The sequence below is a fragment of the Calothrix sp. FACHB-168 genome (genome assembly GCF_963889195.1).
Classification (GTDB): domain Bacteria; phylum Cyanobacteriota; class Cyanobacteriia; order Cyanobacteriales; family Nostocaceae; genus Aulosira; species Aulosira anomala_A.
Window position 1 is genome coordinate 1 of record NZ_CAWPNJ010000031.1, and the last position, 109,090, is coordinate 109,090.

General features: G+C 40.9%; 59 protein-coding genes and 2 CRISPR repeat arrays. Of the genes, 39 read left to right on the forward strand and 20 right to left on the reverse strand.

Annotated elements, in window-relative coordinates; genetic code table 11:
• The first annotated feature begins 561 nt into the window (after nt 1-561).
• Complete coding sequence (locus AACW45_RS19630) at nt 562-1,074, forward strand: transposase (protein ID WP_190634035.1); 513 nt, start codon at nt 562-564, stop codon at nt 1,072-1,074.
• Between the two features lie 229 nt (nt 1,075-1,303).
• On the opposite strand, the gene kdpC is transcribed toward AACW45_RS19630, so the two are convergent.
• The 6 genes from kdpC to priA form a co-directional block, all read right to left on the reverse strand.
• Nucleotides 1,304-1,906: a K(+)-transporting ATPase subunit C gene (gene kdpC, locus AACW45_RS19635; protein ID WP_190634037.1), complete on the reverse strand. Its 603-nt coding sequence runs from the start codon at nt 1,904-1,906 to the stop codon at nt 1,304-1,306.
• Nucleotides 1,907-1,958: 52 nt separating this feature from the next.
• The gene (locus AACW45_RS19640; protein ID WP_190634039.1) at nt 1,959-2,213 is read right to left on the reverse strand and encodes a potassium-transporting ATPase subunit F; all 255 of its coding nucleotides are present in this window, start codon (nt 2,211-2,213) and stop codon (nt 1,959-1,961) included.
• Nucleotides 2,214-2,250: 37 nt separating this feature from the next.
• On the reverse strand, nt 2,251-4,356 hold the full coding sequence (kdpB, locus tag AACW45_RS19645) for a potassium-transporting ATPase subunit KdpB (protein WP_190634041.1): 2,106 nt from the start codon (nt 4,354-4,356) through the stop codon (nt 2,251-2,253).
• A 155-nt stretch (nt 4,357-4,511) separates the two neighbouring features.
• Nucleotides 4,512-6,212 (reverse strand): potassium-transporting ATPase subunit KdpA, encoded by a 1,701-nt coding sequence (kdpA, locus tag AACW45_RS19650; protein WP_190634043.1) that lies wholly within the window; start codon nt 6,210-6,212, stop codon nt 4,512-4,514.
• Between the two features lie 208 nt (nt 6,213-6,420).
• Nucleotides 6,421-6,552: a hypothetical protein gene (locus AACW45_RS19655; RefSeq protein ID WP_277880414.1), complete on the reverse strand. Its 132-nt coding sequence runs from the start codon at nt 6,550-6,552 to the stop codon at nt 6,421-6,423.
• 604 nt (nt 6,553-7,156) lie between these two features.
• A complete protein-coding gene (gene priA / locus AACW45_RS19660; protein ID WP_190634044.1) occupies nt 7,157-9,706 on the reverse strand; it encodes a primosomal protein N' in 2,550 nt (849 codons plus the stop codon).
• Nucleotides 9,707-10,537: 831 nt separating this feature from the next.
• Here priA and AACW45_RS19665 point away from each other — a divergent pair.
• The 7 genes from AACW45_RS19665 (at nt 10,538) to AACW45_RS19695 (ending at nt 21,358) form a co-directional block, all read left to right on the forward strand.
• On the forward strand, nt 10,538-11,674 hold the full coding sequence (locus tag AACW45_RS19665; RefSeq protein ID WP_190547545.1) for an RpoD/SigA family RNA polymerase sigma factor: 1,137 nt from the start codon (nt 10,538-10,540) through the stop codon (nt 11,672-11,674).
• A gap of 257 nt (nt 11,675-11,931) precedes the next feature.
• Complete coding sequence (locus AACW45_RS19670; RefSeq protein ID WP_190634046.1) at nt 11,932-12,423, forward strand: GNAT family N-acetyltransferase; 492 nt, start codon at nt 11,932-11,934, stop codon at nt 12,421-12,423.
• 331 nt (nt 12,424-12,754) lie between these two features.
• Nucleotides 12,755-13,090 (forward strand): cytochrome c6 PetJ, encoded by a 336-nt coding sequence (petJ, locus tag AACW45_RS19675; protein ID WP_190634048.1) that lies wholly within the window; start codon nt 12,755-12,757, stop codon nt 13,088-13,090.
• Nucleotides 13,091-13,493: 403 nt separating this feature from the next.
• The gene (locus tag AACW45_RS19680; protein WP_190634051.1) at nt 13,494-14,411 is read left to right on the forward strand and encodes a tetratricopeptide repeat protein; all 918 of its coding nucleotides are present in this window, start codon (nt 13,494-13,496) and stop codon (nt 14,409-14,411) included.
• A gap of 101 nt (nt 14,412-14,512) precedes the next feature.
• Nucleotides 14,513-15,700: an anhydro-N-acetylmuramic acid kinase gene (locus AACW45_RS19685; protein WP_190634054.1), complete on the forward strand. Its 1,188-nt coding sequence runs from the start codon at nt 14,513-14,515 to the stop codon at nt 15,698-15,700.
• Nucleotides 15,701-15,869: 169 nt separating this feature from the next.
• Nucleotides 15,870-16,319 carry a hypothetical protein gene (locus AACW45_RS19690; RefSeq protein ID WP_190634056.1) on the forward strand — a complete coding sequence of 150 codons (450 nt, stop codon included), beginning with the start codon at nt 15,870-15,872 and terminating at the stop codon, nt 16,317-16,319.
• 575 nt (nt 16,320-16,894) lie between these two features.
• Nucleotides 16,895-21,358 carry a condensation domain-containing protein gene (locus AACW45_RS19695; protein ID WP_190634059.1) on the forward strand — a complete coding sequence of 1,488 codons (4,464 nt, stop codon included), beginning with the start codon at nt 16,895-16,897 and terminating at the stop codon, nt 21,356-21,358.
• A gap of 147 nt (nt 21,359-21,505) precedes the next feature.
• On the opposite strand, the gene AACW45_RS19700 is transcribed toward AACW45_RS19695, so the two are convergent.
• Together AACW45_RS19700 and AACW45_RS19705 are read right to left on the reverse strand one after the other, a co-directional pair.
• Nucleotides 21,506-22,819, reverse strand: coding sequence for a TldD/PmbA family protein (locus AACW45_RS19700; protein ID WP_190634061.1), 1,314 nt, complete (start codon nt 22,817-22,819; stop codon nt 21,506-21,508).
• Nucleotides 22,820-23,094: 275 nt separating this feature from the next.
• Nucleotides 23,095-23,958 carry a Tab2/Atab2 family RNA-binding protein gene (locus AACW45_RS19705; protein ID WP_190634064.1) on the reverse strand — a complete coding sequence of 288 codons (864 nt, stop codon included), beginning with the start codon at nt 23,956-23,958 and terminating at the stop codon, nt 23,095-23,097.
• 267 nt (nt 23,959-24,225) lie between these two features.
• Between AACW45_RS19705 and AACW45_RS19710 the strand changes: the two genes are divergently transcribed.
• The 8 genes from AACW45_RS19710 to AACW45_RS19745 all read left to right on the forward strand — a co-directional run bounded on the left by AACW45_RS19710 (nt 24,226) and on the right by AACW45_RS19745 (nt 43,337).
• A complete protein-coding gene (locus AACW45_RS19710) occupies nt 24,226-24,750 on the forward strand; it encodes an adenylate kinase (RefSeq protein ID WP_190634066.1) in 525 nt (174 codons plus the stop codon).
• A 262-nt stretch (nt 24,751-25,012) separates the two neighbouring features.
• A complete protein-coding gene (locus AACW45_RS19715) occupies nt 25,013-26,248 on the forward strand; it encodes an LL-diaminopimelate aminotransferase (RefSeq protein WP_190548945.1) in 1,236 nt (411 codons plus the stop codon).
• A 749-nt stretch (nt 26,249-26,997) separates the two neighbouring features.
• Nucleotides 26,998-27,198, forward strand: coding sequence for a hypothetical protein (locus AACW45_RS19720; RefSeq protein WP_190634068.1), 201 nt, complete (start codon nt 26,998-27,000; stop codon nt 27,196-27,198).
• A gap of 113 nt (nt 27,199-27,311) precedes the next feature.
• Nucleotides 27,312-30,374, forward strand: coding sequence for a calcium-binding protein (locus AACW45_RS19725; protein WP_190634070.1), 3,063 nt, complete (start codon nt 27,312-27,314; stop codon nt 30,372-30,374).
• Between the two features lie 112 nt (nt 30,375-30,486).
• Complete coding sequence (locus AACW45_RS19730; protein WP_190634072.1) at nt 30,487-32,667, forward strand: beta strand repeat-containing protein; 2,181 nt, start codon at nt 30,487-30,489, stop codon at nt 32,665-32,667.
• Nucleotides 32,668-33,658: 991 nt separating this feature from the next.
• Nucleotides 33,659-36,553 (forward strand): beta strand repeat-containing protein, encoded by a 2,895-nt coding sequence (locus tag AACW45_RS19735; protein WP_190634074.1) that lies wholly within the window; start codon nt 33,659-33,661, stop codon nt 36,551-36,553.
• Between the two features lie 980 nt (nt 36,554-37,533).
• A complete protein-coding gene (locus AACW45_RS19740; protein ID WP_190634077.1) occupies nt 37,534-40,029 on the forward strand; it encodes a beta strand repeat-containing protein in 2,496 nt (831 codons plus the stop codon).
• A gap of 656 nt (nt 40,030-40,685) precedes the next feature.
• Entirely contained in the window at nt 40,686-43,337 is a 2,652-nt protein-coding gene (locus AACW45_RS19745) for a beta strand repeat-containing protein (RefSeq protein ID WP_190634079.1), read from the forward strand.
• A gap of 105 nt (nt 43,338-43,442) precedes the next feature.
• Here AACW45_RS19745 and AACW45_RS19750 read toward each other — a convergent pair whose 3' ends face one another.
• Nucleotides 43,443-44,651, reverse strand: a complete 1,209-nt coding sequence (locus tag AACW45_RS19750) for a 4-hydroxy-3-methylbut-2-enyl diphosphate reductase (protein WP_190634081.1) — start codon at nt 44,649-44,651, stop codon at nt 43,443-43,445.
• A 293-nt stretch (nt 44,652-44,944) separates the two neighbouring features.
• Nucleotides 44,945-45,802, reverse strand: a complete 858-nt coding sequence (locus tag AACW45_RS19755) for an SGNH/GDSL hydrolase family protein (protein WP_313933788.1) — start codon at nt 45,800-45,802, stop codon at nt 44,945-44,947.
• Between the two features lie 378 nt (nt 45,803-46,180).
• Between AACW45_RS19755 and AACW45_RS19760 the strand changes: the two genes are divergently transcribed.
• The 3 genes from AACW45_RS19760 to AACW45_RS19770 all read left to right on the forward strand — a co-directional run bounded on the left by AACW45_RS19760 (nt 46,181) and on the right by AACW45_RS19770 (nt 59,142).
• Complete coding sequence (locus tag AACW45_RS19760; protein ID WP_190634083.1) at nt 46,181-48,388, forward strand: CHASE2 domain-containing protein; 2,208 nt, start codon at nt 46,181-46,183, stop codon at nt 48,386-48,388.
• A 70-nt stretch (nt 48,389-48,458) separates the two neighbouring features.
• On the forward strand, nt 48,459-51,884 hold the full coding sequence (locus tag AACW45_RS19765) for a WD40 repeat domain-containing protein (RefSeq protein WP_242045546.1): 3,426 nt from the start codon (nt 48,459-48,461) through the stop codon (nt 51,882-51,884).
• 1,016 nt (nt 51,885-52,900) lie between these two features.
• A CRISPR array of direct repeats spans nt 52,901-53,793; the repeat unit is 36 nt; unit sequence CTTTACACTTACCTCGCCCCGCAAGGGGATGGAAAC.
• A gap of 456 nt (nt 53,794-54,249) precedes the next feature.
• A complete protein-coding gene (locus tag AACW45_RS19770; protein ID WP_190634085.1) occupies nt 54,250-59,142 on the forward strand; it encodes a PAS domain S-box protein in 4,893 nt (1,630 codons plus the stop codon).
• Between the two features lie 557 nt (nt 59,143-59,699).
• Here the strand turns inward: AACW45_RS19770 and AACW45_RS19775 are convergent.
• Complete coding sequence (locus AACW45_RS19775) at nt 59,700-59,945, reverse strand: hypothetical protein (protein WP_190634087.1); 246 nt, start codon at nt 59,943-59,945, stop codon at nt 59,700-59,702.
• Nucleotides 59,946-60,797: 852 nt separating this feature from the next.
• Here AACW45_RS19775 and AACW45_RS19780 point away from each other — a divergent pair.
• The 6 genes from AACW45_RS19780 (at nt 60,798) to AACW45_RS19805 (ending at nt 72,131) form a co-directional block, all read left to right on the forward strand.
• Complete coding sequence (locus tag AACW45_RS19780; protein ID WP_190634090.1) at nt 60,798-61,922, forward strand: phosphotransferase enzyme family protein; 1,125 nt, start codon at nt 60,798-60,800, stop codon at nt 61,920-61,922.
• Entirely contained in the window at nt 61,919-62,458 is a 540-nt protein-coding gene (locus AACW45_RS19785) for a DOMON-like domain-containing protein (RefSeq protein ID WP_190634092.1), read from the forward strand. The genes AACW45_RS19780 and AACW45_RS19785 overlap by 4 nt, the downstream gene beginning before the upstream one ends.
• A gap of 586 nt (nt 62,459-63,044) precedes the next feature.
• Nucleotides 63,045-66,164 carry a plasmid replication protein, CyRepA1 family gene (locus AACW45_RS19790; RefSeq protein ID WP_190634095.1) on the forward strand — a complete coding sequence of 1,040 codons (3,120 nt, stop codon included), beginning with the start codon at nt 63,045-63,047 and terminating at the stop codon, nt 66,162-66,164.
• 706 nt (nt 66,165-66,870) lie between these two features.
• The gene (locus AACW45_RS19795; RefSeq protein ID WP_190634097.1) at nt 66,871-67,353 is read left to right on the forward strand and encodes a hypothetical protein; all 483 of its coding nucleotides are present in this window, start codon (nt 66,871-66,873) and stop codon (nt 67,351-67,353) included.
• 494 nt (nt 67,354-67,847) lie between these two features.
• A complete protein-coding gene (locus AACW45_RS19800; protein ID WP_339381989.1) occupies nt 67,848-68,666 on the forward strand; it encodes a P pilus assembly protein, chaperone PapD in 819 nt (272 codons plus the stop codon).
• A 510-nt stretch (nt 68,667-69,176) separates the two neighbouring features.
• Nucleotides 69,177-72,131, forward strand: a complete 2,955-nt coding sequence (locus tag AACW45_RS19805) for a carboxypeptidase-like regulatory domain-containing protein (RefSeq protein WP_313933789.1) — start codon at nt 69,177-69,179, stop codon at nt 72,129-72,131.
• Nucleotides 72,132-72,213: 82 nt separating this feature from the next.
• Here AACW45_RS19805 and AACW45_RS19810 read toward each other — a convergent pair whose 3' ends face one another.
• Nucleotides 72,214-76,512, reverse strand: coding sequence for a hybrid sensor histidine kinase/response regulator (locus AACW45_RS19810; protein ID WP_199331179.1), 4,299 nt, complete (start codon nt 76,510-76,512; stop codon nt 72,214-72,216).
• An 864-nt stretch (nt 76,513-77,376) separates the two neighbouring features.
• Between AACW45_RS19810 and AACW45_RS19815 the strand changes: the two genes are divergently transcribed.
• The 5 genes from AACW45_RS19815 (at nt 77,377) to AACW45_RS19835 (ending at nt 84,492) form a co-directional block, all read left to right on the forward strand.
• A complete protein-coding gene (locus AACW45_RS19815) occupies nt 77,377-79,404 on the forward strand; it encodes a calcium-binding protein (RefSeq protein WP_190634102.1) in 2,028 nt (675 codons plus the stop codon).
• A 761-nt stretch (nt 79,405-80,165) separates the two neighbouring features.
• Nucleotides 80,166-80,963 carry an ergothioneine biosynthesis protein EgtC gene (gene egtC / locus AACW45_RS19820; protein ID WP_190634104.1) on the forward strand — a complete coding sequence of 266 codons (798 nt, stop codon included), beginning with the start codon at nt 80,166-80,168 and terminating at the stop codon, nt 80,961-80,963.
• Nucleotides 80,964-81,313: 350 nt separating this feature from the next.
• Nucleotides 81,314-81,778: a hypothetical protein gene (locus AACW45_RS19825; protein ID WP_190634107.1), complete on the forward strand. Its 465-nt coding sequence runs from the start codon at nt 81,314-81,316 to the stop codon at nt 81,776-81,778.
• On the forward strand, nt 81,750-82,430 hold the full coding sequence (locus tag AACW45_RS19830) for a PAS domain-containing protein (RefSeq protein WP_190634110.1): 681 nt from the start codon (nt 81,750-81,752) through the stop codon (nt 82,428-82,430). Before AACW45_RS19825 ends, AACW45_RS19830 begins: the two co-directional genes overlap by 29 nt.
• A gap of 159 nt (nt 82,431-82,589) precedes the next feature.
• Nucleotides 82,590-83,506: a CRISPR direct-repeat array (repeat unit 37 nt; unit sequence GTTTCAATCCCCTTGCGGGGTAATAGATATTTGAAAC).
• A 626-nt stretch (nt 83,507-84,132) separates the two neighbouring features.
• The gene (locus tag AACW45_RS19835; RefSeq protein ID WP_190634112.1) at nt 84,133-84,492 is read left to right on the forward strand and encodes a hypothetical protein; all 360 of its coding nucleotides are present in this window, start codon (nt 84,133-84,135) and stop codon (nt 84,490-84,492) included.
• A gap of 287 nt (nt 84,493-84,779) precedes the next feature.
• On the opposite strand, the gene AACW45_RS19840 is transcribed toward AACW45_RS19835, so the two are convergent.
• On the reverse strand, nt 84,780-85,745 hold the full coding sequence (locus tag AACW45_RS19840; RefSeq protein WP_190634114.1) for a hypothetical protein: 966 nt from the start codon (nt 85,743-85,745) through the stop codon (nt 84,780-84,782).
• A 2-nt stretch (nt 85,746-85,747) separates the two neighbouring features.
• A complete protein-coding gene (locus AACW45_RS19845) occupies nt 85,748-86,425 on the reverse strand; it encodes a hypothetical protein (protein WP_190634117.1) in 678 nt (225 codons plus the stop codon).
• A 544-nt stretch (nt 86,426-86,969) separates the two neighbouring features.
• Here AACW45_RS19845 and AACW45_RS19850 point away from each other — a divergent pair.
• Entirely contained in the window at nt 86,970-87,434 is a 465-nt protein-coding gene (locus tag AACW45_RS19850) for a hypothetical protein (RefSeq protein WP_190634118.1), read from the forward strand.
• A 247-nt stretch (nt 87,435-87,681) separates the two neighbouring features.
• On the opposite strand, the gene AACW45_RS19855 is transcribed toward AACW45_RS19850, so the two are convergent.
• Both AACW45_RS19855 and AACW45_RS19860 read right to left on the reverse strand, forming a co-directional pair.
• Nucleotides 87,682-89,316, reverse strand: a complete 1,635-nt coding sequence (locus AACW45_RS19855; protein ID WP_190634120.1) for a serine/threonine protein kinase — start codon at nt 89,314-89,316, stop codon at nt 87,682-87,684.
• 330 nt (nt 89,317-89,646) lie between these two features.
• Nucleotides 89,647-91,815 carry a BamA/OMP85 family outer membrane protein gene (locus AACW45_RS19860; protein WP_190634122.1) on the reverse strand — a complete coding sequence of 723 codons (2,169 nt, stop codon included), beginning with the start codon at nt 91,813-91,815 and terminating at the stop codon, nt 89,647-89,649.
• A 152-nt stretch (nt 91,816-91,967) separates the two neighbouring features.
• Between AACW45_RS19860 and AACW45_RS19865 the strand changes: the two genes are divergently transcribed.
• The gene (locus tag AACW45_RS19865) at nt 91,968-93,329 is read left to right on the forward strand and encodes a lipid-A-disaccharide synthase-related protein (RefSeq protein ID WP_190634123.1); all 1,362 of its coding nucleotides are present in this window, start codon (nt 91,968-91,970) and stop codon (nt 93,327-93,329) included.
• A gap of 139 nt (nt 93,330-93,468) precedes the next feature.
• On the opposite strand, the gene AACW45_RS19870 is transcribed toward AACW45_RS19865, so the two are convergent.
• Nucleotides 93,469-94,188 (reverse strand): response regulator transcription factor, encoded by a 720-nt coding sequence (locus AACW45_RS19870; RefSeq protein ID WP_096645749.1) that lies wholly within the window; start codon nt 94,186-94,188, stop codon nt 93,469-93,471.
• Nucleotides 94,189-95,830: 1,642 nt separating this feature from the next.
• On the opposite strand from AACW45_RS19870, the gene AACW45_RS19875 reads away from it, so the two are divergent.
• Nucleotides 95,831-97,231, forward strand: coding sequence for an ATP-binding response regulator (locus tag AACW45_RS19875; protein ID WP_190634125.1), 1,401 nt, complete (start codon nt 95,831-95,833; stop codon nt 97,229-97,231).
• A 42-nt stretch (nt 97,232-97,273) separates the two neighbouring features.
• On the forward strand, nt 97,274-98,404 hold the full coding sequence (locus AACW45_RS19880; RefSeq protein ID WP_190634127.1) for an ATP-binding response regulator: 1,131 nt from the start codon (nt 97,274-97,276) through the stop codon (nt 98,402-98,404).
• Between the two features lie 201 nt (nt 98,405-98,605).
• Here the strand turns inward: AACW45_RS19880 and AACW45_RS19885 are convergent, their stop codons facing one another.
• Nucleotides 98,606-99,031: a response regulator gene (locus AACW45_RS19885; protein WP_190634129.1), complete on the reverse strand. Its 426-nt coding sequence runs from the start codon at nt 99,029-99,031 to the stop codon at nt 98,606-98,608.
• Between the two features lie 693 nt (nt 99,032-99,724).
• Between AACW45_RS19885 and AACW45_RS19890 the strand changes: the two genes are divergently transcribed.
• Complete coding sequence (locus AACW45_RS19890; protein WP_096645745.1) at nt 99,725-100,927, forward strand: AAA family ATPase; 1,203 nt, start codon at nt 99,725-99,727, stop codon at nt 100,925-100,927.
• Nucleotides 100,928-101,108: 181 nt separating this feature from the next.
• Nucleotides 101,109-102,371, forward strand: a complete 1,263-nt coding sequence (locus AACW45_RS19895; protein WP_190634131.1) for an AAA family ATPase — start codon at nt 101,109-101,111, stop codon at nt 102,369-102,371.
• Between the two features lie 229 nt (nt 102,372-102,600).
• Here the strand turns inward: AACW45_RS19895 and AACW45_RS19900 are convergent, their stop codons facing one another.
• Together AACW45_RS19900 and AACW45_RS19905 are read right to left on the reverse strand one after the other, a co-directional pair.
• Nucleotides 102,601-103,101: a DUF1648 domain-containing protein gene (locus AACW45_RS19900; RefSeq protein ID WP_190634133.1), complete on the reverse strand. Its 501-nt coding sequence runs from the start codon at nt 103,099-103,101 to the stop codon at nt 102,601-102,603.
• A 267-nt stretch (nt 103,102-103,368) separates the two neighbouring features.
• On the reverse strand, nt 103,369-103,500 hold the full coding sequence (locus tag AACW45_RS19905; RefSeq protein ID WP_277880415.1) for a hypothetical protein: 132 nt from the start codon (nt 103,498-103,500) through the stop codon (nt 103,369-103,371).
• Between the two features lie 216 nt (nt 103,501-103,716).
• Between AACW45_RS19905 and AACW45_RS19910 the strand changes: the two genes are divergently transcribed.
• The 3 genes from AACW45_RS19910 to AACW45_RS19920 all read left to right on the forward strand — a co-directional run.
• Complete coding sequence (locus AACW45_RS19910; RefSeq protein WP_190634134.1) at nt 103,717-105,912, forward strand: tetratricopeptide repeat protein; 2,196 nt, start codon at nt 103,717-103,719, stop codon at nt 105,910-105,912.
• A 543-nt stretch (nt 105,913-106,455) separates the two neighbouring features.
• Nucleotides 106,456-107,049 carry a CHAT domain-containing protein gene (locus AACW45_RS19915; RefSeq protein WP_190634138.1) on the forward strand — a complete coding sequence of 198 codons (594 nt, stop codon included), beginning with the start codon at nt 106,456-106,458 and terminating at the stop codon, nt 107,047-107,049.
• 122 nt (nt 107,050-107,171) lie between these two features.
• The coding region (locus AACW45_RS19920) for an NB-ARC domain-containing protein (protein ID WP_313933790.1) at nt 107,172-109,090 on the forward strand (1,919 nt) is incomplete at its 3' end.

A 109,090-nucleotide genomic window follows, 5' to 3' on the forward strand; every position in this document is an offset into this window, starting at 1 on the left:
GGAGGGCATCTCGCTACTGCTTCTGGACAACGTGTAAGACCGTCTAAGGGCACTGCCTTTAGAGGCGACGTTGGTTGAAAGAAGAATCTCCGCCGTTTTACGGCGGGGAGTTGTCAACTAGCTTAAAAATAGCGTTGACGGTTGATGGTTGACAGTTGACAGAGAAGAAAGAGAGATTATCATATTTCGCTGTGAGATTTTCTCGTGATGAGTTAGCTTGAAATTTGGGACTAGGGAAAAAGATTCTCTCAATCATCAAAATCTCTTATATTCTCTGCGCCTCTGCGTCCTCTGCGGTGCAAAAATAATTTATACCCATGAAAGCGAATGTAGGGGCATGGCACTGCCATGACCTCTACAATGTATTAATCTGTCGCCAATACTATTTGAATTGGTATTATTTAACCACAGAGAACACAGAGAACACAGAGATTGTACTACCCAAAACCTTATATGCTAAGTAATACTAAGGGACTTCCAAATAAAAAAATATACAACTATTGATTGTGGGGTGGGCGTCTCGCCATTGGTGTCAAGTTAAGAAAAATAGAGTCTTGTCAAGTGGGTAAAACTCAATTACCAGCTCAGTTGTTTATCAAGCTGTTTGAACAAGTAATAGAGCGTCTGGCAGCCAAGAATAAGCAGATGGAAGTGCCACCAATGTGGACATCAGTAGCATCATCGTTCGCTGCTGTATGGATTGCGGATGCATCAACCCTAGAAGCAGTCAAAAAACATTTGGGACAACTGCAACAAAAAACAGGCTCAGTCTTGGGGGGGAAGATGCTAATGGTAGTTGAAGCATTTACTCATCGCCCAGTGGCAGCATTTTTTGATGCCGATGCCAAACGTAATGAAACAAAGTGGTGGTCAGAAATAACAGCGCGTTTACCCATCGGGGGAATACTGATCACAGATATGGGCTTCTATGGATTTGAGTGGTTTGATACCCTGACCGAGCAAGGAAAATATGTTTTAACTTGCCTTAACTTGACACCAATGGCGAGACGCCCATCCCACAAGAGTTTTGATAATGCACTATTTTTGAATTGTCAATCCACTACATATACTTAGATTTTTTCAGAAATCAAATCGGATTCCTATAGAATATATTGATAAATCGCAGTCCAAAATAATGGACTGACACAGCTAAAATGTTGCAATATAATTTTCTTGTGGGGTGGACATCTTGTCCGCCCAGAACGGGCGAGACGCCCATTCCACAAGAGTTTTGATAATGCACTATTTTAGAATTGTCAATCCACTACATATACTTGAATTTTGAATTTTGAATTTTGAATTGTTATTGATTTGGCTGACGATTAATTTCTTGCAAATCCAGCGCATAATTTAAGCGCAAAATATTGACCCCTGGCTCGCCAAAAACCCATAAAAATCTGCCATCGGTATATTTATTAATTAAGGGTAATATTTCATCTTCTTGAATATTTCGGGCACGGGCTACCCTTTCTACCTGTTCCCTAGCTGTTTTCAAAGAAATATGTGGATCTAAACCAGAAGCAGATGTGTAAATTAAATCTGCTGTTGGTTGAATACTTTCTTCTTGAAATTGATTAGCTTGTTCTACTATTCGCTCAAGTAGTAGTGGATTAGTGGGAGCTAAATTACTCGCTCCAGATATGCCATTTGGTCTGGCTCTTTTACCTTGGCTATATCTTACTGTACTGGGGCGACCGTGAAAATATTTCTCGGATGTAAATACTTGACCAATTAAAGCTGAACCAATAGGGTTATTATCTATATTCACCATGATGCTACCGTTAGCTTGTGATGGGAATAAGCCTTGACCAACTACTAAAATTAGTAAGGGATATATAATTGCTGTGAGTAACCACAATACCAGAGTTACCCGAATAGCCCTGATGATTTCGCGAATAATAGACATATAATTTAGGCGTTCGTTGTGAGAATTGAATTTTGAATAAAATTAAGAATTTTTAGAAGCGTTCTGGCTGAAAAATGACGACAAATAGGTAAATAACAATGGCAATTGTGATGAAACTTAAAATACCAATTGCCCAAGCCGAACGTCGTTCTAATTCACCATCAGCAGCAGCATAAACTACGGGTGCAATTGCCAAGTTTAAGCACAACACAATAAAAATTGCTAGTGGTAACTTTTGTTTACGGCTGTGCGATCGCAGAAATGATAATAGCTGTAATAGCTCCTGATTTTCAATTGGATTTTTCATTTTCGGTTATATTTTGCGCATCCCTGGAGTAGTTTGTTTAGAATAATCCTGTAGCAGTAATCAGCAAATCTATCAATTTAATCGCAATAAAGGGTAAAATTAATCCGCCTAAACCATAAATTAATATATGACGTTGCAAAAGTTTATTAGCTGTGACTGGTTTAAATTGAACTCCCTTTAAAGCTAAGGGAATTAAGGCAGGAATCGCCAAAGCATTGTAAATCAAGACAGCAAGTATGGCTGTATTTGTATTAGTCAATTGCATAATATTGAGACTTTGCAAGTTAGCAGCAGCAAAAATGACGGGAATCAGTGCAAAGTACTTGGCAATATCATTAGCTAAGGAAAATGTAGTTAAAGCTCCTCGCGTCATTAACAATTGTTTACCAATACTGACAATATCAATGAGTTTGGTGGGATCGGAGTCTAAATCGACCATGTTAGCAGCTTCTTTGGCAGCTTGAGTACCTGTGTTCATCGCTAAACCAATATTTGCTTGGGCTAAGGCTGGTGCATCATTATTTCCGTCTCCTGTCATGGCTACTAATCTGCCTTCTTGTTGTTCTTGTTGAATGACAAGAATTTTATCTTCTGGGGTAGCTTCGGCAATAAAGTCATCTACTCCGGCTTCTTTGGCAATTACAGCAGCAGTAATCTGATTATCTCCAGTTAGCATGATGATACGTACTCCCATGCGGCGTAACTGGTCAAATCGTTCCCGAATTCCTGGTTTAACTATATCTTTAAGATGAATGACACCATAAATTTCCCTATCTAAGCAAACGGCTAGGGGTGTACCTCCTTGTTGGGAAACTCGCTCATAAGCAATATCTAATTCTGGGGTTTCTCGCCCGTGACGCGATCGCACAAAGCCTTTAATTGCTAAAACTGCACCTTTACGTACCTCTCTCCCACCAGGTAGGTTAGTACCACTCATGCGGGTAGTAGCAGAAAAATCTACTGGTTCGGCGTGGTTGGGATCGAAGTCTACTCTAGCCCCAAATCTTTCTGCTAGGCGGAGAATCGATTTACCTTCTGGTGTATTATCAAATACACTTGCAATCCAAGCGACATTGGCAATTTCTTCCATTGAATGTCCGTTGATGGGGATGAAATCTTCTGCCAAGCGGTTACCTAAGGTAATTGTTCCTGTCTTGTCTAAAAGTAGAGTATTAACATCTCCACTCGCTTCAACTGCTCGTCCGGAAGTAGCAATAACGTTAAATTGGGCAATGCGATCCATCCCCGCAATGCTAATGGTGCTGAGTAAACCGCCGATGGTGGTGGGGATCAGTGCGACTAAGAGGGCAATTAAAATGGGGACGTTGATGGGAGTTTTAACGGTGTAAGCAAATGCAGGTAGAGTGGCGACGACAAATAAACAGATTAAGCACAGAACTGCTAATAAAACTGTTAAGGCAATTTCGTTGGGGGTTTTGTGGCGTTCTCTACCTTCTACTAAAGCAATCATGCGATCGACAAAGCCTTTACCGGCGTCAGCTGTGATGCGGATAATCAATTCATCGGAGATGATTCTGGTACCGCCAGTTACAGAACTGGCAACATCTGAGCCTGATTCTTTCAGTACGGGTGCAGATTCTCCAGTAATTGCCGATTCATCAACAGAGGCGACACCCATGACTACTTCCCCATCGGCGGGGATAAAATCGCCGGCGACGACGTAAACTGTATCACCTTGTTTGAGGCTGGTAGATGATACTTCAGTAATTGCGCCATCAGCAGAGAGTTTTTTAGCGGTTATCTCGGATTTGCTAGAGCGTAAAGTATCAGCTTGGGCTTTACCACGCCCTTCGGCTAAAGCTTCCGCAAAGTTGGCAAACCAAACGGTTAAAAACAAAATTCCGGCTAATATGCCGTTGAACAGTTGGGGATTATTTTGTTCAACTGCGCCAAATAAGGCGGGATCGATGGTGACTGCTATGGCGATTAATGTAGCAATCCAGACTAAAAACATTACCGGATTTTTAATTGCTTTAGCTGGACTGAGCTTAATAAAGGCATCGCCAATAGCTCGTAAGTATATGCCCGTAGCACCTATTCTCTTTTTTTTACTGACTTGACGGCGATCGCGTTGGCGAGAACGTGGGGGTTTGGTTTTGGAGGTAGTTGCAACTGAATTCATAATATTTGGTGAGTGAGGATGGAGCGGCTAGGGGCTAGGGGCAGGGGGCAGGGGGCAGGGGGCAGGGGGCAGGATTTATATTTTCATCCTTGGTTGTGCTAAAACCTTGTCCCCCTTCCCTTGTCCCCCTGTGACCGGATATTTCCGTAGTTTTACTAATTGCCAGAGGCTAGTTTAAAACCTTCGGCTATGGGGCCTAAGGCTAAAACGGGGAAGAAGGTGAGGACGGCTAAAACTAGAGTGATGCCAGCTGTGACGCTGGTAAATAGCAGAGAATCGGTTTTTAATGTTCCTGGGGTGGCGGGGATTGTTTGTTTACGAGACATATTATCAGCTAGTAGCAAAATGGCAATAATGGGAATGTAGCGTCCGGCTAATAGGGGAAATAAACAACTCAGGTTCCACCATAGTGCTGTGGGTGCTGGCTGAGAGTTAGCTAAACCCGCCAAACTAGAACCGTTGTTAGCTGCGGCGGAAGCATATTCGTAAACTACTTGGGAAATGCCGTGAAACCCAGGATTAGTGATCCCCGATAGCGAAAAGGGATAAGCTAGAGCGATCGCGCTGGGAATTAATACCGCAATTGGATGTATGAGTAATACTATACTGGCGAGAACAATTTCCCGTTTTTCAATTTTGCGTCCTAAAAATTCTGGGCTACGTCCTACCATTAATCCAGTCAGAAAAACGGTAATAATTACATAAATTAATAGATAAGCTATTCCCGTGCCCTGTCCTCCCCAGATAATCTGGAGAAATAAGTTAAATAAAGTGGAAAATAATCCTTGGGGCATTAAGGAATCATGCATTCCATTGACAGCGCCATTCATGGTAGCGGTAGTCATTACCGCCCACATTGCGGTTTGCGCCCAGCCGAAGCGCAGTTCTTTACCTTCTAAATTGGGATATTCTGCTCCCAAGGTGGCATTGACTAGGGGATTACCTTGTAATTCAGCAGTGGCTGTTATTCCCACTAAAACAACAAAAATCCCCAATACCATCCAGAATAATAGCCAAGCTTGTTTGGTATTATTGGCAAACAAGCCGTAGACGTAAATCATGGCGGCGGGAATGGAAATCATGGCGATCGCTTCGATTAAATTAGTAGCGCCATTGGGATTTTCAAAGGGATGGGCGGAGTTAACGCCAAAAAAGCCGCCGCCGTTATCGCCTAGCATTTTAATCATCTCAAAGGATGCTACCGGGCCTCTAGCTAGATATTGCGTGCTACCTTCTAAGGTTCTCACGCTGAGAGTTCCGGCTAGGGTTTGGGGTACACCTAATATTAGTAAGGCGATCGCGCCAATGACTGATATAGGTAATAATATGCGTGTAATAGCGCGGATCAGATCGACATAAAAGTTGCCCAGCTTTCTCCCAGTCAATCCCCGAATAAACGCAATTCCTACCGCTAAACCCGTCGCAGCTGAGGTAAACATCACAAAACCTAAAGCCGCTACTTGGCTAAAATAGCTTAATGTATTTTCGCCTGCGTAGTGCTGTTGGTCAGTGTTAGTAATAAAAGAAACCGTGGTGTGCAATACTGTATCCCAGGTTGGTGTACCTAAACCGTTGGGATTCCAAGGTAAAAATTTCTGAAAATATATCAGCGAATATACTACAATGCCCATGAACAGGTTGCTGCATAGTACCGCTCTGATATACTGCCAACCAGTCATATTTTCTTTTCTTCTCACACCCACGAGAACGTAAATGCTCCGTTCTAGTGGATTCATCAAAGAATCAAGCACTGTTCTTTCTTCTTGAAAGACATTGGCTATGTATCTGCCGAATATAGGCGTAATTAGTATAACTATACACAGCGTTAACCCAATTTGGAGTAAACCTTGTCCCATTTATTTCGCACTCAATTAAAGTTAAGTTTTAGACAGATAACTATGACAACTGAAACATTTACCAATCAGCTATGTTTTAGATCGGGTAAATCCAAAAAGTAAATTATTCCCGTTTAAGTCGTTGACGGTTGACAGTAAACAAGAACAAGGGAATGGTTTTTTACTTGGAAGTTCCTAAAGCCTATTCATAAAGTTAGATTTACAGATTTTATTTCTGACTATTTGCACAATCACGACTGATGCGTTGAGCAATAGCGTTTAAATTTTCCTGTTGAGCGTTAATTGTTATCCTATCTATTGTTTGTTTATACAATACATTTTCTGTTGCTGCTACTTTCATATCTTTATATATAAGGTAGGTGATGCTATTTTTATTACACTATCTTCTTGTTGTAAAGTATCACTGGACACAGTTTCTCCTGGCTAGCTGCGACAAAAACAGAAGTTAGCAAAAAATTATATGGCATATTTAAATTTTTGGCGAAAAATTTTTATTTGTGATTTCTCTTTTATCCTGCTGACAAAGCGATCGGGGGAGAAAACCAGCCTTTAGGTTTTGGGCTTTGTCATGGGGAAGAGTTTACAATATATTTACATTTAAACCACATCTACTTTGAGAACCATAGTTTTAAAAGTAGTGGGAGCATCTTGCTCCCTGGACTTCTTAGCGGGCAAGATGCCCGCACTACTCCTGGTTTCAAAATGGACGAGGTTTAGTAATCTAGTTTGGTAGTTTTCGCCTACTTAGTTATAGAGACAAGGGAGACAAGGGAGACAAGGAAGATATGCGTTTGTGAATCATTTAGTATTGCTATCATACTGATATTTGATTTCTCCAAATATATCGATGAAAGCTACTAGGATAAAAAAGAATAGGACAGATGGTAGGGGCATGGCAGTGCCATGCCCTCTAGAATATTATTGATGTGCCGTAAAAACTGATTTCACATAATATTTAATGGATCGACATCGATTGTCAAGCTCACAGATGGGGGACAGAGCGATCGCACTTCTTCCCAGTCTGGTAAATTCGGTAAATCATCAGCAGCAAATTTAATTAATATCTGCCAGCGATAACGATTTGCTACACGTAAAATACTAGCTGGTGCTGGCCCTAAAATTTCCCATCCTGTGCCTGTATTTAATTTTGTGGTGATGATTTGCGCTGTATTTTGCACTTGAATCGGATCTAAACTGCTTAATCGTAATAAAATTAACCTACCGTAAGGCGGATAATCAAGGGCTTGTCTTTGTTCTAATTCAGCAGTAGAAAAAGATTGATAATCGTGATTTGTGACTGATTCAATTACCTGATGTTCTGTGTTGTAAGTTTGGATAATGACTCTACCGGGATCTTCGCCTCTACCAGCACGCCCGGCGACTTGGGTTAAAGTTTGAAATGCTCGCTCGCTGGCGCGATAATCAGAAAGATGCAACAAACCATCAGCCGCAACTACCCCGACTAATGTCACCTGGGGTAAGTCTAAACCTTTGGTGAGCATTTGCGTACCCACTAATAGATGCGCTTCTCCGTTAGCAAACCGAGTGAGAAGGGTACGATGTGCGCCTTTGTTGCGGGTGGTGTCGCTATCAAAACGAATGTATTTGAGTTCGGGAAACTGACGGGATAATTCTTGGGCGACGCGCTGTGTACCGCTACCGAAGAATTTCAGGTAAGGGGAAGCGCAATCGGGACAAAATTTGGGATGCGATCGCGCATAATTACAGTAATGGCAACGCAAAAGTTGCGGCGCACCGTCTTCGGTGTGGTGGTAAGCTAAAGATACGTCACAATGCGGACATTCCAATACATACCCGCAACTGCGACAAGACACAAAAGTACTGTGTCCCCGACGATGGATAAATAATATCCCCTGTTGTTGTCTTTCTTGCAGCTGGTGTAAAGCTTCTTGTAGAGATCTGCTAAATATCGAACGATTTCCTTCCTGTAATTCTCGCCGCATATCTACTATCTCTACTGGTGGTAAAGGGCGCGAGTTGATGCGTTGCGGTAGGGAGAGGTAGAGAGAGGAACCGGAAGAATTTTCTTCTCCTAGATTTCCCAAACTCACCAAAGTTTCTAAGGAAGGTGTGGCTGAACCTAAAATTAAGGGACAATTTTCGATTTCAGCGCGCCATTGGGCTACGGTACGCGCATGATAGGTGGGGATGGGGGAATCTTGCTTAAAACTGCTGTCGTGTTCTTCGTCTAAGATAATTAAACCCAAGTTAGGTAAGGGCGCAAAAATGGCGCTGCGCGTACCAATGACTACTTGCGGTTCCCCTGTAAGCATTTGTCGCCAAGTGTCGTAACGTTCGCCATCGGAGAGAGCGCTATGATAGACGCTAACTTTACTACCAAAACGGGCGCGAAAGCGATCGGTGAGTTGGGGTGTGAGTCCGATTTCAGGGACTAAAACTAAAGCGGATTTACCTTGAGTTAATAAAGGTGCGATCGCTTGTAAGTAAACTTCGGTTTTTCCCGAACCTGTAACGCCATGTAACAACACTTGAGTATAGCCATTAAGCGCTTGTATCTTGGCTAAAGCGTTAGATTGATCGGGAGTTAATGATTTAGGGCGATCGCTACTAACTACAGGCCCCTGTTCTGCTCGTAATACTTCCCTTTCTTCAATTACAATACAGCCTTTATTTGCCAACGTCTTCAAGACAGAGGCGCTAGTATGACAAATCTGCAATAATTCACTGTGCCATAATTCACCCCCACGCCTGCGCAAGACTTCAATAATTTCTCGTTGGCGAGGAGTTAAATCAGCGTCAATTGTGTCTATGAGCGTAACTGCTTTCTGTAATTTGGGGCGAGTTAATTTTGGCGGTTCTAAGTAACTTTCTACTAAACCAAATCGCTTTAACTCTCGCACTCCCCGATGAGCCGATTTGATTTTTTGTTGTAGGTAGATAAAACTGTAATCGCCTAATGGATGAGCGTGCAAAAGTTGGAGAATTTGCTGGGCTGTAGAACTAATAAATGTAGCCGCAGGAGATAGGGACTGAGTTAGTACATTATTACTTTCACTATCGTTTTTGGTAATTTGCTTTCCCAGAGTAGTTAACCGAATCCGGCGCTGCGATCGCCCTAATAATCCTGGTGGTAAAGCTACCCTAATCGCCTGCATCAACGGAGTGTAATAATATGTCGCTACTTTATTCAACAATTCCCAATATCCAACAGGAAAAAATCCTACACTAACCACATCTTCTACATCTCGGATTTTTTCTAGCGGAATATCACTATTAGGCTGTGTCAATAAGCGAATGGCAATCCCGCCAATTTGTTGCGTACCAAAAGGTACAGTTAAAATATCACCTGGTTTTATTTCTAACTGGGGTGGTAATCGATAGGTAAATAACCCCAAATTTCCCGGACAATCTACCAACACTTCAACCCACCGATTGATATTTGCTTGTGATTGATAAGACTCCCCAGGTTCATGCACTACCAAACGGGATAAATTTACGCCATCAATATACATAAGTTCTAATTTAATAAATAAATTTTTCTTTGGCTATTCTCAGGTTCGTCAACCAGCAAATTTTGCCTAATAATTTAACTTTTTGCGCCCCATGACATAAACTGTAATTCGCAATACTTTTATCCCTTATAATACTTGATAAGTTTCCTCTTATATCTTCTACATCACCAAATTGCACTCAACTATACATGCAGTAAGTAATTAATAACCCCGATACACAGCAAAAGCATTTTCTCTACTATCCTCAAAACAATTGGTATATCTACTAGGTAGGGTATCAGATTTTCACCCTATCGATAGATATTCAATAGTTTATGTATATGAGATGCTTTTATACAAATAAACAATTTATTCCCATTTTTAAATTGCTAATTTTGTGTCTGTCATCAAACTTAATCAACCCCAATCAACTCAGCAGTAAGCTATGATTTTTAACATCACTGCCCACCAAAACAGTCTAAAAAAGTTTGAAAAATTAAATAAAAATTTAATCTTTTCGGCAGTTTAGCTGAAACTTTTATCTGAGTTAAGGTTGAGAAAGTTTGAGGAAATTTGACATATTTAGCAATCGAGAAAAGAATGAGGAATATATATAGGGGAGCTGAGGAGATATTTGGTGGGTGCATAGGCCAGTATTGTTATGAGTTGATCTAGCAAGAACCAAGCATTGACAGCTAGACATTGATTTTAACTTCTAATGAGAAATTAGCATAAACTTTTGTTTTGCTACCGGACACGTGCATTTCTCCCTTAGGGAAACTACCAAGCCTCAAGCAAGCAGCTGTCACTGAATTATGTACCAAACAAAGCAACAATCCCTAAAGGAACGTTATGAATATTGCTGAATTGGGAACACTGGAAATATTAGTAGAAAGTGCTGCTGAAATTGAAGAACAATCATTTGAGAGTTTAGAAGCAGTGGCCGATGACGATTCTGCGATTCCCGAAACTGTGGAATCAGAAGAACGTGATGGTGATGAAATGGCAGCCGCTCGTCCATCGGGATACAATAAAACCGAGCATGACGATGCTGTAGGCGCGTTTTTTAAAGAAATGGCGCGTTATCCCTTGCTAAAACCCGACGAAGAAGTGGAATTAGCAAGGCGAGTCAGATTTTTAGAAGAATTCAGAAATATCCAAGAATCTTTACAATCTAGCTTAGAGCAGCAACCGACCAAAGCACAAATCGCTGCTGAGTTAGATATGACTGAAAAGCAGCTAGAAAGCCGATTGTATCAAGGTCGAGTGGCGAAACGGAAAATGATTCGCTCTAACCTGCGCTTAGTTGTCTCCATTGCCAAAAGATATCTTAATCGCGGAGTACCTTTTCTAGATTTAATTCAAGAAGGCGCAATGGGTTTAAATCGCGCTACAGAAAAATTCGATCCAGATAAAGGATATAAATTTTCGACATACGCTTATTGGTGGATTAGACAAGCGATTACTAGAGCGATCGCTAATGATGCGCGAACCATCCGCCTACCGATTCATATTGTTGAAAAACTTAACAAACTTAAAAAAGCGCAACGGGAACTCAAACAAAAATTTTCTCGCAATCCTTCCGAAGCCGAAATGGCAGAAGCTTTGGAAATGAATGTACAGCAATTACGCCAATTACAACAACTCAGGCGTCAAGCACTATCCTTAAATCACCGTGTGGGGAAAGAAGAAGACACGGAATTAATGGATTTATTAGAGGATGAAGATAACCAATCTCCTGAAGCAAAAATGAACGAACACATGATGCGTCAGGAGATTTGGGAAGTGTTGGGAGATGTGTTAACCCCAAGAGAAAAAGATGTCATTTCTTTACGTTATGGGTTAACCACCAGCGAACCCTGCACTTTAGAAGAAGTTGGCAATATGTTCAATCTCTCTCGCGAACGAGTGCGCCAAATTCAAAGTAAAGCCATGCGCAAATTACGTCGTCCCCATATTGCCAAACGCTTAAAAGGGTGGTTAATTTAAGTAGTCAATGGTCAATGGTCAATGGTCAATGGTCAATGGTCAATGGTCAATAGTCAACAGTCAATGATTAATCGTGATTGCTCAAAGGTTAATCATTAATGTTCAGTGGTTAATCGTTTATGTTCAACGATTAATCGTTAATGTTCAAAGGTTATTTATTAGTCCTTTGACTATTGACTTTTGACTGTTGACTCTGGACTATTGACTTTGGACTGTTGACTGTTGACTATTGACTATGGACTGTTGACTATAACCTCATGACTGCGCGTAGCGATTTGACTTTGCGTTTTGCTGAACCGGAAGATTCCAGTGTTTTATTTGACCTAATTCAGCAATTAGCCGATTATGAGAAATTATCTCATGCGGTAACTGGCGATGCTATGGCTCTCAAAGAGCATCTATTTGGTTCGCCTAGATATATTGAGGCAATCTTAGCCGAGTATGCAGGGCAAGCTGTAGGCTTTGCGCTGTTTTTTCATAATTATTCTACTTTTTTGACCAAGCCAGGGATTTATCTGGAAGATTTGTTCGTTGTGCCTGAATATCGCCGTCAAGGTATTGGTAAGGCACTTTTAACCAAATTAGCCCAAATCGCTGTTGAGCGTAATTGCGGGCGCTTAGAGTGGAGCGTTTTAGATTGGAATGAGCCTGCGCAAAATTTCTACCGCAGCATGGGCGCATCTATTTTAGATGATTGGCGAATTTGCCGCGTTACAGAAGAGGCGCTGACGCAATTGGCAAAGAAATAGGGCATGGGGCATTGGGCATGGGGCATTGGGCATGGGGCATTTATTTAAAGACGCGATGAATCGCGTCTCTACAATTATCCTCCTTGTCCCTCTGCCTCTTTTTCTTCAGGTTTTTTTAATTATTGAGTGTTAACTTTTACAAAAGTTAATATTTTAAAAACAGATACAAATTATGATATGAAGTGGCTGAGAAGCAAAAACCCGAAAACCTAGTTCAGGTAAGGATTTGCACGAAGTACGACAGCCTGTCTTTTGACGAAGGTGAACGCCTCAACTGACAATTATGAAGGATAGATCACCGATCATGCTTTTGTTTCATAGAGAACACGAAATGAAGAAAATTATTTCCGTATTACTGTTGGGCATTACCATCTTCACCTTTGCCTTCAGTAGTCCCGCTTTAGCTGGAGATGCTGCTAGTGGCGCTAAGATATTTGCAGCTAATTGTGCTTCTTGTCATGCAGGTGGCAAGAATTTAGTTCAAGCCAACAAGAATCTGAAAAAGGATGCTTTGGAAAAGTATGGCATGTACTCAGCAGAAGCAATTATTGCTCAAGTAACAAATGGTAAAAATGCTATGCCTGCTTTTAAGGGTAGATTAAAGGCCGATCAAATTGAAAATGTAGCCGCTTATGTTCTTCAACAAGCGGATAAAGACTGGAAATAAAACCAGGTAATTCACTCACTGTTTGCTGCACAAATTATGGTTAGCGGGGCTGATTGTCCCGCTAATTGTATTAGTGTAAATAGGGTGTGTAATTAAAGATGGCTAGTTGTTATTTGTCAGAGACGCGATGAATCGGAGACGCGATGAATCGCGTCTGTACAATTTACATTGGTAAGGGTTTCAAGTCGGTTTAAGTTTCGTAAAATAGTTGTGGTGATTTTTGCCTACTTACTGAGTAGGAAATTCATAGTTAAAATCTGTGCTGGCTCCGAAACCTCTGTTTTAAAGTCTGGTTGAAAGTTTGGAAATTTAATTGAGGTTTGTACCGATTTAATTACGAATTACGTAGGCGTTAGCCTTCCCGTAGGGTATTACGAATGACGAATTAGTAAACATATTGCTTATGACTGATTTTTGGCGATTATTTCTCAGTGCGATCGCAATTTTGACCTTCACTTTTTGCACGCACGCTGCCAATGCTGCACCATTATCTCACACCCAAACTACAGCCAGGGAATTTTTTGAGTTAGGGGTAAATGAGATTCAGCACGGCGATTATCAACAAGCGATCGCGAATTTAACCCAAGCAATTAAACTGCAAGGTGATTTTCATCAAGCTTATAGCGATCGCTGTTTGGCATATCTCCACTTACAACAATACCATCAAGCGATCGCAGATTGTACGGTAGCTATAAATTTATCACCGACAAACGCCCAAGCTTATCTCAATCGGGGATTAGCAAACTACAGACAACAAGATTATCCCTCAGCCATAGCCGATTACGAGCAAGCGATCGCACTTCAGCCTCATGAATTTCGTGCGTACTATAATCTAGCTTTAGCTTATGCAGCTACAGGTAATTATTCCCAGGCCATAGCCGATTATAATTTAGCCCTGAGTCAAATTCCTACTTCAACCCCTGTAGTACTTGCAGATATCTATAATGACAGAGGTTTAGCGCAGTTAGAGTTGCAAGATATTGAAGGAGCGATGGCTGATTTTACTATGGCAATTAAGCTTGATGCTCAAGATGACAGAGCTTACTTTAACCGAGGTTGCGCTTGCGGGAGAAAAGGAGATAACTTTGGTGCGTTGCGGGATTTTTCCCACGTTATTCGCCTCAATCCCAACAATGGTATGGCTTATGTAAATCGCGGTGTAGCTCGCTATCAACTAGGGTATTATCAAGGAGCGATCGCGGATTTACAAACAGCATCAGATTTCTTTGATAATCGGGGAGAGAAGCAAGCTTATGAAAAAGCCTTAACTCTACTCAAAACCATGCAAAAACAAATGCCATCAGTCACAGAAGTTGCTTAAGGGAACTCGAAAAAATTTTATTTGGTTGACGGTTGACGGTTGACGGTTGACTGTGAACTGTGGACGGTGAACAATAGCAAATTGTGTAAGTCCTAATATTTATGACTAAAGTTATCGGTTTAATTAGCGGCACATCTGTTGATGGTATAGATGCTGCTTTAGTAGAAATTACTGGACGAGAGTTAGATTTAAAAGTTGAGTTACTTGCTGGTGCAACATATCCCTATCCGGCAGAACTGCGGGAGAAAATTTTGGCATTGTGTGCCGGAGAAGCCATTTCAATGGCAGAATTAGCAGAAATCGATGATGCGATCGCTTTTGCTTTTGCACAAGCTGCCGAAAATATTCAAATTGGTCATCAACCAGCTAGTTTAATTGGTTCTCACGGTCAAACAGTTTACCACCGACCACCCCAAGGATCTAGAGAAAAAGGGAAAAATTCTGCTTTAGGTTACACTTTGCAACTCGGACGCGGTGCATTAATTGCCCATGTAACCGGAATCACAACGGTAAGTAACTTTCGCGTTGCGGATATTGCCATTGGTGGACATGGTGCGCCTTTGGTTCCGCGAGTTGATGCTTATTTGCTCAGTCATCCCCAAGAAGCGCGTTGTATCCAAAATATCGGTGGGATTGGTAATGTTGCTTATATACCACCGCGCCGCGATAATTGGCTAGAAAAAATGCGCGGCTGGGATACAGGCCCGGGAAATAGCCTATTAGATTTAGCTGTAGAGCATTTAACTAACGGTGCTAAAACTTACGATGAAAATGGGCAGTTAGCAGCAATTGGCACACCTTGTCAGCCTTTAGTAGAACAATGGCTAGCCCAAGATTACTTTCAATTACCACCGCCGAAATCAACTGGTAGAGAATTATTTGGTGTTGCTTATTTGCAGCAGTGTTTACAAGATGCTGAAGCCTACCAACTTAGTGCAGCCGATATTATGGCAACCCTAACAGAACTCACAGCCGCTTCAATAGTTCATAGTTATCGTACCTTTTTACCCCAACTACCCGATCGCGTTTTGTTATGTGGTGGTGGTAGCCGCAACCTTTATTTAAAACAGCGATTGCAGTTTTTATTACCATCTATACCCGTAGAAACCACAGATAAAGCTGGTGTGAGTGCAGATTTTAAAGAAGCGATCGCCTTTGCAGTGTTAGCTTATTGGCGACAATTAGACATTCCCGGAAACCTCCCCAGCGCTACAGGCGCACCCAAAGAAGTACTTTTAGGAGAAATTAATATTGGGCATGGGGCATTGGGCATGGGGCATTGGGCATAATGTAGGGTTTCCCCGCCCATTGCTAGGCATTGCCTAAATGCTGAGTTAAGATTAGCACTGCAAATTGCTGAAGGCTATACTTGGATTTATTGACCGCCTGACATTTGCGCCTGTCACATATATATTTAGTGTCTTGGCGGTATTCGAGCGAGACAAGGAACATAACAAGGTGGCTCATACTTTTTTAATACAACCCGGACGTTGGACATTACAAGGAAGTTGGCTAGAACGCAATAGTATGCCGATTAATGTCAAAGGTATGATTTTGGTGGCTTGGAATCGGGATAATTGGTTTACGATGGCGACAAAGCTAATATTTCCAAATAGCGATCGCTCAGACATTTCTTTGCAGTATAAAGGACGCTTAGACAATGGAGAGCGCCAGTATACTTTTTTACTGCAACATAATATGTTAGGACAAGTAGAAGGCGAAGGTTTGATTGGAGTATCAACCATTGTGCAGCGTTATTGGGCACTAAACGATCGCCAACGTCGTAGCGGATTTGAAACCCTGCATCAATTATCAGATGATTCCTACTATTTAAGTAGCGCTATTCTCGCCGGTCATTTTCTCAACAGTACAATCGAAGCCAGTCTAGAACGACAGGCGGCAAAATGATATTACATCATATTGTAGAGACGCGATTCATCGCGTCTGTTGAGTGCCAGATTCATCGCGTCTGTTGAGTGCCAGATTCATCGCGTCTGTTGAGTGCCAAATTCATCGCGTCTGTTGAGTGCCAAATTCATCGCGTCTGTTGAGTGCCAGATTCATCGCGTCTGTTGAGTGCCAGATTCATCGCGTCTGTTGAGTGCCAGATTCATCGCGTCTGTTGAGTGCCAGATTCATCGCGTCTATTAACTGCCAAATACCAAATATTTGACAATTCCCCTAGTTTTCCGTAAATAGACTGAGTAAAAACACACATACAATAAAAAACTGGTACTTATACTGACGATTTTCTCCCAATAGGTTTTTATATTGTGGCAACAGCCATTTTTTGGCTAATTTTCAATTGTTACTCTGCCCTGTACTATACGTAAAAATACAAATAGTACAAGGAAATTTTGGTGCGTTAGGCTACGCCATAACAAGCCATAACCATACTGCAGATACTAATACACATACTAATTTCATAACTTAAATAGGATTACTAGATCTGTGGGTTCCGTAAAGGAAGGAAAATCGTATTCATGAAAACAGTTGATGAGTTGTTGTTAGAGCTACGGTATCTTAACGTAAAGCTCTGGACGGAGGGCAACAGCCTACGCTATGAAGCCGTTAGAGAGAATCTCTCTCCTAAGCTGTTAGCTCAACTGCGAGAGCAAGAAGCAGAAATAGTCACAATCCTGCAGCAGTCTGAGAGTGATTCGCAAAATTTATTAGCAGCAACCACCTGTTTTTATGGACTATCTCACGGACAGTTAGCTCTATGGTTTATCTACCAAATAGCACCAGAGAGTGTTGCTAACAATATTTATCTTGTAGCACGAATTAACTCAGATATAGATTTAGCAGCTTGGAGAAAAGTATGGCAAAAAATTATCAATCGCCATACAATTCTGCGGACTACTTATACAATTCGTAATGGTCAACCAGTACAACAAATTAACTCTCATCAAGAAGTTAATGTAGAGGTAATAAATGCTTCTACTTGGTGTGAAGCAGATTTAAAAGCACAAATTAATTTAGCCACAAATGTTATTTTTGACCTGGAATCTGGGCCAGTATTAAAGGTCAAGTTATTTAATAATAATTCCCAAGGAAATATTCAATTAATTATCATGCACCACATAGCCGGGGATATGTGGTCTTTAGATTTGCTACTCGAAGAATTTGAGATTTTATACTCTGCTGAAACTAATCCCGAATCATTAGATTCTGTAAGTCTACCTTTTCCCAAATATCAATATACAGATTACGTGCGCTGGCAAAATGATATGCTAGCAAATAATCAAGATAAACTTTGGGCATATTGGCAAGAACAGCTAGCAGGTGAATTACCGAATTTAAATTGGCCTGGTATTCATTCTCATCCCCGCAAACAAACTTATAGGGGAGATAGCATCATCTTTAAATTAGATGCAGAATTAATTAACCAAATCAAACAGCTAGCAAAAACTCAAAGAGCCTCCCTTTATACCATTACACTGGCAGCATTTGTTGCTTTACTTTACCGCTATACAGGTGAAGAAGAAATTCTGTTAGGAGCGCCAATGGTAGGTAGGACTGTCAGGAAAGATTTTCAGAAAGTTGTAGGGCACTTTACTAACATCTCTGTCTTACGCTGTTATTTACCTGATAACCCGACTTTTAAAGAATTACTTAATCAAGTACGTAGTCTAGTAATTGGTGCAATTAAGCATCAAGAAGCGCCTTTTTCGTTGTTGGTAGACAAAATAAATAATAAGCGCGATCGCACTTCCTTGCCTCTCATATCTACCTGCTTTACTTGGCATAAACATTGTCGCTTTTATGATGCCAAATATCCCAGAAATTTAGACCTAAATATAGAAGTATTATCCGAGTTAGGAGTGCAAAGAGGCGGAATATTTGACATTAATTTGAAAATTATTGAATCAGGTAGTGATTTTTATTTGTCTTGGGAATATAGCACGGATTTGTTTGACTCAGAGATGATGAGTAACATGCACAGTCATTATCAAAATTTATTAGGAGAAATTTTTACCAATCCAGAGCAAAAACTGCGAGATTTACCTTTATTAACAGCCAGAGAAAGACATAAATTATTAGCAGAATGTACTCCTCACTCTACAGAATATCCTCAAGATAAGTGCATTCATGAACTATTTACCCAGCAGGTAGAACTGACACCCGATGCTGTGGCTATAGTTTTTGCAGAACAACAACTCACATATCAACAATTAAATCAACTAGCCAATCAACTAGCCCATTACTTAAAATCTCTGGGTGTACAGTCAGGAACACTAGTAGGTATTTGTGTAGAATCTTCTCTGTGGAAAGTTATCGGACTTTTGGGAATTCTCAAAGCTGGGGGTGCTTATGTACCTCTAGATCCCACCGCTCCTCAAGAAAATTTAAGATTAATTTTAGAAGCAACTCAAATATCAGTTCTTCTAACACAAACACATTTACTAGCAAATATACCCCCGCAGCTAGCAGATTTAATTTGCTTAGTCACAGAAACAGATATTATTGACCAATCGCCCCAGGAAAATCCTACAGTATCAGTAACATCAGCAAATCTGGCTTATGTCATCTATCAAACTGGTGCTAACAGTCAGCTAAAAGGTGTGAGCATTACTCATCGTAGTGTAGTCAATTTAGTTATGGGGAATAACTACGCTAACTTCAGTAACGCAGAAGTTATTCTCCAATTAGCTCCCATAACTGCTGATGAAGCAACTGTAGAAATTTGGGGTAGCTTACTTAATGGTGGGCGTTTAATTATCCTCCCTAATCATAAACCTAGTTTGCTAGAGTTAGCCCAAACTATCAGCCAAAATCAGGTAACAACTATATGGCTGAGAGGCGAATTATTTCAGTTAATGGTAGATAAAAAACTAGCAGAATTAACTCAGTTAAAGCAACTTTTAATCACAGATGTCATATCTGTTGCTCATGTTAAAAAACTGCTGCAAACTGCACCAAAATTAAAGCTAATTAATGTTTATTCGGTCAGTGAAAATACATCTGTAACTTGTTATTATCCAATCACAAAGGCATCTGATATTGATACGAATATTCCCATTGGTCGTCCTATTGATAATACACAAATCTATTTGCTTGATGCTCAATTACAACCAGTACCAATGGGTATCCCAGGGGAACTATACATTGGTGGCGATGGGCTAGCAATGGGTTACTACCAAAACCCAGAGTTAACAGCAACAGTTTTTATTCCCCATCCATTTAACTCTCAAGCTGGTGCAACTTTATATAAAACTGGTGAATTCGCCCGTTATTTAGCTAATGGCAATATTGAGTTATTACCGCCAATTCATCAGCAAGGGAAAATTCGCAGTTATCAGAGTCAAAATAAAAAAGCAAATCATAATTTAGAGCCGGAACATCAAGAGCATAAATTTATTCCCCCAAGAACGCCAACTGAAGCCGTAATTGCTGATATTATTGCCAGCATTTTAGGTAAAGACGAGATTGGCGTTCACGACAACTTTTTTGTTATGGGTGGTAATTCTCTGTTGGCGATGCAAGTTATTTTCCGATTGCGCCAAGCTTATCAGGTGACACTTCCTTGGCGATGTATGTTTGAAGCGCCTACAGTAGCTGAACTAGAAAAGTTAATTACCAGTTATCGCCAAACTGATTTAGGACAAACAGTACCGACAATTACTCCCGTTTCACCCGGACAAACAGAGTTTCCTTTATCTTTTGCCCAATCTAGACTGTGGCTGTTCGACCAATTGCTAGGCAAAAATGCTATTTACAATATGCCTTTGGCAATGCGCATTGCTGGTAATTTAAATATTCCGGCTCTAGAGTCCAGTATTCGCGAAATCGTCCAACGTCACGCCAGCTTGCGGACTAACTTTCAGGTAGTTAAGGGTTTAACAGTACAGGTAATTAATCTTACTCCCACTGTCAACCTGCATATTATCAATTTACAGAATTCTCCAGACCCAGAAAACACAGCACACCAACTCGCGAAAATCGAAGCCCATATACCTTTTGACTTAGCTGGCGATGCATTGATTCGCGCTAAGTTGTTACAATTACCGCAACAAGAATATGTACTATTACTGACTTTACATCATATTGTTTGCGATCGCTGGTCGCTAGCAATTCTCTGCCAAGAATTGTCTAGTTTGTATGCAGCTTACTGTGCAGGTGATGCATCACCATTACCAGCTTTGCCAATTCAGTATGTAGACTATACCTTATGGCAGTGGGAGTTATTGACTACACCAGTATTACAACGACAAATTAAGTACTGGAATCGACAATTAGCCAGCGTGCGCAAGTTACAAGAAATACCTACAGACAAACCCCGAAAATTACCGCCAAAATTCAAGGGTAGTAGTTTGCATTGTGATATTGATGTCGAGTTGTGGGAAAAATTAAAAACCCTAAGTCAGACAGCAGATGTGACAATGTTTATGACATTGCTGACAGCATTTGTGACTTTACTATATCGCTACAGCGATCGCGAAGATATTCTCATTGGTTCTACCATTCCTAACCGTCAGCAAAATACGCAAAACCTGATTGGCTTATTCGCTAATATTTTGGTATTGCGGATTCACATTCAAGAACATCTCAGTTTTAGCGAACTACTCAAGCAAGTCAAGCAAGTCGTGACTGGTGCTGATGCCAATCAAGAGGTTCCCTTTGAGCAACTATTAAATAATGTATTGCCCGAAAATCCTCTGAGTCAGAACCCCTTGCAAGTCATGTTTAATTTAGAAACTGCGCCGCAAATTTGGCAACTACCGGGACTAAATGTCACCCCCATAATTACAGAGTCAACAACAGCCAAGTACGATTTAACTTTATCCATCGCAGAAACTGCAACCGAACTCAAAACTACTTGGGAATACAACAGCGATTTATTTGAGCGTCAGACGATTGTAGCGATGATGGACAACTTTCAAAGTATTGTAGCGAATATGGCGATCGCACCACAGCAGACAGTCGGAGAAATTCCCAGGATTTAGCGCAGAGGAGGGGGACAAGGAATTTTAGATTTTAGATTTTAGATTTTAGATTTTAGATTTAAACCCAATCCAAAAGACGCTCGCGGACTCGCTAACGCTGCGCTATCGCAAATCCAAAATCCAAAATTGAATTGCCCCATGCCCAATTTATTTATTTCTACTCGTAATTGACAGCCCTTCTACTATGAGGGAGGGAGTATAACAAGAGCCATTCCAATCAGCATCACTACCTAGAGAGACTAATTGTTTTAGGGCTGAGTAGATATTGCCGGCAACCATTGTATCTTTAATGCGACCAATTACTTGACCATTTTGGACTCGGTAACCTAAGTCAATATTGATAGAAAAGTCGCCAGAAATGCCACTACCACCACCCAGCATTTGATCGACAATTAAGCCATCATCCATTTGCTGAATCAAATTTGGTAGTGATGCAGAACCAGGCTGAATAAGGAAATTAAATAACCCAGGAGAGGGATAACTACCCAAGCTGGCGCGAAAACCGTTACCTGTGCTACCAGTACCTAGTTGACGCCCAGTAGTGCGATCGCTATAAAAATTCTGCAATACTCCATCTTGAATAAATACTAAAGAATTAGTCGGGCAACCTTCATCATCAAAAGGACAACTGTAAGGCCCGGCTTGCGGATCTTGGTAGAGTGTCAAGTTAGGTGCAACGACAAGTTGCCCTAAGCGATCAGCCCAAGGGGAAGCTTTATCGAGAATGCGTTTGCCATTGAGAGCTGCTTGGACTGTACCCCAAAGCATATCAGCAGCTTTTGAGGTAAACAACACGGGTACTCGACCGCTAGGGGCTGGGACGTTGTTTCTCGCCCAAATTAACCTTTGTAAAATTTGATAGGCTAATTTCTCCGGGTCTAATTCGTCCCGTTGAGTTTGACCGTCAGAAACGCTGAGAAAATCGTCACCGCGTACCCATTCTGCGGACATGTAACAGCTAAGAGTAGTATCTGTGTAGTAACAATCTAGACCTGCTGTATTGACAAGTCTAGTATTTTCCACATCACATTCCCAATCGCTATTGCAAAGTACGTCTGGATATGCATCTCGCACTAAAGCGATCGCTTGTTTACCCCAGTTAACCAAAACCTCAATGGGTACGGTGTGACCTAAATCTGGGTAGGATACCCCAGAGTTAGCAACCAGTTCCACGGGTTCTGGCTGGTTTAATTGACTCAAGGCCAGAGAGCGTTCTACCATCGCTTGTGGTTCTATATTCCCATAAGCGACAGTTAGGCCGGGGCGACCATTGCGCCACAACCGCAGTGCTGTACCTTCAGATTGGCTCGTTTCTAGCTGTTTGAGACGATTGGCCTCAAAAAATATGGGACGAGAAAGCGATCGCGATTGATAAACTTCCGCAGCTTCTGCTCCCGACTTGATAGCTAGTTCTAGCAGATGTTCCGCTAGATTATCTCGTAAGAAATTCTCAGAACCCATGACCCTTGGTAAATTGTGGATTGTGGATTTTGAATCGCAGATGAACGCAGATCATTATCCCAAATCATCGACATATATCAGTTCTTATTCTTTGGATGATTAAGTGAGTAATTTAGTCAAGACCATCATTACTCTGAATGTTGTTCTTCATGCCAATTCCCCCCATAATCTGCCACTAATTTACAGCGCTTTGGGTGTCAGTTGTCAGTTATTTGTTATCTTCTGGCTGACTACTGACTGCTGAATTCATCCCTAATCCTTGTAGGTAGGGATTTTTAAGGCAAATTCACCTCCTGTAACAGCCAAAAGCCGGCAAAAGATTCTGCTTGCGGATTTGATTGTACGCCAATAAAATGCACGCCATTAGCTTCTTTTTTGGCAGTTTCAAAACCTTTGGCTTCTACTAAAGTTTGGGGATTTTTGATATTTGCCAAAATCCAGCTTTCTGTGACTCCAGTTTCTAAGACTAATCTTGAGCCGACACTCGTGTCAAATCTTAAGTAAGCTAAATCCAAACCAGACATCCAGCCTGCGATGGGTAAGGCTCTAGGTGAAAAAATCAAGACACCGGGAATCCTGGTTTCTGGAGATACCTTCGCCAATTCTAAGGGAAAAGCTTCGCCAAAACCAATTTCCCAGTCTGGCATCTCCATTAAATCCCCAGCTTGTAAGGAAACAAATACCCATTTATTACCTTCTAAAGCATCTGGTAAGCGCTGTGGTAAAGGACTTTCTAAGCGCACTGAAGGATTAGTTCCTGGTTGATATCCTGGTTCATTGGGATATACCTCCTCCATTCTTTGTTGTAGCCATTGATTCAGTAGTAAAGTGTGCCGGCTAGCTTGAGCCGGAATTCCCACATCTTGACAAGCTTTTGTAATCATATTGTTCATTTGGCGACGGAAGAAGCGAATTTTAATTGGCGCTTCTTGTGCTTGGTCAATAGCCTCCTGCAATGCAGTCCGCAACCAAACTGAATTTACCTGAGTACTGGGGCAATATTTAGCATACCGAAACATTGCATCTGTTTTGGCGCGGACATCCAAGGGACTTTCGCAAACTAAGACTTCCCAAACTTTTTTTTGATTTTCGTCCAAAATCGGACGGGAGTAAAAATCGAGTTCCCAAATACTGCCCATGTTTTACAGTAAAGATCTGGCTGTTATGACGTTTCTGATATTCTGATCATACGAGTCTTGGGGCAGCAAAGAGCATTAATCCCCAAACAGGACTAAAACAAGGGAACCAATAACAGAAAACAAAGAACAAAGCAACCCCTGGAAACTCACAATTCTGACATTACCCTGACGGCAATAAAATTTTGATATTTTTTTTTATTTCAGAAAATATTAGCGCTTGACTTGAATCTAGTCTAAGAGACTACTCAATCGCAAAGAAGAGTACTAATGAAAAAAGTAGCAGTGTTTGGTAATACGGGAGGCGGTAAATCAACTCTCAGCCGGAGATTATCACAAATTACTGGTTTACCACTATACATTTTAGATAAAATTCAATATCAACCAGGGGGCGCTAAAATTTCAGATGAAGAGTATCAGCGCATTCATGGGGAAATTTTAGCTAATAACCAATGGATTATTGATGGTTTTGGTTCAATGGAAACTCTTTGGCCTAGACTCAACGAAGCGGATAGTTTGGTATTTATCGATTTACCCCTATATGTGCATTTTTGGTGGGTAACTAAACGGTTAATTACAGGTTACTTTCAACCCCCAGCCGGCTGGCCGGAAAATAGTTCTATCTTCAGTAGTTCGCTAAATAGCTACCGCGTGCTGTGGTTATGCGACAAATATTTGACGCCAAAATATCGTGAGTATATTGCACAGGCTCAAAGTAGCAAAAACATTTATCACATTCGTTCAGTGCAAGAGATTACGCAGTTTTTTAAATCAATTGAAAGTCAGAATAAATAATAGTTTGAGGTTGTGCGATCGCTATATTAGTTAAATGTTATATTTACTACTATATAAAAATCCGTCTTTCATTCCATCCCTTCTAGGAATGGAATGAAAGACAACCCAACACCGTCAACCGTCAACCGTCAACGTGAAATACCCCGACATTACCCTTGTAGTAAAGTCATTAGCTGTCTGCGATTCGAGAATTACGGCAAAACTTTATAATTTGTAATCTGTTCGCAGTAAGCTTGTTTGATGGTATTTCTCTCAATCTACTATGGCAACGATTAACGACAACTACCTGAAGCTGAAAGCAGGTTACCTATTTCCCGAAATTGCACGGCGGGTAAATGCTTTTGCCCAAGCCAATCCGGATGCGAAAATTATTCGGTTGGGAATTGGCGATGTTACAGAACCTCTACCTGAAGCTTGTCGCACAGCAATGATTAAGGCTGTAGAGGAAATGGGCGATCGCGCAACTTTTAAAGGCTACGGCCCCGAACAAGGTTATGCTTGGTTAAGGGAAAAGATTGCAGCGCAAGATTTCCAAGCTAGGGGTGCGGATATCGATGCATCGGAAATTTTTATTTCTGATGGTTCTAAATGCGATACGGGGAATATTTTAGAAATTTTTGGTCATGATAATGCGATCGCGGTTACCGATCCGGTTTATCCTGTCTATGTAGATACTAATGTCATGGCAGGTAATACAGGTGTCGCTAACGACAAAGGCGAGTTTGCTGGCTTAGTCTATCTCCCCATTACCGCCGAGAATAACTTCACCGCAGAGATACCAAACCAGAAAGTCGATTTAATTTATCTTTGCTTTCCCAATAACCCCACCGGTGCAACTGCTAGTAAGGAACACCTGAAAGCTTGGGTAGACTATGCAAAGGCGAATAACTCGATTATTTTCTTTGATGCTGCTTACGAAGCTTACATCACTGATCCGGCAATTCCCCATTCGATTTATGAAATTGAAGGTGCTAGGGATGTCGCCATTGAGTTTCGTTCTTTCTCCAAAAATGCAGGTTTCACCGGCACTCGTTGTGCTTTAACGGTCGTTCCCAAAACTTTGACAGCCAAAGCGGCTGATGGTTCTGATGTTGAACTGTGGAAACTGTGGAATCGTCGCCAGTCTACCAAGTTTAACGGCGTATCTTACATTGTACAGCGCGGTGCGGAAGCTGTTTATTCCCCAGAAGGACAGGCGCAAATCCAAGGATTAGTCAGCTTTTATTTGGAAAACGCTAAAATTATTCGCGAAAAGCTAACAGCCGCCGGATTATCAGTATATGGTGGTGTCAATGCCCCTTATGTTTGGGTGAAAACTCCCAATGGTTTATCAAGTTGGGAATTTTTTGATAAATTACTGCAAAACGTTAACGTTGTTGGCACTCCTGGTTCTGGCTTTGGTGCTGCTGGCGAAGGTTACTTCCGCATCTCTGCATTTAATAGCCGAGAAAATGTAGAAGAAGCTATGCAACGAATTACCACTGGCTTATCTTTGTAAATCTGTTTTGACTATAGTGCGATCGCATATTCAACGCTAATGGCTCAGATATGCGATCGCATTATATTATCATTGGTCATTGGTATACCCTTGAGAATACAGCGAATTCCAACTTTGTCAGATACAGATAATCTTTGATGGTAGGGGCATTGGCACTGCCATGCCCCGAAGCGCGTACCTCATTTACCTGAAATATGTTTTATATTGATTAGCTGCCAATATTATTTAAATTATTATTATATTTTTTCTATACCTGCTTACCTACTTATGGTTAATTAAAAACCTATATATTATCAGTGTTTTGCAGGTGATATCGATAAAATATGACTAAGAAATATCAAATTTTATTGAGACTTTATTTTTGATGTCTTGTAATACTAAATTGGCCTCAGTGAAATTTTTAAAGATTAGATAAAGTTAGGCATTCTTCCGAGAATTTATGGTAAGTAAATACTCAGGTTAACTCTGAGTTAAGAAAGTAAAAACAAGTAAAACATATTCATTATTGATGCTTGTATAGTTCTGACAGCAGTAACCATCCTTGATTAAAAGTGCGATCGCGCCATCAATCCCAAATTAAAGTATGGATAATTTTCTGAAGCATTACTAGTAAATTGCAGTATCCCTCGCTAGGAGAGCAACATTAACAAAAAGTGGCTCGCTGAAAATTGTCCTGCTTTGTGAGATAGGAATTGTACATTTAGCGCCAAGTTAGTAACAAGATAAATTATTTACAAAAAAATAAAACAATGGCAATAATTTACGGAACTACATTAGACGACATCCTGAATGCAACTGTTAGTGCTGACAGCATTTACGGTTATGAAGGTAACAATGTCCTCAATGGCGGTAGTGGAACTGGATTTGCTCAGGTACAATTTGCCCAATTAGTGAATCCATATTTTGGCGATCGCACAATTAGCGCTGCGAATTTTCTAGTCGTTGCTTAACAGCGCGCAATTATCACCAGGGGTTGAGCAAATACTTAAATCCCTAATCATCTCTGTATGGCTGGCGTTAACCACCATACTTATATGTTCACAAATTTTTGAGGAAGAAAATCATGGCAACAATTAAAGGTACTGCTGCGAACGATATTCTTAATGGAACTACTAGTGCTGACATCATTTACGGTTATGCAGGTAATGATGTCCTCAATGGTGGTAGCGGTAACGATACTCTTGATGGTGGTAGTGGTAACGATACACTTTCTGGGGGAGGGGGTAACGATACATACATTGTTGATAGCCTTGCTGATGTTGTCAGTGAAGACAATGGTGCAGGCGGCGATCCTGGTGGTAGCAGAGATACAGTCATTTCTTCAATTGACTGGACATTAGGCAATTATATTGAAAGACTTACCCTCACAGGCGCAGCTATTTCTGGCACGGGAAACAATCTCAATAACAGAATTACGGGTAATGCACTTAACAATATCCTCAATGGTGGAGAAGGCAACGATACTCTAGAAGGGCTGGCAGGAAGTGATTCACTGTATGGTGGGCTAGGTAATGACACTATATACGGTGGTGATGGTAATGACTATCTTTACGACTTTCAAGGTAAGAACAGGCTGTATGGTGAATTGGGCAATGATACCCTAGATGTTTCCTATTCATCTACAAGTAATACTTTAGACGGTGGGTCAGGAAATGACTACTTATATGCCCAGTATTCCAGCAGCAACAATACCCTCAAGGGCGGATCTGGAGATGATTTCTTATCTGTATTTCAGGCTTCAGGTAATAACAATCTCCGAGGCGATGCAGGAAATGATTCATTTAATATTAACGGCTCTAGCGGCAACAATACCCTTTATGGTGGTACAGGGAACGATAACTTTTTCGTGCAACAATTCACAGGTGCTAATAAGTTTTACGGAGAGGATGGTAATGATGAATTTTATATATCTGCAACTAATACAGCTTTCTTAATTACCCAGACAGTAGACGGGGGTAATTTAAGCGATGTGTTGACAGTCAATTACTCAAATGCTAACGGTGGTATGATCATGTCTTTGGATACAACCACTAATAAAGGCATCATTACGGCTGGTACCAATAAAATTAGCTTTCAAAATATCGAACGTCTATCCATAATTGGTACCACCTACGATGACGATATTCAAGCAGGTAATGGCAATGATTCTCTCTTGGGTCAAAATGGTAATGATACCCTCAAAGGACTGTTAGCATCAGATACATTACAAGGAGGGCTAGGTAATGACCAACTCTATGGTGGTGACGGTAATGACTACCTTGACGACAATCAAGGTGATAACAGTCTATATGGAGAAGACGGTAATGATTTCCTAACTGCTTTTGCTTCGTCTAACAGTAACCTTTTAGATGGGGGAACGGGAAATGACGAATTAATTGCTTCTGGGGGAACGGGAAATAATACCCTTCAAGGGGGATCTGGAGACGATCGCTTGTCTGCAAACAATTCTTCAGGAAATAACACCCTCAATGGTGATACCGGAAATGACTACTTATATGTTTTTGGCTCTAGCGGCAAAAATACTCTTTCTGGAGGAGCTGGAAACGATAGTTTTTACCATATCAATGAATACTTTTTCAATACACCTGCCAGTATAGCTACTGGAGCTAATAGTTTTTCTGGGGGGGATGGTGATGACTCTTTCTTTTTCGGCGCAGCTAATACAGCATCTTTAGTCACTCAAACCGTAGATGGTGGTAATGGTAACGATTACTTGGATATTGATTACCGTAACGCCAATGGTAGCATCACCATGACTTTGAGTTCCAGCACGACTAATGGCACAATTACTGCCGGTACTAATAGGATTAGTTTTCAAAATATCGAAAAATTTCATATTCGGGGTACATCCTTTAATGACTCAATTCAAGGCGGTAATGGCGACGATACTTTTTCGCAAATCATAGGCAATGATACGATTAAGGGCGGCGCAGGTAGCGATTTATTGTTGTTTAACAATGCTCCTGGTGCAATTGTCATGACTTTGGATGCCAACCCCGGTAATGGCACAATTACTGCGGGTACTAACACAATTAGTTTTGAAAGTATCGAAAAATTTAATATTCAGGGTACGCGCTCAGATGACTTGCTTCAAGGAGGTAATGGCGACGACACCCTAAGTGCGGGTGAAAATGATGGTGGCAATGATACGATTAACGGCGGTGCAGGTAATGATTTATTGTCTGTAGTTTACAATGATTATAAGGGTGCCATAAGTTTAACTTTGGATGCAAATACCACTGATGGCACTCTGACTAGCGGTACTGACAGCATTAGTTTCTCAAGTATCGAAAGATTTCTCATCTCTGGTTCACGTTTCAGTGATTATCTTCAAGGCGGTAATGGTGATGACACCTTGGGTGCTGGCTATGGTGGCAATGATACGATTAACGGCGGTGCAGGTAACGATGTGTTGTCTGTCTTTTACGATGAAAATGGTGGTTCATCAAACCGCAAGCCAATCGTCATGAGCTTCTCGGATGAAACCAAGACTAATGGCTTAATTATTGGTACTAGCACGATTAGCTTCTCCAATATTGAAAGATTTATCATCAGTGGTTCAGCCTACAGCGATTATCTTCAAGGAGGCGATGGCAACGACATCCTATATTCCGGCGAAGAAGGGCTAGATACCTTGAATGGTGGTGGTGGTAATGACTTTTTGGAGGATTTTGTTAATGATGGAGGTACCACAATTCTCAATGGTGGTGATGGAGATGACACCCTGCTTGGGAATTATGGAGATGATATCCTCACTGGTGGCAATGGCAATGATTCTCTCTATGGCGGTCTACATAATGATACTTTTGTTTTCAATAATTACAATGAAGGCATTGATACCATTGCTAATTTTGAAACAATAGAATATTTTGATTTAATTCAAGTATCTGCGGCTGGTTTTGGTGGTGGGTTATCAGCCGGCGAACTCTCATCAAGTCGATTTACCATTGGTGCGGCGGCTACAAATAGCAATCAGCGATTTATCTACAACGATATTACAGGTGCTTTGTACTTTGACTCTGATGGTAGTGGAACTGGATTTGCGCAGGTACAATTTGCCCAATTAGTGAATCCATTGTTTGGCGATCGCACAATCAGCGCTGCGAATTTTAGAGTTGTTGCTTAATAGCGCGCAATTATCACCAGGGGTTGAGCAATGCTTAAACCCCTAATAGTTTTTGTATGGCTGGCTTTAACCACCATACTTATATGTTCACAAATTTTTGAGGAAGAAAATTATGGCAACAATTAAAGGTACTGCAGCTGACGATATCCTTAATGGAACTAATAGCAACGACAGCATTTACGGTTATCAAGGTAATGACATTCTCAATGGTAGTAGTGGCAACGATCTGCTTAATGGTGGAACAGGGAACGATCGCTTATATGCTAGCTATACCAGCGGCAATAATACCCTAGAGGGGGGATCTGGGAATGATGACTTGTTTATCGGTAATTCATCAGGAAATAACATCCTCAATGGCGATCGCGGAAATGACTTCTTTAATATTAGTTTCTCTAGCGGTAACAATACTCTCTCTGGTGGGGCGGGGAATGATAGCTTTTTTGCCTCACAAGTCACAGGGGCTAATAAGTTTTACGGGGGAAATGGTGATGACTTTTTCTATCTAAACCTAGCTAATACTGCTGACTTAATAACCCAAAAGCTCAACGGGGGAGTAGGTAAGGATTATTTGTCTGTTAGTTACTCTAATGCTAACAGTGCCATCATCATGACAATGGATGCAACCAAAACTAATGGCACAATTACTGCTGGTAAAAATCAGATTTGCTTCTGGAATATTGAAACATTGAATATATTCGGTACAGTATATGATGACTTGCTTCAAGGAGGTAATGGCGACGACTCCTTCTACAGTGGTGGTGGCAATGATAAAATTAGCGGCGGAGCTGGTAACGATCGGCTAGAAGTTGAAGCGATCGCAGGTGCTTGCACAGTTAATGGTGGGGCTGGCGATGACTCTGTACTTATATTTGCAACTAACACAGCTTTTTTAATTACTCAGAAGGTTGACGGTGGTATAGGTAATGATTATTTGAAACTTGATTACCTCAATGCTAACGGTGGCATCACCATGACTTTGGATGCAACCACGACTAATGGCATAATTACTGCTGGCACTAATCAGGTTAGTTTCCAGAATATCGAACGGCTGGAAATACTTGGTACAGCCTACGATGAAAAGATATTAGGAGGCAATGGCAATGACTTTCTCTACAGTGGTGGTGGCAAGGATACGATTAATGGTGGTGCAGGAAATGATACCCTGAGCGTATTTGCTGCAAACGGTGGCATCAGCATGATTTTAGATGCAACCACGACTAATGGCATAATTACTGCGGGAACAAATCAGGTTAACTTCTTTGATATTGAAAGCCTTGATATTTTAGGTACAGAATACGATGACAATATTCAAGGAGGTAATGGCAACGACAACCTCAACGGAGGTGATGGTGGCAATGATACGATTAGCGGTGGTGCTGGTAACGATTACCTATACTCATCTTCCACTGGAACTAAGATACTCAATGGTGGTACAGGTGACGATTTTCTAGATTGTTCATACACATCTGCCAATAACATTTTGGATGGAGGTGATGGTAACGATTGGTTACAAGCGACTGTTGCTACTGGTGCGATCGTTCTCAATGCTGGGGCTGGCGATGATAGATTTGAAATCTTTGTTTCTGATACATCTGTTTCTTCTTTAGTTACTCAAAAGGTAGATGGTGGTACAGGTAATGATTATTTGGAAATTTCTTACTCTGCTGCCAACGCTGGCATTACCATGATCTTGGATGCAACCACTATTAATGGCTCAATTACGGCAGGCACTTTTGAGCTAATTTTCCAGAATATCGAAAAGTTAACTACTATCATCGGTACAGATTACGATGACAGTCTTCAGGGAGGCAATGGCGACGACGGCCTTTACGGGGGTAGCGGTGGCAACGATACCATTAGTGGCGGTACAGGGAACGATACACTCAGCGCATCTTCTACTGGCAATTGTACCCTCAATGGTGGCAATGGCGACGATATCCTCTTTGCGGGTGATGGTAATAATGTCTTGATTGGTGGCAATGGTAATGATACATTTGTGTTCTATAACTACAATGCAGTAATTGATACTATCTCTGACTTCAGTAATACTGATGATGTAATTCAGGTATATAGTGAAGGTTTTGGTGGTGGATTATCGCCTGGTGTACTCTTATCAAGCCAGTTTACCATTGGTGTTGCTGCCACAAATAGCCAACAGCGATTTATCTACGATAATGGTACAGGCGCTTTGTACTTTGACTCTGATGGTAGTGCTAGTGCATTTACTCAAGTACAATTTGCCCAATTATCTGCTGGATTATCACTGAGGGCTGCTGATTTTGTTGTTGTTTAATCCAGCTTCAGAGCTTGGCAAACGCAAATTTTCTGGTCTTGGTTGAAGAATTATGGGATAGTGCATAGGTTTACTCCTAGAGGTTGTTTGAAAAGTTGTTGGCTGTATCTTCATACTAATCGATCCCCCCTATCCCTCTTTTTAAGGGGGGAAATACAATCAAAGTCCACGGCAGTTGCTACCCTTCGGGAACGCTTTCAGCGAACAAGTCGGGAAACCCGCCCAACGCAGTGCCTCCCCTTTCTAAGGGGAGCCACTGCGCCCTTGGTGGTTCCCCCCGTTGTAGCAAGTGGCGGATACTGTTGGCGAAAGTGTTACAAACTCACAGACAAATGTGTTACAACTAAAAGCCGCAACCACAGATTGAAGGTTTGAGCTTACGTAATACTAAAAAATACAACTATGTATTACATTCGCCAACGGTATCAGTGGCGTGGATTTAGGGGGATCTAAAACTTTTTGCTACCAACGAAAGGACTTTTAAAACATCCTCTTATGTTCTCTACCCATTTAATTTTTATGGAATCAAGTTGAGCCGCCGAAACCTGACTGATGAAGCTCACGATTTATTGAGATTTGATACCCAGTATCTAAGACTACTTGATTTCAGCAAGAAACGATTCTTAAAGATTAGATAAATTTAGGAGTTGTAGAGATAATTTATGGTAAGTAATACTCAGGTTAACTCTGAGTTAATAAAGGTGAAAACAACCAAAAATTATTTGTAATTGCCTAGCTAATCAAACAGCAATAATAAGTTTCTCAAAAGAGCGATGTCTACGACAAGCCGCTCCGCGTCTACGCTCAATCAACTCCATAATCAAGTTTGAACAATCCCCCAAAGCGCTACTGATCAAGCACAGTGTTTATCAAATAGCAATTTACATCAACGAAAAGTTGATCATCTAAATCTTGTTGCGCTTTGTCAAAGGGGAATTGTGGATTCAGCGCTGAGTTTTTGACTAGATAATTTATCTCTAAAAATAAAAAAATGGCAACAATTAAAGGTACCGTGGCTGACGATATTCTCAATGGCACTACTAGCAGCGATATCATTTACGGTTATGCAGGTAATGATGTCCTCAATGGCGGTAGCGGTAACGATACCCTTGATGGCGGTAGCGGCAATGATACACTTTCTGGGGGAGCGGGTAATGATACATACATCGTTGATAGCCTTGGCGATGTTGTCAGAGAAGACAATGGTACAGGTGGTGATCCTGGTGGTAGCAGAGATACAGTCATTTCTTCAGTTGACTGGACATTGGGCAATTATCTTGAAAGACTTACCCTCACAGGAACAGCAAGTTCTGGCACGGGAAACACCCTCAGTAACAGAATTACGGGTAATGCACTTAACAATATACTCAATGGTGGAGAAGGCAACGATACCCTAGAAGGCAAGACAGGAGAAGATTCACTGTATGGTGGGCTAGGTAATGACACAATCTACGGTGGTGACGGTAATGACCGTCTTTACGACTTTGAAGGTAAGAACAAACTTTACGGTGAAGATGGTGATGATTGGTTAGATATTGCCAACTCTTCTGGGAGTAATCTTTTAGACGGTGGCTTAGGCAGGGATTTCTTATATGCTTACAATTCTACAGGCAATAATACCCTCAAGGGGGGATCTGGCGATGATTTGCTGTATATCAACGATTCATCTGGTAATAACACCCTGAGTGGCGATGATGGAAATGACTACTTATATGCCGATAACTCCAGTGGCAAAAATACCCTCAAGGGGGGATCTGGCGATGATAGGTTAGATGTCAACGATTCCTCAGGTAATAACAGTCTCAGTGGCGATGGGGGAAATGATATCTTGGATATCGATGGCTCTAGGGGGAACAATACTCTCTCAGGCGGAACTGGGAATGATTACTTTTCTGCCGATTACATCGAGGGGGCTAATAAGTTTTACGGTGGGGATGGCGAAGACTTTTTCTATCTATCCCCAATGAATACAACCTCCTTAGTAACTCAGATAGTAGACGGAGGGTTAGGTAACGATGTTTTAGACTTATTTTTTCTTAATGCTAATGCTGGCATCACTATGACTTTAGATGCAAGCACCACTAATGGCTCAATTACATCTGGTACTCAAAAAGTTAGCTTTCAGAATATTGAAAGCTTCAGTATCAGAGGTACTAACTATGATGACAATATTCAAGGAGGTAATGGCAACGATGCAATAGATGCCATAGGTGGCAATGATACTATTAGCGGTGGTGCAGGTAACGATGCGATCGGAGCCGAATATTCGATAATAGGCAACAAATTCCTCTATGGTGGTATAGGTGACGATTACCTCTCTGTTAGAGAATCGAATGGCAATAACATTTTGGATGGAGGTGATGGTAACGATAAATTAGTAGCCTATGGTGTTACTGGTACTAATAGCCTAAGTGGTGGCGCAGGCGATGACTCCTTTACTTTATTCATTGGTTCGGAAGAATCTGAAACATCTCCTTCTTCTTTAGTTACTCAGACAGTAGACGGAGGTGTAGGTAACGATTACTTGTGGATTATTAACAATATTGCTAACGGTGGTATCATCATGACTTTGGATGCTACCAATACTAATGGCTCAATTACTGCTGGTACGAACAAAACTACCTTCCTGAGTATTGAACAACTGCGCATAAATGCTACAAACTACGATGACAACATTCAAGGAGGCAATGGCAACGACTACTTTGATTTCATCAGTGGCAATGATACGGTTAATGGTGGTGCAGGCGACGATATCATCGACTTATTGTTTAGTGATAACAATAATATTGTGAATGGAGGTGCAGGTAACGATCGCCTGAATATAATTTTTGGTAGTGCTAATAGTGGCATCAACATGACCTTGGATGGAACCAATACCAATGGCACAGTTACTGCTGGGACTGCCTTTGTTAGCTTCCAGGCTATCGAAAGTTTCTATATCTTTGGTACAGAATATGATGACAAGATTCAAGGAGGCAATGGCGACGATGAATTGTTAGCATATCGGGGTAATGATACCATGACTGGGGGTGCAGGTGACGATTCACTATTTGCATCTTCTAATGGCAATAGTATCCTCGATGGTGGTACAGGTAACGATATACTAACTATTTCCTATGGTTCTTCTGGCAATCACATCTTAAATGGTGGAGCTGGCGATGACTCCTTTTATATAGAGCAAAGTAGTACATCTTCCTTGGTGACTCAGACGTTAGATGGTGGTACGGGTAACGATTTTTTAAAAATTGATTACATCACTTCTAACGGTGGTATCGTCATGTCCTTAGATGCAACCACTACTAATGGCACAATTACTGCAGGTACATACAAAATTGACTTTCAGAGTATCGAACGGTTAACGATCAACGGTACAAACTACGATGACAATATTCTAGGAGGGAATGGCGACGACTACCTCCACGGCGACCTTGGTGGTAACGATACTATTAGTGGGGGGAGAGGTAATGATACACTATTTGGATCTTCTAATGGCCGTTGTATCCTCATTGGTGGTGATGGCGACGACATCTTTTATACGAGCGATCGCAATGATACCCTGACTGGTGGCAATGGTAAAGATACTTTCACTTTGTATCATAGGTACTTTAGTCGTATTGATACTATCACTGACTTCAGTACAACGGATGATTTAATTCAGATATTTGCGACTGGTTTCGGTGATGGATTATCGTCCGGTACACTTTTATCGAGTCAGTTTACTATTGGTGCTGCTGCCACAACAAGTACTCAGCGATTTATTTACAATAATGGTACAGGCGCTTTGTACTTTGATGAAGATGGCAGTGCAACTGCATTTACTCAGGTACAATTTGCCCAATTATCTGCTGGATTATCACTGAGTGCTGCTAATTTTGTGATTCGTTAATCAATTGCAGATTTTCTCATGTTTGTTTAAAAACGGGTATGGGACATATAGCAATCCTATTTCAGTTGTGAAAAATATCGGTTTTGGCTGTTGACTGGTGAATGTTGACTATCAACGGTTAACAGCCAACAATCATTTATGTAATCTTTCACACATTATTTAGGATTGCTATAGGTTTGTACCTATGTTCTATACCTGCTGTCTTTTCATGGGATAATACATCCACATCATAATTTTTTGTGAAATGGTATCAGATATTGCGATCGCCTGTTTCGCAATCATCTGGCATAATTAATTCTTTTTACTTATTGATAAAAGTACAATAAATTAAACCAGTCAAAATCATATAAAAACATATATTTTTGGTTTTTTGTAACGCTGAAAAAAAGCTGGAAATATCTCACTCTTAATTAAGATTCATTTGCAGGATTTTACTAAAAATTTAAATAACAGTCATAAATATTTAAAGATTGGATAAAGTTCAGATATGTTGAGGGAATTTATGGTAATTAAATAATCAGAGCAATGATCTATGAAGATGTAAATAACTAGCCTGTGTTCTAGGAATCAGTTTCCGTACCTTGGAAGTCGGCAACCGCTTTTTTACGATAAGCAGGTTTTGTTGGTGAGTGAGTGGCTTCTGGTTTATTTTGGCATAAATGTGCAAATTCATAGAGCATTGGCATTGAGCAATTAATTAAGCAGCTAGCAACTGCTGAAAATTATTTGTAATTGTTTAACTAATCAAAGCTAGGCAATAGCCTCAGAAAATTCAACGCCATGACAATACTGGCAAGGGTTTTCGTTGGTAATTGCTAAGGTTGCAAGTATGTTTACGGCTTGTAACATACTAGCGTGCAATCGCGCTTTTTATTTATGAGGTGCGCGATCGCTTCATTATCGTACTTTGTGGCAGAGGAATTGTGCCCTAAGTACAGAATTTTCTCGTGAAGAATTCAATAGTTAAAAGGAATAAAACAATGGCAACAATTAAAGGTACAGTAGCTGACGACATCCTCAATGGCACTACTAGCAGCGATATCATTTACAGTTATGAGGGTAATGACATTCTCAATGCTGGTACAGGGAACGATACCCTTGATGGTGGTAGTGGCAACGATACTATGTCTGGTGGTTCTGGTAATGATACATACATCGTTGATAGCGCTGATGATGTTGTGAGTGAAGATAATGGTGCAGGCGGCGATGCAGGTGGCATTGATACTATCAAGTCTGCGGTTAATTGGACATTGGGCAATTATATTGAAAAGCTGATTCTAACTGGGACAGCAATTTCTGGGACGGGAAACGCACTCAATAATACGATTACGGGTAATAGATTTAACAATTTACTATCTGGTGGGGATGGCAACGATACCCTCAAAGGAATGGTAGGTGCAGATTCATTGTCTGGCGGGCTAGGTAATGACAAACTCTACGGTGGTGATGATGATGACAAGCTCTCCGACAATCAAGGCAACAACAGCCTCTACGGAGAAAACGGCAATGATACGCTAGATGTTTCCAATTCATCTACAAGTAATCTTTTAGATGGTGGCTCGGAACAAGACTACTTACTTGCTAATAATTCCAGTGGCAATAATACCCTCAAGGGGGGATCTGGAAACGATCAATTGTCAGTCAACAATTCTTCAGGTAATAACAGCCTGAGTGGTGACGCAGGAAATGACATTTTTTATCTTGAGGGATCTATCGGTAAAAATACGCTCTCTGGTGGGACTGGAAACGATCAGTTTTATATCAATGGAGTTACGGGCGCTAATACGTTTTTTGGGGGGGATGGGAATGATGAGTTTGATGCTCGTGGAGTTACAGGTGCTAATACGTTTTTTGGGGAGTATGGGGATGATAACTTGTCCATCAATGATTCCGCAGGTAATAACACCCTGAATGGTGATGCAGGAAATGACACCTTATCTGCTCAGTTTGCTAGAGGTGATAACACCCTGAACGGTGGTGCAGGTAACGATTGGCTAAGTATTACCGACTCAAGAGGCAATAACATCGTCAATGGAGGTGATGGCAACGATAAGCTAACAGCAGAGGCTGATATTGGTGCGAATACCCTCAATGGTGGCGCAGGCGATGACGAATTCTTTGTATCCGCAAGTGACACAAATTTTTTAGTAATTAACGTAGTAGATGGGGGTACTTTTAACGACTACTTGCAGGTTAATTATTCTAGCGCTAACGGTGGCATCAGCATGACCTTAGATCCAAGCGCTAATAATGGCTTAATGATTGCGGGTACAAATCAAATTAGCTTCCAAAATATCGAAAAGTTTAATATCACAGGTACAGCCTATGATGACAATATTGTTGGAGGCAATGGCGATGACTACCTCTACGGAGGCTATGGTGGTAACGATACAATTAGCGGTGGTGCAGGTAACGATTTGCTAAGTATTACCGGCTCATTCTATTACTCTTACTTTGGCAATAACATCTTGAATGGAGGAGATGGCAACGATACCCTAACAGCTGCTGTCAAAGGTGCGAACACGTTGAATGGTGGGGCTGGCGATGACTCCTTCATTTTATCCGCAAATTATACAGATTCCTTAGTAACTCAGATAGTAGACGGGGGTACTCTTAACGACTACTTGGAGGTTAATTACTCTGGTGCTAATGGTGGTATTAGCATGACTTTGGATGCAACCACTACTAATGGCACAATTACTGTGGGTACGAATCAAGTCAGCTTCTTGAATATTGAAAAATTGAATATATCTGGGACATCCTACAGTGACAATCTTCAAGGAGGCAATGGTGATGATACTTTAAACGGGGGTTATGGTGGCAATGATACAATTAGCGGCGGTGCAGGAAATGATGTGATAAATGCCCAATATTATAGTGGTATTAAGATTTTAAATGGTGATGATGGAGACGATAGGCTCATATCTAATGATTATTATGGACAGAATAGCTTGAACGGAGGCAATGGTAATGATTATCTGGAAGTAAATAATAGTTACTATTACTATTACTATGATACCTATGGCGATAACACCCTTAACGGTGGTGATGGAGATGATACCATCTTTGGGAGCGATCGCAATGATATCCTGACTGGTGGCAATGGTAATGATTATCTCAATGGCAGGGGAGGTAATAACACCCTGAACGGTGGTGATGGTAATGATATCTTCATTCTGAATGGATATTATTATAATGGCATTAATACTATCTCTGACTTCAATACAACTGATGATTTAATTCACTTGTCGGCTAATAGTTTCAATAATTTCGGTGGTGGATTATCGCTTGGTGTACTTTCATCCAGTCTGTTTACCATTGGTACTGATGCCACAAATAGCACGCACCGATTTATCTACGACGACGCTACGGGTGCTTTGTACTTTGACCTTTATGGCGGCGGTGGGTATCAGGTACAATTTGCACAATTGTCTGCAGGATTAGCACTCACTTCTACTAATTTTGTTGTTGTTTGATCGAGGTTAAGGGCTTGCCCAACGCAGATTTCTGCTGTTTGTTAAATAATGATGGAATAGAGCATAGGTTTATAGCAGGGAACAGGGAACAGAGAACAGGGAACAGCTTTGAAACCCTTCTATTATCCATGTTTGAGCATCAGTCCTTGTCCTAATCTATGCTTCGAGTGCTATACTCCTATGTTCTATACCTATGTGATTTTGGTGGAATCAAGTGGAGCCGCATGATTTATGGAGATTTGCTCGCCAGTATCTTCTATTACTGAATTTGAGTAATAATCGATTCTTAAAGATTAAATAAATTTAGGGCTTGTAGCAATAATTTAATGGTAAGTAATACTTAGGTTAACTCTGAGTTAAAAATGTGAAAACGACCAAAAATTATTTGTAATTGCCTAATTAGTGAAACAGCGATAGTAGTCTTTTAGAAAAGCGATGTCTACGACAAGCCGCTCCGCGTCTACGCTCAATCAACCCGATAATCAAGCAGGAATAATTCCCCAAAGCGCTACTCATAACGCACAGTATGGATCGCAAAGTAATCAACATCAATGAAATGTTGGTTACCTAAATTTTGTTGTGCCTTATGAAAGGAAAATTGTGCATTTAGCACCGTGTTTTTGACCAAATACCTGATCTCTATAAAGGATAAAACAATGGCAACAATTAAAGGTACAGTGGCTGACGACTTACTCAATGGCACTACTAGCAGCGATATCATTTACGGTTATGCAGGTAACGATGTTCTTAATGGTGGTAGTGGTAATGATACTCTCGATGGTGGTAGCGGGAATGATACACTTTCTGGGGGATCGGGTAACGATACATACATCGTTGATAGCCTTGGCGATGTTGTTAGTGAAAATAATGGCGCTCTTGGCGATCCTGGTGGTAGCAAAGATACAGTCATTTCTTCAGTTGACTGGACATTGGGCAATTATATTGAAAGACTTACCCTCACAGGCGCAGCAATTTCTGGGACGGGAAATACCCTCAGTAATAGAATTACGGGTAATGAATTTAATAATAGTCTCAATGGTGGAGAAGGCAACGATACTCTAGAAGGGAAGGCAGGGCAAGATTCACTGTATGGTGGGCTAGGTAATGACACAATCTACGGTGGTGACGGTAATGACTATCTTTACGACTTTCAAGGCAAAAACAAACTTTACGGTGAAAATGGTAATGATGAGCTAAGTGTTATATCTTCATCTACTAGTAACACTTTAGACGGTGGTTCAGGCAATGACTACTTACATGCCGATAATTCCACAGGCAATAATACCCTCAAAGGCGGATCTGGCGATGATTGGTTGTCTGTGAGCAATTCCTCAGGGAATAACAGACTGAGTGGGGATGAGGGAAATGACTACTTTAATATTGAGGGATCTAGCGGAAAAAATACACTTTCGGGTGGGGTTGGGAATGATAGCTTTTATGCTGATGGAGTTACAGGGGCTAACAAGTTTTATGGGGGAGATGGTAATGACTTCTTCTACCTAGACGCAGCTAATACAGCTGACTTAGTAACTCAGATAGTAGATGGGGGTACAGGTAACGATCGCTTGAGCGTTTTTTACCTATATGCTAACGCTGGTATCACAATGACTTTGGATGCAACCACTACGAATGGTTCAGTCACAGCAAATACTAACTCTATTAGCTTCAGTAATATCGATCGCCTCAACATCTACGGTACAAACTACAATGACTTTATTTTAGGAGGCAATGGCAACGACCGCTTTTATGGGGGTCAAAGTGGCAATGATACGATGAGCAGCGGTGGTGGTAACGACACTATAGAATCAGGTTCTCGTGGCAATTGTAGCCTCAATGGTGGCACAGGTGACGATTTTATATTGGTTCACTACGCATCTGGTAAGAACATCATAGATGGAGGTGCAGGTAACGATTTAATAGAAGTACATGAAGTAAGCAATTCCACTACCCTGTATGGTGGGGCTGGAGATGACTTCTTAAGGATAAATTTAGCTTTTACAGATTCCCTAGTTACTCATACTATAGACGGCGGTACTTCTGAGGATTACTTGGAATTTGGTTCTATAAATACAACTGATGGTATCACCATGACTTTTGATCCCATCACTACTAATGGTTCAATTACGAATGGTACACACTCGATTAACTTCTTAAATATCGAACATCTATCCATCAACGGTACAGCCTACAATGACAATATTTTAGGAACCAATGGCAGCGATGGTCTCGTGGTATTCGATGGTAATGATACTCTCTCTGGTGGGAATGGAGATGATTTTTTGTTTCTAGTGACAGGAGCCACCGGAGCTAGTAAGTTTTCTGGAGATACTGGCGATGACTACTTCAGTTTAGATGCAACTAATACAGCTTCTTTAGTAACTCAGATTGTAGACGGGGGTACAGGTAGCGATCGCTTGTCTGTGAATTACTATGAAGCTAATGGTAAAATTACGGTTGCCTTCGATACAACCACTACTAATGGCACAATTACTGCTGGGACAAATCAGATTAGCTTCCAGTCTATTGAAAGCTTGATCCTCAAAAGTACAGCCTATGATGACTTACTGTTAGGAGGTAACGGTGATGACTCCTTCTACTGGTACGGTGGCGATCGTGATACGATTAATGGCGGTGCAGGCAATGATTTATTGATAGTTGAAAACCAATACCTTCGGACGAGCGATTCGTTGATCATGAGTCTCGATGCAACTACTAATAATGGGACAATCGCCACTGCATCGGCAATAGTTAACTTTCAAAATATCGAACAGTTCAACATAGGGGGTACATCGAAAGATGACAGTCTCTTAGGTGGTAATGGCGACGATACCTTTTATGGGGGCTTTGGTGGCAATGATACTATCAAAGGTGGCAATGGTAATGACGTAATCTTTGGGAGTTTTTCTAGTGATAATAACCTTTTAGATGGAGGTAATGGTAATGATAGCCTCAACGGGAATGCAAAGAACGATACCCTAATTGGTGGCAATGGTAATGATACGTTTGTTTTTAACACTTATCTTGGAGGTATCGATACTATCTCTGACTTTAGTACCACTGATGATTTGATTCAGCTATCCATTTTTGGTTTCCGTGGTGACTTATCTACCAGTGGACTATTAGCAAGTCAGTTTACTATTGGTAGTGCTGCAACAAATAACACTCAAAGATTTATCTACAATAATGCTACAGGTGCTTTGTACTTTGACCAAGATGGCAGTGGTAGTGGATTTACTCAGGTACAATTTGCACAATTGTCTGCGGGATTATCACTGAGCGCTGCTGATTTTCTAGTCGTTGCTGAATAGCGATCGCACTAATTATTACCATTATCAAATAAATTAACATGAGTAGGGGTTTAGCATTGCTAAACCCCCGATAATTCATCTGGTTAGTTGTAATGTTGGCAAAATTTACAGCGCCAAAACTGTTGCTTTCAAAGCAAAAATTCTGGTGATGACATCTTCAACAACTTTATCTGGTGTCGAAGCGCCAGAAGTAATCCCGACATTGATTTTCCCTTCAGGTAACCAATTATCTGCGGTAACTATATCTCCGGTTAATTGGCGATGTTCAATAGACTTTGCCGATTTAATTCGCTCGACAGAATCAATATGATATGAAGGAATTCCCTTTTCAAAAGCTATCTGTTGCAATTGGGTGGTATTTGATGAATTAAAGCCGCCAATTACTATCATTAAATCGAGGTTTTGTTCGACTAAATCTAACATTGCATCTTGACGTTCTTGGGTAGCGTCGCAAATGGTGTTAAAGCTTTGGAAATGTTGAGTGATTTCTGCAGGGCCGTATTTTTGCATCATTGTGCGCTCTAACAGCCTACCAATTTGTTCGGTTTCGCCTTTGAGCATGGTAGTTTGGTTAGCAATTCCCACTCTTTGTAAATCTATATCTGGGTCAAAGCCAGGAGAACAAGCTTTAGCGAATTTTTGCAGAAATTCTTGGCGATCGCCTCCATGTAAAATATAGTTGCTCACATATTCGGCTTCGCGCATATTTAACACAATTAAATATTTGCCTGCGAAGGAACTTGTGGCTACAGTTTCTTCGTGCTTATATTTACCATGAATAATTGAGGTATAGTCAATTTTTTTGTGCTTTTCAACTGTATTCCAAACTTTGGATACCCAAGGACAAGTTGTATCGACGATTTTGCAGCCTTTTTCGTGGAGAATTTGCATTTCTTGCACGCTGGCACCAAAGGCAGGTAAAATAACTACATCTTCATTGCCAACGACAGAAAAATCTTTTTGACCAGCATTGACAGGGATAAATTGGACTTCCATCTCCTGCATTCGCTGGTTCACAGAGGGATTGTGAATAATTTCATTGGTAATCCATATCTGTTCCTTGGGGAAGTGCTGGCGGGTTTCATAAGCCATTGCTACCGCACGTTCCACACCCCAACAGAAACCAAAGGCTTGCGCTAACAAAATGGTGACTTCACCTTGTTCTAACCTGTAGTTGCGATCGCGAATTTCCTGAATTAAGCTACTTTGATATTCAGACTGTAACTGGGTAGCAACTTCTGCTTGATGACCAAAGCCTTTGCGATTATAGTTTTCCGAGTGTTGCAGGCTACGTTTAAAAGCTTTTGTATCCATTGGTTTGTTCAAGTTAGTTCACCATTTCTCATTGTCTCGCGTCAAGACGCTATTGACTCTGTGAAAGTGTCAATGGGTTAGATAATTTTAGATTTGGGATTTTGGATTTTGAATTTAAGTAGTACAGTGTTAAAAATTATCGCTATGGCAAGGCAGGAGGCAGATGGCAGATGGCAGGAGGGAAGAGAGTCATAGCTTTGTTTACCTTTCTTAACTTAGTTTTGTTTTTTCCCACTGACTTACTTACCTCCAGACAAAAACTGCTGGCTTTATACCCAACTAAGAATAATTGCTCAGATTTTAACTTTAACTTTATCCTTTTTCCGGGGTGGCGGTGGCAATTCTACGGCTTGTTGGCTATAAATCTGCAATGCAGTTCCCCAAACCATGTAGCCTTGCGGACTCAGGTGTAAGCCATCGGTAGTCAATTCACTGCGAATATTACCTTCAGGATTGACAAACAGGCTATATAAATCGAGATACTTGACGCCTTGATTGCTGGCTATGGTTTGCAATTGCTGATTTAACTGCTGAATTCGATTGTTGGGAATTTTCAGCAATTTTTCTTTACCTTCCCAAGTTGATTCTGCTCCCCCATGCGGCAAAATTGATTGGACAAAGATTTTGGCTTTAGGATGGACTTTGCGCAGGTAAGCCAGAATTTGCTGTTGATTTTCTAAAATGATTTCATCGCCATTACCGCGAATTAAATCATTAATGCCAATCATCACAAAAATTACCTCAGGTTCGGTATTGTCAAAAAGATTTAATCTTTTCAGCAATCCGTCGCTAGTTTCGCCAGAAATAGCCTGATTGAGCCAACTTCTGTTTTCAGGTAATAATTCTGGGGGAAACCACAAACTTAAAGAATCTCCCGCTAAAATGCTGAGATTTTGCGGTGGTTTTTCCGATGCAACCTTGGCTTCTTTTTTCAGGATTTCTACCCATTGCTGATAATTGAGTTGATGACGGGGGCCTAACTCTGGTTCAGCAGCCTGGGTTTCAGTGACTGTTGGGGTAGTTGTCTCTTCCTCACCATTGGCTAATCTCTGTTGTTGCCAGATTAGCAGTACAACCGCCAACATCAGGAGTGCGTTGGTTAATAAGGAGAAAAATCCCCAGATGGGAAAAGGTTTTGCAGAAATGGACACGGCTAGCAAAATTTAATTTTACGTTGACTGTGAATACATTGCGATCAACAACTTTAAGCGGATTACTCGGTTTTTGTGGATATTTCCATAGCCAAGTACAGAGAGTTGTCAGCTATTTAGGTTATCACGGCAGTGATTTCCCTATAGTGCCTGGTATCATAACTCAGAGAATCTCAACTGCGTATATTTTTTATTGGAGACGCGATGAATCGGAGAAGCGATGAATTAGAGACGCGATGAATCGGAGACGCGATGAATCGCGTCTGTACAAGAGTCAATTGCTAAATTAAATAAAGCTGAGGTTTACGATATTGGGAATCAAAGTATCTTAATATTGCAAATTCTTGACATCTACCAAAATAGTAGTATCGCAATCCCGTGATTAGTGGAATTTTACAAAAACTGCGAGATGGGTTGAAACAGGATCGGGTGAATCGCGAGGTTTCGCCTATACTTAAGTGGCTGCAAATCGTTGGCGTTAGCAGTCTGGGGGTGACAGCTTTAGTTTGGGGCGTAAGGGAACTGAAATGGTTACAATCTGGGGAATTAAAAGTTTACGACAAAATGGTGCGATCGCGTCCGGTGGAACCAACCGAACAGCGCATTACCTTGGTAACTATCACCGAAGCTGATATTGCAAAGGAAAAATGGCCGTTATCAGATAGCACTGTCAACAAATTGTTACAGAAAATTCAGTCTTATCAACCCCGGACGATTGGGTTAAATATTTATCGACCGACACAAAAAAATTTAGGTGAGGGAATTCCTAATACAGATAATATTATCGCTACTTGTTTATTAAGTAGTATGAATAGACCAGAAGTTCCGCCACCGCCGAATTTCTTTATAGATAATGTCGGCTATAACGATTTAATTCCTGATAGCGAAAATGACCAAATTATCCGGCGTAGTTTGTTATTTGCTCAACCTAAAGATAAAAAATGTCAAACTACATTTTCTTTTGCAGCATTAACGGCTATTAGTTATTTAGAAAAATCTGGTTTAGAAGTTAATTATATTGACAAAAAAACTTTCTCAATTGGGAAAACTATTTTTCCTACTTTAACCAGTAATTATGGTAGCTATAAAAATTTAGATGCTAGTGGTTATCAATTACTGTTAAATTATCATCACCCAGATCACTTTGCCCCAGAAGTGAGTTTAACAGATGTTCTCACAAATAAAGTTAATCCTAATCTTTTTAAAGATAAATTAGTCATTATTGGGACTACTGCTGCTAGCGTTCATTCTGGTGTATATACACCTTATAGTGCTTCACCAGAACAAATTGCTAGAATGCCTGCTTTAATGATTCATGCACAAATTGCTAGTCAAATTATTAGCACAGTATTAGATGGTAAACCTTTAATTTGGGATTGGCCGGAATGGGGTGAATTTCTTTGGGTGTGGACTTGGGGAATAGTTGGGGGAACTGTAGGTTGGCAACTTAAACATCCTTTAATATTGTTCATAACTGGCGGTATAACTCTGATTGCTTTGGTGGGTATTTGCTTTGGGTTATTTCTGTTATCTGGATGGGTTCCTTTAATTCCCCCGGCTTTGAGTTTAGTAATTTCTGGGATGGGGGTGATGGTTTATTCTAGCTATCAAACTCAACAGCAAACGCAGTTAATTATTCAGCAAGTAGAAAAACAACAGGAGGTAATTGCTCAATTAGATTTGCTTTTAAAAGAAACTGCGGTAGATTCTACAATAGTTCGTGACAGACATCATCATATTTCTGTAATTGAAACACCAGAAAAATCTACGGGTGATTTTCTTTTAGGCGGACGCTACCAAATTAACAAAATTCTCGGTTCCGGTGGCTTTGGTTGTACTTATTTGGCAAATGATACTCATCGTCCTGGTAATCCGACTTGTGTGGTAAAACAATTAATGCCAGCCAGAAGGGATACAAGATTTTTAGAAGTTGCCCGCAGATTATTTAATACAGAAGCGGAAATTTTAGAAGCTTTGGGAAAACATCAACAAATCCCGGAACTGCTGGCTTACTTTGAAGAAAATCAAGAATTTTATTTAGTGGAACAGTATATTCCTGGACATACTTTAAACGAAGAATTACCGCCAATCCAGGATGCAAAGTCAGAAATTGCCGCAGTGAAGATGCTCAAGGAAATATTAGAAGTTTTAGAATTTGTCCACGAACATCGGGTGATTCATCGCGATATTAAACCGACGAATATTATTCGCTCAAATGAAGATAATCGCTTAGTCTTGATTGACTTTGGCGCAGTTAAATTAATGCAGCCAGGTAGCAGCGAACAAACAGAATTAGCCACCGTCGCCATTGGTACGCGGGGTTACGCGCCAGCAGAACAATTTGCCGGACATCCGCGTCTATCAAGTGATATCTACGCTTTAGGGATGATTGGGATTCAAGCGATTACTGGGATTCCTCCCCAAGAACTGCACCCAGACCCAGAAACAGGTAATATAATTTGGCCTCATAACAAAGTTAGTCCAGAATTTGCCGCAATTTTAGACAAAATGGTGCGTTACCATTTTAGCGATCGCTATTCATCCGCGATCGCAGTTCTTGAGGATTTGCAAAAATTATCACAGTAGAAGAGACAAGGGAGACAATTGTAGAGACGCGATTCATCGCGTCTACCCCATGCCCAATGCCCCATGCCCAATGCCCCATGCCCAATGCCCAATTAATATGGAACCACTCTCCGCTACTATCGGCTTTATTGTTGGCTTAATTGGCTTTATTGCTAGTACAGTACAAGTGCTGGACTATATAGAAAAACGTCGCGAAAAGCAGCAAGCTGATACTCAACAAGCAAATCAGCCAAATCCCCAGCTAAAACCTGCAACTTCCCATCGCGTTGATTGGGGGGAAGCTGTTGATGTGTCGGTGTTTTATGGACGGGTGGATGAACTGACGCAGCTGGAAACATGGGTAGTAGAACAACGTTGTCGGGTGGTGGCGCTGTTGGGAATGGGGGGAATTGGCAAAACTTCTCTTTCTATTAAACTGGCGCAAAAAATTCAGGGGGAATTTGATTATGTGATTTGGCGGAGTTTGCGCAATGCGCCACCGATACAAGATATTCTGGCAGATTTAATTAAGTTTCTCTCTCATCAACAACAAACTGATTTACCCCAAGATGTGGGGGAAAGAATTTCTTTATTAATTGATTATCTCCGCAGTTCGCGTTGTCTGGTAATTCTCGATAATGCAGAGTCAATTTTTCAATCGGGTGCTTTGGCTTATCGCGGTGGTTATGAAGCTTATGGCGAACTTATTAGAAGAATTGGCGGAACGAATCATCAAAGTTGTTTAATTCTTACAAGTCGTGAAAAACCTCCAGAAGTAGCAGCTTCGGAAGGGGAAACTCTCCCGGTACGCGCTTTACAACTCACGGGGTTAAAAGCGGTAGATGGGGAAGAAATTTTTCACACTCAGGGACTATCAGGAACGCCAACAGAACAAGTTAAATTAATCGAATTTTATAAAGGTCATCCTTTAGCTTTAAAAATTATCTCAACGACGATTAAAGAATTATTTGATAGTAGTATTGCTGCTTTTTTAGCTCAGGATACGGTAGTTTTTGGAGGAATTCGCCAACTTTTAGATCAGCAATCTCAGCGCCTTTCTGATTTAGAAACAGAGGTGATGTACTGGCTAGCAATTAATCGCGAACCTGTGGGAATTGGGGAACTAAAAGAAGATATTGTCAATTTACCTTCTCAATCTAATTTAGTGGAAGCGTTGCAATCATTGGCGAGAAGGTCATTAATCGAAAAAAGTAATGCTTTATTTACCCTGCAACCGGTGGTAATGGAATATGCCAGCGATCGCCTAATTGCGGAAATCTGTGAAAATATAGTTAATGGGGAAATTACTACTTGTAATCGCTATGCTTTAATGAAAGCAACGGCGAAAGATTATATCCGGGAAGCGCAAATTCGGCTGATAGTTAAACCACTGGTGGAACGGTTGCTGAATTTATTGGGTAGTAATAAAAAAGTTGTCGGTAAATTAACAGAACTTATCTCAACGTTACAAACTAAATTTTCCCATCAACCGGGGTATGTTGGCGGGAATATTATTAATTTACTCTGTTATCTGCAAACAGATTTAAGTAATTATGATTTCTCTAATCTGACAATTTGGCAAGCTTATCTGAAAGGGGAAAATTTACAGCAAGTAAAATTAATTAATGCGACTTTTGAACGTTCAGTTTTTACCGATATTCTCGCGACTATTTTCTCTGTCGCCTTTAGCCCCAATGGTAAGATTTTAGCTACAGGCGATGCTAACGGCGAAATTCGGCTATGGCAAATTGATGACGGTCAACCGATTTTAACTTTTAAAGGTCACACAGGCTTTGTTCGTTCCGTCGCCTTTAGTCCTGACGGACAAACTTTAGCCAGTGGCAGTGTTGACAAAACTATCAAACTATGGTCAGTAAATGATGGTAAATGCATTCAAACTTTACAAGGTCACAGCGATCGCGTAGAGTCAGTAGCATATAGTCCCAACGGTCAGCTGATAGTTAGCGGTAGTTACGACCAAAATCTGCGAATATGGTCAGCGAATACGGGACAATGTGTACAAATTTTCCAAGGACATAGTAACGAAATTTGGTCAGTTGCTTTTAGTCCCGATAGTCAAACTGTCGCCAGTGCCAGTTACGACCAAACCGTGCGATTATGGTCAATGAGCGATGGTAAATGCTTGCAAGTTCTGTATGGACATACAGATAAACTGCGGTCAGTCGCCTTTAGTCCCGACGGTCAAATGTTAGCCAGTGCCAGTTATGACCAAACTGTGAGAATATGGTCAGTTAATAACGGTCAATGCTTGCAAATATTGCAAGGACATAGCGATCGCGTCTTAGCAGTTAGATTTAGTCCAGATAATCAAACCGTAGTTAGTAGTAGTTACGACCAAAGCGTGAGATTATGGTCAGTCAATAACGGTGAATGTTTGCAAATATTGCAAGGACATAGCGATCGCGTTTGGGCTGTTGCCTTTAGTCCTGATGGTAAAATCTTAGCCAGTGCAGGTTATGACCAAACAGTAAGATTGTGGTCAGTCAGTGGTGGTGAATGTATTAAAGTATTTCAAGGTTATATTAACGGTGTCGAGTCAGTCGCCTTTAGTCCCGATGGTCAAACCTTAGCCAGTGGTGGTTTTGACCAAAAAGTCAGACTATGGTCTATTGTTAACAATCAATGTCGGAGAACCTTAGACGCTCATACTCAGCAAGTCAGGTCAGTAGCATTTAGTCCTAATGGAGAAATTTTAGCTAGTTGCAGCCACGACCGCACAATTAGATTATGGTCTGTCAAAGATGGTAAATCTCTCCATATTTTAGCCGAACATCAGCATAAAGTCCGTTCCATCGCCTTTAGTCCCGATAGCCAAATTTTAGCTAGTGGTAGTCACGACAGCACAATTAGATTATGGTCTGTCAGCACAGGTAAATGTTTGCATGTTTTACAAGAAAACGCCAATCAAGTTTGGTCAGTCGCCTTCAGTCCCGACGGACAAATTTTAGCCAGTGCCGGTTACGATCGAGAAGTGCGGTTATGGTCAGTAAACAATCGCCAATATCTCAGAATATTACAAGGACACACCGGACAAGTCGGCCCCATAGCATTTAGTCCCGACGGAAAACTTTTAGCCAGTGGCGGAAACGACCAAATAATTAGACTATGGTCAGTAAATGATGGTGAATGCGTGAAAATTCTCCAAGGACATAGTAACTGGATTTGGTCAGTTGCCTTTAGTCCCGACGGAAAAATTTTAGCCAGTGGCGGTGACGACCAAACAGTAAAATTATGGTCAGTGGATGAAGGTAAATGTATAAGTACCTTACCCGCACATATTAACCGAGTTTGGTCTGTGGCATTTCATCCTGATGGTAATACCTTAGCCAGTGGTAGCGGCGACGGCACGATAAAATTATGGAATGTGAATACAGGTGAATGTCTCCAGGTTTTGCAAGTTGAAAGACCTTATGAAGGAATGAACATCACCGGAATTACAGGTTTAACTCCCGCACAGGTAGCGACATTAAAGGCTTTAGGTGCGGTGGAGAGTTAGGGATTAACGCGGAGAAGAATAGGCGATCGCATTTTGGCATTAAGATAAAAATAGCCTCTGTCTTAGCTTTGTCACCCGCCTTGGAATAAATTCCAAGGCTAATAGCCCAAGTCTACTAAAGTAGACTCAAGATTTGAGAATATTTAGTCATCTTCAGATGACTTTGGCTATTAGCAAGGAACTTAAGTTCCTTGCGGTAAGCGGGTTTAGCTTTACGTTGACAAGTATGAGCAATGCCTTGCCCCTACAATTTGTGATATAATCGCGTCCGGTATTTGAATGAGAAACGCCATAATTAAGAAAAACAGTCTTTGATATAGATGAATGAGGAAAATAACCTCATTCACGAGGAAAATAACCTCATTCACGAGGAAAATAACCTCGTCAACGAGCAAAATAACCTCATTAATGAGCAAAATAACCTCGTGAATGGGAATTTAATATAGGCGATCGCACAATTTTTGCTAAATTCATAGTCAGCACTTCAGTATTTCTCAGCCCAGGACTAAATTCCTGACTACAAAATCGTTAAAGCCTAGCGTATAAGAAAAGCGATCGCATTACATAACTCGGTTCCTAATAAAGAGACATCCAATTTTTTAAATACCCAAATAAATTTGTAGCGCGAGCATCTTGCTCGCTGGTGTTCAAAAGCGAGCAAGATGCTCGCACTAAGAAATATGGGTAATTTATTTTTTGTAAGTCCCGAAATCTGACTGCGATGCTTAAATTTAATAGAAATTACCCGTTACTTGTAACAAATCAGTAACAAATTTGACTTAATTAGCTTAAAAATTCTATATTAAAAATAGTTTGTGTCGCTCATCGACACCACTCACCAGAACCTTGAAAACCGCATAACTTCGTTGACTGGTGTCGATTGCTTGCACAGCCAAGTTTCCAGGCTGTGAAATGCATTAATTATTGATAATTTCTCTGGCTTATTGACATTAAAAAAAGTGGTGTCGATTGGTGGGTCTAAAACTCTCTCCGCGCAAGGCTTCCAGAAGTGAACTCTTTACACTTACCTCGCCCCGCAAGGGGATGGAAACGTTGAACATGATGCATAGAATTTTCTGGTCATGCTCACTTTACACTTACCTCGCCCCGCAAGGGGATGGAAACAGTTGGTTATTAACAACTATCTCAGAAATTCCTTTACACTTACCTCGCCCCGCAAGGGGATGGAAACAGAAACAGTACCTCCAAGTGAAACTCCGTTTCCTTTACACTTACCTCGCCCCGCAAGGGGATGGAAACGCAGTAGCGATTTGCTCTTGCTGCTGCTTTTGTTGAGCCTTTACACTTACCTCGCCCCGCAAGGGGATGGAAACTCAATGCAACAAGAAATCGCATTATCACACCACACCCTTTACACTTACCTCGCCCCGCAAGGGGATGGAAACTTTGAAGTTTGTCCATTATATACATTACGGACAAACAACTTTACACTTACCTCGCCCCGCAAGGGGATGGAAACAGCAAGGTTTCTTTGGGTCGCTGTTTCAGAGACTACACTTTACACTTACCTCGCCCCGCAAGGGGATGGAAACTTTGAGAGTACTGATTAAGAGAATGGTTCAATTGGCTTTACACTTACCTCGCCCCGCAAGGGGATGGAAACGCAAGAGGGCATTAAAAACCCGATACTGAATTACTGGCTTTACACTTACCTCGCCCCGCAAGGGGATGGAAACGAAACGGAACGGACTTGCGCGATCACTTCGTTAGACTTTACACTTACCTCGCCCCGCAAGGGGATGGAAACAATGAGCTAGATATAATCCAGCTACCGGACGTAAACTTTACACTTACCTCGCCCCGCAAGGGGATGGAAACTCGCTACCCGGACGTTTAGCCAGAACAAACTGACCTTTCCACTTACCTCGCCCCGCAAGGGGATGGAAACATGAACCTACACCAATAATAGAGAGAGCGATTTAAATTCCTTTCCAATTACCTCACCCGGAAAGGATGTATCTGGTAATTGATCGATAAGACTCCTGGCTGATCCCGAAATCCCGCCGTCACCCTAGAAGGGTGCGGCTAATCGAACAAAGCCCACCTTTGTGGGCTAAAAAATTCAGTCCACGTAGGTGGGCTTGGTAGCTGTAGCCCCAGGCTTCTAGCCTGCGGGCGTTATTTCGGGTAAGCTTTTATTTCTAACTCCCCAAGAGCGATCGCATTTGATAAATTGAGTATCTACTTTAAAGCAAAAAGAGCGATCGCATTCTTCCCCCTCTGCTCCCTGCCCCCTGCCCCCTGCCCCCCTGCTTTCATCCCAAGCTCAGTCTAAAGAAAGATCCTGGTTTGGTGGAATTCGGATTAAATAGAAAAAACCGTGTACGCCTACGGGTAAAGGGAAATGAAGCGCGACTCTACTGGTAAGTTTGTCAGGAATTGGGAATTAGAAAGCAAACAACGGGTTAGTGTCACGCTTACCAGTACAGCATGGCGATCGCTCGATGCAGCAGCACAAAAGCAAGGAATTTCGCGATCGGAATTGATTGAAGGCTTTGCGCGGAGCTTGGGAACTGAGGAACAGCCAGATTTCCTAGAAATACAAGCTACTGCGGAAAATCCTGGATTACAAGAATGCATCGCTAATTTAGAGCAGCAAATTCAGCATTTAGAGACTTTAGTAGAAAATACACCAGATACTATCGCCCGCATCGCTGCACAGGAAAGTGAACGAAAGGTGATTGCTATCCTGGAAAGTATTACCGATGCTTTTGTGGCTTTTGATTGTGATTGGCGCTACACCTATATCAATCAAGCCGCAGCGAATATTTTACACCAATCGCCAGAGGAACTCCTTGGGAAAAATGTTTGGCATGAGGTATTTCCCGAACTTGTCGATGGTATTGCTTATCAAGCGATGCATCGCGCCGTCGCTCAACAACTTCCGGTTTCTTGGGAAGAATATGGCGAACCTGTGGGGCGGTGGTTAGAAGTTCATGCTTATCCTTCTGCTGAGGGTGTAGCGGTATATTTTCGCGATATCACAGAACGCAAACAAGCGGAAGCCGAACGCGATCGCTTAATTCAAGAGTTGGAAATTGAACATGGGCGGTTTGCAGCAGTTTTGCGTCAGTTACCCACTGGGGTGCTGATTGCGGATGCAGCGACGGGTACATTAGTTCTTGCTAACGAACAAGCCAAGCAAATTGTCGGCTATAGCTATGAAGAATCCCTAGAACTGGAAGAATACGTCCCCCTTACTCCCTTTGTCGCCTTTGGTAGGGATGGAGAAATGTATGCGCCTGATGATTATCCTTTAGCGCGATCGCTCCGCACTGGTGAAGTCATTTCTAATGAAGAATTAGCACTGCAAAATGATGGTAAGCAAACTGTTATTAGTGTTAATTCCGCACCAATTCTCAATAGCGAAAATCAAATTGTCGCAGCAGTCGCCATATTTCAAGATATCACCGAGCGCAAGCAAATTGAAACCGCCCTCAGACAGCAAACTGAAGCTTTAGAGAATCAGCATAAATGGTTAGAGACTGTGTTGGATTTAATGCCAACGGCAACGGTATTTGTAGAACCAGTTACAGGAAAAATCAGCTTTGCTAATCGGATTGCTGACGAATTAGCTGGTGGTGAAATCCCGAAAAACAAAGTTTTTGATGAGTATATTGATACCTATTACTGCACCGATGCCAATGGCGAACCTATACCCAGAGAAAAAATGCCGTTGGTGTTGTTAGCAACAGGAAAACATCTGCAAAATTATCAAATCAACTGGCATACACCAGGGGGTATTCGCTCTACACTGTGCTGGGGAGAAACTTTACCTGCAATGTATGGATATCCGGAAACGGGTATTTGCATGTTTCAAGATGTAACGCATCTTAAACAGATTGAAGAAAATCTGCGGCAAACAGAAGAACGCTTGCAACTGGCTTTATCTTCCGCCCAGATAGTCGCCTGGGATATGGATTTAGTCAACAATCGTGTAGTCTGTTCCCTCAATTCAGTTTGTGCTTGGGGCTTGGAAGCCAGCACAATTGAGGAATTTGTCGCCAAAATTCATCCAGAGGATCGCCAGCAAGTTTTGCAAGCAGCCGAAAAAGCCGCCGCAGGCGAAAGGATTTATCAGCAAGAATACCGGGTAATTACTCCCGATGGTACAGTGCGCTGGCTAAATAGCCAAGGTAGAGTTTACCTGGATGCAACAGGCAGGGGAGCGCGGATGATTGGCGTTTCCGTGGATATTACAGAACGTCAACAACTGCTGGAGGCATTACAACACAAAGAGAAACAACAGGAATTTTTAATTCAATTAAATGAAGCTATTCGCGCCATTGTTGAGCCAAAGGAAATTATGTGGCAGGTGGTATGCGCCACTGGGCAACATTTCCAAGTGACGCGCTGTACCTACGGTGAAATTGATTCCACCCAAGAATACCTCATTGTCGATCGCGATTACTGCAACGGCGTCAAAAGTGCCGTTGGTTCTCACCACATGAACTCTTTCGGGCGGGAAATCATTGCCGAACTCAAGCAGGGTAAGACAATTGTCGTAGATGATTTAGCGACAGATCCCCGCACAAGGGGCGCAGGTGCGGCAGCTTTTGCCTATATCGGTATTAAATCTATAGTATGCGTCCCCTTAGTCAAACAAGGTAAGTTTGTCGCCTTATTTGTCTTAGATCATATATCTCCCCGTCACTGGCGAGCGGAAGAAGTGGCGCTGATAGAGCAAATTGCCGAACAAACTTGGTTAGCCGTAGAGCGATCGCGCGCGGAAGAAGCATTGCGGGAAAGTGAGGCGCATTTACAACTGGCGCTGAATTTCGGGCGTATGGGTTCCTGGGATTGGGAAGTGCAAACGGGAGCTTTACACTGGTCAGAAGGACATTTTACCGTGCTAGGGTTGCAACCTTATGAATGTCAACCCGCTTATGAAGTTTGGGCTAGTCGAGTACATCCCGATGATTTAGCTACAGCCGAAGCCACCCTAGAGCAAGCTATGCACCAAAGAAAAGATTACCATCACGAATATCGTTTGCGGTGGACAGATGGCTCAATTCACTGGGTAGAAGCTAGGGGACAGGCTACTTACGATTCCCAGGGAAAACCGAAAAATTCCATTGGCGTAGTCATTGATATTACCGAACGCAAGCAAGCTGAACAAGAAAGAGAACGCTTGCTAGAACGCGAACGCATCGCCAGAATGCAAGTAGAAACCATACAGCGACAATTAGCAACTATTTTTGAAACTTCCCCGGTAGGTATGGGGCTGTTAGATAGCCAGCAGCGATTTATTGCCATTAATGAAGCATTAGCCCAAATAAACGGGTTAACACGGGAACAACATTTAGGATATTCGATTCCTCAGCTATTTGGTGAATCAGATCCCCGATTAGTCGCCGTTTTTGACGAGATTTACAATACAGGTAATCGCTTTATCTCACCTAACTTTGCGGTGAATGTTCCAGCACGCAGCGATCGCTCTCCCGGTTATTACAATGTTTACTATCTGCCCACAACCAACGCTCATCATCAAGTCGAAGATGTTTTGGTGTATGTGGTAGATGTCACAGAACGTGTAAGATTAGAACGCGATCAACGTTTTCTAGGAGAAGCCAGCGCAGTTTTAGCATCTTCTCTCGATTATCAAACTACCCTAGAGCGGGTAGCACAATTAGCAGTACCAGAGTTAGCCGACTGGTGTACAGTCCACATCGTTAAAGAAGATGGTTGCATTGAACAGATTGCTGTCGCCCACGCCGATCCAGGTAAACTGCAATGGGCAGAAGAAATTCGGTGCAAATATCCGTTGAACCCCGACGATCCCAGAGGTGCGGCGTTAACTTTACGTACAGGTGAATCGCAATTAGTCACAGATATTCCCGATGAATTGCTAGTCCAAGCTGCCCGCAATCCCGAACATTTAGAGATTTTGCGCTCTGTGGGCTTTAAAGCTTTTATGTCAGTACCATTACGCACGCAAAACCGAATTTTTGGTGTAATTTCTTTTATATCTGCCGAATCAGGGCAAGTTTATGACCAGGGCAATTTACAATTAGCAGAGGAACTAGCTCACCGTGCATCCTTAGCAATTGATAATGCCCAATTGTACCGCAGGGCGCAGAGCGATCGCGCCAAAGCCGAAGCCACCAATAGAATTAAAGATGAATTTCTCGCCGTACTATCTCACGAATTGCGATCGCCTTTGAATCCGATTTTAGGCTGGACAAAACTCCTCCGCAGTCAGCAGTTAAACCCCGCAAAAATTGATCAAGCCTTAGAAACCATCGAACGCAATGCGAAATTACAAGCCCAATTAATTGAAGATTTACTCGATGTTTCCCGCATTCTTCAAGGGAAAATGTCTTTAAACGTCTCCCCAGTCAATTTAGCTGCAACTATTGAAGCCGCTAATGAAACAGTGAGATTAGCCGCCGAAGCCAAGAATATTCACATCCAAACCATACTTAACCCAATTTCCGGCACAGTTTCCGGCGATACCAACCGTTTACAACAAGTTATCTGGAATTTGTTAGCCAACGCTGTCAAATTCACGCCCCCAGGCGGAGAAGTTGAGGTAGAACTACAACAGGTGGGGATGTATGCACAAATTCAAGTTACAGACACAGGAATTGGTATCAGCCGAGAATTTTTACCTTATGTCTTTGAATACTTCCGCCAAGAAGACGGCGCAACCACCAGAAAATTTGGCGGTTTAGGATTAGGATTAGCAATTGTCCGCCATTTAACAGAACTACACGGGGGAACAGTCTTTGCAGATAGTCCCGGACAGAATATGGGCGCAACATTTACAGTTAAGTTACCCTTAAATGTAGTTGAGTCAGATTTATCTGGCGATGCTAGCAATTTGCAAACTGCGATCGACCTCAACGGTATGCAAATATTAGTTGTGGATGATGATGCAGATATGCGCGACTTAGCAGAATTCATCCTCACCCAAGCTGGCGCACAAGTCACTACAGCCGATTCCGCATTGCAAGTTTTAACTTTATTACAGCAATCGCTCCCAGATTTATTAATATCTGACATCGGTATGCCGGAAATGGATGGCTATTGTCTAATTCGGCAAATTCGACAATACCCACCACAACAGGGAGGAAATCTACCTGCGATCGCACTTTCCGCCTATGCGGGAGAAATCAACCAGCAACAAGCGCTACAAGCCGGATTTCAACAGCATATCCCCAAACCCATCGATCCTGACGAGTTAGTCAGGATAATTGCTTTGTTAATGGGAAATATTACAGAAAGTCGGCAGTAAAGCCCACTCGGTGTTGCTAAATAAGGAGATGATTCAGGCTTACGCGGGGACGCGGGGACACCCAGGGGAACTCCAAAAAATAAATTATCCAACTTGTAGGGGCACGGCATCTACAAACTTTCGGTATTACCGATATTTTATCGGTGCCGTGCCCCTACCCCCGTGGGTATTTTTTTAATTGGAAGTCCCCAGACGAGGGAAAGCAAAGACACCCAGACGCGGGGATACGGCATGGGAAAAGCCTTGTTCCTATAATTTGTGATATAATCACGTCCCACAATTGAATGAAAAACCCTATAGCTAAGAAAAACAGTCTTTGATATAGATGAATGAGGATAAAAGCCTCGTTCACGAGCAAAAAAGCCTCATTAACCAGTATCAAAGACTCGTTCGCGAGCAAAAAAGCCTCATTAACCAGTATCAAAGACTCATTAACCAGTATCAAAGACTCGTTCGCGAGCAAAAAAGCCTCATTAACCAGTATCAAAGACTCGTTCACGAGTAAAAAAGACTCGTTAACCAGTATCAAAGACTCGTTCGCGAGCAAAAAAGACTCATTAACCAGTATTAAAGACTCGTTCGCGAGTAAAAAAGCCTTGTGAATAAGAATTTAATACAAGCGATCGCACAATTTTGACTAACTTCCCAGTCAACACACAGCTTATTTCCCAAACTACAACTGAAAGCCTAGCGTATAAGAAAAGCGATCGCATTACATAACTCGTTTCCTGATGAAGAGACATCCAATTTTTTAAATACCCAAATAAATTTGTAGTGCGAGCATCTTGCTCGCTTTTGAACACCGGCGAGCAAGATGCTCGCACTACGAAATATGGGTAATTTATTTTTTGTAAGTCCCAAAATCTGATTGCGATGCTTAAATTTAACAGAAATCACCCGTTACTTGTAACAAATCAGTCACAAATTTGACTTAATTAGCTCAAAAATTCTATATTAAAAATAGTTTGTGTCGCTCATCGACACCACTCACCAGAACCTTGAAAATCGCATAATTTCGTTAACTGGTGTCGATTGCTTGCACAGCCAAGTTTCCAGGCTGTGAAATGCCTAAATTATTGATAATTTCTCTGGCTTATTGACATTTTAAAAAGTGGTGTAGATTAGGGGGTCTCAAACTCTCTCCCCGCAAGGCTTCCAGAATTGAACTCTTTACACTTACCTCGCCCCGCAAGGGGATGGAAACGTGATGTTAATAACTAGACACTTCCATAAATTTCCTTTACACTTACCTCGCCCCGAAAGGGGATGGAAACATTGCACCTTGAACACGCACGCCATTTTTCTGCATTTCCTTTACACTTACCTCGCCCCGCAAGGGGATGGAAACGAGAATGTCTCTATGGTCTCCAGAATGGGCATGATGCTTTACACTTACCTCGCCCCGCAAGGGGATGGAAACGAAAGGGAGGAGGGCACGGCAATGCCGATGCCCCTACCTTTCGCCGCGCAAGGGGATGGGAACAAAAAAGAACCCCGTGAAGGGATGAAAGATAATTGAAAATTAGAGCGATCGCACCAAAGCCGGTTTATTGTTGAAGTGTTGACTTTTAAACATATCGCAAAAGTCTAACAATAAGCTACCATATCCCCTAATTCCTGTTGGGTCTTTATGTGGGGAGTCGTACAAGTTCAGTATGAGTACAATCGAAGATATCAAAACTCAAAGCGCCAGTCATCTACAAGCGATCGCAGCACAATTTACACTTAAAGGTAAAGTTAGAGATATTCAAGCTTTTGGCAGTGGTAATATTAATGACACTTTTTTAGTTACCTTAGATGGGGAAACTGAACAAAATTTTGTGTTGCAACGCATTAATACACAAGTATTTCGTCAGCCAGAATTGATTATGCATAACATGTGTACTTTCACTGAGCATATTCGCCAACGGCTACAAAAGCAACCACTCAACCGACGCTGGGAAGTACCGCGAGTACTTTTTACCCAAGGTGGAAAAGATAATTGGAAAGATGCTGACGGTGCATTTTGGCGGGCGATTAGTTTTATTAGTAATTCCCAGTCATTTGATACAATGAGCGATCGCGCTCAAGCTGGCGAAGTTGGTTATGCTTTGGGTATGTTCCACAATTTAATCAGCGATTTACCACCGGAAAAACTGGCTGATACTTTAGAAGGGTTTCATATTACGCCGCGTTATTTGGAACAATATAACCAAGTGTTGGCGACAACATCTGTAGAGAGAACAGCCGAGGTAAATTATTGCTTGCAATTTGTGAGCGATCGCCAAAATTTTGTGCATACTTTAGAAGCTGCCAAAGCTACAGGTAAATTACCTCTGCGTTTGATGCATGGCGATCCTAAAATTAATAACGTCATGTTTGATACTGTTACTGCTTTAGCTGTCAGTGTAATTGATTTAGATACCGTTAAACCTGGTTTAGTACATTACGATATTGGCGATTGTTTGCGTTCTGGTTGCAATCCATCGGGTGAAGAAACAGCAGATTGGCAAAGTGTTGTGTTTGATACTGATACCTGTCAAGGGATATTGCAAGGATATCTGTCTGTAGCTAAGGCGTTTCTCACCGAAAATGATTATGTATATATGTATGATGCGATTAGGTTAATAGCTTTTGAATTGGGATTAAGATTTTTTACAGATCATTTAGCAGGGAATGTCTATTTTAAAGTTAAGCATCCAGAACATAACTTAGCTAGAGCGCTAGTACAATTTGCCTTAACCAAAAGCATTGAAACGCAGGAAAGTCAAATTCGCGCCATAATTCAGGATGTGAAATGAGCAATCAATCATTTTCTCTGCAACCTTTTCCCGGTACTGGGCAATTACTTAATATAGAAATTGCCGGTAAAATTGCTCGCAATGGTAATAAACTGGGGATTGAATATACTGTAATTGGTAATATTTCCGAAATTGCCATTGCCAAACCATCACCAACACCATCGCGCAAGCATCAACTGTGGGAAGATACCTGCTTTGAGTTTTTCTTAGGAATGCAGAATTCTCCAGGTTATTGGGAATTTAATCTTTCTCCATCTGGTGATTGGAATGTTTACCGCTTTGATAATTATCGTCAAGGAATGCAAGAGGAAACAGCTTTTTCTGCATTGCCATTTATTGTGCAACAGCAAGGAGATAGTTTACAACTGACTCTAGAATTCGATTTAGATAAAATTATTCCTTTAGAACCAGCTTTAGAAGTTGCGATTACCACTGTAATTAAACGCAGAAATGGCGAGGTAACTTATTGGGCATTGATTCATCAAGGTGCTGAGGCTGACTTTCACCGCAGAGATAGTTTCATTTTGGAATTATGAGCGAAAATGCGATCGCAACGCCACAGCATATCCCATTGGTGTCAACTTAAGGCAAAACCCGCTTGGCGACAACGTTTTGCCCTCACCCCCAGCCCCTCTCCCACCAGGAGAGGGGAGCAAGAGATTTAATTCCCCTTCTCCAGGGGGAGAAGGGGTGAGGGGATGAGGGCGAGGGTTTTTGTACAACACGCGCCGTGTATAGCTTTTAGCTACCTGAGAATTAGTAAACTCAACTTCTCTATATTTTCAGTAACTTTTGTTACTTTTACCGCAAAAGTCGTGAATAACGCCTATATGTTGCGGTTTCCTGCACCTTGACAAGGATTTGGTTTTATTGAATGATACGATCGCATTCCTTAATATAGGATTCTACTGATAATTAAAAATTAATCGCGAATATTTATCACAATACAAACTTATTACCGAACCAAGACAACAGAAAAAATCGCTGACTTGAGCTTGTACCGATGTGTCTTATAAATCAGAGTATAAAAAGTAGCAATAAACCCACATAAAAACCATGATATAAAATCGGGAGAGGCATGATAAGTTTTAAATCCATCGTCCTCCCTTAGAGCTTTGCCTTATGCATCTGCACTATTTACACCCGCAACACCTTGAGGAATTAGTCAATAGCAGTGGCATAAATTTACACCTTGCGAAGCTCAATTTTTTGTCGCTGGAAGGAATCAACGCCTATGAATATCTGTTGATTTCTGAGTTACTTCCGCGCACCAATAGCGGTATGGTGAAAAATGCCTGGTTGCAACGTTACGCCCACATTACAGCAGGCGGTTGGTGGTGTTCGGGACTCGATCCCCTCACAGATTGGCAGACAATGGAATGGGGATGTTTTAAGCCTAACCAACCGCGCCTAAATCAAAATGGTAAGGCGATTAAATACGAACATCCACCCAGCACAGCAACGCGGGTATTTTGTCTGCGCGTGACATTAGAAATTTGGCAGCAAGTTGCCCAGCGTTATCATCTGTCTTTACCTGACAATATTACTATCGCCCCGCATGGCGAAGCTGTCGGTTTTTGGCAATGGGTGATGGAACAGAAATTACCTGTGATTATTTGCGAAGGTGCAAAGAAAGCCGCCACACTCTTAACTCAAGGATACGCTGCGATCGCAATTCCGGGAATAACTAGCGGCTATCGCGTTGTGAAAGATAACTTTGGGAAAGTTACCCGTCGTCAGCTAATACCCGACTTAGGAATTTTCGCCCTCAAACAACGCACCTTTTATATATGCTTTGATTTTGAAACTAAACCAAAAACCATCGCCGCAGTTAATAACGCCATTTCTCAACTTGGTTTTTTATTACAAGAAAAAAACTGTCCTGTGAAAGTTATCGAACTACCAGGAATAGAAAAAGGCGTTGATGAATTTATCGTGGCGAAAGGTGCAAGTAGTTTCGATAAAGTTTATCGCCAAAGCATTGATTTAGAAGTTTATCTCGCCCAGACAAAACCTCATACCGAATTAACAATTCCGGCTGCAATCACCGTTAACTGTCCTTATTTAGGCGAAATTCCGTTCCCCACATCTGGATTAGTAGGAGTAAAATCAGCCAAAGGTACAGGTAAAACCACAGGCTTAAAATCTCTAGTTAATCGCGCCAAAAGTAAAAATCAACCCGTTTTATTAATCACCCACCGCATTCAATTAGGACGCTTTCTCTGTGAAAAAGTCGGCATCAACTGGGGCATCAATTACACAGAACGCAAACCAGAAAATCCCCCTCAATGCCCAATGCCCACTCGCCCTGAGCGAAGCCGAAGGGATGCCCAAATCCTAATGCCCAAATCCTTTGGGTTATGCATAGATTCTATTTGGAAACTTAACCCCGAAGATTGGCAAGGTGCAATCGTAATTTTAGATGAAGTTGAGCAATCTTTATGGCATTTACTCAACAGTAATACTTGTAAACAAAAGCGCGTTAAAATCCTCAAAATATTTCAACAATTAATCGCCACAGTATTTAGAACAGGCGGCTTAGTTATCGCTCAAGATGCCGATTTATCGGATGTTTCTCTAGAATATTTACAAGGACTGTCCGAAAATAAAATAACGCCTTGGATATTATTAAATCAATGGCAACCTCAACGAGGATGGGATGTAACATTTTACGATTCTCCCAACCCAACCCCCTTAATTCATCAATTAGAATTAGATTTAATTGCTGGGCGCAAATGTTACGTAACTACCGATAGCAGAACTGGACGTTACAGTTGTGAAACTATCGAACGTTATTTAAAAGAACGTTTAGAAAAACTCCGGCGACAATTTCCAAAAACTTTAGTCGTTAGCAGCCAAACTACAAATACACCAGGACACCCAGCAGTGGATTTTGTTGCCGCAATTAATCAAAAAATTCCCGAATATGATACCGTATTTGTTACCCCGACAATCGGTACAGGAATTAGTATTGATGTGCAACATTTTGATCGAGTTTATGGCATTTTTCAAGGCGTAATTCCTGATTCAGATGCGCGACAAGCCTTAGCCAGAGTTAGAGATGATGTTCCCCGTGTGGTGTGGTGTGCTAAACGAGGTATTGGTTTAATTGGTAGCGGTAGCACCAATTATCGCTTACTTTCCTATTGGTATCAGGAGAATCAAAAAGATAATTTAGCTTTGCTCAGTCCCCTACATAAAATTGATGTAGATTTACCCTTAGTTTACGATCCGATTCATTTACGCACCTGGGCGAAATTATCTGCTAGGGTAAATGCTTCCATCCGTCTTTATCGCCAATCTTTACAAGAAGGCTTAATTGCTGATGGACATCAAATTAGAACTAGAAGCAACGCCGTACATAATAATATTATTCGCGATTTACGCCTAGCATTCTTAGCCACAGATCCGCAAGATTTAGCAAATCGCAAACGCTTAATTTTAGAAATTGTCAAAGTCCAAAAAGATTGGACAGAAAAACGCATTAAAGCGAAAGAAATTAAGCGCAAAATTCGCGAAATTAAGCAACAAAACCAATTATTAGCCGCTAATGCTGTCGCCAAAGCCAGAGATATTGATTATGTCGAATATGAGCAGTTATTAGCCAAACATTCCCTCACCGATGATGAACGTCACGCCATGCAGAAATATATCCTGCGTCAGCGTTATGGTATGCAGGTAACGCCGGAATTAAAATTGCAGGATGATAAAGGCTATTATGGACAATTATTGACGCACTATTATTTAACCCACGAAAGCGAGTATTTTCATATTCGCGATCGCCAGGAGTGGCATCAACAATTATACTGGGGAGAAGGGCAGGTGTTTCTCCCAGATATCAAGACTTATACCCTCAAAGTCGAGGCGATGAGAGCCTTAGGGATGGTAGATTTCCTCACAGCTACCAAAGAATTTACCGAAAACGCTCCAGAATTGGTTGTGCTGAAGAATTTAGCCAGTAAAAATAGTAAACATATTAAAAGAGTATTGGGAATTAATTTAGGCAGCAATACTGAAAATATCTCCGGTATTAAAATTCTCAGCCGTCTCTTAAGTTTGTTGGGATTGAAGCTGAAGCGCGTCGATACAGGTTATCACATTGATTTAGACAATCTGGATGATGGTAGAGATAAAATCTTTGCCGTTTGGCATCACCGAGATGAGTTAATGTTGACTCATCTGCGCCAGATGGGAGAGACAGGGGTTGATACTCCTTTAGATTTGCAGTTGTTGGTTCATTGAAAGCGGCGGGAAACTCCATCCCCTTGTGGGTAGAGTTTTTTATACCAGTTAGCAAGAAAGTACGCGAAAACCTCTCAAACTCTTATTGCTCTGTGTACTCTGTGTACTCTGTGTACTCTGCGGTGAAAAATCTTGATTTCAACCACAGAGAACGCAGAGTGCGCAGAGGTTGAAATAGCGAGCGCAACTCACCAACTTGCAGTTTGCTGTAAATTCCAGATTTTGCTGGAAATCGTTAACTTTTGACTGTTGATTGTTGAATTTAAACAATTGATGCTCAACAAACGAAAGCTGGTCATGTATTAAATGATGCATATACTAATTATCTCCGATGAAAAACTGCTCAATTTTTTCGCTCTTAAGCCCGATTTAACTGATTTATATAAGAGCGTTAAGCCAGGAAATTCAAGCATTTCCACATATTTATTGCTGAATGTAAAGAAAAATGAAGTTTTTCAAACTAAAACACACTTGTATTAAATTATGCCTATTTATTGAAAATTTGGTACTAATACGGAGGCAAGACGATTATGAGAACGACACAATGATATTATGAAGTTAAGTTAAGTAAGGGTATCAACAGGTGTTATATATCGGGGAAATCTACCTGTTGTGTTACCTTAGATAATACGCAACATTCAATATTTCTGTTGAAGACTCATTACCAACTTCAATTAACGTTAAGTATTAATTTGAGGAACTTGGAATGATTCGTCGCGTTTTAATTGCTTCTGCTTTGATTTTCGCAAGTGTTGGTATTGCTCCTAGTGCATTTGCTGGTGATACAGAAAATGTACCATTTGGCGGTATTGTTACAGCTGCTTGTTCTTTTTTGGGTACTCCTAGTGCGGGTACACTAGTCAACCCAACTTCTACGACTTTGAGTAGTGAGTTAGTAGCCGGAGGGACAAAAGGAACCGCACAGGTAAGATGCACCGGTGCGAATGGAAGTCTCAATATTACTGGTGTTACCCAAACAACCGGGCCTTCTCTGACTACACCTGTATATACTGCAACTGCCATTGGCGGAACAATCGCCGCAACTTATACTGCTGGAGTGGCTGGTTTACCTCAAGTTGTACTTCCTGGTATAACTACTTCTTTAGATGTGAATATGTCTGTAGTTAATGCTGGTGATTTAACAGCTGGAACATACGGGTTTACGGTTGATTTAACAGTGACACCCTAAGAGGATATTTGAACCCTTTTTGGTGTTGGATCTCAGACTTGTAGATCCTGATTATTCAAAGCACTTGGCAGCAGTTCGCACAACTGTAGACATCTTTGCAACGCAATCATTTACTGATTCCTCCAAAACCCACCTGGTGTAGTGGCTATCCTAAAAAAGAGGGCGGGATAGGATAAAGACTCAACATATTTGTAGTCATACCAATTCAAATCATGTTGGCGACGCATCAATATATTTTAGAGGGTACAACATTGTTGTGCCCCTACAATCTGTCGCATTCTTGTTTCTAATTGGTATCAGGACTTGATTGTTTACTCAAGCAATAATCAAGTACTAACAACAAAATATGAACACAACTTTGGCAATTGCAGATTCAATTGTCAATATCTCTCTAGTTCCACAATTTTTCACATTCACGACAGAATATGATGGTCGGTAATTTAGCGCTCACAAAATGGGGAGCTTGGCACAAGAATTTGCACCAGAAATATAGAATGATTTTTGCCGCCACTTCTGTTTATAGTTGGGCATTTTTCGCGGGAATGTTCGGTGCTGATATTGCACAAGCACAAGTGCAAATTTCTCCTATGGTGATTGAGACACAAGCTAACCAAGGGCTTGCAGAAGGTATAATTAATGTCAAGAATATGACCAATGAACCCTTCCGCGCTCGTGTATATGTTCAGCCTTTTACATATAATCCAGATACGGGATTTCAAGCTTTAAAATCTAGTCCAACTGACCTAACTCCTTACTTACAATTTTCACCAGGAGAACTGACTATTCCACCGGGTGTGACTAGACGCATACGCTTAATTAGTCAATTACCTCCCAACCTTCCAGATGGGGAATATCGAGTTGTAGTTTTCACAGAAAACTTAAAAGAAATTCCCTTAAAAGATAATAATGGAAATGCAATTAATATCAGAGCTAAAGTAGGCTCTACTTTCTATGTCCGTAAAGGTAATTTATCACCTCGTCTAGCTGTGGATAGCGCTGCTGTGAATCCAAATACAAAGCAAATTCAATTGTTAGTCAAGAACACGGGTACAGCTTCTGTGCTACCAACAGCTCGCTGGACTTTAAAACAGGGAGGAAAGGTAATTAGAAGCGGAGAAGTAGCAGCCACAACGATTGTAGCTCAGAGCGATCGCAAATTTATACTCAATCTCGCTGCTAAAAATCAACCAGAGATAACTGCTGGTGAATATGAATTAACTGGTGAGTTGCTATGGAGCGAACAGTCTCACTCAAAAACTATTCCGTTTAATCTCAATCTTACTATACCGGCAACTGCGGCGGCTGTGCGTTAATGAGCTAACACAATAGTTAACACGATAGTACTTCTGAGCGATTGCCATGCTGTAATAGTCTCAGCATTTTGCACAAATTCAAACATTAAAACTCTTTGTGTCTTGGTGTCTCTAGAATTATTTATTGATACTAATTCATCAAGACATAAATAGTTTTGTTTGTTGCGTTATTTAGGGGAAGTTATTCAGTACTGCTAGGCGGAAGTCAACAGTCAACAGTCAACAGTCAACAGTCAAAAGACTTACATTATGGGCTTTTGCGCTATTTAAGAGGGTATGTTTATTGACGCTGTATTGTACTAGTAATGTCTTGATAGTTACTACTGGGTTTTAAGCTTAAAATAAGCAATTAAAAATATTATCCAATACAGAGACTTTCTGATTAAGAAATATATTATCTCTGTATAATTAGCTTTCATGAACTGCGTACACAATAAAACCTGAAAATTGCTCTTACCTAACCCCTAGATGAAGCATATTGAGTAAATTTATTTTTCTTATATTATACCTGTGTCTTACTTGCTATCTCATAGTGAACTACTAACCAATACCGATTATTTGCCACATGGAAATGCGATCGCGCAAAACCAGCAGCCTCTATCAATCGCTAACACCCGATCTCCTGAAGTTACAATCAAACCTACTTCACCAGAGAGTTTACCGCCTCTACCTCTGTACTCTCCAGCCAAGGAAAATTTAGATCGCAATCCAACTCTCCCATCGTTAGATTTGCAGACTTCTGAGTTTCAGAGGGAGCAGTTTGCACCGATGGTAGCACCAGAAAGCTTTTTTACTGAAGCCTCTTTATCTGATTCTCCAGCAGATCGCAATTTAAATCAACAGCGATCGCCATTACCGCAGACATCTGGCTCCCAGACAGATGCATCTGTAATTGCGGGTGAAACCATTTCTTCATCGCAGAGTTCTCAAGAACAAAATACTAAAACTACAGGAAGAACACCATCAATTAAACTACCACTATCTGAAGATTTTTCGGTTTTTCCTGTGGGTTTGGACGTAGATCAACGTCAGATTATCAAAAGTCTCTTAATTCGCGGACAGGAAGACGGTACACAAGCAGTCGATTTTGAGCGCTGGCTGATACCTTATGAGGCTGTGGTTAAGGCTTTGCAATTAAATGTAAATTTATCTAATGGACAGTTAGAAATCCGCGCTCCTGGTTTGGTGACTCGGATCGATCCGCGAGAACTCAACAACGATCGCAAATTAGGTTTGGTGTTTTCTGTCGCACAACTGCAAACTCTGTTAGGAATTAAAGTAACCTTTGATATTAACGATTATGCACTGCGCTTAGAGCGTCCTTGGCTGCTTCACCCTAGCCAATTGATCGCCGCACCAGAACCAATTGTGGAATTAACCGGACTACCGGAAGTTCCGGCTCCTGACTTGACTTTGACAGCAGTTGAGCAACGCCTGAATGTGACCGGTTCATCGAGCAGAGCGGCTAATTACCAAGGGGATTTAGCTGCTGTGGGTACGGCTTTGGGTGGTAGTTGGTTTGTTCGCATTAACCAACCTAATGTGCAAAATTCTATTAGTTGGAAGCTGGCAGAAACCCAGTTTCTCCGACAAACAGATAGTGCAGATTATATTATCGGCTCACAGGCTCCTTTTTGGTTGAGTCAAGGTACTGGTGATTATTGGGGATTGACGACAATTCAACGTTGGGGATTTACACCACCGGAAACTGTTGGTGGTTCATCTCCCAACCAACGGATGCAGTCTGCTCAAATCGGGCGGGTGATTACCGGTACAGCCGAGCCAGGAACGTTGGTGCGATTAACTCAAGGTTTAAGTGAGCGGGTGATTGCTGAGGTTTTGGTAGACTCTTCGGGAATTTATCGGTTTAATGATGTACCAGTTGATAGTCGTTTTTTAGGCGCAAACTATCAGCTGTTACTTTATCCCCAAGGGCAATTAACCCAAACTCCAGAAATTCGTAGCGTTACCTTTTCCATTTTACCCGGACAACTACCGGCAGGCGGTAGTGCTTTAGTGGTTTCTGGTGGTTTACGCAGACAATTATCTAATAATAATTCTTTCATTGGTGATTTTACTGACTTTCGTGGTGGTGTGGCGCAACGTTGGGGTATAGCTTCTGATTTAACTGTTGGTATTGGTGGTGTTTACGATGGCTCATTGAGAGGATTGGCAGAAATATTTTATCAACCTGAAAATCTGCCGTTGAAAGTAGCATTATCAGCTTTAAGTGGCGAACAATGGGATATTAACGCCAATGTCACATTTCAGATATCCCCAAGTATCAATACGCGATTTATTAGCGATCGCTTCAAAACCAGATTTGATTTCGATTGGCGAATGTCATCTTGGTTAAGCTTATTTGGTGGTGTCGATAGTCGAGATGGTGAATTTGTTGGTTTACAAATTACCCAACACAATCAAAATTCTTACACTTTCGCTCGTCTTACTTACAATAGCGACAATTATTTACGTTGGAATTTAATGCAACGCTTGGGTCAGCTAGAGTTGAAAAGTAATGGTAATGAGGTATCTTCTTTCTCAGAATTAGCTTACTATTTTTCCCCTGAGAAATTTACTCGCCAAGGTAATTCTTTGTATGTTAGTTATGAAACTAACGATATTTTTGCAAATAGCGATCGCCTAGCTAGCTTTGGTTGGCGTTATCGTTCGCCACAAGTTACCCTCAATGGTGACTCTCTTTGGGAGTTACAACTCGGTTATGGCCTCGGTTCCCAAGGTTCGGGAATAGTTGCAGCTATTGGGACAAATATCATCCCTGGCTTATCCCTGCGGGGACGTTATCAAGGGATATCTGCAACATCAGATGAACCGAGTTTTGCTTTAGAGTTGGTATCTAGTCTCAATTTACAAAGGGGAATTAAACCAAATGCTGCTCGCCAATTTAACAATTTACGCACTCAAGGGGGCATTTTGCTTCAGCCCTTCTTCGATCGCAATGGTAACGGCAAACGCGATGCTAATGAACCCGTATATTTAGAAAATTCTCCCTTGTTATTCAGCATTAACAACCAGAATTTGCAGTCTTTGACATCAGAAATGCAAGATGATGGGGCTTTAGTGCATTTGTCTCCCGGCAAATATCGCCTAGATTTAGATCCGGCTGGCTTTCCGACTAACTGGCAAACATCTGTTGATTCTTTGGCGGTGGATGTAGTTGCTGGCAGTTATACCCCTGTAATGTTGCCGATGGTTCGCTCTTTCACTCGTTCAGGCATTCTCACCGATTCTCAAGGTAAACCGATTCCGGGAGCCAGGGTAGAGGCGATAGATGTCAATTCCGGTCAAAAACGATTTTCGGTCACCAATGCCGCAGGAGTATATTATTTACAAGGTTTGCAGCAGGGAAACTACAAAATAGAAGTTAATGGTGAGTCAATTAATACTCAAAATTTACTTATAGAAGAGTCTTCAGCAGCATTTCAACAACTCAATCTTAATTGATTTTAGGGCATGGGGCATGGGGCAGCTGACCGATGACTGTTGACTGTTGACTGTTGACTGTTGACTGTTGACTGTTGACTTATTATTTTTCCATACCTAGCAGTTGAGCGATCGCTAAAATTAATAAATCGGGATCGATGGGTTTGGATAAATGGCGCTGAAATCCTGCTGCTAGTGCTTGTTGCTGATTAATTTCCCCAGCGTAAGCAGTCAATGCGATCGCCGGAATTTTACCACCTTGTTCTGCTTCTAGTTTCCGCACCTGTCGCATTAAGGTATAGCCATCTACCTCTGGCATACCGATATCACTCACTATAATATCTGGTTGAAATGATGCGATCGCTGTTAAAAATTCTCCACTAGATGCTACTGTCATCACTTCTGCGCCATACTCAGCTAATAAGAATTCGATGAAATCCCGGCTATCTGCTTCATCATCAATAGTTAATACCTTGATGCCTGTGAGATCCAGTATATCTGCGGGTAATTCCTCTGGGCGATCGCTCTCTGATTCTACAGACAACAAAGGCAATGTCACTGTAAATGTAGCACCTTGTCCTTCCCCCGGACTATTGGCACTGACTGTTCCGCCATGTGCTTCAATTAAGTGGCGGACAATCGCTAACCCTAACCCTAATCCACCATATTTGCGAGTAACGGAAACGTCTTCTTGGCGGAAAGATTCAAAAATGTAGGGAAGGAATTCGGGATTAATCCCTTTACCTGTGTCAGCGACGGTAATCTGTGCTTGTTTACCTACCTTTTCTAGCCAAATATCTACTCGCCCACCACTGGGGGTAAACTTGATGGCGTTAGACAGCAAATTCCAAATTATTTGCTGTAACCGCGCTGCATCACCGGATACTTGCCCAATATTAGGTAAGACGGGATGAATCAAAATAGATTTTGCAACAGCTGCGGTGCGCACTGTCTCAATCGCCGCTTCTATCACATAAGCTAAGTTGACAGGCTCGGCATTTAAGCTGAGTTTACCGCGCAAAATCCGCGCAATGTCTAACAAGTCGTCAATTAGTTGTGTCTGTAACTTGGCGTTCCGCTCAATTGTCGCTAAGGCTTCAGTGATTTTGCTGTCATCCAGCTTGCCGCTTTGCAGCAACTTTGTCCAGCCTAAAATTGGGTTGAGGGGGGAACGCAACTCATGGGAAAGAACTGCTAAAAACTCATCTTTAATCCGGTTGGCTTTTTCGGCTTCATTCCGCGCCTCTTGTTCTAATTGTAAAATGCGATCGCGTTCTATCTCTAATTCCTTTTGATCGTGAATATCTGTACAAGTCCCAAACCATTTCACCACGTGCCCTTGTTCATTCTTCAATGGTAAGGCTAAAATTAAATGCCAGCGATAGCTACCATCTGCATAACGTCGAAAGCGGTATTCATATTGATAAAAGCTGCTATTTTTCACAGCATTTACCCACATTTTTTCCGATAATTCCAGATCCTCTGGATGTACTGCTGACAACCAGCCAAACCCCAAAGCTTGCTCAAATGTTAATCCAGTATATTCACATAATCTTTGGTTTACATAGTCACATTCACCTTGAGCATCACAAGTCCAGACAAGGTGGGGAATAGTTTCTGCAAGATAACGATAACGGACTTCGCTTTGACGAAGAGCGGCTTCAGCGTTTTTATCATCCGTAATATCACGGGAAATACATAATATTTGTACTACTTGCCCGGCTGAATTGCGAATAGGCGTCAGTACCACATCCCACCATTTCGGCTTTCCTTTCGCCGTTGGACAATAGCCTTGAAATCTGCCTAATTCGCCCACTTTCGCCATTGCTAGTGCATCTTCCGCAATGTTTCTAGCTTCATCTGGCCAAAAACAGCACCATTCACTGTGGAGTAAAGGCGTGAGATCGTCAATTTCTAACAGACAAATCCCGCCAGGATTCATATATAAGAGTTTGCCATCTAAGTCGAGAACTTTGATACAATCGCTACTGCTCGCCAGCATCCGTTGTTTAAATTCTTCACTCTGGCGCAGTTCTTCTTCGGCTCGTTTGCGCTCGCTAATATCCAAGTTAATCCCACTCAAGCGCAGGGGTTCGCCATGACGATCAAAGGTAACGCGCCCTAAAGCCAATAGCCAACAAACCCCCCTCTGTGGATGAATGATGCGGAATTCACTCTTATACTCTGGAAGTTTCTGCTCCACCACCCCCATGACTTCAGCATGAGTGCGTTCTTTGTCTTCTGGGTGCAAAGTATTATACCAATCTGCATATTCAACTTGAGCTTTGTTGGGATCAAGCCCATATAAATCATAATTTTCTGGCGACCAGTTGATTTGATTAGTTTGAATTTCCCAATCCCAAGAGCCAGCATTAGCCCCTGACAACGCCAGTCGCAAGAGTTGTTCGTTTTCTCGCAAAGCAGCTTCCGCACGTTTGCGAGCTGTGATATCCATTGATAAGCCAATCATCCCCACCGGATGCTGATTTTCATCGCGCAGCAAGGATAGGGAAAGCAGCACGGTAATGAGTTCGCCAGATTTGCGGGGTACAGTTACTTCTAATTCATGCTCGCCTTTGATTTTCAAGGGTGCGATTACCTGGGTTTCCAGAAAATCGAGCATTTCTGGTTGTCTATACATTAGCCGTAGATGTTGACCGATTGCTTCCTGGGCAGAATAGCCAAAAACTCTCTCTGCGCCTTGATTCCAACTGGTAATATAACCATCGAGATCGGTGGAAATGACACTATCATGGGTTTGCGCCAGCACTTGTGCTTGTAGTTTTAGTTGCTCTTCAGCTTGCTTGCGGTCAGTAATATCCGTCAGCGTGCCAATATAGCCAGTAATGCTGCCATTGGGGTCAGTCTCAGGTAATACCTGACAGTAAAACCAGGTAATACTTCCATCGGGACGCAGACATCTGCCTTCTTGTTGATACATGCCTCCTGATGCTAATGCTTGCGCCCATGCGGTGACGATGCGATCGCGGTCTTGGGGATGTAAGGTATCAATCCATCCCGACCCAAAAGCGGCTTCTTTTGGTCTGCCGCTAATTTCCGACCAGCGATCGTTGACATATACGCAGTTATTATCGGCATCAAAGCGAAAAATCGCCACTGGAACTGCTTGGGCTAAATTTGCATAGCGGCGTTCGCTTTCACGCAGACTTTCTTCCGCCAATTTACGAGCGTTAATGTCTTGAATATTACCTGTCATGCGCACGGCTTTGCCAGTTTCATCGTAGAATACCTTAGCTCTTGATGCTAACCAGCGATCGCCCTGATGATGTAGCAGCCGAAACTCAATATCATAATCTTGTTGTTGGTCGCGGATCAGCCGGGAAATATATTCATTGACTTTAATTCTGTCTTCAGGTTGTATTAATAGCAACCAATCTTCATAGCTAATTTCCTTAGTTGCTGGGTCAATAGCAAACAGCTGACAAAATTCTTCGCCAATCCTAATTTTACCTGTGGTGAGATTCCAATCCCACAATCCTGAACTTGTGGCTTTTTGTGCCAATTTTAACCATGTATTTGTTTGTTGCAATTCGGCTACTGAACGTTTACGTTCTGTAATATCTAAATCTACACCCGCTACACGTACAGGCTCGCCTGCTTCGTCGTAAAAGACTTTACCTTGGCTGAGTGCCCAACGAATATTACCATTCGGGTAAACTATGCGAAATTCTAGATTGTAGTCTGAACCTGTAGCGATCGCTGCATTGATCGCTGCTTCAACGCGATCGCGATCGTCTGGGTGAACGCGGGAAATAAACATGGTATATGAACCATCAAACTCCCCTGGATTTAAGCCAAACAAAGCTTCTAAGTTGCTAGACCATTGAATTTCCCCTGTGGTAATATTCCAATCCCAAGTACCCATACCCGCAGCTTCGAGCGCTAATTGCAATCTTTCTTGATTTTCTTGTAATATTTTCTCAGTGCGTTTACGTTCTGCCAGTTCATCTTGTAGCTGTTGTAGGGCTTGTTGTAGTTGGTTGCGTAGCTGAATATTTTCAATAGCTGTATTTACCGCCAAACACAAGCCATCCGCAGTCATGCTTCCTTTGACTAGGTAGTCTTGTGCGCCAGCTTTAATTGCTTGCACTGCGATCGCTTCATTTCCCTGCCCGGAAACTACAATTACAGGTAAGAATAATTTTCCTGTGCGCGTTTGCAGTTGGCTGAGAAAATCTCTACCATCTAAGTCTGGTAAGAAATAATCGAGCAACACAATATCTGGCTGATATTGCTCCCATAGTTCCAAGCCTATGCGCGCCAATTCTGCATGGACAAACTTATAATCATATGTTACATCTCGCCGTAAATATCGCAGATACAGCTCGCGGTCTTCTGGGCTATCATCAACAATCAACACAGTCCTTGGTTGCTGGTTCATGACTACTTTGGCAAATTTTGGGGTCAAAGAAGCGGAGAAAATCTCTCATGGTCAAATATCAGAAATTTCTCCCGGTAAACACACTTTATAGAAAATTTTACTTCTAGAGTCTTTACAGCATCAGGATATTATCATATTTACACCTTTCCTGGAGCCACAGAGATCCTTAGGGCAAAATTCACTAAATCTAGATGGATGCTCAAAGGTTAGGTGATCGCCAAATTAAAACATTATTAACTAATTCACCGATTGGGGAGATAAGGTATATAGGCATTTGCGATCGTTGAGGCTGACTATATTAAGCAATGTAAAAATATGGAACTCATTTTATTTTCAGGACTTCATTTTGAATTTTGAATAAGCAAATTTTGAATTAATTTCTCCCTAATTTTTTGTTACCTCAGCACGCAAATAACTGTTCGTAATTAAATCAGTCCCCAATAAAAAAATCTCTCTTAACAGTCAACAGTCAACATTCAACATTCAACATTCAACATTCAACAGTCAACAGTCAACAGTCAACAGTCAACATTCACCGCTATTTCCAAGATATATGGCTACAATATCCGAAAAAATTTTCTATTTTAAAGATTAGGTAAAGTTAGATGATTTTTCGGTAATTCTATGGTCAAATAAATACTGCAATTGAGAATTAACTCCAAAACACGAGCCAGTTAGAAATTATCTGTGCTTGTGTAAATAATCACACACAACTAATAGCTTGATAGTAAGTCATAGAGTGCATCAAATTAGCAATCAACATCAACGCTCGGTTGAAATTTTCAACTTATCGCTGATGTTGGATTTTCAAAGAGCAAAAAATGCAGATTTGCTCACAGGATAATTCATTACAGGGATCAAAGAATGGCAACAATTAAAGGTACTGCTACGAACGATTTACTCCAAGGAACTTCCGGAGGCGATCGCATTTACGGTTATGCAGGGAATGACATCATCAATGGCGGCACAGGCAACGATACAATGTTTGGTGGTTCTGGTGATGATACATACATCGTTGATAGCATTGGCGATATTGTCACTGAAGAAAATAGTAATGGTGGCAATGCTGGTGGCAGAGATACTGTTAAATCTGCGGTAGACTGGACTTTGGGTAAATATGTCGAAAACCTAACTCTGACGGGAACAGCAATTTCTGGGACAGGAAACGCACTTAATAATACAATTATCGGCAATACTGCCAACAATCAACTCGCTGGTGGGGATGGAAATGACATTCTTAAAGGCTTGGCGGGTGCAGATACCTTATATGGCGGTGCAGGTAATGATACAATCTACGGCGGCGATGATGATGATTATTTATCTGACAGCGAAGGTAAAAATAGATTATATGGCGATCGCGGTAATGATATCTTAGATATTTCCGCTTCTTCCCAAAGTAATTTTTTAGACGGTGGTTCAGGCAACGACTTTTTATATGCTTATAACTCCAGTGGTAATAATACCCTCAAAGGCGGTGCTGGAGATGATGGAATATTTCTCAATAATTCCACAGGTAATAACACAGTCAGTGGTAATGCGGGAAATGACGAATTTTATCTCACCGGATCTAGTGGGAAAAATACTCTGTTTGGTGATGCAGGTAATGATAGCTTTTATACCTCTGGCGTAACCGGGAATAATCAATTTTCTGGGGGAGATGGTGATGACTCGTTTTATTTATATGCAAATAATGCAGCATCCTTAGTGACGCAAACAATTAATGGTGATGGTGGTAACGATTATTTGTTTATCTATTACGATGATGCTAACGGTGGGATCAACATGAATTGGAATGCCACCAATACAGAAGGTACAATTACTGCCGGTACAAATAGGATCGACTTCCGCAATATTGAAAGCCTAGAAATCTTTACTACAGACTACGATGACAATATTCAAAGTGGCAATAGCAATGATACCTTTAATATTAAAGGTGGTGGGAGCGATCGCATTAATGGCGGTGCAGGTAATGATTCCCTGTTAGTTGATTATGATGATGCTAAAAATCCCATCATCATGAGTTTCAATGCAACTATCAATCAAGGTTTAATCAAGGTAGGTGCTGACAGAGTTAGTTTCCAAGATATCGAAAGCCTGAAAATTTCCGGTACAGAATACGATGATAAGATTGTCGGTACTAATGGCGACGATATCCTCGATGGAGGCGTTGGCGGTAAAGATACAATTAGTGGCGGTGCCGGTAACGATATAATCGGTCGTGAAGACTCTAGCTATCAGCTTTTATCTGGTGGTGATGGCGACGATACGCTAGGAATCGACTTTTCCGCAGGTTATAACACTTTAAACGGTGGTAATGGTAGCGATCGCCTCGTCATCAATTATTCTAATGGCAATAACATCTTAAATGGTGGTAACGGTGACGATATCCTCAGACTGGAAACTGTTAACGGCAATAACACCTTAAACGGTGGTAATGGTAATGACATCATTGGTGTATTAGGTGATTCCTATGGCGATAACACCCTCAACGGCGGTAATGGTGATGATACCATCCGTGGGGGTTATGGTAATGATGTCCTCATCGGTGGTGCTGGTAATGATTATCTAATTGGTAGTAATGGCAATGATACCTTTGTTTTTAAGAATTTTAATCAAGGTGTTGATACTATCGAATTTTTTGGTGCAGAAAATTTTGTAATTCAAGTCTCTGCTGCTGGTTTTGGTGGTGGATTATCTGCTGGCGAACTCTTACCCAATCAGTTTACCATCGGTACTGCTGCCACCACCAACGCTCAAAGATTCATCTACGACAATAGTACAGGTAGTTTGTACTTTGACCGAGATGGTAGTGCTAATGCATTTACACAAGTAAAATTTGTACAATTTATTGCCACACCATCACTCAGCGCCGATAATTTTCATGTTGTTTAATTCAATACCAATTTAAATACTGTTTGCGGCACATCATTACATTCTAGAGGGCATGGCAATGCCCATAGGTGTCAATTTAAGTTAAAAGCTATATACTGCGCCTGTTGTACAAAAACCCTCGCCCTCATCCCCTAACCCCTTCTCCCTGAGGGAGAAGGGGAATTAAATCTCTTGCTCCCCTCTCCCTGAGGGAGAGGGGCTGGGGGTGAGGGCATAACCTAGTCACCAAGCGGGTTTAACGTTAAGTTGACACCAATGGGCAATGCTATGCCCCTACCATCCTTTTTTCAAATTGGTATAAATATTTTCTAGGATTTGCGAAAAAAAGCAGATACAGCGAATTGCAAGTTGCTGAGGTACAGATAATCGTTAATTGTAGGGGCATTGGCACTGCCATGCCCCGAAGCGCGTACCTCATTTACCTGAAATATGCTGTATGATGCATAGATTTGCTTTCATCTTTAATACCTATAGCTGTAGCCAAATGACTAACAAACTTTGAAGTCTGTCAACAGTCAACAGTCATAACTTAAACCATTCCAAAATTGCCAAAATTTAGCAATAGCAAGAACGCCAAGATTTTCTGTCTAAAGTCATAAATATATCCATGACTTTAGTCATACTGAAAGCAGACACAATATATAAATTAATTGTTAACTTAATAATAGTTAACAAAGCCTGTAGTCAAAGACATCATTTAGCTTAAAGCTGGTAGCTAATTTGATTACTCTGGCATTCATCCTATTGTATATTTGTTGTCTATGTGTAGATTAATTGGCTATCTCGGTAAAAACATTCGCTTGCATGAATTGTTGTATAAACCAGAACATTCTCTTTATCAACAAAGTTATCAACCTTTAGAATTAAAGTCTGGAGTAGTATGTGCAGATGGTGTTGGAATCGGTTGGTACGATGAAGCGGGAAAGTCATTTATCTACCGTAATACTATCCCCTTATGGAACGATCGCAATCTGGAAGAATTAAGCCAATATGTACAGTCTCATTGTACTTTAGGCTATGCCCGACTAGCGGGAATAGGCGAATCACTCGACATTAGTAACTGTCAACCATTCCGGAGCGGTAAGCTGTTGTTTGTACATAATGGCGAAATCGCCAACTTTAAACAAACACTCTATCGACCAATACGCGATCGCCTTTCCGATACCACATACAATTTAATTAAAGGTATGACTGACTCTGAACATATCTTTGCTCTCTTCGTAGAAATATGGCAGTCATATCCAGAAAGTAGTCTAGTGTCAGCCTTACAGATGACACTAACAGAATTGACAGATTTAGCGCAAAAATACGACACCAGTTTGAGCGCCAATATCATTGTTAGCGATGGTGACACTGTTGCAGCTGTTCGTTATAGCTATCAAACAGCAGCACCTACTCTTTATTGGTATTGTGATGCTGTCGATAGCCCCAGCCAAATTATCATTGCCTCTGAACCTTTATCAAAAAATCACTGGGTAGCTTTTTCTGAACAAAGTACCCTATCAGTTGCCGCCGAGTCACTATTACCAAAAATCAGCCTTTTGCCAAAATACTCTTAATTTTGCTGACGCTACTTGAGGGTTATTATCCACATATTTCAGTTTAATGTGTGTAGCACTATTCAAGAAATCACAAAAACATACTACAGTACAAAATCTGTTAAATATAACTCTAGTATTTATTGTCATACTTGGATTACACAACCATAAATCTGCCTATTTATCTAGTTATTAGCTCTTAACACGCTAGATTAATCAACATTTTTCTGTATTAAAGCAGACCTAGTATTGCGTCAGGAAAAAAATACTTTGTAAATTCTTTACTTGTCATTTAAAAAAGACATACAAAAATGTCTTGCTTTTATGAATGACTAAGAGAAAATGAAAAGTATCATGAAAAATGTGAAGATATGACTGACCGAAGGCGTTCTGAAAATTATAAGCAAGTCAGTGGTTATATTCCACTAGAACTAGCTTTAGAATTCAAAAGCATCTGTGCGCGCTTGGGAATATCTCAAGGCGATGCAGTAGAAGAGATGATTCAGGATTGGATAGACAAAACTACAGGTTCTGGTGGTAAAAACCAACCCAAACCAGTACCAGAAACAATTGCTGATTTAGTCAGACTCAATGCAATCAAACTTAAAAGCTGCGGTATTAAGAACTTGCAAGCATTAGCTGACGGAGAAGTACTACCTACACCAGGAGACTTTGCAATCATCACTTCGGTTTTAGGTATCCCAGAACAAGAAAGGATAAAGATTTGGCAAGGAACGTATAAACCGTCCGTGTATCCAGATGCTAGGGGTGTAAAAGTATATAGAGTTTCTGAAGGTGTCAAAACAGATGAGTGTCAGTATTCTGAAAATCCTTAACCTACCTGGCTGGAATTATAAAATCTCCTATGAAGGAATTTCTATTCTAGCCCCAACTAAACGCGATGCTACACAACTGGCGCAAAACTACGGTGATGCCCTGAGTGAAACCGCGTTAAAAATTAACGGTAAGATACGGATCAAATGGCGTGGCTGTAAACAACCAATCGAGTTTTTCGGATGGATGGCTAGTCAACTACCACCGGCACCTTCCGAAACCGCCGAACGTATATTAAACAATGGAGGTAAAGTATTTTGTAACCAACTGCATCTTCCTGATGAGTTGTTATATCGGATGGTAGCTGCTGCAGATAATGAACTTCCTGTCAGCATTGTCAGACAAGACACCCGCCAGCAAATCATTGTCAATCAGCCAATGATTGAAATGTTGCAAACTCCTGCTGAGATTGCGACTCAACGGTCAATGTCTAAATTCTGGCTACCAGAAGATTTACACGAGTTGGAAAAGCGATTACAAAGTCATCAACAATTTACTTGGACTTATTCAGCCGGTCTCAATGAACAAGCATGGGCAATTTTGACCACTCAATTTGAGATCTTCGAGACTGAAGGAATATGGTATCGTCAAGGAACTTGCTTGTCGTCTCCTCAACTCGTACCAATTCCACCTGGCGTGTTTGAATCTGCTTAATTTAACGATTTAATTCCTTCCAGAACTCCACAGTTATCAGGTGCTTCCTTTTTTCAGGATATTTTTTGCATAAAAGCAAATAACAGAAGGGAAGAGATTTAAAGTTAAGTTCGTTGTTTAGCATTTAAGAAAGTAAAAAATATACGTCGTAAGCGGCTGATTTTCATCCCCTTGCGGGGTAATAGATATTTGAAACCGATGTGGAAAAAATCAGGCATGACACCTGCCGAAGTTGCGTTTCAATCCCCTTGCGGGGTAATAGGTATTTGAAACGTAAATATATAAGTGAAATTTTATCCATAAAGTCAAGTTTCAATCCCCTTGCGGGGTAATAGGTATTTGAAACCGCAACACCAACGCCAAATGATCGAGCAACAGAAACGTTTCAATCCCCTTGCGGGGTAATAGATATTTGAAACGTAATCGTTGCAGGACAAGCCCCAAGCAATAACTTGTTTCAATCCCCTTGCGGGGTAATAGATATTTGAAACTGCACAATCATCTCAATATCTAGATAACCCTGTAAGTTTCAATCCCCTTGCGGGGTAATAGATATTTGAAACAGATAATAATGATGGTAGTGAAAACCAGTCAGAATTGTTTTAATCCCCTTGCGGGGTAATAGATATTTGAAACCAGCAAGGTTTTAGAATCACTAGTCTAAATTTATTTGAGTTTCAATCCCCTTGCGGGGTAATAGATATTTGAAACTCTAGTACGTGTGAATTTCGTAAGGATAATGGGAGTTTCAATCCCCTTGCGGGGTAATAGATATTTGAAACTATGAGCGTAAAAGCAGAGAGCAGCGACTCAAAATTGTTTCAATCCCCTTGCGGGGTAATAGATATTTGAAACAAGAGTTGGGACAAACCGTTTTAGATACAATCAATTACGTTTCAATCCCCTTGCGGGGTAATAGATATTTGAAACGGTGTGCTTCCATCACAACTGCATTGCTGGGTGAAATGTTTCAATCCCCTTGCGGGGTAATAGATATTTGAAACACGGCAATTGCCGCAACTCTACACCTGCAAGGCTTGTTTCAATCCCCTTGCGGGGTAATAGATATTTGAAACTGCTTAGTGCTGAAACCCATACACAGCAACCATCTTGTGAGAGGTTTTGGCAGATCGAAAAAAATGGTTATTTTCAGACAACCTTATTGCAATCAATTTGCAACTGTGCCAAATCTCCAAAGGCTGAACTTATTAATTTGTCAAGGTTCTGGCGTTTTTGGCAGAACCCCCCAGGTTTTTGCCCCCGCTTCGGTTTGCCAAACATCAAGCTAACACATCAATAATTAGGATGATATCAAATATACTACCGAAATTTCAGAAGCATTAGGAAATTTACAGAAAATACAGCAGATTGCCAGTTGGAGAAGTCCAGATAATCATTGATTGTAGGGGCATTGGCACTGCCATGCCCCAAAGCGCGTACCTCATTTACCTGCAAATATGCTGTATGTTACAAAATCTTTACCAATGACAAATGACAAATGATAAATGACAGCCAATTGGTATTAACTAAGGGACTTACAAAAAATAAATTACCCATATTCCGTAGTGCGAGCAGCGTTCGACTGAGCGCTCACGCCGAAGTCTTGCTCGTTGTTGTTCTAAAGCGAGCGAGACGCTCGCACTACAAATTGATTGGGTATTGAAAAAATTGGATGTCCCTAAGCGAAATCTAACTTAAATATATGACACAGTTGTTAGCGTTACTTATTTCCTGGCTAATTGAAATACCAGTAGTGTTAATTATATTAGTAATTACTAAACAACTGTCTTCTCATAGGTATATCTGTAATTCATTATTTATCGCCTTTGCTGCTACTCTCTTTACCCATCCCCTAGCTTGGGAAAGCAATCAAATATTGACTTCCTATATTAAATTTCCGCTTCGGGTAGCAGTGATTGAGAGTTTCGTTATGATTATCGAAGGTATTTTATATACAAAATTTTTGAAATTGAATTGGCGAAAAGGTTTATTATTATCTATTTTGGCAAATACTACTTCATTTTTAGCTGGTTTGGTAATTAATCAGCTTTTTTATAGTTAATACCAATTCTCTGTGAAGCTGCACATTAACGCCCGCAGGCTAGAAGCCTGGGGCTAAACAAACAAAGCCTGCCTATGCAGGCTAAATTATATGCATCTTCATATTAGCCCTCTTGCAAAAGTAATAATTTTCGCGTTCTTCTTTGCAACGGCAGTTGCTTCAAGTCGGGAAACCCGCCCAACGCACTGCCTCACCTTTGCGTCTATGCGTGAGCTTTTCAAATAATTAATCAACAACGCCAAAATATTTATGTAAGAAGTCTATTGAATTGGTATAAGATTAATGATTTAATTCACTGATTCTGATGTGTCTGGTATGGCTAAAGCTAGCAATAAAATCGGGATTTCTACCCAAGCATGAATTGCGGCGACAATTCCATATACAGCACGGGCATTATTAAATGCTATCGTAAACCCGATAAATAATAATGTGCTAAATAAAATAATAAACCATGTAAAATACTTTCGTGGGTATCCTATAAATATACTGTTGTTGGTTCTAGATTGCTTACTATCTTCCGACGTTGGTAATACACCAATCACTACTGCATAATGCATAGATTGTAAAAATACTGCTGCGGAAAAAGCATGAATAGCGATGATTTGATTGTGTAATTGTTTGGGGACAAATACTCCTAAATGCGCTTCAATTCCGCCAACAGGGAGTAAGGAGAATTCCCATTCTACTAAATTTAAAGATGATAATAATTTGTAGGGTATTCCTGAAAGAATTAGTAAGGGAATGAGTATAAATACTATAACACAAGCTAGCAAAGCGCGATCGCGGTTTGAACCTCGCAATTTTTCAGCGATAAATCCTACAGGGGTAAGGTTATGAAGTACAGCGAATAATAACAGTGTGAGAGTTGGCGAAAAAAATATTCCTAATGCAATTCCAGCAGCTAATACAGTTCCCACAATTCCCAGTCGCCAATCTTTTTTGACTAAAATCGGGATAACGAGAATTACTAAGCCAACTACACAACTGAGTTCTAAAGGTATGCTTACCCAAGTAGGAATTAAACCAAATACTTGTAAACTGCGTAAAGAAATAATTATTAATAATAGCTGGCTAATAGAAATTCGTAGGCGGGTTATTAGCCGTTGACTAAAGCGATTTTCGACATAGTGCAATTCTGTTAAAACATGGGTAAGCCCAAATGTTGCTAAAGTCAAGGTGTAAGTAGCTAGAGGAAAAGCTACAGATAATATTGCACTCAGCAAAACTAAAGCAATAGCCGCTATTATGAACATTATTATGATAATTTATTGCGTTTTTTGAAAAAATTTGATTTTTTATAAACTAGCACTATCCCAACGAGTGAGAATCCAGGGATAATTAAATTCAAGAAATTAAAATTTCTGCGCGATGATGGTAATGGTCTGTTATCTTGTGTTTGATAAGCCTTCTTTTCAGGACTTCCTTGTTGGTAAGTATAGATAACTTCTTTATATTTTAATTCCAGAGATTTAGGTTTAATTGCCACAATTTCTAAGACATCTGCAACTTCTTTCACTCCATATCTATCTGGGAGTAATCCCACTGGGTTAATACTAGCTTTAGCAGGAATTAATACAGATTTTTTGCTATTAAAGTTTTTTAGGGATATACCTTCTTTATTTTTGAGAATTTCTTGGGATTTGACTAGAGATTTTTTTAGAGCATAGACATCGCTGTATTCCCGATAGCCATTTAATCCTAAACATTTACCTGATTCGATGATTCTGTTATATGTTGGGATACTGGGGTTTGCTGACTTGATGTTAGCAACTATAAAATAATTAGAATATTTATTAAGATTTGCTATTTGAAAACAGTAATTTACTCTAGATTCCCCAGGTGATAAAACATCTGCTGAAGCAGTAGGTACTTGAATGCAGGAGAGGAGAGTAAGTAAAACTAATATTGTGAGGATTGGTTTTACAGGCTTCATGATATGCACAATGGTATAAATTTTATAGTTTAAATATAGCTTCTAATAATCATTGATTTGTGGATTTGTACAAAAATATACTTTTTTTGAACGCAAAGTTACGCTAAGGTTAACGCAAAGGTACGCAGAGTTTTTTAAGTTCTATGTATTTGAACTAAAATACCTATTTTAACTATTGGTAGTGGTTGCGGTTTTTTAAATAACAATAAGCCGACAAGTAAAGTTATTAGCCAAATTGCTATCGAAAATCAGAATTGAGTATTTATCCAAGCAGGAATGATGGGTAAGAAGTGAATTCCGATGGCAATAAATGGGCTAATCAAAAACAATAACAATTGCCAGTTTCGATAATACAACATAAAATCTCATACCAATCCATGACATTGGTATCAAAATTTTGTGTAACTCTCGGCTTCTGGATCGCTTACTTTAAGTATTTGTAACAAAACTTACATTTTCTCTATAATGGTTGTGTATTTACTTATAGATTTTTTATCCTGTTTGTACTAAACTACGATAAAACAATCGGCATTATGTATTTAACATGGAAAATACACAACAGGCAAGTAGCGAATTAAACGCTACTACCAATACGGCCAATGACTCTTTTGCAACGGTAAACCCAAGCGGAATCAGGCTGACAACGATTTTAAAAACCATCAGAGGTGGTTTTTTTCTGGTAATCGGATATTTACTTTCGCCGATGTCTTGGTGGAACGATTTATTTTTCAATCTCCCACTGGCTTATGGCTTTGGTTATCTCTGTAGTTTATTTTCCAAAGACTTACTGGTACCATGTGCGATCGCAGGCTATTGGCTTTCTAATGTACTAGGAATTCTCCTGATGCAAGCTGGGGTGATGGATGTACTGCAAAATCAGGCGCAAGAACGCAATTTAAAAAAAGAGTTGCTGACAGGGTTAGCTTCTTCTACTGCTTATACTTTGGTAATTTTGGCGTTAATTCATTTCAAGATTCTCGATACGCCGAATCTTTTCCCCGGTAGTTAATTCACTGAAGAGGAAAAGGGGCAGGGGGCAGGGGGAAAATAAAATATCTTTTCTCAAAAATTGGATAATTTATTTTCTGGAAATCCCTGAATTCACCGCACAGGAAAAGGGGTAGGGGGTAGGGGAAGAATTATCTGTAGCTGGGATTGAGACAAATGCTATTAATCCCCAAATTGATACTTCATTGCGGGAAGGGCAATGTATAAAAATATCTTATTTATATGAAATTTTAATCGGAGATAATTAGCTAATTATTGGTTTCGGAAGGTTGTTCTGCTGGCTTCTCGCTTTTTGATGAAGGATTTTCACTAGAATTTTGTTTTACCTCTTGGGTAGGTACTACTACAGGCGCAGGAGCCGAACTTTTAGATTCTACTGGCGCTTGGGGAACGACTACAGGGTTAGACTGTTTTTCTGATTTTGGCGGCGCAGAATTGTTAGGAACAGCAGGTGAGTTATTTGCTGGTGATGCTGCTGGTGTAGGCTTACGAGAACGAGTTGTGCGAATTGTGCGTAATGTTTCTACTAGCGAGGGAGAGGGCGAAACTTCCGGCGCAGGTGAAGATTTTTCTGGGGTTTGACGGGGCGTTGATTGTTCTTGTTCTTGAGAACGTCGGTTACGGCTAGAAGAGCTAGAAGATTCTTCTTGATAAACACGACGATTGCGCCTGCGACGTGAGGAAGTAGAAACGGGTGTAGTTTCGCTAGCAGAAGTGTTTTGTACTTCTTTCGTTGTCTCAGTTGGTGTAGAGTTAACTACTGGTGTTTGCGGGCTGGGGCTAGCTTCGATAGTTGGTTCGGCAAATAGCTGCTTTTCTGGTGACTGGGGCTGAGATTTTGGCAGCATACTAGTAATACCAAAACCTGCGGTAGCTGCAACAACGGCAACAGTTGTACCAATAAATACTTTAGATTTTGCTAGTTTTTGCGCCAGCAATTTAGCATTATTGATCGCAAATGATGGATCGATATATTTTTTGGTAGTTCTGGTAAAAAATTCGTCCTGTTCTTGTAGCGATAAATTTATAGTGGCGACTGTATGGGTGGGTACAGATTGAGGTACTGTATTTGTGCTTTCACCGGGTAGCAGTTTCAGCCATTCGGTGACTGTGGCGGGACGAAAACGCGATTCTACCGCCATACCCCGCATCACTGCTTGGTTAACAGCAGCACTAAGGTGGGGTTGGAGTTCGCGGGGAGTTGGCATTTGTTCGCGATCGCGCAATAATGCCGGCAGGGGTACTTGGGCGGTTAACAATGCGTATAATGTAGCTGCCAAGCCATACACATCTGTAGCGGGTGTACGCGGTGCTTGGGTTAAATACTGCTCAATGGGGGAATAACCTTCCGAAACCATCCCCGTGTGAGTTTGTCTCACACCGCCATTAAATTCACGCGCAATGCCAAAATCAATCAGCACTACTTCCTGAGTGCCTTGGCGCAAAATAATATTATCCGGTTTCACATCTCGATGCAGTAAACCGTTATTATGAACAACCTGTAAAGCTGCGCCAATTTGTCTGATGTAATGGATGGCGGTAGCTTCCGGTAAAGGTATCCCTGGTAAGACAAATGCATCCCCCAAGGTATCCCCAGGAATGTACTCCATTACCATGTAAGGCAGCCCAGATTCGACAAAAAAGTCGCTCACCCGCACAATATTCGGGTGGACACAAGTAGCTAATCTTCTCGCCTCATCTTGGAATTGGCGCTCGAACTTGGCAAAATCAGGATGTTGTCGCAGCCTTTCATTAATAGTTTTAATCACTACTTCCTGACCTAAGTAATGATGCATAGCTTTGAACGTGATTCCAAAGCCACCGCGCCCGATTTCTTGATTTAGGGTATATTTGCCACCCTGTAAAGTTGTACCTGCTAACATAAAGATTTTTGCGTTTTGAGTCCTTAGTCCGAAGTGAGCAGATAAGTACTGAGTCCTGAGTTTTAAAGCAATTATAAAGAAATCGCTTCCCCCCTCAGTGGGAAAACCTCCCTATTATGGCAAGAGTTTTGTCTTTTTCATAATACATTGCCATTTGCCTGAGCGACCTTAAAGGTATGGTAAGGGAGATAAGAACTTATTATGTTAGGGGCAGGGGGACAAGGAGCAGGGGGACAAGGAGGACAAAGAATTTTGGATTTTAGATTTTAGATTAGAATCCAAAATCGCAAATCTAAAATCTAAAATTGTTTCAATGCCCCATGCCCAATTTTAAAACCTTTGACCAATACCAAAATGAACTCGGCTTTCTCCTTGGTCATTGACTCCGTAGTCGGCGCGGAGTACTCCCAGGGGTGAATCTAAGCGGACTCCTGCGCCGTAACCAAAGCCGTTACCGGGTTTACTTCTTGCCCCGGCGGGATCTCCTAAAACTGTGTTACCAGAACCTAAGTCTGAAGCATAGTCAGCAAATAACACTCCTCCTACAGCAGAGAGGATGGGAAAGCGATATTCGGCTGAGGCTAAGACGTAACTGCGTCCGTTACCTACTGCGCCAGTATTGTAACCGCGTACTGAGTTAGCACCGCCTAAATTAAAGGCTTCGTAAGGGGGTAAATTTCCCAAAACTGTCCCAGCTTGGACGTTAACGGCAAATACTTGCGGTTTTTGGCTGCCAAATAAATTTACTGGTAAATATTGGCTATAATTCGCTTGCACGCGATTCATGGAAATATTACCTTGACCAACGGGAACTGATTGTTCTGTACTTAATTTCAGCAGGGAACCTTGGGTAGGATTGAGGGAATTATTCCGGCGGTCTTGGGTAGCGGTGAATGATACTGTGGTTAAGTCGTCAATACCTGTACCGCTAGCGGTGAGGGTATTTCCTTGGGCGTCTTTGGCGGCGACATTGCCTTGGCGATCGCGAATACTGATGCGATTATAGTTAAATCCTAAGGATGTATCCCAATCATCTATTGGTCTTTGAAAGCTAATACTACCGCCAATTCTCCCTTCTCTGGCTTGTTCACCATTAGCTAAGGGAATTTCATCGTCAAAGGTTTGCGATATTTCCCGACGGCGAAAGGCGTTGATGGTATATCCTAAACGATCGGGGTTGGTTTGGCGATAGGGGCTGTTATATCTGGTGTCAAATTGAAAATCGCGCAAGCCGACGCCTAAATTTAAACCTAAGGTATTGTTAACGCCGCCGACATTCTGGTCTTGATATGTGACTGTGCCTAATACACCTTGGTCAGCGTTGTAACTACCGCCTACATTTACCGCACGCGCCCCAGTTTCTTTGAGTTCGTAGACTAAATCTACCTTATTTGCATCCCCTTCTAAAGCTACATTCACCGTTTCAAATAAGCCTGTGCGATATAGCTGTTGCACATCTTGGCGAACAGCATTTTCTTGGAAGATTTGACCGGGTTTGAGTTTTAGCTGTTGGCGGATAAAATCTGGTTTAGTACGTCCGGTGACAGGGTTACCTTTGCTATCAACGGTTTTACCATCGTCGTTCATAAACCGGAATTTGATATCGCCTACCAAACCTTCGGCAACATTTATATTGAGAATGCCTTCCCGGTTGGGTTTAATTGATAGCACCCTAGCGAGATTATAACCGTTATCGGCATACCATTTATTAATTTTTTCTACCGCTTGCTGGAGTGTCGCCGGACTAATTACAGTCCCGATTTGCGGCTGAAAGTAACTTTGCGCTACTTGATAGGTTAGCACCTTCGCCCCGGAAAGTTGGAGCGATCGCACTACTACTGGTTGTACTTGATACGATACATTCATCCCGGCAGGCGTAATTCGGCTATTTACAGTCGCACTAGTAAATAAACCTGTATCTAAAATTGCCGCTACATCTTTTTGTAACTGACCTTGACTGGTATCTCCCCCTTTTTGGGTTTTAATGACTTTGCGAACTATTTGCTGTAATTCCGCACTTGCGCCCAATATCTGCACATCTGTGGCTGTAACTACTAAATTATTGTCAATATTAGTAACCGGATTAGTAACCGGAGAAACTACAGGTTTAGGCGTTGGGGTAACTTGTTGAGCTTGTATTTTCCCGACTGTAACTTTAGAATTCCCCTGTATCTCCTTTACCTGAGAAACAGGTAACACAACCTGTAAATTCTTTTTCTCTCCCTTGTCCCCCTTCCCTTTGTCCCCTATCCCTGAGGAATTATGACCAACACCACTGGGCAACAATACAGGATTTTGCGAAAATTGTTGAGAAATTACGGTTTCCGGTGCTGAAACTGCTTCTTTGCGGGCTGGCGTTTCTTCAACTACCGGAACTACCAAATTACTTGGTTTGTCAGTGGGAATGGCGTTTGTAGTAGGTGCAGCCATTGCTTGCTGAGTGGCGCTATTAGTAGCCAATGTCGCTAAAGTAAAAATTGCAGCAGAAGAAACTCGCATAATATTCAGCCTATGTTGCCTAATTTACTGGTAATTAATCGTAGTCAGGTGAGTCAGTGAGGATAATAGTAACTTCCAGCTGCTTAAGCTATTTTTATCCCCATTCATTCCTCTTTTCTACATAGACATTTAAATATAATTTTTTGTTTCTCATGAGCGATCTATCTTCTTTATCTGTAGCATTCCCATCACAATCATCGGCTGCGCGGTTGCAATTACTGGTATTAAGTAATGGTCATGGTGAAGATATAATTGCCGTCAGAATTTTGCAAGCATTTTTACAACAATCAAACCCACCAGATATTTATGTGTTACCTCTGGTGGGTGAAGGATATGCTTACCAAAAATTAGATGTGCCGTTGATAGGTTCTGTGCGGAATATGCCTTCTGGCGGTTTTGTCTATATGGATAGTCGCCAATTAGTCAAAGATGTACGTGGTGGTTTATTACAACTTACCTTGAGTCAAATTAAAGCTGTGCGCCGTTGGGTAAATCAACAAAAAAAACTAGGTAATCGCACGGGAATTTTAGCAGTAGGGGATATTGTACCGCTATTATTTGCTACTTTTAGCAGTGCTAATTATGCTTTTGTAGGTACAGCGAAATCAGAATATTATGTCCGCGATGAAGGCGGGTTATTACCACGTAAAAATAAAGGCGCAAAGTGGGAAAACTTTTCCGGTTCGATTTATCATCCTTGGGAACGCTGGTTAATGAGTCGTCCCCGATGTCGCGCTGTATTTCCTAGAGATTCCTTGACTACGGAAACATTACAAAAGTTCCAAGTTCCAGCTTTTGATTTTGGTAATCCGATGATGGATGGTTTAGAACCTTCCTTTCCTACAGGACGGTTTTACACTGCGGATTTACAACAGCAAGAAATCAATCGTCCTTTGGTTGTGACTTTGCTGCCTGGTTCCCGTGCGCCAGAAGCTTATAATAACTGGGAAACAATTATGGTTGCGGTGTCTGCATTAATCGCCAGTTTCCGCGATCGCAATTCTGTATTTCACACCAATAGTACAGTGGTATTCTTAGGCGCGATCGCCCCTGGTTTAGATTTTACTACTTTAACCCAAACCCTCACCACCCAAGGTTGGCGACCCCATACAGAATCTCCGGTGCAACTTGCTGACTCTAATCGCTTGACATTTAAGCAAAAAAATGCATATTTAGTTTTGACGCAAAATGCTTATAACGACTGCTTGCATTTGGCAGATTTGGCGATCGCAATGGCTGGAACCGCAACAGAACAATTTGTTGGTTTAGGAAAACCTGCGATCGCTATTCCTGGTGATGGGCCTCAATACAACCCCGGTTTTGCTGAAGCGCAAAGTCGTCTTTTGGGGCCATCCTTAATTTTAGTAGACCAACCAGGACAAGTTGCCAAAATCGTGCAATCTCTCTTCAAAAATCCTGATACCTTGCAATTAATCGCCGACAACGGATTGCGGCGCATGGGTCAACCAGGTGCAGCGCAACGGATTGCCGAATGTTTACAATCAAAATTGTAGTTGGGCATGGGGCATAAAAAGTCAAAAGTCAAAAGTCAAAAGTCAAAAATATTTCTGAATTTTGAATTGATTTTGTCTCCCTTGTCCCCCTTGTCCCCCTTGTCCTCCTTGTCCCCCTTCCCTTGTCTCCCAAACTTCCTCATCCCACCAAACCAGAACGCAAGGCGCGAACCGCGGCTTGGGTACGGTCATCAGCGCAGAGTTTATTGAGGATGTTACGCACGTGGGTTTTGACTGTACCAACTGTGATGTAGAGTTTTTCGGCAATTTGACCATTGCTGCAACCAGCAACAATCAATTCCAAAATTTCCAGTTCGCGCTGGGTTAAGGGGTAGGTTTCTAAAACTTGCTCGTACTCTGAAGCCAAAGCTTCTATTTTCACAGTCTTGGGTTTATCGCTATTATTGGCTTCACCAGGTATACCTTGGCGCATTTTCCGTAAAACTACGTTAGCGATCGCCGGATCGATCCAAGAGTTACCAGTATAAGTTGCTTGGATCGCTTCTGTTAATCTGGTGATGCTGGTTTCTTTCATATAATAAGAATCAGCCCCAGCCGCAAAAGCCGCCAGTACAGCATCTTCTGTATGATCCATTGTCAGGATCAGGATTTTGGTGGCTTGGCCTGTTTCCGCTTGCTGACGCTTAAATTTGCGGGTGAGTTCAATCCCATCCATATCCGGTAAGCCAATATCTACCACCGCTACATCTGGTTTAGCAGTTTCTAACAGCTTCAATCCTTGGGTAGCATTTGCTGCTTCACCGATAACTTTCACGCCCGTCTGCGATTGGAGTGCGGCTCTTAGCCCCATACGGGTGAGATCGTGATCTTCAATTAAAATAATACTAATTTCACTCATTGCAACGCTCACGTTTTTTAGCTCCAGTTTGGGAAATACTTAACTTATCTAAAGTCTTTATTTCTTTTTACCAAACCAAAGATAGATGATATTTAGACTACCGTGCATCCACCGATAGAAATAATAAATTTATGATTTTCAGTTGGCGATAGATGTAAATATCTAGCCAAAGATGTATAGATATTTTACGAGAAAAATTGAAATATTGAGACATAATCATGGTTTTTGCAGTCTGTTGGCTTTATTTACCCAGTCAGGACTCATCAAGCTTGAAGCACATATAACATCAGTGGTTTACATATTTACTGATTAGGATTATCTAGCATAATTAGCGTCGTAGGGAGGAAATTTTTTTTTGGTAAAGTAACTGCTGTTTAGGTATCTAGGCTAGAGGTAAGTCTACAAAATTCTTTATTGTTCCTAGCTGTAACTAGAAATTAGGCAATTTTAGTAATGTGTCATAATCCAATATTTTTACGCTCAAAAATTTACAATAAATAAAATTAAAACCTATATTTTCTGCGAATTTTATCTTCGCCACAGCAGATGATACTTCTATGATTTTTGTAGAGAAACATCACAAAATTGTTACCTTCTGACAAACTTGCACAATCCGCGATCGCCAAAAATATTGTGGCAACTGCCAGAAGTAAAATAAAATACTTAGCAATATATATCTTATTTCAGCTAGCCCCTAGCCCCTCACCCCTGATTCAAGCAACCTGATGAGTAAAATTGCTCAGGCTTATGGTACATAATAGTTATTATGCAACTCACACCAATGACTGACGACAGCTTCTAAGCTGTTTATTTAGAATTGTGTTGAAGCTTGATGCAAGTAATTGAAGTTACTATGCATCGGCTGAGTTTGCTATGGAGGTTTAATAAGTAACTGTTGATTAATTGCTGATGATCAAAGAGCGTAAATTAGTTAATTCTCGATAGAGGTTTTGGATAATTTCTATTTCTCAACCAGATGTATCTACTATCAAGGGGTATTTAATACTTATATACAACTAAGTTAACCCAACTAAGTAGAAAATAGCATTAAGTAAATTTTTCAGCAAGTAATTCCCAAACTACAAGCAGAGGATAAAACAGCTAATGTCAGAGATATCAAATAAATTTAAACCTGCCGAAGAGGGACAAAATTTAATCTTTCCCCTAAGTTATGTCCCCAGGCATATAAAAAACAAATCCTGCCCTGAAAATGACTAGAGATAAATTAAATGTTGCTGGCTAAATCCTGAAGCCTGTCATCATTGAGAAACTTGGAGAGAACAGGGTAATTCTCAACAGGTATTGGTTAATATGCAAAATTCTCTTAAAGTTTTATCGGCAGTTTTGCCAACTTAAGCAGAATTTATCAGAAATAAGCGCGTATTTGTGCCGTCATCACATAGCGGTAACTCAAATACAATGATTTTTAATTTGATATTAAAAATCTCAAATTGGCAGAGTTAACCCATACCCAAGTAGTGGTAACCAGATTTTTAAATTAGAGGTTGGGAATTAACAGCAATACTGATGAATAATAAATATTAAGCATTACCCAATATCAAATTTAAAATGATTTAGTTTAACAATTTGAAATCGGTAATGCTAAACATCAACCTGTATCTGACAGCGAAAATAAAAGCCGATGGAAGAGACGCTGAAAATATTAGTTGTAGACGATGATGAAGTAGATCGCATGATAGTTCGTCGTGCCCTGATTCAAGCAGGTGTACCCATAGAATTATCAGAAGTAAGCGTCTGCAATGATGCGATCCATACCTTAAGAAATACTACTTATGACTGCGTATTTCTAGACTATCGTCTACCAGATGCAGATGGCTTAACTTTGATTCAACAGTTACGCTCATTAGAAATTAAAGTTCCCATAATAGTGCTAACTGGATTGGGAGATGAACCAATCGCTGTTGAGTTGATGAAAGCAGGTGCTACAGATTATATATCTAAAGCTAGATTATCTTCCGAACGAGTAGCGCAAGTTTTGCGCAATGCAATTCGAGTTCACCGTGCGGAAATGCAGACAGCTTTGGCTCATCAGCAACTTAAAGAAAGTCACGAACAACTAACTCGTAAACATGAAGAACTCGAAAGACAACGGCAACAAATTCATCTGCAAAATTTAAGATTATTAGAAGCATCGCGGCTAAAATCGCAATTTTTAGCCACTATATCCCATGAATTGCGCACGCCAATGAATGCCATAATTGGCTTTTCGCAAATCTTGCTGCGTCCTAAATTTGGGCAACTTACCCATCAGCAAAAGGATATGGTTGAACGTATCCTCAATAATGGGAAGCATTTGTTGATGTTATTAAATGAAGTCTTAGATTTTTCTAAATTAGAAGCAGGAAGGTTTGAATTAAAACCAGAATTATGCGATTTACCAAAAATAATTGAAAACACAGTAGCCGATATCCGTTCTTTAGCAGAAGCTAAAAGACTGTCTTTATTAGTTGATATTAATTTAGCCGATCCATTAATTTTTAATGATGCAAATCGCTTGCAACAAATTTTAGTTAACTTACTTTCCAACGCCATTAAATTTACAGAATCTGGTAATATTTGGGTAGAAGTGAGTGAAATTCCTCATAATAAAGTAGCAATTAGCGTGCGGGATACAGGTATTGGTATCGCATCTCGCGATTTCAAACTCATTTTTGAAGCTTTTCGTCAAGTAGATCAAAGTATTACGCGCAAATATCCCGGTACCGGTTTAGGATTAGCAATTGTTGATTCATTAGTCAGAATGATGGGTGGTAAAATTATTCTTAAGAGTCAACTAAGGGTAGGTTCATTGTTTAGAATTGAATTACCACGGCAGGTAACATTGTCAAATGCAGCATTTGATGATGCAGCATTAAAGTTAGATAGCGATTATATTTTTTGTACTGCCGAAAATCCCCATCCTGTCTCTCATCAACCGAGCCAGCATCAACATCACTCCCAGCCACAACCTAACCAACACCAACATTCCTCACCGGAAAAATCCGGCAAAATTTCAATAAGTTCTGCTAAATTCAATTTATAAGCTTAATTGTAATTAATTGTAAAAATATATAAGTTATCAATCATGTCTGTTCGCGAAAACTCTCAAATAGATAGAATTCTGGCTGTAGACGATACTATAGATAATCTTATTTTGGTGCAAACAATTTTAGAAAGCGAAGGCTATGAGATTGATTTAGTATCCGATGGGATGACAGCTCTAGAAAAAGTTGCCGAATCGCCACCAGATTTAATTTTATTAGATGTGATGATGCCTGGAATTGATGGTTATGAAGTCACACGGCGAATTCGAGAACTGTTAGGTAATAAAAACTATATTCCTATATTGTTAATTACAGCGTTTCACGAATCTAGCGTTGTTGAAGGTTTAGATGTCGGTGCTGACGACTTTATTCGCAAACCATTTGATACAGATGAACTACTAGCCAGAGTGCGATCGCTATTGCGTTTAAAGCACAGTTTGGATGCACAAAAAAAGATGGCGCGTCAACGCGAAGACTTTGTTTCTCGTCTCACACATGATTTGCGCACACCTTTAGTAGCTGCAGATCGGATGCTGAATTTATTTATGGAAGATACCTTCTGTAAAATTTCGCCAGAAATGAAACAAGCCATTGGCGTGATGATTCGCAGTAATCAAAATTTAATGCAAATGGTAAATACCCTGCTAGAAGTTTCGCGCTTTGAAGCGGGTAAAAAGACTTTAAATTGGGAAAGTTGCAATCTCAAAGAAACAGCGCAAGAAGTGATTAGCGAACTCATTCCTTTGGCGATGGAGAAAGATATCACCCTCAAATTAGATACCCAAGAATTAGATAATTTGGGAGATAAGGCTGGTGTAGTTATGGGTGATAACCTAGAATTACGCCGAGTTTTGAGTAATTTAGTAGGTAATGCAATTAAATTTACAGATACAGGAAGTGTAGAAATTAAGCTTTCAGAACAACCAGATAAAAAAGAAAATTCTGATTATTTAACCATTGAGGTAAAAGATACAGGCTATGGTATTGCACCAGAAGATCAAGCCAGTATTTTTGAACGATTTCGTCAAGGTAGAAATAAACGTTCCGGTAGCGGTTTAGGATTGCATTTATCTCAGCGAATTGTTGAAGCACATGGCGGTACTATTGAACTCAGTTCCGTATTAGGTGAAGGTAGTGTATTTACAGTTCGCTTACCGAAAAATTTAGAATAGTCATTTGTCATTTGTCATTTGTCATTTGTCATTTGTTAATTTACTAATTAGCCCCTCACGAAAAAATCTCACAACCAAATATGAAAATCTCTCTTCCCTAGCCCCTATCACTACGTATCCAGTAATGGTGATTATGATTGAATGGTAGCTGATTGAGGTTTTAAATTTAAACGCAAAGTTAGGCAAAGAAGGAGTTATGAATTAATGACATGTTTTACTAAGTAATTTGTGAATAACTATTTCTAATTCATCAATCATGTAGGGTTTGCTTAAATAAGCATCAAAACCCGCTTGGAGAATTCTGGTGCGATCCTCTTGGCTAGCTAATGCTGTCACTGCAATAACTGGAATGTGGCGGGTTAAGGGTTCTTGTTTTAAATAGCGCACCATCTCAATACCGTTGATAGTTGGCAATAAAATATCCAACATAATTAAGTCTGGTTGGTACTCTTTTGCTACTACTACAGTATTGATACTATCTGATTGACAAATGAATCTACAACCCAGCGATTCCAGCGCATAACCCATCAACAATAAATTATCATCATTATCTTCTACTGCTAAAATTAAAGGCTGTTGAGAGTTACGCTGCTTGCGATCGCTTTTTGATGAATGTTTTAAGTACATTTTTGCTCCGGAGGATACAAGTGAGATTCATTGTCTTTCATAACTCACAAAACTATCTATATTGAGAATTAACGCGATAATTTACGCACGCAAAACTGTTTCTCGCTTGAGAAGTTTCCTGAATACTTTGATATGAGAATCTCGAAAAAATAAGCTTCAAACTATAACATTTACCCCTCAATTATATGCAAAATTAAAGAATGTTTTTGGATTTATATCATCAAATCTTTGAATATACAAAAAAGTATATAAATCGTAATTATTAATTTACTTGTATTTTTATATACCTTATGTTTCTTACACTACAGACTCATTTACATATTTGACATCTATATCTTATTGTAATACAGTATATTACATGCGATAACTACTCATAAAAATCTGAACACTTTTTTTAATCTGCCCCTCAGTCAGATGCAACGCGATACTAAAGCAAGAAGCTGTCCTACTATATTTTTGTTAATCTCAATCTCAGCCTTAACTTATATGTAGTCTAACGCAGGTAACTCATCATTGCGTATTAGTCGGTTGAATTTCGCCAGAAAAAAGGACAAAAAATTAAATGACAGTATTAAGCAGTGCTAATTCCTGCCACATTAGCCGAGCGATCGCAATTAGAATATAATAGAAAACCCTGTGCTAAACTTTTACGTCAGCTAAAGATAGCTCACCTACCGCTACAGTGAAAAAGATATGGTTTTTGATGATTTTAGAAATAACGAAGGTAATTCTGCAAATAACAACCGTCAAAACCTTCTGAGTAGCGGTTGGCGTCCATTACAACGCGACTTTGATTGGGGGTTTTTTTGGCAAGTTCTCTTTCACGATACCCAGGAGTTAACGCAAAAAACTATTAATTTAGCGAGTTATTACGCCGATGCTTTAGGTAGAAGAGATTATAGCTGGTGGGCAAATATCTTAAATGTTGCTTCTGACTATACGCGCGGTGAATTGCAAAAATATTGGAGTTTTATTACACCAGATCCTTTAACGCCAGATAATCGCTATAAAGAAGTTTTAAGTACAGAAACACCCATTAACCAATTTGTTAGCCGCAATAGCATTCCTATTGATTATGTACTCAATCGATTACAAGAAATTACCGTATTGCGAGTTTTAGCCTTATTAGAACGTCCCGATATTATTACCCAATATTATTCAGAACGAGACTTTTACTTTCCCGTCGATAAATTTATCAGTTGGGAAAGAATTGATGTGATTAATACTGTTTATGCTTATTGGGCTAAACATGATATTTGGTTGCAAATAGATCCCTACGATCGCGGACGCAAACAATATACTTTGATGTCTAGAAATATGGCACCGTTAATTAACAAAGCAACTTACAATTTAGCTGTTATGTTAAGCGGTTATCAAAGTCGTGTTGGTAGGGTTCACAGCCAATTTCCGATTCGCACTTTTCCCGCAGATATTCAAAGTTTTACAGACGCAGTTCAGCAATCAATTCTCAATCAAAATCAGTTAGCAGTTGTTGTACATGGCGAACCGGGTACGGGTAAAACCGCATGGACTCAGGCTGTAGCCCAAGAGATTTTAGTACCTTTAGGCTATGTAATTTTTATTTTAGATCATGATGCCATTACAAATTTTGTTCCGCCTAGTTATTTAGAGCAAATTTGCATCATTATTAATGAAGCAGATAACCTAGCGCAAAATCGTGCTTACGAAGTCGCCCAATATAATAATAAAACCGAACATATTTTGAGTTTATTAGACGGCACTTTGTATCAAAGCATCATTGATGAATCTGGGATGCAAATGAAGCAGCGTTTAGTAGTATTGATGACTTGTAATACTACAGAAAGATTAGATCCAGCGATGTTACGCAAGGGAAGAGTTGATTTAATTTATGAGTTTACACAAAAATTTGTATAAGTAGGCGTGAAAATTTTTCTTCTTAGTCAATAGTCATTTGTTAGAGACGCGATTTGTAGAGACGCGATGAATCGCGTCTCTACAAGAGTCAACATTTTTTTGGTAAATACCTGCAATTCCGGAATTAATGCGGAATATTGTGTATTAGTTAATAAATTTAATTAAAAAGTAATAAATCAGCATGAATATTCAACAACTGATTACAGAATCATTGACTTTGCCGATTAATGCGATCGCATATCATATTAGTCAAGAATTAGCCGCGATTTATCCCCGGAAATTTCTCTTAGAAGGTAACGATAGTACATTCAATTTAGAAAAATACGCCCAGGCTAATCTCTGCCAAATTCAACATCATGCTTCTATTCACAACCAAATTTTAACTAGTTGGGATGGCATGGAAAATCAGCTATATAAATATACAGAAAATGCTGAATTTATGGTGAAATGGCAAGGACAGCAATTTGATGTATTATTAATGAGTTGGCAAGAAGGTTATTGTAAAACTAGATATTACTGGATTTTGGCTCATAATCAAGAATTAGCAGAAAAGTTTTTTACGGCTGTTTGTGATTGGAATTCCGAAATTCGTGAAGAGGTTTTAGTTTTTGAAGATGGTTATTGGAATAAAAACCCCGAACTATTTCAATCGATTAAAACAGCTACTTTTGATAATTTAATTTTGCATGGTAACCTGAAACAAGAAATTCAAGATGACTTGAGTAACTTTTTTGCTTCCCAAGCAACCTATGCAGCTTATGATATTCCTTGGAAACGAGGAATTTTATTTATTGGTTCACCAGGAAACGGGAAAACTCATACAGTCAAAGCTTTAATTAATCTTATGCAAAAGCCTTGTCTGTATGTGAAGAGTTTTAAGTCTGAGTATGATACGGATAGCGAAAATATTCGCAAAGTATTTAAACAAGCGAGACAGTCTGCACCCTGTATTTTAGTTCTAGAGGATTTAGATTCTCTGTTAACTGACGAAAATCGTTCTTTCTTTCTCAATGAACTTGATGGTTTTGCGGCTAACGAGGGAATTGTCACCATTGCTAGTACCAATCACCCAGAAAGGCTAGATCCAGCAATTCGCGATCGCCCTAGTCGTTTCGATCGCAAGTATCACTTCGATTTACCAGATAACTCGGTAAGACAAGCTTATATTACCATGTGGAGCGATCGCTTAAAACCAGAGATGCGTCTGTCACCACAAGCGGTAACTCAGATAGCAACTATGACAGATGGCTTTTCTTTCGCCTATCTCAAAGAATTGTTTCTTTCATCAATGATTCATTGGATGGGGAATATGTCAACTAATGGGATAGAAGCAATTATGGTGACACAAATTGCAATTTTAAGAGAACAAATGGAGAGTAAAAACACCAGCAGCGAATCTACAGAAGAGACAGAAGCCGCTCGTAAATCAATACGGTTCCATTAAGGATAAATGTAGCTTGGGTTGTAGCTTGATTCCCCGAAGGGGTACGAAGTGAAACCCAACAAAGCGCCGAAAATGTTGGGTTACCCTGCGGGAAGCCGCTCCTCGTCTACGTTCCTCAACCCAACCTACGCCTATATATGAAAGGGAAGAGAGAAATAACTCTTTCAAATCAAAGTGTAGAAGGACGCAATTAGAAGGAAATTAAATGACAAATGACACCTATACTTAATTAACGCCCTAGAAAAGATTGAAACAACCAATATGCGATCGTTCCGAAAATAATAATTAAAGATACAGGTAAAAACCAAATGCCTAAATGAGGTGTTTCTGTATTGGCTAAATAATATATTTGCCACTCAATATAAGCAAATAACCAAATCATTTCGGTTTTTAACCAATTTAACATTGAGCAGGCAATGTGATATTGACGCAGTGCATTTTCCTCTGTAATTTGCACTGCATAATTAAATGTTTGGGGATAGTGACTAACCACTGTCAGCAAACCATACATTAATAAACTTAATAAGGGGAACAGCCAGAGAAAGTTTTTACTCCCCCAGCCGTTAGCTTTACCATCAACTCCGAAATGGATGGGTATAGTCTCTGGTAATGCAAACCAAGCATGAATTGCTGTACCAAACAATGCAACTATTCCCGCGATCGCAATCCAATTGAGCATTTTTGCTTGTTGAGTCTGGGGAGGGATAAAAACAGGTCTTTGATAACTCATTATAGCTCCATTGTATCGGCTAATTGTGTTTATAATTTAGCCTGGGATGGTCGCTAATGTCTTGGGCTTGTTACAGAGATTTAAGATACTATCATATTCTTTTATGAGAGAGATTTACTAGGGCGATCGGCGTAAACCTTAATGATAGGTAAACCTCCTTGAGGAATGCTGGTAAAAAATTGTTGTTTTAAGTTATCAATAAAATATGAACCCAGCAAACTGATGATTGATAAAATTGTGGCGAATAGGGCAAACTTGGCGGGTATACTAATGATGATTATCTTGCCAAATTACGAGTTTTTTACCCAGTAGGGTGACGGGATTGGGACTATTACTATCGAGATAACTTAATGGGCTAATGGGATACCATTGTTTAGTCCAAGAAAATTGTGTTTCCATAAGCGAAATAAAAAAAATCTAATTAGTAACTCTACATTTTCAATTTAGCGTAGAGTGTTTATTTGTGGGGATTTATGGAAGATTTAGGAATTATTAACCGCCAAGACGCCAAGGACGCCAAGGAAGAGAGAGGTATGATTGAGAGAGGTTAAGTGTTAATAATTTGTTATAGATTGGAGAAGGTACGCCGCTTGCAAAACTAACAATGGAAGGGATATGAAAAGCAAACATCCAGCCGTCTACGCTTTAGTTTTACAAAGCGTTCTCGTGTTTTCGCCTTTGCTGCTGTCTCCTGGTAAAATCAATGGGCAAACTGTACCTGCTGTATCGTCTGGTGTGGCTCCTGCTCCGGTATTATCTAATCAGGAACGGGAAGAATTGGCTGGATTGCTGGCGCAACGGCGGATTCAAGATGCAACCCAATCTGATGTTGAGCGTAATTTTAATCAGACTACCATGCCCTTGAATATCTGGATAGTATTATTAAGCTTATTTCCTGTCGCTACAATAGTTTTACTGTGGCTATTACGTGGATTAATTATCCGCGAAGTTGTGAATAAGGCAATGTCACAGATAGAAGGTGTGGAAAGTTTGCAAACTCAGCTAAATGCGGTGAAGCAAGAAGCTGAAAATGCAATTCAAGCGGTGCAAAAGATTACTCAAGATTTGGGGAAAGAGGTTGAGAATCTGCAAGCTAAGATTAAAAGCGAGCAAGAAAATTTATCTACGATTAATTCTGATTTTACGGCGAAGCAAGCAAGTATTTTAAATCAGTTAGATGCGGAAGTTAAAGTTATTCAAGCTAAATTAGAAAATATAGATACGGAATTTGCAAGTCAATTAGGGCAATTACTTGCAAATGCCCAAAATCAAAGTAATTTTACTGTTGAAAATTTAAGCAAAATAGAATCTGATTTATCGCTGCAATTATCAGAAATACTATTAAATGTAGAACAGCAAAAAGATAGCACATTAGCAAGTTTAAATACATCTCAGGCGGAATTTACAGGAAATTTAGCGGCGTTACAGGCTGATACGCAGCAACAAAAAGATATAGCTGTTGAGAAAATTACGAGTTTAGCAACAGAAGCGGCGAATAAAATATCAGAGTCGCAAGCAGAGGTTGGACAGCAAAAAGATGCGAGTTTGGTGAATATTGCTGAGTTAGAAAATGCTTTGAAAATAGAAGCAGTAAATAAAATATCTGAGTTACAAGCAGAAGTTACACAGCGAAAAGATGCGAGTTTGGCGAATATTGCTGAGTTGGAAAGTAGCTTGAGAACGCAATTGACAGAATTACAAGCTAATAGTCAACAGCAAAAAGAGCAGATTTTTGCTGATTTACAAAAATTGCAAGCAGAATTTACTAGTAACTTGGCTGAGTTACTGGGGGATGTGGAAAGACAGAAAGATTTAATTATTGAGAAGTTAGAAAAATCTGGTTCGGAATTTACCTCGCAATTTTCGGAATTACAGATAAATGCACAACAGCAGAAAATTCTGATTTTAGAAAAGCTGGAAAGATTAGAAACGGAATTTGTCTCCCAGCTTTCGGAATTGCAATTCGATGCACAACAACGCAAGGATTCTATTTTAGAAGAACTGACGGAAATTAAACAGCCAGCGATAATTGAAATTGAGGCGAAAAAATTAGAACCGTTACAATCTCCTAAGCCAGAAACCTCGTCTATCACAGAAGATGTAGAGGTTAGCGTTGCCGACGATGAATATTTGACAAGGGGAGATGTATTGTTTGGCGAAAAACGGTATTTAGAAGCGATCGCATTTTACAATCAAGCAGTGGAAACTCAGCCAGATAACCCCACAGCTTGGTTTAAGCAAGGTTTAACTCTCGCTAGGTTGAAACGCTACCAAGACGCGATCGCATCCTATGATAAAGCATTGAAAATTAATCCCAACGATCATCAAGCATGGTGCGATCGCGGTGTGGCTTTGGGGTATTTACGCAAACATCAACAGGCTTTTGTATCATTTAATCAAGCGACGAAAGTTAAACCCGATGACGCTGTAGCATGGATGAATCGCGGTTTAGCCTTGATTGAATTGGAAGAATACGACGAAGCGATCGCATCTTTTGACAAAGCCATTGAAATTAAACCATCCCCGAAAGCTTGGGATAAACGCGGCTATTGTTTGGTAAGGTTGGGAAGAGATGACGAAGCGATCGCATCTTTTGACAAAGCATTAGCACTCAAACCCGATTATGCGGTTACTTTGTATAATAAAGCCGCCTGTTACGCACTGCAAAAACAAGTGGAATTAGCTGTAGAAAATCTCCAGCAAGCGATTAACTTGAATCCGCGATATCAGGAAGAAGCAGCGACAGATATTGATTTTGATGATATTGCAGATGAGCCGCCGTTTAGGGAATTGATTGGTAAACCAGAGTAAAAACTCTTTAACTCTCACTCATCCCGCAATCCCGCCGTCACCCTAGAAGGGTGCGGCTAATTGAACAAAGCCTGCCTTCGCAGGCTAACGAAAATTCCAGCCTGCGAAGGCAGGCTTTGTAACGTTAGCCCCAGGCTTCTAGCCTGCGGGCGGTATATCGGGTATGCGAGAGAACTGTTTGTATCTGTATTCAGGGATAAAACCTACCATTCACCAAATGCGTTCTCTGCAATTTGTTTTTTCTCACGCAAAGGACATCCAATTTTTTAAATACCCAATAAATTTGTAGTGCGAGCAGCGTTCGACTGAGCGCTCACGCCGAAGTCTTGCTCGCTTTTGAACACCAGCGAGCAAGATGCTCGCACTACGGAATATGGGTAATTTATTTTTTGTAAGTCCCCAAAGGCGCAAAGACGCAAAGAAGAAATCCAAGAATCCCCTTCCCCATGCCCAATGCCCACTCGCCCTGAGCGAAGCCGAAGGGATGCCCCATGCCCCATGCCCATCATGTATACTTAAAAACAGCACATCCCAACGCCGGCAATGACTGTTAAACAGAAGAAAATCCTGATATTAGCTGCAAATCCTAGCAATACATCACGATTGCGTCTTGATCAAGAATTGCGTGATATCAAGGAAGGATTACAAAGGGCACAAAATCGAGAGAACTTTGATTTACGCTATGATTTAGCAGTCCGTGTGAGGGATATTCGCCGCGCTATTTTGGATTATCGCCCGAATATTATCCACTTTTCTGGGCATGGTGCAGGGATAGAAGGACTCGCTTTTGAGGATGAAACGGGAAAAACACAGCTAGTTACAGGTGAAGCATTAGCTGGATTATTTGGACAGTTTTCTAAACAAGTAGAATGTGTGCTGTTGAATGCTTGTTACTCCAAAGTTCAAGCTGAGGCTATTTCCCAACACATTAATTATGTGATTGGGATGAACGATAAAATCGGAGATAAAGCCGCGATTGAGTTTGTTGTCGGTTTTTACGATGGACTTCTCGGTTACAATTCCGAATATGATGAAGTTTCGCCTGTAGAGTTTGCTTTTGATTTGGCGCGAAATGCGATCGCCTTAGCTCGTGTCCCTGGTGAGTTGATTCCTGAACTTAAAAAAAAACCCATTTAACCCCCCTTCACCAACCTTTAGGCAATCTTACCAACGTCCCAGAGTTACCACCGTACTTTTTACCCCGTCCCGAAGAACTTACACCCTTAAAATGCAAAGTATTATCTTCAACAAAGCAACCTGTGGGTATTACAGGCAAAAGTCGCCGTGTTGGTGTGCAAGGAATGGGTGGAATTGGGAAAACAGTCTTAGCTACAGCCTTAGCGCGGGATGAAGAAGTTAGAAAAGCGTTTCCTGATGGGGTGTTGTGGGTAACATTTGGACAAACGCCACAGATTTTAACTTGGCAATCCTATCTTGCTTCGGCGTTGGGTGACAAGCAAGCGGCGTTTACCGAGGTGGGATTGGCGAAAGCGCGGTTGCGGGAGTTGTTTGCACAGAAAGCTTGCTTGCTGATTTTGGATGATATCTGGCGTTTGGATGATGCGACGGCGTTTGATGTGTTGGGGGAACGCTGTCAGATGTTAATTACTACCCGTGATGGGGCGATAGTCACGGGGTTGGGCGGGGAAGAATATCAGCTGGCAGTTTTGGGTGAACAACAGGCGTTAGAACTGTTAGCAGATTGGGCAAATCAACCGGAGATACTGCACCCCACCCCTAACCCCTCCCCGCAAGCAGGGAGGGGGACAGAGAATGTTGCGGATTCTGCTGTGCAAACTGGGAGGGGGAAAGATAATATTGGTATCTCTCAATCTTCTTTCCCAACTAGCCGAGAAACAGATATTTCCTCTTACCCCTCCTCGCTTGCGGGGAGGGGTGGCGCAGCCGGGGTGGGGTTAATTTTGCAGGTTGCGCGGGAATGTGGATATTTGCCCTTAGCATTAGCGATGGTTGGCGCGATGATGCGGGGGAAACCTGCAAATCGCTGGCAGAATATTTTAGAAAAACTCCGCAGTGCTGATTTAGAGAAAATCAAACAACAGTTTCCCGATTATCCTTATCCCGATTTACTCAAAGCTCTTGCGGTCAGTGTAGAGGCTTTGGATGAGAATTGCCAACAGCGATATTTAGATTTTGCGGTATTTCCGGAAGATACACCCATACCCGAAGCAGTTTTGCAGACATTTTGGCAACCCTTGGGGTTAGATGAGTTTGATAGCCAAGATGTGATTGATGAATTGGTGAGTAAATCTCTGGCTTTGCGGGATGAAGCGGGAAATTTGCGGTTGCATGACTTGCAGTTTGATTATGTCAGGAAGCAGTACACGACTTTAGCAAATAAAAGTGAGGGGATAGGGTTTTTACACAATCGGCTGTTAAATGCTTACAGCGAAAAATACCCCCAAGGCTGGCATAGTTTAGAAAATGACGGTTATATTTGGGAGAATTTAGCCTATCACTTGCTGGCTGGGGGAAGGAAAGGAGAATTACAACAACTGCTGTGTGATTTTCGCTGGTTACAGGCGAAGTTGGAGAACATCAATATTAATGCGTTGTTAGCAGATTATGATTTTTTATCAGAGAATGAGGATTTACAGCTAATTCAAGGTGCATTGCTACGGTCGGTACATATTTTAATTCAAGATAAACAGCAATTGCCAGGGCAATTATTAGGGCGATTGCTGGGTTTTGAAAGTTTAGCAATTCAGGCATTGTTAACCCAAGCGCAGCAATGCAAAACTCCTGGCTTGCTTCCGCAAATAGCAAGTTTAACTCCTCCTGGCAGTTCCTTAGTACGTACCCTAGAAGGTCATAGTTACTCGGTAAATGCGATCGCCCTGAGTGCAGATGGCAAATACGCGATTTCTGCTTCCGATGACAACACCCTCAAAGTCTGGGATTGGCAAACCGGACAACAACTGCGTACCCTAGAAGGTCATAGTGACTGCGTAAATGCGATCGCCCTGAGTGCAGATGGCAAATACGCGATTTCTGCTTCCTCTGACAACACCCTCAAAGTCTGGGATTGGCAAACCGGACAACAACTGCGTACCCTGGAAGGTCATAGTCACTCGGTAATTGCGATCGCCCTGAGTGCAGATGGCAAATACGCGATTTCTGCTTCCTCTGACAACACCCTCAAAGTCTGGGATTGGCA

Coding starts and splice junctions, on each gene's coding strand:
- kdpC (WP_190634037.1), bottom strand. CDS start 1,906: ATGTCTATTATTCGCGAAATCATCAGGGCTATTCGGGTAACTCTGGTA.
- AACW45_RS19640 (WP_190634039.1), bottom strand. CDS start 2,213: ATGAAAAATCCAATTGAAAATCAGGAGCTATTACAGCTATTATCATTT.
- kdpB (WP_190634041.1), bottom strand. CDS start 4,356: ATGAATTCAGTTGCAACTACCTCCAAAACCAAACCCCCACGTTCTCGC.
- kdpA (WP_190634043.1), bottom strand. CDS start 6,212: ATGGGACAAGGTTTACTCCAAATTGGGTTAACGCTGTGTATAGTTATA.
- AACW45_RS19655 (WP_277880414.1), bottom strand. CDS start 6,552: ATGAAAGTAGCAGCAACAGAAAATGTATTGTATAAACAAACAATAGAT.
- priA (WP_190634044.1), bottom strand. CDS start 9,706: ATGTATATTGATGGCGTAAATTTATCCCGTTTGGTAGTGCATGAACCT.
- AACW45_RS19665 (WP_190547545.1), top strand. CDS start 10,538: ATGAATATTGCTGAATTGGGAACACTGGAAATATTAGTAGAAAGTGCT.
- AACW45_RS19670 (WP_190634046.1), top strand. CDS start 11,932: ATGACTGCGCGTAGCGATTTGACTTTGCGTTTTGCTGAACCGGAAGAT.
- petJ (WP_190634048.1), top strand. CDS start 12,755: ATGAAGAAAATTATTTCCGTATTACTGTTGGGCATTACCATCTTCACC.
- AACW45_RS19680 (WP_190634051.1), top strand. CDS start 13,494: ATGACTGATTTTTGGCGATTATTTCTCAGTGCGATCGCAATTTTGACC.
- AACW45_RS19685 (WP_190634054.1), top strand. CDS start 14,513: ATGACTAAAGTTATCGGTTTAATTAGCGGCACATCTGTTGATGGTATA.
- AACW45_RS19695 (WP_190634059.1), top strand. CDS start 16,895: ATGAAAACAGTTGATGAGTTGTTGTTAGAGCTACGGTATCTTAACGTA.
- AACW45_RS19700 (WP_190634061.1), bottom strand. CDS start 22,819: ATGGGTTCTGAGAATTTCTTACGAGATAATCTAGCGGAACATCTGCTA.
- AACW45_RS19705 (WP_190634064.1), bottom strand. CDS start 23,958: ATGGGCAGTATTTGGGAACTCGATTTTTACTCCCGTCCGATTTTGGAC.
- AACW45_RS19710 (WP_190634066.1), top strand. CDS start 24,226: ATGAAAAAAGTAGCAGTGTTTGGTAATACGGGAGGCGGTAAATCAACT.
- AACW45_RS19715 (WP_190548945.1), top strand. CDS start 25,013: ATGGCAACGATTAACGACAACTACCTGAAGCTGAAAGCAGGTTACCTA.
- AACW45_RS19720 (WP_190634068.1), top strand. CDS start 26,998: ATGGCAATAATTTACGGAACTACATTAGACGACATCCTGAATGCAACT.
- AACW45_RS19725 (WP_190634070.1), top strand. CDS start 27,312: ATGGCAACAATTAAAGGTACTGCTGCGAACGATATTCTTAATGGAACT.
- AACW45_RS19730 (WP_190634072.1), top strand. CDS start 30,487: ATGGCAACAATTAAAGGTACTGCAGCTGACGATATCCTTAATGGAACT.
- AACW45_RS19735 (WP_190634074.1), top strand. CDS start 33,659: ATGGCAACAATTAAAGGTACCGTGGCTGACGATATTCTCAATGGCACT.
- AACW45_RS19740 (WP_190634077.1), top strand. CDS start 37,534: ATGGCAACAATTAAAGGTACAGTAGCTGACGACATCCTCAATGGCACT.
- AACW45_RS19745 (WP_190634079.1), top strand. CDS start 40,686: ATGGCAACAATTAAAGGTACAGTGGCTGACGACTTACTCAATGGCACT.
- AACW45_RS19750 (WP_190634081.1), bottom strand. CDS start 44,651: ATGGATACAAAAGCTTTTAAACGTAGCCTGCAACACTCGGAAAACTAT.
- AACW45_RS19765 (WP_242045546.1), top strand. CDS start 48,459: ATGCCCCATGCCCAATGCCCAATTAATATGGAACCACTCTCCGCTACT.
- AACW45_RS19770 (WP_190634085.1), top strand. CDS start 54,250: ATGAAGCGCGACTCTACTGGTAAGTTTGTCAGGAATTGGGAATTAGAA.
- AACW45_RS19780 (WP_190634090.1), top strand. CDS start 60,798: ATGAGTACAATCGAAGATATCAAAACTCAAAGCGCCAGTCATCTACAA.
- AACW45_RS19785 (WP_190634092.1), top strand. CDS start 61,919: ATGAGCAATCAATCATTTTCTCTGCAACCTTTTCCCGGTACTGGGCAA.
- AACW45_RS19790 (WP_190634095.1), top strand. CDS start 63,045: ATGCATCTGCACTATTTACACCCGCAACACCTTGAGGAATTAGTCAAT.
- AACW45_RS19795 (WP_190634097.1), top strand. CDS start 66,871: ATGATTCGTCGCGTTTTAATTGCTTCTGCTTTGATTTTCGCAAGTGTT.
- AACW45_RS19800 (WP_339381989.1), top strand. CDS start 67,848: ATGATTTTTGCCGCCACTTCTGTTTATAGTTGGGCATTTTTCGCGGGA.
- AACW45_RS19810 (WP_199331179.1), bottom strand. CDS start 76,512: ATGAACCAGCAACCAAGGACTGTGTTGATTGTTGATGATAGCCCAGAA.
- AACW45_RS19815 (WP_190634102.1), top strand. CDS start 77,377: ATGGCAACAATTAAAGGTACTGCTACGAACGATTTACTCCAAGGAACT.
- egtC (WP_190634104.1), top strand. CDS start 80,166: ATGTGTAGATTAATTGGCTATCTCGGTAAAAACATTCGCTTGCATGAA.
- AACW45_RS19825 (WP_190634107.1), top strand. CDS start 81,314: ATGACTGACCGAAGGCGTTCTGAAAATTATAAGCAAGTCAGTGGTTAT.
- AACW45_RS19830 (WP_190634110.1), top strand. CDS start 81,750: ATGAGTGTCAGTATTCTGAAAATCCTTAACCTACCTGGCTGGAATTAT.
- AACW45_RS19835 (WP_190634112.1), top strand. CDS start 84,133: ATGACACAGTTGTTAGCGTTACTTATTTCCTGGCTAATTGAAATACCA.
- AACW45_RS19840 (WP_190634114.1), bottom strand. CDS start 85,745: ATGTTCATAATAGCGGCTATTGCTTTAGTTTTGCTGAGTGCAATATTA.
- AACW45_RS19845 (WP_190634117.1), bottom strand. CDS start 86,425: ATGAAGCCTGTAAAACCAATCCTCACAATATTAGTTTTACTTACTCTC.
- AACW45_RS19850 (WP_190634118.1), top strand. CDS start 86,970: ATGGAAAATACACAACAGGCAAGTAGCGAATTAAACGCTACTACCAAT.
- AACW45_RS19855 (WP_190634120.1), bottom strand. CDS start 89,316: ATGTTAGCAGGTACAACTTTACAGGGTGGCAAATATACCCTAAATCAA.
- AACW45_RS19860 (WP_190634122.1), bottom strand. CDS start 91,815: ATGCGAGTTTCTTCTGCTGCAATTTTTACTTTAGCGACATTGGCTACT.
- AACW45_RS19865 (WP_190634123.1), top strand. CDS start 91,968: ATGAGCGATCTATCTTCTTTATCTGTAGCATTCCCATCACAATCATCG.
- AACW45_RS19870 (WP_096645749.1), bottom strand. CDS start 94,188: ATGAGTGAAATTAGTATTATTTTAATTGAAGATCACGATCTCACCCGT.
- AACW45_RS19875 (WP_190634125.1), top strand. CDS start 95,831: ATGGAAGAGACGCTGAAAATATTAGTTGTAGACGATGATGAAGTAGAT.
- AACW45_RS19880 (WP_190634127.1), top strand. CDS start 97,274: ATGTCTGTTCGCGAAAACTCTCAAATAGATAGAATTCTGGCTGTAGAC.
- AACW45_RS19885 (WP_190634129.1), bottom strand. CDS start 99,031: ATGTACTTAAAACATTCATCAAAAAGCGATCGCAAGCAGCGTAACTCT.
- AACW45_RS19890 (WP_096645745.1), top strand. CDS start 99,725: ATGGTTTTTGATGATTTTAGAAATAACGAAGGTAATTCTGCAAATAAC.
- AACW45_RS19895 (WP_190634131.1), top strand. CDS start 101,109: ATGAATATTCAACAACTGATTACAGAATCATTGACTTTGCCGATTAAT.
- AACW45_RS19900 (WP_190634133.1), bottom strand. CDS start 103,101: ATGAGTTATCAAAGACCTGTTTTTATCCCTCCCCAGACTCAACAAGCA.
- AACW45_RS19905 (WP_277880415.1), bottom strand. CDS start 103,500: ATGGAAACACAATTTTCTTGGACTAAACAATGGTATCCCATTAGCCCA.
- AACW45_RS19910 (WP_190634134.1), top strand. CDS start 103,717: ATGAAAAGCAAACATCCAGCCGTCTACGCTTTAGTTTTACAAAGCGTT.
- AACW45_RS19915 (WP_190634138.1), top strand. CDS start 106,456: ATGACTGTTAAACAGAAGAAAATCCTGATATTAGCTGCAAATCCTAGC.